Annotated in this window: 108 protein-coding genes (1 of these 108 only partly in view); 60 read left to right on the top strand and 48 right to left on the bottom strand. The window is 71.8% G+C overall.

Annotated features, from left to right (window positions below; translation table 11 throughout):
* From cofE to IEZ24_RS09005, 3 genes are all read left to right on the top strand, one after another.
* Window positions 1-361, top strand: the end of a protein-coding gene (gene cofE, locus IEZ24_RS09015; protein ID WP_129455460.1) for a coenzyme F420-0:L-glutamate ligase. The gene continues 542 nt to the left of window position 1, outside the view; the window shows 361 of its 903 coding nt (coding positions 543-903); its start codon lies beyond the left edge, outside the window; it ends in the stop codon at window positions 359-361.
* A gap of 92 nt (window positions 362-453) precedes the next feature.
* Window positions 454-1,191: a DUF3105 domain-containing protein gene (locus IEZ24_RS09010; protein WP_129455459.1), complete on the top strand. Its 738-nt coding sequence runs from the start codon at window positions 454-456 to the stop codon at window positions 1,189-1,191.
* A 31-nt stretch (window positions 1,192-1,222) separates the two neighbouring features.
* Window positions 1,223-1,936 (top strand): TIGR03089 family protein, encoded by a 714-nt coding sequence (locus IEZ24_RS09005; protein WP_129455458.1) that lies wholly within the window; start codon window positions 1,223-1,225, stop codon window positions 1,934-1,936.
* A gap of 21 nt (window positions 1,937-1,957) precedes the next feature.
* On the opposite strand, the gene IEZ24_RS09000 is transcribed toward IEZ24_RS09005, so the two are convergent.
* The 10 genes from IEZ24_RS09000 to IEZ24_RS08955 all read right to left on the bottom strand — a co-directional run bounded on the left by IEZ24_RS09000 (window position 1,958) and on the right by IEZ24_RS08955 (window position 14,680).
* Complete coding sequence (locus IEZ24_RS09000) at window positions 1,958-4,699, bottom strand: FG-GAP-like repeat-containing protein (RefSeq protein WP_129455457.1); 2,742 nt, start codon at window positions 4,697-4,699, stop codon at window positions 1,958-1,960.
* 297 nt (window positions 4,700-4,996) lie between these two features.
* Window positions 4,997-5,827: an ABC transporter ATP-binding protein gene (locus IEZ24_RS08995; protein ID WP_129455456.1), complete on the bottom strand. Its 831-nt coding sequence runs from the start codon at window positions 5,825-5,827 to the stop codon at window positions 4,997-4,999.
* Complete coding sequence (locus tag IEZ24_RS08990) at window positions 5,827-6,783, bottom strand: ABC transporter permease (protein WP_242498501.1); 957 nt, start codon at window positions 6,781-6,783, stop codon at window positions 5,827-5,829. Before IEZ24_RS08990 ends, IEZ24_RS08995 begins: the two co-directional genes overlap by 1 nt.
* A complete protein-coding gene (locus IEZ24_RS08985; RefSeq protein ID WP_129455455.1) occupies window positions 6,780-8,810 on the bottom strand; it encodes a glycosyltransferase in 2,031 nt (676 codons plus the stop codon). The genes IEZ24_RS08990 and IEZ24_RS08985 overlap by 4 nt, the downstream gene beginning before the upstream one ends.
* Window positions 8,807-10,015, bottom strand: a complete 1,209-nt coding sequence (gene glf, locus IEZ24_RS08980; RefSeq protein ID WP_129455454.1) for a UDP-galactopyranose mutase — start codon at window positions 10,013-10,015, stop codon at window positions 8,807-8,809. The genes IEZ24_RS08985 and glf overlap by 4 nt, the downstream gene beginning before the upstream one ends.
* Window positions 10,016-10,051: 36 nt before the next feature.
* Window positions 10,052-10,957 (bottom strand): glycosyltransferase family 2 protein, encoded by a 906-nt coding sequence (locus IEZ24_RS08975; RefSeq protein ID WP_129455453.1) that lies wholly within the window; start codon window positions 10,955-10,957, stop codon window positions 10,052-10,054.
* Entirely contained in the window at window positions 10,954-11,883 is a 930-nt protein-coding gene (locus IEZ24_RS08970) for a glycosyltransferase family 2 protein (RefSeq protein WP_129455452.1), read from the bottom strand. The genes IEZ24_RS08975 and IEZ24_RS08970 overlap by 4 nt, the downstream gene beginning before the upstream one ends.
* Before the next feature lie 31 nt (window positions 11,884-11,914).
* Window positions 11,915-13,471: an LCP family protein gene (locus tag IEZ24_RS08965; RefSeq protein WP_129455451.1), complete on the bottom strand. Its 1,557-nt coding sequence runs from the start codon at window positions 13,469-13,471 to the stop codon at window positions 11,915-11,917.
* Between the two features lie 94 nt (window positions 13,472-13,565).
* Window positions 13,566-14,177, bottom strand: a complete 612-nt coding sequence (locus IEZ24_RS08960) for a GNAT family N-acetyltransferase (protein WP_129455450.1) — start codon at window positions 14,175-14,177, stop codon at window positions 13,566-13,568.
* Window positions 14,174-14,680 carry an acyl-CoA thioesterase gene (locus IEZ24_RS08955; protein WP_129455449.1) on the bottom strand — a complete coding sequence of 169 codons (507 nt, stop codon included), beginning with the start codon at window positions 14,678-14,680 and terminating at the stop codon, window positions 14,174-14,176. Before IEZ24_RS08955 ends, IEZ24_RS08960 begins: the two co-directional genes overlap by 4 nt.
* A 25-nt stretch (window positions 14,681-14,705) precedes the next feature.
* On the opposite strand from IEZ24_RS08955, the gene IEZ24_RS08950 reads away from it, so the two are divergent.
* From IEZ24_RS08950 to IEZ24_RS08925, 6 genes are all read left to right on the top strand, one after another.
* Window positions 14,706-15,917 carry an LCP family protein gene (locus IEZ24_RS08950; protein ID WP_165356093.1) on the top strand — a complete coding sequence of 404 codons (1,212 nt, stop codon included), beginning with the start codon at window positions 14,706-14,708 and terminating at the stop codon, window positions 15,915-15,917.
* 247 nt (window positions 15,918-16,164) lie between these two features.
* Window positions 16,165-16,884, top strand: coding sequence for a PadR family transcriptional regulator (locus IEZ24_RS08945; protein ID WP_207206831.1), 720 nt, complete (start codon window positions 16,165-16,167; stop codon window positions 16,882-16,884).
* Window positions 16,885-16,886: 2 nt separating this feature from the next.
* On the top strand, window positions 16,887-17,324 hold the full coding sequence (locus IEZ24_RS08940) for a DUF1707 SHOCT-like domain-containing protein (protein ID WP_165356092.1): 438 nt from the start codon (window positions 16,887-16,889) through the stop codon (window positions 17,322-17,324).
* A 56-nt stretch (window positions 17,325-17,380) separates the two neighbouring features.
* Window positions 17,381-17,920 (top strand): hypothetical protein, encoded by a 540-nt coding sequence (locus IEZ24_RS08935; RefSeq protein ID WP_129455446.1) that lies wholly within the window; start codon window positions 17,381-17,383, stop codon window positions 17,918-17,920.
* Between the two features lie 63 nt (window positions 17,921-17,983).
* On the top strand, window positions 17,984-18,736 hold the full coding sequence (locus IEZ24_RS08930) for a YcnI family copper-binding membrane protein (protein WP_129455445.1): 753 nt from the start codon (window positions 17,984-17,986) through the stop codon (window positions 18,734-18,736).
* A 17-nt stretch (window positions 18,737-18,753) separates the two neighbouring features.
* A complete protein-coding gene (locus IEZ24_RS08925) occupies window positions 18,754-20,421 on the top strand; it encodes a copper resistance CopC/CopD family protein (protein WP_165356091.1) in 1,668 nt (555 codons plus the stop codon).
* On the opposite strand, the gene IEZ24_RS08920 is transcribed toward IEZ24_RS08925, so the two are convergent.
* Both IEZ24_RS08920 and IEZ24_RS08915 read right to left on the bottom strand, forming a co-directional pair.
* Window positions 20,399-21,235, bottom strand: coding sequence for a hypothetical protein (locus tag IEZ24_RS08920; protein ID WP_129455443.1), 837 nt, complete (start codon window positions 21,233-21,235; stop codon window positions 20,399-20,401). The two genes, IEZ24_RS08925 and IEZ24_RS08920, sit on opposite strands and share 23 nt — an antisense overlap.
* A 22-nt stretch (window positions 21,236-21,257) precedes the next feature.
* Window positions 21,258-22,085, bottom strand: coding sequence for a universal stress protein (locus IEZ24_RS08915; RefSeq protein ID WP_129455442.1), 828 nt, complete (start codon window positions 22,083-22,085; stop codon window positions 21,258-21,260).
* 107 nt (window positions 22,086-22,192) lie between these two features.
* Between IEZ24_RS08915 and IEZ24_RS08910 the strand changes: the two genes are divergently transcribed.
* Window positions 22,193-22,630, top strand: a complete 438-nt coding sequence (locus IEZ24_RS08910) for a pyridoxamine 5'-phosphate oxidase family protein (RefSeq protein WP_129455441.1) — start codon at window positions 22,193-22,195, stop codon at window positions 22,628-22,630.
* A 19-nt stretch (window positions 22,631-22,649) separates the two neighbouring features.
* Here the strand turns inward: IEZ24_RS08910 and IEZ24_RS08905 are convergent, their stop codons facing one another.
* The 5 genes from IEZ24_RS08905 to trxA form a co-directional block, all read right to left on the bottom strand.
* Window positions 22,650-23,366 (bottom strand): DUF305 domain-containing protein, encoded by a 717-nt coding sequence (locus tag IEZ24_RS08905; RefSeq protein ID WP_224745071.1) that lies wholly within the window; start codon window positions 23,364-23,366, stop codon window positions 22,650-22,652.
* 97 nt (window positions 23,367-23,463) lie between these two features.
* Window positions 23,464-23,871, bottom strand: coding sequence for a four-helix bundle copper-binding protein (locus IEZ24_RS08900; RefSeq protein ID WP_129455440.1), 408 nt, complete (start codon window positions 23,869-23,871; stop codon window positions 23,464-23,466).
* An 84-nt stretch (window positions 23,872-23,955) separates the two neighbouring features.
* Window positions 23,956-24,426, bottom strand: a complete 471-nt coding sequence (locus IEZ24_RS08895) for a hypothetical protein (protein ID WP_129455439.1) — start codon at window positions 24,424-24,426, stop codon at window positions 23,956-23,958.
* Between the two features lie 58 nt (window positions 24,427-24,484).
* On the bottom strand, window positions 24,485-25,657 hold the full coding sequence (locus tag IEZ24_RS08890; RefSeq protein ID WP_129455438.1) for an acyl-CoA dehydrogenase family protein: 1,173 nt from the start codon (window positions 25,655-25,657) through the stop codon (window positions 24,485-24,487).
* Window positions 25,658-25,739: 82 nt separating this feature from the next.
* Complete coding sequence (trxA, locus tag IEZ24_RS08885; RefSeq protein ID WP_129455437.1) at window positions 25,740-26,111, bottom strand: thioredoxin; 372 nt, start codon at window positions 26,109-26,111, stop codon at window positions 25,740-25,742.
* A 130-nt stretch (window positions 26,112-26,241) separates the two neighbouring features.
* Between trxA and IEZ24_RS08880 the strand changes: the two genes are divergently transcribed.
* Window positions 26,242-26,682: a CoA-binding protein gene (locus IEZ24_RS08880; RefSeq protein WP_129455436.1), complete on the top strand. Its 441-nt coding sequence runs from the start codon at window positions 26,242-26,244 to the stop codon at window positions 26,680-26,682.
* A 13-nt stretch (window positions 26,683-26,695) separates the two neighbouring features.
* Here the strand turns inward: IEZ24_RS08880 and IEZ24_RS08875 are convergent, their stop codons facing one another.
* Window positions 26,696-27,697, bottom strand: coding sequence for a Gfo/Idh/MocA family protein (locus tag IEZ24_RS08875; RefSeq protein ID WP_129455435.1), 1,002 nt, complete (start codon window positions 27,695-27,697; stop codon window positions 26,696-26,698).
* Between the two features lie 31 nt (window positions 27,698-27,728).
* On the opposite strand from IEZ24_RS08875, the gene arfB reads away from it, so the two are divergent.
* On the top strand, window positions 27,729-28,163 hold the full coding sequence (gene arfB / locus IEZ24_RS08870) for an alternative ribosome rescue aminoacyl-tRNA hydrolase ArfB (RefSeq protein WP_129455434.1): 435 nt from the start codon (window positions 27,729-27,731) through the stop codon (window positions 28,161-28,163).
* 11 nt (window positions 28,164-28,174) lie between these two features.
* On the opposite strand, the gene purE is transcribed toward arfB, so the two are convergent.
* From purE to IEZ24_RS08840, 6 genes are all read right to left on the bottom strand, one after another.
* Window positions 28,175-28,717: a 5-(carboxyamino)imidazole ribonucleotide mutase gene (gene purE, locus IEZ24_RS08865; RefSeq protein WP_129455433.1), complete on the bottom strand. Its 543-nt coding sequence runs from the start codon at window positions 28,715-28,717 to the stop codon at window positions 28,175-28,177.
* Window positions 28,718-28,748: 31 nt separating this feature from the next.
* Window positions 28,749-29,918, bottom strand: coding sequence for a 5-(carboxyamino)imidazole ribonucleotide synthase (locus tag IEZ24_RS08860; protein WP_129455432.1), 1,170 nt, complete (start codon window positions 29,916-29,918; stop codon window positions 28,749-28,751).
* A 26-nt stretch (window positions 29,919-29,944) separates the two neighbouring features.
* Window positions 29,945-30,262 carry a winged helix-turn-helix domain-containing protein gene (locus IEZ24_RS08855; RefSeq protein WP_129455431.1) on the bottom strand — a complete coding sequence of 106 codons (318 nt, stop codon included), beginning with the start codon at window positions 30,260-30,262 and terminating at the stop codon, window positions 29,945-29,947.
* A gap of 88 nt (window positions 30,263-30,350) precedes the next feature.
* The gene (locus tag IEZ24_RS08850) at window positions 30,351-31,364 is read right to left on the bottom strand and encodes an adenylate/guanylate cyclase domain-containing protein (RefSeq protein ID WP_129455430.1); all 1,014 of its coding nucleotides are present in this window, start codon (window positions 31,362-31,364) and stop codon (window positions 30,351-30,353) included.
* Window positions 31,354-31,857 carry a PH domain-containing protein gene (locus IEZ24_RS22310; RefSeq protein ID WP_129455429.1) on the bottom strand — a complete coding sequence of 168 codons (504 nt, stop codon included), beginning with the start codon at window positions 31,855-31,857 and terminating at the stop codon, window positions 31,354-31,356. Before IEZ24_RS22310 ends, IEZ24_RS08850 begins: the two co-directional genes overlap by 11 nt.
* Before the next feature lie 55 nt (window positions 31,858-31,912).
* On the bottom strand, window positions 31,913-32,710 hold the full coding sequence (locus IEZ24_RS08840) for a biotin--[acetyl-CoA-carboxylase] ligase (RefSeq protein WP_129455428.1): 798 nt from the start codon (window positions 32,708-32,710) through the stop codon (window positions 31,913-31,915).
* A 123-nt stretch (window positions 32,711-32,833) separates the two neighbouring features.
* Between IEZ24_RS08840 and IEZ24_RS08835 the strand changes: the two genes are divergently transcribed.
* The 6 genes from IEZ24_RS08835 to IEZ24_RS08810 all read left to right on the top strand — a co-directional run bounded on the left by IEZ24_RS08835 (window position 32,834) and on the right by IEZ24_RS08810 (window position 38,182).
* A complete protein-coding gene (locus IEZ24_RS08835; RefSeq protein ID WP_129455515.1) occupies window positions 32,834-34,417 on the top strand; it encodes an acyl-CoA carboxylase subunit beta in 1,584 nt (527 codons plus the stop codon).
* Window positions 34,414-34,641 (top strand): acyl-CoA carboxylase subunit epsilon, encoded by a 228-nt coding sequence (locus tag IEZ24_RS08830; RefSeq protein WP_129455427.1) that lies wholly within the window; start codon window positions 34,414-34,416, stop codon window positions 34,639-34,641. The genes IEZ24_RS08835 and IEZ24_RS08830 overlap by 4 nt, the downstream gene beginning before the upstream one ends.
* A 103-nt stretch (window positions 34,642-34,744) precedes the next feature.
* A complete protein-coding gene (locus IEZ24_RS08825) occupies window positions 34,745-36,460 on the top strand; it encodes a DUF885 domain-containing protein (RefSeq protein ID WP_191192837.1) in 1,716 nt (571 codons plus the stop codon).
* Entirely contained in the window at window positions 36,457-37,062 is a 606-nt protein-coding gene (locus IEZ24_RS08820; RefSeq protein ID WP_129455426.1) for a Maf family protein, read from the top strand. The genes IEZ24_RS08825 and IEZ24_RS08820 overlap by 4 nt, the downstream gene beginning before the upstream one ends.
* 11 nt (window positions 37,063-37,073) lie before the next feature.
* Complete coding sequence (locus IEZ24_RS08815) at window positions 37,074-37,724, top strand: CDP-alcohol phosphatidyltransferase family protein (RefSeq protein WP_129455425.1); 651 nt, start codon at window positions 37,074-37,076, stop codon at window positions 37,722-37,724.
* Window positions 37,724-38,182, top strand: a complete 459-nt coding sequence (locus IEZ24_RS08810) for a VTT domain-containing protein (protein WP_129455424.1) — start codon at window positions 37,724-37,726, stop codon at window positions 38,180-38,182. Before IEZ24_RS08815 ends, IEZ24_RS08810 begins: the two co-directional genes overlap by 1 nt.
* Window positions 38,183-38,205: 23 nt before the next feature.
* Here the strand turns inward: IEZ24_RS08810 and IEZ24_RS08805 are convergent, their stop codons facing one another.
* The 6 genes from IEZ24_RS08805 to IEZ24_RS08780 form a co-directional block, all read right to left on the bottom strand.
* Window positions 38,206-39,399 (bottom strand): ABC transporter permease, encoded by a 1,194-nt coding sequence (locus IEZ24_RS08805; RefSeq protein ID WP_129455423.1) that lies wholly within the window; start codon window positions 39,397-39,399, stop codon window positions 38,206-38,208.
* The gene (locus IEZ24_RS08800) at window positions 39,396-40,277 is read right to left on the bottom strand and encodes an ABC transporter ATP-binding protein (protein ID WP_129455422.1); all 882 of its coding nucleotides are present in this window, start codon (window positions 40,275-40,277) and stop codon (window positions 39,396-39,398) included. The genes IEZ24_RS08805 and IEZ24_RS08800 overlap by 4 nt, the downstream gene beginning before the upstream one ends.
* A gap of 81 nt (window positions 40,278-40,358) precedes the next feature.
* Window positions 40,359-41,027 (bottom strand): response regulator, encoded by a 669-nt coding sequence (locus tag IEZ24_RS08795; protein ID WP_129455421.1) that lies wholly within the window; start codon window positions 41,025-41,027, stop codon window positions 40,359-40,361.
* The gene (locus tag IEZ24_RS08790; RefSeq protein WP_129455420.1) at window positions 41,027-42,355 is read right to left on the bottom strand and encodes a sensor histidine kinase; all 1,329 of its coding nucleotides are present in this window, start codon (window positions 42,353-42,355) and stop codon (window positions 41,027-41,029) included. The genes IEZ24_RS08795 and IEZ24_RS08790 overlap by 1 nt, the downstream gene beginning before the upstream one ends.
* 52 nt (window positions 42,356-42,407) lie before the next feature.
* Window positions 42,408-43,055: a hypothetical protein gene (locus IEZ24_RS08785; protein ID WP_129455419.1), complete on the bottom strand. Its 648-nt coding sequence runs from the start codon at window positions 43,053-43,055 to the stop codon at window positions 42,408-42,410.
* A gap of 111 nt (window positions 43,056-43,166) precedes the next feature.
* A complete protein-coding gene (locus IEZ24_RS08780) occupies window positions 43,167-44,366 on the bottom strand; it encodes an acyl-CoA dehydrogenase family protein (protein WP_129455418.1) in 1,200 nt (399 codons plus the stop codon).
* Between the two features lie 130 nt (window positions 44,367-44,496).
* Here IEZ24_RS08780 and IEZ24_RS08775 point away from each other — a divergent pair, with 130 nt between their 5' ends.
* The 8 genes from IEZ24_RS08775 (at window position 44,497) to IEZ24_RS08740 (ending at window position 55,517) form a co-directional block, all read left to right on the top strand.
* Window positions 44,497-45,525: an iron ABC transporter substrate-binding protein gene (locus IEZ24_RS08775; RefSeq protein ID WP_242498500.1), complete on the top strand. Its 1,029-nt coding sequence runs from the start codon at window positions 44,497-44,499 to the stop codon at window positions 45,523-45,525.
* A 68-nt stretch (window positions 45,526-45,593) separates the two neighbouring features.
* Complete coding sequence (locus tag IEZ24_RS08770) at window positions 45,594-47,102, top strand: ABC transporter permease (RefSeq protein ID WP_242498499.1); 1,509 nt, start codon at window positions 45,594-45,596, stop codon at window positions 47,100-47,102.
* A complete protein-coding gene (locus IEZ24_RS08765) occupies window positions 47,099-48,163 on the top strand; it encodes an ABC transporter ATP-binding protein (protein ID WP_129455416.1) in 1,065 nt (354 codons plus the stop codon). The genes IEZ24_RS08770 and IEZ24_RS08765 overlap by 4 nt, the downstream gene beginning before the upstream one ends.
* Complete coding sequence (locus IEZ24_RS08760) at window positions 48,160-50,712, top strand: AMP-binding protein (protein ID WP_129455415.1); 2,553 nt, start codon at window positions 48,160-48,162, stop codon at window positions 50,710-50,712. The genes IEZ24_RS08765 and IEZ24_RS08760 overlap by 4 nt, the downstream gene beginning before the upstream one ends.
* A gap of 67 nt (window positions 50,713-50,779) precedes the next feature.
* Window positions 50,780-52,576: an acetyl/propionyl/methylcrotonyl-CoA carboxylase subunit alpha gene (locus IEZ24_RS08755; protein WP_242498498.1), complete on the top strand. Its 1,797-nt coding sequence runs from the start codon at window positions 50,780-50,782 to the stop codon at window positions 52,574-52,576.
* A gap of 200 nt (window positions 52,577-52,776) precedes the next feature.
* Window positions 52,777-53,409 carry a TetR/AcrR family transcriptional regulator gene (locus IEZ24_RS08750; protein WP_129455414.1) on the top strand — a complete coding sequence of 211 codons (633 nt, stop codon included), beginning with the start codon at window positions 52,777-52,779 and terminating at the stop codon, window positions 53,407-53,409.
* Complete coding sequence (locus tag IEZ24_RS08745; protein ID WP_129455413.1) at window positions 53,406-55,100, top strand: FAD-binding dehydrogenase; 1,695 nt, start codon at window positions 53,406-53,408, stop codon at window positions 55,098-55,100. The genes IEZ24_RS08750 and IEZ24_RS08745 overlap by 4 nt, the downstream gene beginning before the upstream one ends.
* A 147-nt stretch (window positions 55,101-55,247) precedes the next feature.
* A complete protein-coding gene (locus IEZ24_RS08740; RefSeq protein WP_129455412.1) occupies window positions 55,248-55,517 on the top strand; it encodes a hypothetical protein in 270 nt (89 codons plus the stop codon).
* A 183-nt stretch (window positions 55,518-55,700) separates the two neighbouring features.
* On the opposite strand, the gene IEZ24_RS08735 is transcribed toward IEZ24_RS08740, so the two are convergent.
* Window positions 55,701-56,408 (bottom strand): TetR/AcrR family transcriptional regulator, encoded by a 708-nt coding sequence (locus tag IEZ24_RS08735; protein WP_129455411.1) that lies wholly within the window; start codon window positions 56,406-56,408, stop codon window positions 55,701-55,703.
* 124 nt (window positions 56,409-56,532) lie between these two features.
* On the opposite strand from IEZ24_RS08735, the gene IEZ24_RS08730 reads away from it, so the two are divergent.
* Window positions 56,533-57,474 (top strand): NAD-dependent epimerase/dehydratase family protein, encoded by a 942-nt coding sequence (locus IEZ24_RS08730; protein WP_129455410.1) that lies wholly within the window; start codon window positions 56,533-56,535, stop codon window positions 57,472-57,474.
* 55 nt (window positions 57,475-57,529) lie between these two features.
* Window positions 57,530-60,916, top strand: a complete 3,387-nt coding sequence (locus tag IEZ24_RS08725) for a pyruvate carboxylase (RefSeq protein ID WP_129455409.1) — start codon at window positions 57,530-57,532, stop codon at window positions 60,914-60,916.
* Window positions 60,917-60,925: 9 nt separating this feature from the next.
* On the opposite strand, the gene IEZ24_RS08720 is transcribed toward IEZ24_RS08725, so the two are convergent.
* Together IEZ24_RS08720 and IEZ24_RS08715 are read right to left on the bottom strand one after the other, a co-directional pair.
* Complete coding sequence (locus IEZ24_RS08720) at window positions 60,926-61,927, bottom strand: amidohydrolase family protein (RefSeq protein WP_129455408.1); 1,002 nt, start codon at window positions 61,925-61,927, stop codon at window positions 60,926-60,928.
* Complete coding sequence (locus IEZ24_RS08715) at window positions 61,924-62,331, bottom strand: metal-sulfur cluster assembly factor (RefSeq protein ID WP_129455407.1); 408 nt, start codon at window positions 62,329-62,331, stop codon at window positions 61,924-61,926. Before IEZ24_RS08715 ends, IEZ24_RS08720 begins: the two co-directional genes overlap by 4 nt.
* A 163-nt stretch (window positions 62,332-62,494) precedes the next feature.
* On the opposite strand from IEZ24_RS08715, the gene IEZ24_RS08710 reads away from it, so the two are divergent.
* A complete protein-coding gene (locus tag IEZ24_RS08710) occupies window positions 62,495-63,265 on the top strand; it encodes an IclR family transcriptional regulator (protein WP_129455406.1) in 771 nt (256 codons plus the stop codon).
* Between the two features lie 15 nt (window positions 63,266-63,280).
* Here IEZ24_RS08710 and IEZ24_RS08705 read toward each other — a convergent pair whose 3' ends face one another.
* The 3 genes from IEZ24_RS08705 to IEZ24_RS08695 are packed head-to-tail and all read right to left on the bottom strand — an operon-like array spanning window position 63,281 to window position 66,675.
* Window positions 63,281-64,480, bottom strand: a complete 1,200-nt coding sequence (locus tag IEZ24_RS08705) for an MFS transporter (protein WP_129455405.1) — start codon at window positions 64,478-64,480, stop codon at window positions 63,281-63,283.
* A gap of 30 nt (window positions 64,481-64,510) precedes the next feature.
* Complete coding sequence (locus IEZ24_RS08700) at window positions 64,511-65,452, bottom strand: SGNH/GDSL hydrolase family protein (RefSeq protein WP_165356090.1); 942 nt, start codon at window positions 65,450-65,452, stop codon at window positions 64,511-64,513.
* Complete coding sequence (locus IEZ24_RS08695) at window positions 65,449-66,675, bottom strand: SpoIID/LytB domain-containing protein (RefSeq protein WP_165356089.1); 1,227 nt, start codon at window positions 66,673-66,675, stop codon at window positions 65,449-65,451. Before IEZ24_RS08695 ends, IEZ24_RS08700 begins: the two co-directional genes overlap by 4 nt.
* A 99-nt stretch (window positions 66,676-66,774) precedes the next feature.
* Between IEZ24_RS08695 and IEZ24_RS08690 the strand changes: the two genes are divergently transcribed.
* The 3 genes from IEZ24_RS08690 to IEZ24_RS08680 are packed head-to-tail and all read left to right on the top strand — an operon-like array spanning window position 66,775 to window position 69,152.
* Window positions 66,775-67,569 carry a hypothetical protein gene (locus IEZ24_RS08690; RefSeq protein ID WP_129455402.1) on the top strand — a complete coding sequence of 265 codons (795 nt, stop codon included), beginning with the start codon at window positions 66,775-66,777 and terminating at the stop codon, window positions 67,567-67,569.
* A gap of 35 nt (window positions 67,570-67,604) precedes the next feature.
* Window positions 67,605-68,261, top strand: coding sequence for a hypothetical protein (locus IEZ24_RS08685; RefSeq protein ID WP_129455401.1), 657 nt, complete (start codon window positions 67,605-67,607; stop codon window positions 68,259-68,261).
* A 33-nt stretch (window positions 68,262-68,294) separates the two neighbouring features.
* Window positions 68,295-69,152: a DNA-formamidopyrimidine glycosylase family protein gene (locus tag IEZ24_RS08680; protein WP_129455400.1), complete on the top strand. Its 858-nt coding sequence runs from the start codon at window positions 68,295-68,297 to the stop codon at window positions 69,150-69,152.
* On the opposite strand, the gene IEZ24_RS08675 is transcribed toward IEZ24_RS08680, so the two are convergent.
* Window positions 69,140-70,531, bottom strand: a complete 1,392-nt coding sequence (locus tag IEZ24_RS08675) for an NAD(P)H-quinone dehydrogenase (RefSeq protein ID WP_129455399.1) — start codon at window positions 70,529-70,531, stop codon at window positions 69,140-69,142. The two genes, IEZ24_RS08680 and IEZ24_RS08675, sit on opposite strands and share 13 nt — an antisense overlap.
* The gene (gene lpdA, locus IEZ24_RS08670) at window positions 70,531-71,931 is read right to left on the bottom strand and encodes a dihydrolipoyl dehydrogenase (RefSeq protein WP_129455398.1); all 1,401 of its coding nucleotides are present in this window, start codon (window positions 71,929-71,931) and stop codon (window positions 70,531-70,533) included. The genes IEZ24_RS08675 and lpdA overlap by 1 nt, the downstream gene beginning before the upstream one ends.
* Window positions 71,932-71,998: 67 nt before the next feature.
* Between lpdA and IEZ24_RS08665 the strand changes: the two genes are divergently transcribed.
* Genes IEZ24_RS08665 through IEZ24_RS08650 form a run of 5 tightly spaced genes read left to right on the top strand, consistent with a single transcriptional unit; the run spans window position 71,999 to window position 75,589 of the window.
* The gene (locus IEZ24_RS08665; RefSeq protein ID WP_129455397.1) at window positions 71,999-72,451 is read left to right on the top strand and encodes a gamma-glutamylcyclotransferase; all 453 of its coding nucleotides are present in this window, start codon (window positions 71,999-72,001) and stop codon (window positions 72,449-72,451) included.
* A 33-nt stretch (window positions 72,452-72,484) separates the two neighbouring features.
* The gene (locus IEZ24_RS08660; protein ID WP_129455396.1) at window positions 72,485-73,297 is read left to right on the top strand and encodes a purine-nucleoside phosphorylase; all 813 of its coding nucleotides are present in this window, start codon (window positions 72,485-72,487) and stop codon (window positions 73,295-73,297) included.
* Window positions 73,298-73,307: 10 nt separating this feature from the next.
* Complete coding sequence (locus IEZ24_RS08655; RefSeq protein WP_129455395.1) at window positions 73,308-74,105, top strand: NAD-dependent epimerase/dehydratase family protein; 798 nt, start codon at window positions 73,308-73,310, stop codon at window positions 74,103-74,105.
* Window positions 74,106-74,164: 59 nt separating this feature from the next.
* Complete coding sequence (locus IEZ24_RS21660) at window positions 74,165-74,539, top strand: MerR family transcriptional regulator (RefSeq protein ID WP_207206829.1); 375 nt, start codon at window positions 74,165-74,167, stop codon at window positions 74,537-74,539.
* 42 nt (window positions 74,540-74,581) lie between these two features.
* Window positions 74,582-75,589, top strand: a complete 1,008-nt coding sequence (locus IEZ24_RS08650; RefSeq protein WP_207206828.1) for an aldo/keto reductase — start codon at window positions 74,582-74,584, stop codon at window positions 75,587-75,589.
* Between the two features lie 35 nt (window positions 75,590-75,624).
* Here IEZ24_RS08650 and IEZ24_RS08645 read toward each other — a convergent pair whose 3' ends face one another.
* Window positions 75,625-76,944: a DUF2252 domain-containing protein gene (locus tag IEZ24_RS08645; RefSeq protein ID WP_129455394.1), complete on the bottom strand. Its 1,320-nt coding sequence runs from the start codon at window positions 76,942-76,944 to the stop codon at window positions 75,625-75,627.
* Between the two features lie 39 nt (window positions 76,945-76,983).
* Between IEZ24_RS08645 and tpx the strand changes: the two genes are divergently transcribed.
* Entirely contained in the window at window positions 76,984-77,481 is a 498-nt protein-coding gene (gene tpx / locus IEZ24_RS08640; protein ID WP_129455393.1) for a thiol peroxidase, read from the top strand.
* Window positions 77,482-77,536: 55 nt separating this feature from the next.
* Here tpx and IEZ24_RS08635 read toward each other — a convergent pair whose 3' ends face one another.
* Window positions 77,537-78,181 (bottom strand): MOSC domain-containing protein, encoded by a 645-nt coding sequence (locus IEZ24_RS08635; RefSeq protein ID WP_129455392.1) that lies wholly within the window; start codon window positions 78,179-78,181, stop codon window positions 77,537-77,539.
* 526 nt (window positions 78,182-78,707) lie between these two features.
* A complete protein-coding gene (locus tag IEZ24_RS08630; protein ID WP_129455391.1) occupies window positions 78,708-79,079 on the bottom strand; it encodes a VOC family protein in 372 nt (123 codons plus the stop codon).
* Between the two features lie 183 nt (window positions 79,080-79,262).
* Between IEZ24_RS08630 and IEZ24_RS08625 the strand changes: the two genes are divergently transcribed.
* From IEZ24_RS08625 to yidC, 8 genes are all read left to right on the top strand, one after another.
* On the top strand, window positions 79,263-79,970 hold the full coding sequence (locus tag IEZ24_RS08625) for an MIP/aquaporin family protein (RefSeq protein ID WP_242498497.1): 708 nt from the start codon (window positions 79,263-79,265) through the stop codon (window positions 79,968-79,970).
* A gap of 68 nt (window positions 79,971-80,038) precedes the next feature.
* A complete protein-coding gene (glpK, locus tag IEZ24_RS08620; RefSeq protein WP_129455389.1) occupies window positions 80,039-81,559 on the top strand; it encodes a glycerol kinase GlpK in 1,521 nt (506 codons plus the stop codon).
* A 116-nt stretch (window positions 81,560-81,675) separates the two neighbouring features.
* Window positions 81,676-83,394 (top strand): glycerol-3-phosphate dehydrogenase/oxidase, encoded by a 1,719-nt coding sequence (locus IEZ24_RS08615; protein ID WP_129455388.1) that lies wholly within the window; start codon window positions 81,676-81,678, stop codon window positions 83,392-83,394.
* Window positions 83,395-83,432: 38 nt separating this feature from the next.
* On the top strand, window positions 83,433-84,185 hold the full coding sequence (locus IEZ24_RS22305) for an IclR family transcriptional regulator (RefSeq protein WP_129455387.1): 753 nt from the start codon (window positions 83,433-83,435) through the stop codon (window positions 84,183-84,185).
* A complete protein-coding gene (glpK, locus tag IEZ24_RS08605; protein WP_129455386.1) occupies window positions 84,182-85,690 on the top strand; it encodes a glycerol kinase GlpK in 1,509 nt (502 codons plus the stop codon). The genes IEZ24_RS22305 and glpK (IEZ24_RS08605) overlap by 4 nt, the downstream gene beginning before the upstream one ends.
* Window positions 85,687-87,360, top strand: a complete 1,674-nt coding sequence (locus IEZ24_RS08600; RefSeq protein ID WP_129455385.1) for a phospho-sugar mutase — start codon at window positions 85,687-85,689, stop codon at window positions 87,358-87,360. The genes glpK (IEZ24_RS08605) and IEZ24_RS08600 overlap by 4 nt, the downstream gene beginning before the upstream one ends.
* Before the next feature lie 9 nt (window positions 87,361-87,369).
* Complete coding sequence (locus tag IEZ24_RS08595; RefSeq protein WP_129455384.1) at window positions 87,370-87,657, top strand: hypothetical protein; 288 nt, start codon at window positions 87,370-87,372, stop codon at window positions 87,655-87,657.
* Window positions 87,658-87,714: 57 nt separating this feature from the next.
* Window positions 87,715-88,512, top strand: a complete 798-nt coding sequence (yidC, locus tag IEZ24_RS08590; RefSeq protein ID WP_129455383.1) for a membrane protein insertase YidC — start codon at window positions 87,715-87,717, stop codon at window positions 88,510-88,512.
* A 13-nt stretch (window positions 88,513-88,525) separates the two neighbouring features.
* Here the strand turns inward: yidC and IEZ24_RS08585 are convergent, their stop codons facing one another.
* A complete protein-coding gene (locus IEZ24_RS08585; RefSeq protein ID WP_224745070.1) occupies window positions 88,526-89,473 on the bottom strand; it encodes an NAD(P)-dependent alcohol dehydrogenase in 948 nt (315 codons plus the stop codon).
* Window positions 89,474-89,556: 83 nt separating this feature from the next.
* On the opposite strand from IEZ24_RS08585, the gene IEZ24_RS08580 reads away from it, so the two are divergent.
* On the top strand, window positions 89,557-90,210 hold the full coding sequence (locus tag IEZ24_RS08580) for a TetR/AcrR family transcriptional regulator (protein WP_129455381.1): 654 nt from the start codon (window positions 89,557-89,559) through the stop codon (window positions 90,208-90,210).
* A gap of 103 nt (window positions 90,211-90,313) precedes the next feature.
* Window positions 90,314-92,350, top strand: a complete 2,037-nt coding sequence (locus IEZ24_RS08575) for a hypothetical protein (RefSeq protein ID WP_165356088.1) — start codon at window positions 90,314-90,316, stop codon at window positions 92,348-92,350.
* Between the two features lie 9 nt (window positions 92,351-92,359).
* On the opposite strand, the gene IEZ24_RS08570 is transcribed toward IEZ24_RS08575, so the two are convergent.
* Window positions 92,360-92,968 (bottom strand): hypothetical protein, encoded by a 609-nt coding sequence (locus IEZ24_RS08570; protein ID WP_129455380.1) that lies wholly within the window; start codon window positions 92,966-92,968, stop codon window positions 92,360-92,362.
* 78 nt (window positions 92,969-93,046) lie between these two features.
* On the opposite strand from IEZ24_RS08570, the gene deoC reads away from it, so the two are divergent.
* The 3 genes from deoC to IEZ24_RS08555 are packed head-to-tail and all read left to right on the top strand — an operon-like array spanning window position 93,047 to window position 96,356.
* Entirely contained in the window at window positions 93,047-94,039 is a 993-nt protein-coding gene (gene deoC, locus IEZ24_RS08565; RefSeq protein ID WP_129455379.1) for a deoxyribose-phosphate aldolase, read from the top strand.
* A gap of 5 nt (window positions 94,040-94,044) precedes the next feature.
* Window positions 94,045-95,499, top strand: a complete 1,455-nt coding sequence (locus tag IEZ24_RS08560) for an aldehyde dehydrogenase family protein (RefSeq protein WP_129455378.1) — start codon at window positions 94,045-94,047, stop codon at window positions 95,497-95,499.
* Window positions 95,496-96,356 carry an aldehyde dehydrogenase family protein gene (locus tag IEZ24_RS08555; RefSeq protein ID WP_129455377.1) on the top strand — a complete coding sequence of 287 codons (861 nt, stop codon included), beginning with the start codon at window positions 95,496-95,498 and terminating at the stop codon, window positions 96,354-96,356. The genes IEZ24_RS08560 and IEZ24_RS08555 overlap by 4 nt, the downstream gene beginning before the upstream one ends.
* A 65-nt stretch (window positions 96,357-96,421) precedes the next feature.
* On the opposite strand, the gene IEZ24_RS08550 is transcribed toward IEZ24_RS08555, so the two are convergent.
* A complete protein-coding gene (locus tag IEZ24_RS08550) occupies window positions 96,422-98,086 on the bottom strand; it encodes a substrate-binding domain-containing protein (RefSeq protein ID WP_129455376.1) in 1,665 nt (554 codons plus the stop codon).
* A gap of 95 nt (window positions 98,087-98,181) precedes the next feature.
* Between IEZ24_RS08550 and IEZ24_RS08545 the strand changes: the two genes are divergently transcribed.
* Window positions 98,182-98,808, top strand: a complete 627-nt coding sequence (locus IEZ24_RS08545) for an ATP-binding protein (protein ID WP_129455375.1) — start codon at window positions 98,182-98,184, stop codon at window positions 98,806-98,808.
* Here the strand turns inward: IEZ24_RS08545 and IEZ24_RS08540 are convergent.
* Entirely contained in the window at window positions 98,783-99,877 is a 1,095-nt protein-coding gene (locus IEZ24_RS08540; RefSeq protein WP_439116362.1) for an adenosine deaminase, read from the bottom strand. The two genes, IEZ24_RS08545 and IEZ24_RS08540, sit on opposite strands and share 26 nt — an antisense overlap.
* A gap of 43 nt (window positions 99,878-99,920) precedes the next feature.
* On the opposite strand from IEZ24_RS08540, the gene IEZ24_RS08535 reads away from it, so the two are divergent.
* On the top strand, window positions 99,921-100,373 hold the full coding sequence (locus IEZ24_RS08535) for a MaoC family dehydratase (protein WP_129455373.1): 453 nt from the start codon (window positions 99,921-99,923) through the stop codon (window positions 100,371-100,373).
* A 9-nt stretch (window positions 100,374-100,382) separates the two neighbouring features.
* Here the strand turns inward: IEZ24_RS08535 and IEZ24_RS08530 are convergent, their stop codons facing one another.
* The 3 genes from IEZ24_RS08530 to IEZ24_RS08520 all read right to left on the bottom strand — a co-directional run bounded on the left by IEZ24_RS08530 (window position 100,383) and on the right by IEZ24_RS08520 (window position 103,828).
* Window positions 100,383-102,002 (bottom strand): VWA domain-containing protein, encoded by a 1,620-nt coding sequence (locus IEZ24_RS08530; protein ID WP_129455372.1) that lies wholly within the window; start codon window positions 102,000-102,002, stop codon window positions 100,383-100,385.
* A 108-nt stretch (window positions 102,003-102,110) separates the two neighbouring features.
* The gene (locus IEZ24_RS08525) at window positions 102,111-103,394 is read right to left on the bottom strand and encodes a thymidine phosphorylase (RefSeq protein ID WP_129455371.1); all 1,284 of its coding nucleotides are present in this window, start codon (window positions 103,392-103,394) and stop codon (window positions 102,111-102,113) included.
* Window positions 103,394-103,828 (bottom strand): cytidine deaminase, encoded by a 435-nt coding sequence (locus tag IEZ24_RS08520; RefSeq protein ID WP_129455370.1) that lies wholly within the window; start codon window positions 103,826-103,828, stop codon window positions 103,394-103,396. Before IEZ24_RS08520 ends, IEZ24_RS08525 begins: the two co-directional genes overlap by 1 nt.
* 165 nt (window positions 103,829-103,993) lie before the next feature.
* Between IEZ24_RS08520 and IEZ24_RS08515 the strand changes: the two genes are divergently transcribed.
* The 7 genes from IEZ24_RS08515 (at window position 103,994) to IEZ24_RS08485 (ending at window position 113,223) form a co-directional block, all read left to right on the top strand.
* Window positions 103,994-105,109 (top strand): BMP family lipoprotein, encoded by a 1,116-nt coding sequence (locus tag IEZ24_RS08515; RefSeq protein WP_242498495.1) that lies wholly within the window; start codon window positions 103,994-103,996, stop codon window positions 105,107-105,109.
* Window positions 105,110-105,322: 213 nt separating this feature from the next.
* Window positions 105,323-106,846, top strand: coding sequence for an ABC transporter ATP-binding protein (locus IEZ24_RS08510; protein ID WP_129455368.1), 1,524 nt, complete (start codon window positions 105,323-105,325; stop codon window positions 106,844-106,846).
* On the top strand, window positions 106,843-108,117 hold the full coding sequence (locus IEZ24_RS08505; protein ID WP_242498494.1) for an ABC transporter permease: 1,275 nt from the start codon (window positions 106,843-106,845) through the stop codon (window positions 108,115-108,117). The genes IEZ24_RS08510 and IEZ24_RS08505 overlap by 4 nt, the downstream gene beginning before the upstream one ends.
* Complete coding sequence (locus IEZ24_RS08500) at window positions 108,114-109,418, top strand: ABC transporter permease (protein WP_242498493.1); 1,305 nt, start codon at window positions 108,114-108,116, stop codon at window positions 109,416-109,418. Before IEZ24_RS08505 ends, IEZ24_RS08500 begins: the two co-directional genes overlap by 4 nt.
* A gap of 93 nt (window positions 109,419-109,511) precedes the next feature.
* On the top strand, window positions 109,512-110,648 hold the full coding sequence (locus IEZ24_RS08495; RefSeq protein WP_129455367.1) for a CDP-glycerol glycerophosphotransferase family protein: 1,137 nt from the start codon (window positions 109,512-109,514) through the stop codon (window positions 110,646-110,648).
* Window positions 110,649-110,698: 50 nt separating this feature from the next.
* Window positions 110,699-111,958 (top strand): sulfatase family protein, encoded by a 1,260-nt coding sequence (locus IEZ24_RS08490; RefSeq protein ID WP_129455366.1) that lies wholly within the window; start codon window positions 110,699-110,701, stop codon window positions 111,956-111,958.
* A gap of 236 nt (window positions 111,959-112,194) precedes the next feature.
* The gene (locus tag IEZ24_RS08485; RefSeq protein WP_129455365.1) at window positions 112,195-113,223 is read left to right on the top strand and encodes a hypothetical protein; all 1,029 of its coding nucleotides are present in this window, start codon (window positions 112,195-112,197) and stop codon (window positions 113,221-113,223) included.
* Window positions 113,224-113,577: the final 354 nt, after the last annotated feature.

Below are 113,577 nucleotides of genomic sequence, written 5' to 3'. Positions count from 1 at the left end.
CGACGAGATCGCCGGAGCCGCCGAGCTCGTGCAGGGCAAGCTCGGCGGACGCCCCGTGGCGATCGTCCGGGGGCGCGCCGACCTGGTGCTGCCGCCCGACGACGACGGGCCCGGCGCCGCGTCCCTCGTGCGCGCCGAGGGCGGCGACCTGTTCGGGTGGGGTGCGCGCGAGGCCGTCGTACGCGCCCTGGTCGGGGACGAGGCGGACCGGGCGCCGTTCGGGCAGGAGGCGGACGCCGATGAGCTGTCCGCGGCCCTGCGCCGGCTGCCCGACGCCGCCGACCGGACCGCGGCGGCGGCCGTCTGCTTCGCGCACGGGTGGCGCCTCGAGGACTGGGAGCGGGACCGCCCGCAGGCGTGAAGGGCGGCGTCGTGTGCGTCGTGTCACCTGCGACTACGTAGACTCTGCCAGCGCAGACCTACCCAGCACTCGACCGAGAGACACCGAGCACCGTGGCCAAGCAGGCAAAGACCGACCGTCAGGCGGTCATCGACTCCATCCGCTCCCAGCAGTCCAAGCGCGAGAACCGGCGCGGCATGGCGATCGTGGGCGCGAGCGTCCTCGTCGCCCTGCTCATCGTGGGAGCGGCTGCGTTCAAGCCGGTCAAGGACTGGTGGGACCTGCGGGCGTACGCCTCCGCCTCGCTCAGCGACATCGGCGCGAAGGCGTCGGCCTGCCAGGACGTCACCACCAAGTCCGCCGAGGGCAGCCAGGACCACGTCGAGGTCGGCACCCCGCTGAGCTACCCCGACGCCCCGCCGGCCTTCGGCCAGCACTGGAACATGTGGGACAGCATGGACCGCAAGCTCTACACCGAGTCCGACCGTCCCGAGCTCGGCGAGCTCGTGCACAACCTCGAGCACGGCTTCACGATCCTGTGGTACGACGAGACCGTCGCCGACGACTCCGAGCAGATGGACGAGCTGCGCGGCATCGCCTCCAAGCTCCAGGGCACCGACAACCTGCGCGACAAGTTCAAGGCCGTGCCGTGGACCTCCGAGGACGGCAAGGCCTTCCCCGACGGCCAGCACGTCGCCTTCACCCACTGGTCGCTCGGCGGCGTGGGCGAGACCGACCCGTCCAAGCAGGTCGGCGTCTGGCAGTACTGCTCCGACGTCAGCGGCGCGGCGCTGGAGCAGTTCATGGAGGACTACCCCTACATGGACTCCCCCGAGCCCAACGCCGTCTGACCCGGCAGCCCGAATCCTTGGGAGTCCACCGATGAGCACCTTCGCGGAGGTGCTGGCCGCCCAGCTGCGGCGGGACCCCGGGCGGCCGCTGCTCACCTTCTACGACCACGCCACCGACGAGCGGGTCGAGCTGTCGGTGACGACCTACGCCAACTGGGTGGCCAAGGCGTCCGGCCTGCTCACCGACGTCGTCGACCTCGAACGCGGCATGTCGTTGCGCATCGACCTGCCCCCGCACTGGCTCTCGCCCGTCTTCCTCGGCGCCGCCTGGACCGTCGGCCTGCGCGTCACGACGTCTGACGACCCGGACGCCGTGGTGTGCGGGCCCGAGGGCCTGGACCGGTGGGCGCCGCGCGCCGCCACGATCCCCGTCCTCGCCTGCAGCCTGCGCCCGCTGGGCGTGCGGTTCGCCGAGCCCCTGCCGGCGGGCGTGCTCGACGTCGGCGTCGAGATCTGGTCCCAGCCCGACGGCTTCACGGCCTGGGACCCGCCCACCGACGACGACCTCGCCACCGACGACCTGACCCAGGCCCGGCTGTGGAGCAACGACCTGACGGCCGCCGTCGGGAGCTCCCTCACCGACGGCGGCCGTCTTCTGTCGGTGGCCGACCCGGCTTCCCCACCAGGAATGGCCACCTTCACCGAGCCCCTCGGACGAGGCGGCTCGCTGGTCCTTGTCCGCAATCCCGACCCGGCTCGCCTCGACGGCGTCTACGACGCCGAGCGGGCGACTGCCCGGGCCTGATCGCGGTCCTGTCCTCGCCGGTCACCCGGCCAGGTCGAAGGCCCCCAGTCCCTCGCCGAGCACTCGCGGGCTCGAGACGCCCTTCTTGCGGCCGGTGTAGACGTACGCCACCCCGCTGGCGCGGTCGCGCACGATGTAGTCGCCCTGGCCCTTGAGCGTCATGGCCTGCACCCCGAGGACCCAGTCGAAGCCCGACAGGTCCGAGGGCAGCCCGGCCGGGGAGGACACCCCGCCCTTGACCGGGACCGGGTCGGCGAAGCCGGTGCCGTTGCCCGTCCAGACGTTCAGCCGGCCCGCGGTCGTACCGATCAGGTCGGGCAGGCCGTCACCGGTCACGTCGCCCACCGCGGTGAGGCCCGAGACGGCGGTCCAGCCGCTGCCGATCACCCGGCCGGGCGCGAGCGCGCCGGTGCCGTTGCCGGAGAAGAGCCACAGCCTGCCGGCGGTGTCGCGGGTGAGGACGTCGCCGAAGCCGTCGCGGTCGACGTCACCGGCGTTGAGGATGCGGTCCATGCCGGCGAAGGAGACGCCGGTGTCGATCGGCGAGCCGAGCTCGAAGGTGTCGCGGTTCGCGACCACGACGAGCTGCTTGCCGGCGACGCCGATGAGGTCCGCGCCCGCGCCGCCGACCAGGTTGGCGCCGGTGATCCACCGCATCGACTTGAGGTTGGTGGCGGGCCCGAGCGCCGCGCCGTACGTCCCGTCGCCGCGACCGGGCAGGAGCATCATCTTGCCCGCCGAGTTGCGGACCACGATGTCGGAGCGGCCGTCACCGTTGAAGTCGCCGGCGACCATCCGGTTGAACGTGCTCCACCTGCCTGCCAGCCGCTGGGGCGGGGCGAAGCGGCCCGTGCCGTAGCCGGTCTGGAGGAACGCGCGGTTCTTGGTGCGCAGCAGCAGGTCGGCCCGGCCGTCGCCGTTGACGTCCCCGGCTCCGACGATCTGGCGGTAGCCGCTGTAGCCCTTGCGGGTGACCTTGCGGGAGAACCCGCCCTTGCCGGTCGCGAGCAGGACGGTGAGCCGGCCCTTGAAGCGGGCGACGAGGTCGTTGCGCCCGTCGCCGTCGACGTCGCCCGCCGCGGTGATGAGCGAGTAGCCGCGCAGCGACATCTTGCGGGTGGTGGCGCCGAACTTGCCGTTGCCCTTGCCGGCCCGGACGCGGACCACGCCGGACTTGTCGGCGGTCACCAGGTCGGCCAGGCCGTCGCCGGTGAGGTCGGGCGAGACGAGCACGTCCGCGCGCTTGTCCCAGCCGCTCTTGCCGACAACGAGGCGCTTCTGGAACGAGGTGAGACCGCCGGTCGGCAGGACCAGGCCACGACCGTCCGCGGCCCTCCGGACCACGAGGTCCGGGTAGGGCGAGGCGTCGAGGTTGTTCTGCGGGTTCGGCGCGGACACCGCGATCGGCGTCGGCCCGGTGGGGACGGTCGGGGCGGCCGACGAGGCGTACGTCCGGATCGTCGGCAGCTGGGCGTACAGGTACTTGCCCGGGCAGGCGGTGGAGCCGGCGTCACGGTGGCCGTTGATCGCCGCGAAGGTGCGGCTGCCGATCCTCTGCGAGGTGGAGGCCGGGTTGACCCCGTGCAGCGAGAGCTTCCAGGCGAACAGCGAGCCGTAGGCGCGCAGCATCACGTCCGTCGGCTGCACCACGTCGAAGTTGCCGATGGCCGACATCGCGAACGAGTAGTCGTTGTAGTTGAGGGTGTGCGCGCCGACGACGGGGCGGTCGATGCCGCCGTAGCGGCCCTCCCAGATCCGGCCGAACCGGTCGACGAGGAAGTTGTATCCGATGTCGCTCCAGCCGCGGGACTTCACGTGGTAGGCGTAGATGCTGCGGAGGATCGCCGGCACCTGGGCCTCGGAGTAGTCGTTGGCGTTGACCGTGTGGTGGACGAAGCCGCCGCTGATCGAGCCGTAGCGCAGGGCGCCCTTGTTGCGGATGCTCTCGTCCGCGCCCCACTGGGCCCGGGAGAAGATCGTGGGCTGCGCGGCGGCCCTCTGGCTGGTGGCGACCGTGGCGGACTGGAGCGCGATGCCCTCCTCCGCGGCGTCCGTGCCGTCCTGCTGGGCGAAGTCGTCGTCGTACGACGCGCTGGGGTCACCGGTGGGCTGGCCGGAGGACTGGTCGGCCGGCGCCTCGGTCTCGCTCTTCTTCGCCGAGCCGGGGTCGACGAGGGCGAGGGAGAGGTCGTCGGGCAGCACGACACCGTCGGTGCTGGCCTCGACCTGGACCTCGTCGACCTCACCGACGAAGGTGGGCTCGGTGCCGGGCCGCGCGTTCGCGCCCTCGGCGCTGTCGGGGTCCGGGCCGTGCTCGTCGTGGTACTGGAGGTCCTCCCACGCGCTCCACTCCTCGCCCGTGCGGGTGCGGACTCGCAGCGTGATCTGGTCCTCCTCGAGCGCCTCGCCGCCCTCCCAGGTGACACCGACGGCGGAGAAGTCGGTGACCTGCTGCGGCTTGCTCACCACGCGCGCGGAGGTGGCACCGTCGGCGACCGTACGGCCCCGGAGCCCGGCGAAGCCGCCGGCGGCACCGGTGAGGGGCACCTCGGTCACGGTGGGCGTCACCGGGGCGGTGGGCACGGTGGCCGACATCAGCTCGGCGGGGGCGGAGCCGCCCAAACTCGCGGAGCCCTGACCGGGCGTCTCCCGGACGATGTCGAGGGACACCACGCCGGAGGCCGGGGTGAGCACGACGAGGACGACACCCAGGGCCAGCACCTGCTGGCAGAGGGTGACGAGACGGGCCTGGAGAGGTCGCATGAGAAATCTCTGTTCCTGTGTGGGGGAAGGTCACACAAGGCAGAAGTTCACACCAGTCACACCAGTCACGGAAGAGGTTCTGAGTAACTACAACGTTGTAATTTCCACTCGACACGCCGTTACATCGGTGTAATTTTCGCCGATTCTGGCAGATCTCTTCGTGCAAGTGCCGAAAATCGAGTCGCCACAAGGGATTTCGACGCGCCCGTCGCAGGCTCGTGCCTCGCCTGCGGGGCTTGCTCAATCTGGCCGAGCCCACGTCGCCCGCTCGTTCCTCGCGGCCGAGTGCTCGTCACATCAGATGTCGTTGGCGAGCGCGTCGTCGCGCTCGTCCTCCTCGAGCTCCTCGCCGTCCGGCTCCTCGTCGTCGCCGTCGTAGTGGAGGAACTTGATGGCCTCGTCGACGTCGCCGTCGAAGCCGACGCGCCCCTTCTCGAGGACGATCGCCCGGTCGCACATGCGCTTGACCGATCCGGCCGAGTGGCTGACGTAGAACATCGTGATCCCGGACTCGCGGATCTGCTTCATGCGCTTGAGGCACTTGCGCTTGAAGGGCCGGTCCCCCACCGCCAGGACCTCGTCGGCGATGAAGATGTCGCAGTCGACGTGCACGGCGACGGAGAAGCCGAGGCGCGCGAACATGCCGGAGGAGTAGTTGCCGACCGGGGTGTCGAGGAAGCGCCCGACGTCGGCGAACGCAGCGATGTCGTCGAACTTGGCGTCCGTCTCCTCCTTGGACATCCCGAGCATCGCGGCGTTCATGTAGATGTTGTCGCGACCGGTGAGCTCGTTGTGGAAGCCGGCACCCGTCGCGATCAGGCCGGAGATCCGCCCGCGGGTGAGCACCTGGCCCTGGTCGGGCCGCATCACCCCGCTCACGAGCTTGAGGAGGGTGGACTTGCCCGAGCCGTTGAGGCCCATCAGGCCGATGGACTCACCTTGCTGCACCTCGAAGGAGACGCCGTCGAGCGCCTTGAAGGTCTCGCTGGTGCTCTGCCCGCGCAGCTTGCCCTGCAGCACCTTCTTGAGCGTCGGGTGCGCCTGGTAGCGGAACGTCTTCGAGACGTTGTCGACGACGATCGAGGTCGTGGCCGAGGCGGTGGTCGAGGCGGTGGTCGAGGCGGCCATCAGAGGCGCTCCGGGACGGTCTTCTCGAGGCGGGCGAAGACCCACTGGCCCAGGACCAGCAGCGCCAGCCCGATGCCCAGCATGATGAACCCGCGTGGGTAGAGGTCGCTGGCGAACTCCGGCAGCGCCGCGCCGGTCGCCGGGTCCACCGCGCAGTTGGGCGCGCACGTGGGGTACCAGAAGCCGCGCTGGATGAGCATCACGGCCTCGGCGACGGGGTTGGCGAGGTAGACGCTGAGCCACGAGCTCGGGATGCGCGTCCCGTCGGCGACGATGTGGAACGGGTACATCATCGGCGCCGTGAACGGCACCATGTTGATGAACGTCTGCACGATCCGCTGGAAGTCGCGGAAGATGACGTTGACGCAGGAGAACATCAGGCCGAACGCCGTGCCGTAGACCATCATCAGCATCAGGCCGAGCAGCGCCGCTCCCATGCCGACGGCGTCGGGCACCCACATCGGGCCGTCGCCCCACCAGCCGGTGACCAGGCAGGCGATGACCAGGATGATGAACTGCGGGACCGCGTGCCAGAGCGAGACCAGCATGGACGCCACGGGGAACATCTCCCGCGGCAGCGCCATCTTGCCGATGACTCCCTTGTTGGAGAGCAGGGAGCGGGTACCGGAGGTGACCGTCTCGGTGAAGTAGTTGACCAGCACCATGCCGGCGAACAGGTGGATCGCGAAGTTCTCGAGGCCGAGGCCTCGTCCCAGCAGCAGGCCGAAGACGAAGTAGAAGGTCAGGAACCGCGTCAACGGGTTGATGTAGGACCAGAGCAGGCCGAACGCCGTCCCCGCGTAGCGCGCCTGGATCTCGCGGCGCACCATCAGCCGCAGCAGGTAGCGGCGCCGGAACACCTCGAGCACGCCGGACGTGCGCGAGGGTGGCGCCAGCGGCACGTGCGCCAGGTCGTGGCGCACCGCTACCGGCGGGGCGTCGCCCGCCTGGCTCACCCGTCCTCCCGCTCGTCGGGGGCACTGTCCGGCGCGTCCATCCACGGCGCGAAGGTCTTCTCCCACGCCTCGGGCGAGGTGATCTCCCCCAGCGCGTCGCGGTACTGCTGGGCGAGCTGCGGCCACTCGCGGTGGAAGCGACGGTGGATCTCGATGGTGCGCTTCAGCAGGTCGCGGTAGTGCGCGGGGTCGCGCCTGTAGAGGGCGACCGACGAGCCGTCGTTCATCGAGACCACGACCGAGTCGTACTTCACGAGGTTGTACCAGGCGGCGTCCATCGCGGTGAGCTCGGTCTCGGGGTAGTCCTTCGCCATCTCGCGGACCGGTCGCAGCTGGCGCAGCGGCGCCAGCGCCGCGGCGACCAGGGTCTGCTTGCGACCCGGGATCTCGATGTCGGACTTGCCCTTCTTGGGCGGCTTCTTGCGGCGTACGGGCGGGAGCTCGTCGCGGTCGGGGTGCAGCTGGGCGTCGGAGAACTGCTTGCGGAAGGAGTTGATCTCCGCGAGCTTGGTGCCCAGCTCGCCGTGCAGGGCGTGGGGCCCGCGCAGGACGTCCTCCAGGGCCAGGTGCCGCAGCTCGGCGGTGGAGTACTGCAAGGACGCGAGGTGCTTGACCTGGTGGTTGAGGCTCTCGCGCACCATCCGGCCGCCGCGCTCGTAGGGCGAGTGCAGCAGCGCCGCGATGAAGCGGTTGCGCTGGTGGAAGTAGGACTGCCAGTCGACGCCGTCGTTCTTGTCGGTCCACGGCACGTGCCACACCGCGGCACCAGGGAACGACACCGTCGGGTAGCCCGCCTGCTTGGCGCGCAGGCCGAACTCGGAGTCGTCCCACTTGATGAAGACCGGCAGCGACAGGCCGACCTCCTCGAGGACGACCCGCGGGATCAGGCACATGAACCAGCCGTTGAAGTCGACGTCGGCCCGCTTGTGCAGCCACCGCGACGAGCGGAGGTTGCGAGCGGCGAAGTCCCACTGGCTGTAGCCGTCCAGCCGGGTCTGCCACCAGAAGCGCCACGGCTGGACGATCTCGCCGAACGAGTGCAGCTGGGCGCGGCTGTAGAGGTTGAACATGTGCCCGCCGACGATCGTCGGGCGCTTGGCCAGGTCGCCGAAGGTGACGGCGCGGATGATGCCCTCGGGCTCGCAGACGACGTCGTCGTCCATCATCATGGCGTACGTCGCGGTGCCCTTGCGCACGCTCTCGAGCTGGCCGCGGGCATAGCCGCCGGAGCCGCCGAGGTTGCCCTGCACGATGACGCGCAGCTTGTCGCCGAGGCCGGCCTTCGCCGCTGGGAAGTAGTCGCTGTCGGTGACCTTGTCCTTGCCCTGGTCCATCACCATGACGGTGTCGAGGTAGGGCTGGAGCTCCTCGGCGGCACCGAGCTGGCCCAGCAGCTGGGCGCTCATGTCGGGCAGCATCGTGGTGATGCAGACGTCGACGGTGCCGTGCTCGGCCCGGTCGGCGGGCACCTCGGCGGACCACTCCGCGCCCTCGACCGTGGCGCCGTGGTCGCCGGCGACGACGTCGTACCAGTACCACCCGCCGTCGACGAACGGCTTGAGCGGGAGCGAGAAGGTGAACTCCCCTCCGTCGCCCTCGACCGTCGCGGCGTCGACGCGCTGCGAGTGGCCGCGGGCCATCGACTTGTAGACCGTGACCATCGAGCCGGCGCCGGAGATCCGCACCGTCAGCTCGACGTCGGTGACGACGGTGTGGCGACGCCAGTAGGAGGCCGGGAAGGCGTTGAAGTAGGTGCCGAACGACAGCAGCTGCGAGGGCTGGAGCCGCAGCGCGGTGCGGGACTCGATCTGGTCGGGGTGCAGCTTCTTGCCCGTGGAGGTCGACTGGCGGATCGCCGCGTTGTTGAGGTCCTTGGCGGCCTTGTCGCCACCGACGTCGTGCCGGTCGGTGTCGAGCCGGGCCTCCTCGAGGTCGACGTAGAGGGGGAAGACGTCGGTGTCGCGGTCGATCGGCAGGATCTGCCGCTGGAGCAGCCGCGTCACGGTGGTCTGGGTGGTCTCGCTCATGCCTCGATGCCTCCGCTGGTGAGCTCGGCGCCCTCGGTGAAGTGCGGCTTGAGCTTGTTGTCGTACATCGACAGCGCCGACCCGATGGCCATGTGCATGTCGAGGTACTTGTAGGTGCCCAGGCGTCCGCCGAAGAGCACCATCGGCTCGGACTTGGCCAGCTCGCGGTACTTCAGGAGCTTGGCGCGGTCGTCGGCGGTGTTGACCGGGTAGTAGGGCTCGTCGCCCTCCTCGGCGAAGCGGCTGTACTCGTGGACGATCACGCTCTTGCCGGGCAGGTGGGTCTTCTCCCGCTCCGGGTGGAAGTGCTTGAACTCGATGATCCGGGTGTAGGGCACGTCCTGGTCGTTGTAGTTGACCACGCCGGTCCCCTGGAAGTCGTCGGTGTCGACGACGCTCTCCTCGAGGTCCACGGTGCGCCAGGACAGGCGGCCCTCCGAGTTGCCGAAGTACTCGTCGACGGGGCCGGTGTAGACGATCGGGACCTTGCCCTTGTAGTCGTCGGCGACCGCGAAGAAGTCGGTCTCGAGGCGGACCTCGATGTTGGGGTGGTCGGCCATCTTGGTCAGCCAGGCGGTGTAGCCGTCGACCGGCAGGCCCTCGTAGGTGTCGCTGAACCAGCCGTTCTGGAAGGTGTAGCGCACGGGGAGGCGGGTGATGATGTCCGCGCTGAGCTCGGTGGGGTCGGTCTGCCACTGCTTGGCGGTGTAGCCCTTGATGAACGCCTCGTAGAGCGGGCGCCCGATCAGGCTGATCGCCTTCTCCTCGAGGTTGGAGGCGTCCTCGGTGGCGATCTCGCTCGACTGCTCCGCGATCAGCGCGCGAGCCTCGTCGGGGGTGTGCGACTTGCCGAAGAACTGGTTGATGAGCGCGAGGTTCATCGGCAGCGAGTAGACCTGCCCCTGGTACTTGCCGAAGACCCGGTGCTTGTAGTCGGTGAACGACGTGAACCGGTTGGCGTACTCCCAGACGCGCTCGTTGGACGTGTGGAACAGGTGCGCGCCGTACTTGTGCACCTCGACGTTGGTCTCGGGGTCGCGCTCGCTGTAGGCGTTGCCTCCGAGGTGGTGGCGACGCTCGAGGATGAGCACGCGGAGACCGAGCTCCTCGGCGCACCGCTCGGCGACGGTGAGGCCGAAGAGGCCGGCGCCGACGATGACGAGGTCGGGAAGCTGGCCGGTGTCGTGGCTGGGGGCCTGGGACAAGGGATGAACTCCTTGGGTGAGAAACGCTGGGTGAGTCTATCGAGGGGGGCGGGCCGCGTCGGTCAGGCGGCGCATGCCCCGCGCCGAGGCCATGGCCCGGATCACGTTGCGCGCCTCGGCACGGCCACCCCGCAGGGGGCTGAGCAGGACCACGACGAGCGTGATCAGCCAGGGCTTGAGCCGCACCAGCAGGTTCTCCCCGTGGCGCAGGTGCACCACGAAGAGGTTGCGGTACATGTAGAAGCCCTTCCAGCCGGACAGGTCGTGCTGCTGGTTGAAGTCGAGCTGGCGCACGAGGACCGCGTCGCGCACGGCGAGGATTCGGCGACCGGCGCGGCGGGCGCGCACGGCGTACTCGGCGTCGTCGTAGAAGATGAAGAAGGCCGGGTCGGGGAAGCCGATCTCCTCGACCACGCCGCGGCGGGCCATGAAGCCCTCGAAGGCGACGTTGTGCACCTCGACGAGCTCCGGCATCGACGCGCGGTCGGCGTAGACGGAGTCCACCGTCGAGCGCTTGGGGCGGATCGCGAGCGGGTTGCGCAGGTCGAACTCGATGGCGGCCTTCTCGACGAGGGCGCCGTCCCGGTCCTCGCGGACCGCGATGAGGCAGTCCTCGTCGACGGCCATGAGGGTCGCGAGGCAGTCGGGGGCGGGCACCACGTCGTCGTCCATCAGCCACACGCGGTCCCAGCCCGCGTCGTACGCCGCCCGCACGCCGCGGTGGAAGCCGCCGGCACCGCCGAGGTTGTCCTGCGTGATCACGTGGAGGGGCAGGTCGGTGCGTGCGGCGAGCACCTCGCCGGTGTGGTCGGTGCTGGCGTTGTCGACGACGATCACCGCGTCGGGGCGACGGGTCTGGGCGGCGATGCCGTCGAGCATGCCCGCCAGCAGGTCGGCGCGGTCGTGGGTCACGACGACGATCGCGACCGTCTCGTGCCTCACGACAGGAACCTCCGGTGGCCGTCGAAGTCACCGGCGATGCCGGCGCGCATCGCGCCGGCACTGAGCCGCAGCCGCGACAGGCTGGGCCGGGTGAAGGAGTAGAACCAGGCGGTCTTCACCACGAAGGCCAGCGCGTGCATCGGTCCGCGGTAGTCGCGGAGGTTGACCAGGTTGTTGCGGGCCATGCAGTAGTGCTTGAGGTCGCTCGGCGAGTCGTTGTAGGTGGTGCGGCCGAACATCATCGGCGTGCCGAGGTTGCCGACGCTGGGGTGCCGCACGGTCGCGGTGACGACGGTCGCGACGCGGGCGCCCGCCTCCTCGGCGCGGAGGCGGTACTCGTGGTCGTCACCCCAGATGAAGAACTCCTCGCGCGGCAGGCCGATGCGGTCGACCAGCTCCTTGGTGACGAGCACGCCGTTGAAGGGGATGACGATCCCGTCGATCCGGTCCTGGCGGGCGGCGCGGCGCACGTCGTCGACGGCGTGCACGACCCGGGTGCCGCCGGGCAGCCGGATCGGGAAGACCAGCCGGTCGGGGTCGGCCTCGTCGACGACGAGGGGGCCCCAGAAGTCGAGGTTGTCGGTCTCGAGGAGCAGCCGGTCGAGGCAGTCGACGTCGGGCAGGCCGTCGTCGTCCATCAGCCACACCAGGTCGGCCTCGCGGTCGATGGCCCAGGCGAGGCCGTCGTGGAAGCCGCCGGCGCCGCCGCGGTTGGTGGTGAGCGTGCGGCCGCTCAGGGGGATCTCCGCCGTGGTGGGGCGGGCGGCGAGCCACTCCCCCGTGCCGTCCGTCGAGGCGTTGTCGACCACGAGCACCTCGGCGAGCCCCTCGATCTCGCCGAGCCGCGCGACGAGCTTCTGCAGCAGCGGGAGGCGGTTGAAGGTGACCACGACCGCGACGATGCGAGGCAGGGGTCCGGTGGTCACGGCGTACACACTAGGGGCGAGCGGTCGACGCTCAACAAACCGCGCCCAGGTCCTCCGACTGGTTGGCGGCGTAGCCGGTGGACAGCGAGCCCAGCGAGCCGCCGGTGACGGCGGGCGGTGCCTCGGGGGTGGTCGGGGCGGGCGGCGTGGAGGTGCCGCCGTCCTCGGGGGCGGCGCTCTCGCCGCCGCTGTCGGCGTCGCCGCCCGCGGGCGCCTCGGCGGCGGGCTCGGGTGCCGCCTCGACCGTGCCGGCGGGCGCCTCGGGCTTGCGGCCCTCGGCCCTGGCGATCGCGGCCGCGACCTTGGCGTGGACGAGCTCGATGTCGGGGTTCGCCGTGTTGATCATCGGCGGCACGAGCGACAGCGTCGCGATCTTCTGGCTCCTCGCCTTCAGCGCCAGGTCGACGAAGCGGTCGACCTCGCCGCGCGGGACGTCGGTGGAGACCATCGCCGAGCTCGCGCCGGCGATCTCCTCGAAGTTGCGCAGCGCGACCTGCGGGCTGACCTGGTGGAGCATCGCGCTCATCACGCACTTCTGCCGCGCCATGCGCGAGTAGTCGTCGGAGCCCTCGCGGGCCCGGGCGAACCAGAGGGTGTCGTGCCCGCCCAGCGTGCGGACGCCGGGCTCGATGTAGTGGAAGGTCTTCTCGTGCGGCAGGCCGACGGGGATCGGCTGACGGACGTTGAGCTCCACGCCGCCGACGGCGTCGACGAGGTCCTTGAACCCCTCGAGGTTGACCATCGCCCAGTAGTTGATGTCCAGGCCGGTGATGCCCTCGACGCCCTGGACGGTCGCGTCCACCCCGGGGTTCTTCGAGCCCTTGAAGAGCTCGGCGTGGTCGAGCGCCCACGTGGCGAGGCCGTTGAGGTACATCCCCTCCTCGTCGAAGCCGTCGGGGAACTGCTGGTCCATCACCGATCCCTCGGCGAAGGGGAAGTTCTGCATGTTGCGCGGCAGCGAGATGAGCACGGTCTTGCCGGTCTCGGCGTCGATGCTGGCCACCGTCATCGAGTCGGGGCGCAGGCCCCAACGTCCGGCCCCGGAGTCACCACCCATCAGGAGCACGTTGTAGCGCCCGTGGCTGGCGTCGACCGCCGAGCCGTTGCCGAACATCGTGATCATGAAGTCGCGCTGCACCCCGACGACGTGTGCGCCGAAGAGCAGGGCCCCGGCGACGCTGAAGCACAGGAAGCCGTTGACGCCGACGACGGCGAGGCGGTGCTGGCGCTGCAGGGTCAGCGGCTGGCCGAGGCGCCAGGCGTCGACGAAGAGGTACGCCCAGCCGACGGCCAGCGCCATGAGGCCCAGGCGCAGCGCCTGGAGGAGGGCGGTGTTGGTGCCGGCCCAGAAGGCCACTCCGTTCCAGACGTACGACACCACGACGGCGAGCACGCCGACGACGAGCAGCGTCAGCCAGGTCCACAGCGCGATGCGGCCCACCCGGCGACGGCCGGAGACGAGCTGGGCGGATCCCGGGAGGACGAGCGTCATCAGCATCAGCGTCACCGCGCGGCGGAACCGCACGCGCTGGGCGCGGTCGAGCGTGGTGAACCGCTGCTGCGACCCGGGGGGTGGTACGGGCGGCATCGGGGGGCCTCTCTGCTGGGGGAAGTCAGCCCGCCCAGTATCACCAGTCACACCCGTCCCAACCGCCCGCGACGCGCCGGGGCGGGCGGGCAGGTCAGCCGACGAGTCCGGCCGGCCCCATCCCCTCGCCTGCGAGCGCCGCGACCAGCTCCTCGTCCGGCTCGCGGTCGAGGTAGACGAGGCGGACCGCCTCCGCATCCGGGTCGTCCGCATCCGGCCCTCGCCAGACCAGGCGCAGGCCGAGCTTGTCCACCGTCCGGCGCGAGGCGTGGTTGTGCTCGACGAGGTAGGCCAGCACGGGCCGCTCCGGGGCGACCTCGTGCGCCGCCTCGATCGCGGCCGCGCCCATCTCGGTGGCATAGCCGCGGCCGAGGAACTGCTGGTCGAAGCGGTAGTAGAGGTTCCACCAGCCGCGTCCCGTGGGATCGGCGGCCAGGGCCTCGTCGGGCACCGCGCACCCGCCCCTCCCGACGACCGGCCCGCCGTCCGCGTCGCGCACCGACCAGTACGCCAGCCCGTCCCGGTCGAACCGTCGGCGGCTCGCACCGACCATGACCGGTCCCGCCGCCGGATCGGTGACCCTCCCTGCGGGGAAGTGCGCCCAGGACGCAGGGTCGCTGTGGATCGCGAACAGGTCGTCCGCGTCACCCTCGACCGGCTCGTCGAGCCACAGCCGCGCGGTGCGGACGTGGCGCCAGTCGCTCACGCCTCGCGGCCCTGGTCGATCTCGGCCTTGCGCGCCAGCCGGTGCGCCCGCCGGATCTCGGCCTCGCGCCGGCGGCGTACGTCGCCCGCCGTCTCGGTCTCCAGCGGCGGCACCGGACGCGGGCGACCGTCCTCGTCGATGGCCACGAAGACGAAGTAGGCGCTGGCGACGTGCACCGGCTCGTCGCCCGCGTTGCCCCAGGGCTGCGCCTCGACCCGTACGCCGATCTCCATCGAGGACGTGCCGGCCCAGTTGACCTGGGCGTAGGTCTTGATGATGTCGCCGACGTGGACCGGGGCGAGGAAGGTCATCTCGTCCATCGCGGCGGTGACCGCCGGACCGCCGCTGTGGCGGTGCGCGACCGCCCCCGCCGTGGAGTCGGCGAGCTTCATGATCTCGCCACCGTGGACGTTGCCCAGCAGGTTCGCCTCGCTCGAGTGCGCCATGATCCCCAGGCTCACGCGGCTGTAGGACGTGGGACGCGCCGTGATGCGCTCGGTCATGCGCCGCACGGTAGCGTCATCCGTCATGACTGACCGTCCGCAGGGCTCCGGGATGCCCGAGAAGGGAACGCCGGAGTACGACTGGCTCTACGGGAGCAAGGCACAGACGCCACCGAGCGACGCCACCCAGCGGGTGGAGGCGCAGCAGGCTCCGGGAGCAGGGCGACCCGACGAGACCAGGGTGATGCCGGTCGCGCGTCGCGAGGCGCGCGGGTCCGGCGGGCAGCCGCCCGGCACCGGGCGTACGGCCGCCGCCGCACCGCCGCCGCGGCCGAAGAAGCGGCGCTGGCGCCCGCGGTTCAGGCTCGGGCTCATCCCGCTGCTGCTCGTGCTGGTCCTCGTCTACCTCGCCGGCGTGCCGCTCTACCACTGGACCAAGATCGACAAGGTCGACGCGGCTCCGTCCGGCGACCGGCCCGACGACCAGCCCGGCACCAACTACCTCATCGTCGGCTCCGACAAGGCCGACGACCTGTCCGACGAGCAGCGCAAGGTGCTCCAGACGGGCGAGCGCGGCGGCACCAACACCGACACCATCATCGTGCTGCACACCGGCTCGGGCGGTCGCACGATGATGTCGATCCCGCGCGACACCCTCGCCGAGATCCCCGGCAACGGCACCCAGATGATCAACTCCGCCTTCTCGATCGACGGGGCTCCCCTGCTCGTGGCGAGCGTCGAGAAGCTCACCGGCATCCACATCGACCACTACGTCGAGCTCGGCTTCGGCAGCGTGATCAACACCGTCGACGCCTTCGGCGGCGTGGAGATCTGCCCCAAGCAGGACATGAAGGACCCGCGGGCCCGCCTCGACATCAAGAAGGGCTGCCAGCAGGTCGACGGCCTCACCGCCCTGGGCTACTCCCGCTCGCGCTACGTCACAGCGCTCAGCGACCTCGACCGGGTCGCCCGCCAGCGCGAGGTGATCAGCGCGCTCGGCGACGAGGCGCTCTCGCCGTGGACCTTCCTCAACCCGGTTCGCTACTGGCAGATCAACGACGCCGCGTCGGGCGCGATCCGCGTCGACGAGGAGATGAACCCGGTCGACCTGGGCAGGTTCGCCCTCGCGATGACCGGTGACAGCCAGACCTGCACCATGCCCAACCTCCCGGCCCCCAGCGACCCCAACCGGATCATCGCCGACCCCGACCGGGCACCGGCGCTGTTCCGCGCGATCATCAACGACGAGACCGTCCCCAAGCGGGCCTGCACGCCCACCGGCCGCGCGCGGAGCTAGCGGCTCAACTGGGCTGCTCGGGACGGCTCGGGCTGCTCGGGCTGCTCGCCAGCGGCCTCTCACCCACGTCCCTCGGCGCGGGCACCCCAAGGTCGGATCAGGGTCAGTCCCAGGGTCTTTCCTGGTTGTCCGAAGAGTTTCGTCGGCGTACGCTCACGATATATCGCGATAGGTCACCGATAGGTCTGCGATACATCACGAGCGTTCAGAGCACCAGCGACACCGCACGATCCGAGGGAGCAAGCACATGGGACACCACTGGCCCGGCGCCGACTGGCCCGGCAACGACGACGAGAGCAACGAGCGCGGCGAGCGGGACTACCGCCGCCCGAGCGGCAACCCCGACTGGAGCGGCTGGAGCCAGGCGTTCTCCGGTGGCGGCGTCCGCGGCCGCAGGGCCAGCGGCCCGCCGCCGTGGCTCGGCGAGATCTTCGGCTTCGCCACCGCCCCGCAGCGGCCGCAGCAGCGCGGGCCGCGGGTGCGTCGCGGCGACGTACGCACCGCGATCATCGACGTGCTGCACCGCGCCCGGCAGGCCGACGAGCCGATCAACGGCTACCAGGTGATCCAGGAGATCGCCGAGCTCAGCCACGGTGAGTGGCGCCCCTCCCCCGGGTCGGTCTACCCGACGATCCAGCAGCTGCAGGACGAGGGCCTCGTGGAGTCCGACGACGAGCGCGGCCGCCGCACGATCCGGCTGACGGACTCGGGCGTCGCCTGGGCCGAGGACAACACCGAGGAGCTCGCCACCGTGTGGGCGCCCTTCGCGCGCACCGAGCAGCCGGTGGCCGACCAGCCGTCCGGCCAGGCCGACATCAAGAGCGAGATCGGCCAGGTCGTCAGCGCGGTCTGGCAGCTCGCCACGCAGGGCTCCGACCAGCAGAAGAAGGCCGCCCTCGACGTGCTGGTCGACACCCGGCGCCGGCTCTACGGCATCCTCGCGGACGGACGGGACGGCGAGCGATGAGCGTGCCGGACCCACGCATGCGGATCGCGGACAGCGACCGTGAGCGTGCGATGGCCGACCTCGCGATGCACTACGCCGACGGGCGCCTCGACCACGAGGAGTACGACGAGCGGCTCGACGCCATCTGGACCGCGCGCACCCGGGCGGACCTCGCTGTGTTGTTCAGCGACCTGCCCCGGCCGCAGGCACCGCAGCCGAGCCGCTCACCCGCACGTACGCCGCGGCCGGCCGGCTCGCGCTTCCGGCTGCCGCTCCTGCCGGTCATCGCGGTCCTCGTGGTGCTGAGCATCCTCACCGAGGCGCCGTTCTGGCTGCTGGTGTTCCCGCTGATGTGGTTCCGGGTGCGGCGTCACGGCGGGACGCACCACCGGGCCCACCACCAGGCCCACCAGCAGGCCCCCGGCCGCACCGACTACCGCCGCCGCTCGCACGGCTGGTAGCCACCCGGGGACCGGCCCCCGGCGCGTGACGCGCCCGGGTCTGGGACCATGACGGCGTGAGCGTCGAGGCGGGGGTGGTGCGCGCGCACGCGCCGCACGCCCTCGCCCGCTCGGCCGCGGCGACCACCGTCGCGATGGCGGGGGCCGCCGGTGCGCACACCTGGGCCGGGGGCGACGTGCCGACCGGACCCGGACTGGTCCTCGTCGCCGCCGTCGTCCTCACCGGCAGCCTGCTGGTCTTCCGCCGCGACGTGCCGGCGTGGGCACTGCTGCCGGTCGTGGCCCTCGCACAGCTCGGCGTGCACGAGTCCTTCGGCCTCGTCACGGCGCACGACCACGGCACCGCGGCCTCGGCCGGACCGGGCTGGACGTGGCAGATGATCGCCGCGCACGCGTTCGTCACGCTGCTCACCGCCGCCCTGTGGTGGGCGGGCCGTCGGGCGGGGGCGTACGCCGTCCCGCCCCGCGCGCGGGCCTCACTGCCTGTGCTCGCCCGCACCGCCGCGATGCCGGCCTCGGCCCCCCGGCACCCCTCGCTCGTCCACCTGCTCGTCTCTCCTCGACGCGGTCCACCCGCGACGGCCCTGCCGACCTGAGCCCGGTCCGGGGCTCGGGTGGCTCACGCGACCCCAGACCGCACCACCGTCCTCAGGAGAGACATGTCCATCCGTACGTTCGCGCGCCTTTGCGCGCTCCCGGCCGCCACCGCGGCCGTCGCCCTGTCGCTCGCCGCGCCCGCGAGCGCGCACGTGACCGCGACCCCGTCCACCGCGGCGGCCGGCGCCTACACCGTCGTCACGTTCAGCGTGGGCCACGGCTGCGAGGGCTCACCGACCACGAGGATCGAGATCCAGGTGCCCGAGTCGGTGCTCTCCGTGACCCCGACCCGCAACCCCTACTACGACGTCGAGAAGACCATGGTCGACCTCGACGACCCGGTGACCGACGCCCACGGCAACGAGGTGACCGAGCGCGTCGCCTCGATCGTCTACACCGCCGACACCCCGCTCCCCGAGGGCCAGCGCGACACCTTCGAGCTGTCCTTCCAGCTGCCCGACGCGGAGGGCGACGTGCTGGCCTTCCCGACCGTCCAGACCTGCCAGGAGGGCGAGACCGGCTGGGTCGAGGTCCCGGCCGAGGGTCAGGACGTCGACGAGCTCGACAGCCCGGCCCCCGCGTTCGAGATCCTCCCGGCAGGCGAGGACGCGCACGGGAGCAGCGACGAGGCCAGCGACGAGTCGGCGGGATCGGCCGAGCAGGCGAGCACCGACGACGACGGCGCGGGCGAGCCCGCCGAGGCCGCCACGCCGGAGGCGGGATGGGCCGCCCTCGGCTGGGCCGGCCTGGCCGCCGGGCTGCTCGGTCTCGGCGCCGGCGGTGTCGCCCTGGCCCGGACGCGTACGTCCGCGTGACCCCGCAGGCGCGACCGGTGCCGCGGCGCCGAGCCCCGCACTGGTGGGGCCCGGTGGCCGCGGCGCTGGTCGCGCTCGCGCTCCTCCTGCTCGGCGCCTCGCCGGCCGCGGCCCACGCCGAGCTGGTCGAGACCGACCCTGCCGAGGGCGCCGTCGTCGAGAGGGCCCCCGAGACCCTCACCCTCACCTTCAACGAGCCGGTGCGGCTGACCTCGCAGGAGATCGCGGTCTACGACGCGGGGGGCGACCCGGTCGCGTCGACCGCCCGCGCCAACGGCGTCGAGGTGACCGTCGGGCTCACGGACGCTGCCGGCCTCGACGACGGCACCTACGTCGTGTCGTGGAACGTCCTCTCGGGGGACGGCCACCCCATCTCGGGTGCGCTGACCTTCTCGGTGGGTGCGCCCTCGGCGTCGGTGACGGCGGCGCCGGAACCGCAGAGCTCGTCGAGCGTGGTGACCGTCGTCCGCGACGTGGTCACGGTCGTCACCTACGTCGGCCTGCTGCTCGCTGCAGGTCTCGCCCTCTTCCTCGCGCTCGTCCTCCCCCGCGCCTGGGCGGGCGTGGAGACGCGCCTCCTGCTGCGCCGGCTCCTGCGGTACGCCGCGGGGGCGGCGGCGGCCGGCATCGTCCTGCAGGTCCCGGTCGCGGCCGTCTACGGCCAGGGCCTCGAGCTGACGGACATCGCGTCGGCGTCCGACCCCGGGCTCGTCGGCAACGAGCTGCTGAGCGCGGCGCTGGTGCTGGTCGGGCTGGCCGTCGCGACCCTGGCCGCCTCCGCCGATCCTCCGGACCGCCACCAAGGCCGGCTGCTGGCCGGTGGCGCGGCGCTGGCGCTCGCCGGCCCCTCGCTGGTCGGGCACACCCGGGCCTTCGCCCCCTCCCCCCTGCTGGTCGCCGCCGACGTCCTCCACCTCCTCGCAGGGGCGACGTGGCTGGGCGGGCTCGTCGGTCTGGTCCTGTCGCTGCGGGCGCTCGCCGGGCGCGAGGTCGTCGCGGCGTCCACCCTCGCCCGCTTCTCGAGCCTCGCCGGCGGTCTGCTGCTGGCGGTCGCCGCCACCGGCACCTTCCTGGCCTGGCGCATCGTGGGGTCGTGGTCCGGCCTGGTCGAGACCCGCTACGGGTGGCTGCTGCTCGGCAAGGTCGCGATCGCACTGGTCGTCGCCGGCATCGGCGGCTGGAACCGCTGGCGCACGTTGCCGGCCGTCGCCGCAGCAGCCGGTTTCGGCGACCGCGAGCGCGCTGCCGCGGCGGTGACCCGTACGGTGCGTGTCGAGGCGGTCCTGCTCGTCGTGCTGCTCGGCGTCACGGGCGTCCTGGTCAACCAGTCGCCGCGCCCGGCCCCGGTGACTCCCACACCGGGCGCCACCGGCGTCGGTGCGGCCACCGCCGGCGACCTGCGGGTGCTGGCGGTCATGGACCCGCGGCGTACGGGCTCCAACACCCTCCTCGTGCAGGTGCAGGACGCGTCGGGCGAGCCGTACGACCCGCCCGTGCACCCCGTCGTCGAGCTGCGCACGGACGGCCTCGACATCGGCACGGTCACGGTGACCCCGATCGCCGCGGGGACCTACCGCGGCGATGTCGTGGTCCCGCGGGCCGGCGTGTGGGAGGTGCAGGTCGGCCTCCCGCTGAGCCGCTTCGAGAACCCGGTGACGACGGTCAGGCTGGCGGTGCGACCGTGAGCTCGACCGGCACGGTGTGCAGGAAGCCGTCGACGCGGGTCTGGGCGAACAGGCGGTAGTCGCCGGGGTCGGGGATCTCGGCGTGGAAGGTCAGCTCGGAGCCGTCCTCGGTGACCTCGGGTGCGCCGAGCGGGTGCAGGTGCACCATCGCGCCGGTCTCGCGGTGGAAGCCGGTGACGTGGGCGTACGCGCCGAGGTAGGTGCCGAGGGTGACCGGCTGCCCCGCCGCGTCGCGCACCATGAGCCGCAGCTCGCCGTCGGGCCCGGTGGCCGGCGCCTCCGAGACCGTCACGCTCACCGCGCGGTCCTCCGCGACGGTGTCGCCGGGGTCGCCCGGTGGCAGCGCGAGGGGTCGGCCGAGGACGACGTGGTCGCCGTTGCCGCCCTCGTCGACGGCGATGAACTCGGCGACGACGCGGTAGCCACCGGCGTCGGGCACGTCGAACGGCGCGGTCCAGGTGCCGTCGTCGTCGCGGGCCGGGTGCAGGTGCCGGAAGACCGTGAGGTCGTCGTTGACGAGGTAGAGGTGTAGCTCCTTGGTGAGCTCCTCGACGTAGTCGGTCACCGGCTCGCCCTCGAAGTCCTCGATCCGGAACCGCAGCTCGCCGATGCCGTCGGGCTGCTCGCGGACCTGGAGCCCGGCCAGCGAGTAGCCGACCTCGCTCACCCGGGTGCCGTCGCCGACGGCGAGGGAGGTGTGGCCCTGGCCCGAGGAGTGGGTGTGGTCGGCCTCGACCCGGCCGTCGTCGGCGCTGCAGCCGGCCAGCAGGACTGCCGCCGCGACCGACGCCGCAACGGCCGCTGAACGCCTCACTCGGCCCAGTATGCCGAGCGGGTCAGCGCACCACGACGACCGGGCACTCCGCGCGGTGGAGCACGCCCTGGCTGACCGAGCCCAGCAGCAGGCCCCCGAAGAAGCCGAGCCCGTGCGAGCCCACCACCAGCAGCGACGCGTTGCGCGACGCGTCGGCCAGGCAGCGGACGGGCGCGACCGGCACGGCCTCCTGCTCGAGCACGACGTCGGGGTGGTCGGTGCGTACGCCTGCGACGCTCTCGGCGAGCAGGACCTGCCGGTGCGGCATCGAGTCGACCACGCGCGGCTCGCTGCTCCACACGTCCGTGGACGGGACGTGCTCGTGCCATGCGTGGATGGCGGTCACCGACTCGCCCGTCCGCTCGGCCCGCCGGCAGGCGTACTCGAGTGCCTCGGAGCTGGTCTTGGAGCCGTCGATGCCGACCACGATGCGCCTCGAGCCGGCGGTGTGCGCGGGACGTACGACGGCCACCGGGCAGGTGGCGTGCCGGGCCAGGTGCTGGCTCACCGACCCGATCAGGAGATCCTCCGTGCGCCCGTGGCCCCGGCTCCCGACGACCACCATCGACGCGGACTCGGACGCGTTCAGGAGCTCCTCCATGACGTGGCCGACACGGGTCTCGAGGACCGCCTCGGGCATCACGTCGGTGAGCGCGGCCCCGGCGCCGGCGAGCACCTCCTCGCCGTGGTGGGCGACGGCCAGGCCCCAGGGCGAGGTGACGACGTCGTCGACGACCATGACGCGGAGTCCCGTCCCCGTGGCGCGGGCCTCCTCGCCGGCCCAGCGCAGCGCGAGCTCGGCGTCGGGCGATCCGTCGTAGGCGACCAGGATGGGGTGCACGGTGTCCATGCCCCCAGCGTCTGCCCTCGTGCGTGCGAGCGGCAGGTGAGGAGGGCCCGTCCCGGAGGGGTCCAACGGCCCTGCCGACGACCGACGGGTGGCCGTACGTTCTGTGCATGGACGAGCCGATCACCCGCATGAGCACCGAGGAGTGCTGGGAGTTCCTGCGCCGCCGCGAGTTCGGCAGGCTGGCGCACCACCTCGCCGACGAGGTGCACATCGCCCCGGTGAACTACGCCGTCGACCACGACCCGGCCACCGGCCGGCGCTCGCTGCTGTTCCGCACTGCCGAGGGGTCCAAGCTGCTCGGCGTGGTGATGAACCCCGACGTGGCGTTCGAGGTCGACGAGATCGTCGACGAGCACGCGACGAGCGTGGTCATGCGCGGCCGCGCCCGCCGGCTCGAGGAGGACGAGGAGCACCGCGCCGAGAACGTCCCGCTCCGGCCGTGGGTCGCGACCGAGAAGTGGAACGTCGTGGAGGTCGACGTGACCGAGATCAGCGGCCGCCGCTTCGAGCTGGCCCGCCCGTGGCAGCACATCATCCCGGACTGAGCACCCGGCCGGCCCGCTCTCAGCGTTCGTCGGGATCGAGGAACGCCAGCGCGAGGAGCGCCCGCAGCAGAGCGTGTCCCGCGCCTGACCCGTCCGTGTCATCGATCGCCGTGCCCTCGAAGTCGGGCACCGGCCGCTGCTCGGCCTCCTCCTGCGTCGTGGCCGGACCGTTCTCCTCGATGTCCTGGACCAGCCAGTCCATCTCCTTGATCTCCTTGCGCTGCGCCGCCGTGATGCCGTCGGCCAGCTCGCGGACGCGGACGTCCTCGATGCCGGCTCTCTCGCTCGTGAGGATGGCGATCGAGTGGTGCGGGATCATCGCCTCCATGTAGCTCTCGTCGTCGACGAGCGCCTGAGAGCGGGACAGGTAGAGCGCGGTGCCGCCGAGCACGAGCGCTCCCAGCACGATGCCGATGTTGACGGCGCGGTTGCGGTACATCATCCCCCACATGAACGCCAGCATCACGAGCGCCATCGCTGCCCCCATGAGCAGGGCCATGTAGACGCGCTCCTCGCTGAAACGGACGTGGTCGACACTGAAGGCGTTGGTGTAGGTGAGGGCAAACATCACGAGGGTGGACGTCGCGATCATCAGGCCGAAGCGCGCGTACATCTTCGCCTCGTGCCGGCCGCCGTGGTTCCGGTTGCTGCCACCGGAGTCGTTCACCTCGTGCTGGTCGTGGTGCTGGTCGTGGTGTTGGTCGTGGTGCGGGTCGTCCTGCCTGCGGTGGGTCATGGTCGTCGGTCCTTCGAGTGTGTGGGCCGTGCGGTCGCGCACGGCGGTCCGGGTGACCGGCCCCGTGGGACCGGACACCCGCTGGGGAGGTCGGCGCTCAGCCGATGGCGGCCAGGACGCGGTTGCAGGCGTCCTCGCAGCGACGGCACGCCTCGGCGCAGACGCGGCAGTGCTCGTGCATCTCGGCGTGCTGCTCGCACTCCTCGGCGCACGACGCGCACGCCTGGGCGCAGGCTTGGAGCACCGCCCGCGTGATGTTCGAGTCGAAGCCGGTCTGGCGAGACAGCACGCGACCGGTGGTCTCGCAGATGTCGGCGCAGTCCGTGTCGGTGCGGATGCACGTCGTGAGCTGGGCGACCATCTCCTCGCCAAGGCACGCGTCCGCGCACGCAGTGCACGCCTGGGCGCACTCCACGCACGCCGCGACGCACTCCGCGAGCAGGTCGCGGTCGATGCTGCTCTCGCTGGGGTGGGTCATCATCATCTCGGTGATCGTGCTGGACATCGTGTTCTCTCCGTCTCATGAGGTGGGGACTCAAGGTGCGTCTGCCGCGCAGCGGACTGGGCCGGGACGCAGCGGGCGCACTCCTCAGGTCCGGATCACCGGGGAGAAGCGGGGAGGGGTGAGTCGTGGGGGGCCTCGCCGTACGCAGGCGAGCCAGGAGGCAGGGAACACCAGCCGCGGCGACAGGGCAGCCGTCGCGCGTGCCGACCACGGCCACCAACCGCGGCGATGCAGCAACAGCGCGCCGGCGATCAGGATGGCCAGGCAGGCACCGAGCAGGTGCAGCACGTGCGCGGCGTCGGCTCCGTCACCAGTCCCGTGGCCGGACCGCGCGGGCGGGACGTCGCCAGCGGCTCGCGGGGCGTCCGACGACGCGGTCGTACGGTCGAGGTCGGCCGACGTGCCGGAGATCCCGGCCACGGAGGCCGACATGCCGACGTGGCGGGCGAAGACGTCATCGCCGGAGGCGCCCATCAGCACGAACAGGGCGGTCATCACGCACGCGACCACCCAGCCCTGGGCTGGCTTCAAGAGCAGGCTCTCGTGCGTGCGCATCAACGGCCCCGTACCCCGATGCGCTTCTCCCATGCCTCAGCACGGGAACCACCGCAGGTCAGAGCTGCGATTGCACCCCTGCAAGGAGCTGGCGTGCCATCACGATGCGCTGGACCTGGTTGGTGCCCTCGTAGATCTGGGTGATCTTGGCGTCGCGCATCATCCGCTCGACCGGGTAGTCGCGGGTGAAGCCGTAGCCGCCGAGCACCTGCACGGCGTTGACGGTGACCTCCATCGCGACGTCGGAGGCGAAGCACTTCGCGGCGGCACCGAAGAAGGTCAGGTCGTCGTCGCCGCGCTCGGAGCGGCCGGCGGCGGCGTACGTCATCTGGCGGGCGGCCTCGATCTTCATGCCCATGTCGGCGAGCATGAACTGCAGTCCCTGGAAGTCCGCGATCGACTTCCCGAACTGCTGGCGCTCCTTGGCGTACTCGAGCGCGTAGTCGAGCGCCCCCTGCGCGACGCCCACGGCCTGCGCGGCGATGGTCACGCGGGTGTGGTCGAGGGTCTTCATCGCGGTGGTGAACCCGCTGCCCTCCTCGCCGATCATCCGCGAGGCGGGAATGCGGACCTTGTCGAGGTAGACCTCGCGGGTCGGCGATCCTTTGATGCCGAGCTTCTTCTCCGGGGCGCCGAAGGAGACGCCCTCGTCGGACTTCTCGACGACGAAGGCCGAGATGCCGCCGCGGGTCTTCTTCTCGGCGTCGGTGACGGCCATGACGGTGTAGAACTCCGACTCGCCGGCGTTGGTGATCCAGCGCTTCACGCCGTCGAGCACCCACTCGTCGCCGTCGCGCACCGCGCGGGTCTTCATCCCGCCGGCGTCGGAGCCGGCGTCGGGCTCGGAGAGGCAGTAGGAGAACCCGCCCTCGCCGCGGGCCAGGGCACCGAGGTACTTCTGCTTGAGCTCCTCCGAGCCCGCGATCTGCACGGGCAGCGAGCCGAGCTTGTTGACCGCCGGGATCAGCGAGGACGACACGCACGCGCGGGCGACCTCCTCGATCACGAGCACGGTGGCGAGCGCGTCGGCGCCGGCGCCGCCGTACTCCTCGGGCACGTGCGGGGCGTGGAAGTCGGACGCGAGCAGCGCCTCGGCAGCCTCGTGCGGGTAGCGGGCCTCCTCGTCGACGGCCGCTGCGAACGGCGCGATCTTGGCGTCGGCGACCGCGCGGACCGCCTCGCGGATGGCCTGGTGCTCCTCGGACAGGGCGTAGAGGGGGAACTCGCTCATGCTCGGATTCTAGGACGTCCAAGCTTCTCGGAGGAGTGGCCAGCACTGTGGCGCTGGCCACCCCACGCGGGGGCGCCCGGCGTCAGGCGCCCTGGCGCTCGCCGGCCGCCGCTTCGCGGAGCGCGGCCTCGACGTCGAGTCCGCGGACCGCCGTGATCAGCTCCTCGAGGGCCGCGGACGGCAGCGCACCCGGCTGCGAGAAGACCAGCACGCCGTCCTTGAAGGCCATCAGGGTCGGGATCGAGGTGATCCGGGCGGCCGCGGCGAGCGCCTGCTCGGCCTCGGTGTCCACCTTGGCGAACACGATGTCGGGGTGCCGCTCCGAGGCGGCCGCGAAGACGGGCGCGAACTGGCGGCACGGGCCGCACCAGGACGCCCAGAAGTCGACGATCACGACCTCGTTGTCGGCGATGGTGGTCTCGAAGTCGGCAGTGGTCAGGTCGACGGTGCTCATGGTGGCTCCTCCCGGTTGGCTCGGGCGACCGGTCGGCGGCCGCCTCACCCAGTGCAGCACCAATACCCCAGGGGGTATTCCCGTGCCTGGTCACCCGGCTCGCTCCCCTCGCCTGACTACCGTGGGCCGCATGACGACCGTGAGCAGTGACTGGCAGGACCCCGGCACCGTCGAGCGGATGCTGGACGACCTCGGGACCTGGGCCGTGGTGGGCCTGTCCGGCGACCCCGGCCGCACGGCGTACTCGATCGCGTCCCTCCTCCAGTCCCGGGGCAAGCGGATCGTCCCGATCCACCCGGTCTTCGCCGACCCGGGCGCACCCGCGGTGCTCGGCGAGCAGGGGTACGCCTCCCTCGCCGAGGTGCCGTTCGCCGTGGACGTCGTCGACGTGTTCCGTCGCTCCGAGGCCGCCGGGGAGTTCGCCGACCAGGCGGTCGCGATCGGCGCGAAGGGCGTGTGGTTCCAGCTCGGCGTCGTCGACGAGGACGCCTTCGCGCGTACGACCGCCGCCGGGGTCCCGATGGTGATGGACACCTGCCCGGCGATCGAGTGGCGCAAGCGCGGGCGCTAGCAATGCACCGACGCTAGGGCTGCGGCGACGCCTCGGCCATGGCGATGCCGAGCTGCCCGAGCGCGTCCTCCAGCACCCACATCACGTCGAGGGTGTCGGACAGCGGCATCACCGCGCTCTCCGTGAGGCCTGCCGCCAGGCAGCGCTGGACCTCCTGGGCCTGGTGGGCGTAGCCGCGACCGGTGGGCTGCAGCTCGACCTCCTGCGGCTCCTGACCGTTGCGGCGCACGACGACCCGGGTGGGGTGGTAGAAGGGCGGGACCAGCTCGAGCGATCCCTCGGTGCCCACCAGGATGGCACGGCCGGGCGTCTGGCTGGCGAGGGTGCAGGTCAGCGACGCGGCGCGCCCGTCCGCGTACGCGAGCTGGATCGCCGCTGAGCGGTCGGCGCCGTTGGGGTAGGTCGTGCCCGTGGCCGTGACCCGATCAGGGCGTCCGAGGAGGTGCTGCGCGAGCGAGACCGGGTAGACACCGAGGTCGAGCACCGAGCCGCCTCCGAGCGCGAGGTCGAAGAGCCGGCTGGCGGGGTCGTAGTCGCGCTGCGCGCCGAAGTCGGCCTGGACGAGCAGGAGCTCGCCGATCTCGCCAGCGTCGACCAGGGCACGCGCGTGCGCGACGGCCGGCTGGAACCGGGTCCACATCGCCTCCATGCAGAACACCCCGGCGTCGCGGGCCGCGGCGACCACCTCCTCCGCCCCGGCGAGGGTCGCGGTGAAGGCCTTCTCGACGAGCAGCGGCGTCCGGGCCTCGATCGCGGCCAGGGCGAGCGCGTGGTGCTGCGGGTGGGGCGTGGCGACGTAGACCACGTCGACCTCTCCCCGTCGTCCTGCCTCGACGAGGTCGGCGTAGGTCCCGGCGCCGCAGTCAGCGGCGCCGAAGCGTGCGGCGAACTCGCCGGCGGAGCCCGCCGACCGGCTGCCGACGAAGGCGACCTCGGCGTCGGGCAGGTGGGCCAGGTCGGAGGCGAAGGCGCCAGCCATCCCGCCCGTCGCGGCGATTCCCCAGCGTGTGGTCATGCGACGAACCCTAGAGGTCCACAATGGAGGCGTGCGAGACCTCCACGTCCCGGCCGGCCCCGGCCTGCCAGAGGGCCTCGTGGTGCCCGCGGCCGAGCTGGTCGAGCGGTTCTCGAAGTCCCCCGGCCCAGGCGGCCAGTCGGTCAACACGACCGACTCGCGCGTGGAGCTGGAGTACGACGTCGCCGGCTCGGGAGCGCTCACCGACACCCAGCGCGCCCGCGCGCTGCGCCGCTGGCCCGACGGGCGGGTGTCCGTCGCCGCCTCCGAGCACCGCTCGCAGCACCGCAACCGCGTCGCCGCCCGCGAGCGGCTCGCCGACCTGCTGCGTGCAGCGCTCGCCCCGCCGCCCCCGCCGCGCCGACCGACGCGACCCTCGCGAGGCTCGAAGGAGCGGCGGCTCAAGGCGAAGAAGGAGCGTGCCTCGACCAAGGCCCTCCGCGGCCGCGTGCGCGACCGGGACTGAGCGGTCCGCGCTTAGAAGCCGACCCGGCGGTCCTCGCCCGCGGCCGCCCGGCGTACGACCTCGCCCTTGGCGTGCGCGGTCTCGGCGAGCTCGGACTGGTAGTCGACGAGGCGCTGCTGGAGGGCCGGGTCGCTCGTGGCGAGGATCCTCGCCGCGAGGATGCCGGCGTTCTTGGCATTGCCGATGGCGACGGTGGCGACCGGGATGCCGCCCGGCATCTGCACGATCGAGAGCAGGGAGTCCATCCCGTCGAGGTACTTCAACGGCACCGGGACCCCGATCACCGGCAGTGGCGTCACCGAGGCGAGCATCCCCGGGAGGTGGGCCGCTCCCCCGGCGCCGGCGATGATCACCGACAGCCCGCGGGTGTGGGCGAGGCGGCCCCAGTCGATCATCTCGGTCGGCATCCGGTGGGCGGACACGACGTCGGCCTCCCAGCCGACACCGAGCTCGGTGAGGATCTCGCCGGCGGCCTCCATCACCGGCCAGTCGGAGTCCGAGCCCATCACGATGCCGACCTTGACGGCACCCTGCTGACCTTGCGTCGCGCTCATCCGGTCCTCCACCTGTCCCTCGTCGTTCTGGTCATTCGCTCTCGTCGCCCAGGTCCCCGCGGAACCACGCCGCGGCGTGCCGGGCACGCTCGAGGCAGTCCTCGAGGTCGTCGCCGAAGGCGTTGACGTGGCCGACCTTCCGGCCAGGCCGGAGGTCCTTGCCGTAGAAGTGCACCCGCAGGTGCGGGTCGCGCGCCATCGCGTGCGGCAGGCCGTCGTAGAGCCGGCCGGTGTCGGTGGGTCCGCCGAGGATGTTCACCATCACGGTCCAGCGACTACGCGGGGCCGGCGAACCCAGCGGGAGGTCCATGACGGCGCGCAGATGATTCTCGAACTGGGACGTCACGGCGCCGTCCTGGGACCAGTGGCCGGTGTTGTGGGGACGCATGGCCAGCTCGTTGACCAGGATCCGGCCGTCGGTCGTCTCGAAGAGCTCGACGGCGAGGATGCCCGTGACGTCGAGTGCACCGGCGATGCGCAGGGCGATCTCCTGCGCCTGACCGGAGAGAGCGGGCGCGAGGTCGGGTGCGGGGGCGATGACCTCGTGGCAGATGCCGCCGAGCTGGGTCGAGGCGACGACCGGGTACGCCGCGGCCTGGCCGCTGGGCGCACGGGCGACGAGGGCGGACAGCTCGCGCCGGAAGTCGACCAGCTCCTCGGCCAGCACCTCGACGCCGGCGGCCTCGGCCGCGTCGAAGGCGGCCTGCGCCTCGTCGAGCGCGCGGATCACCCAGACGCCCTTGCCGTCGTAGCCACCGCGGGTGGTCTTGAGGACGCACGGCAGGCCGAACGCCTCCACGTCCGCGGTCGAGGTGACCACCGCGTTGCGCGGGCACGGCACGTCGAGCTCGGCGAGCCGACGGCGCATCACCGCCTTGTCCTGGGCGTGGACGAGCGCGCCCGGCCCGGGGCGGACGGCGACACCGTCCGCCTCGAGCGCGTGCAGGTGGTCGGTCGGCACGTGCTCGTGGTCGAAGGTGACCACCGCGGCACCGTCGGTGACCTTCCGCAGGGTCGGCAGGTCGGTGTAGTCGCCCACGAGCTGGTCGGGGATCACCTGGGCTGCCGAGACGCCCTCCGCCTCGGCGAGCAGGCGCAGCGGGAGGCCGAGCGCGATCGCGGGCTGGGCCATCATCCGGGCCAGCTGGCCTCCGCCGACGACGGCGAGCGTGGGGGCACGGTGCGAACCGGTCGAGGACACGACGCGAGCCTATAGAAGGCCCGGGCTCAGCTGGCGACGGTGTCCGCCGACGACTCGAAGCGCAGGCCGCGTCCGCGGTGCGTGGTGATCAGGGTCGGGCTCCGCGGGTCGTCGCCGAGCTTGCGGCGCAGCCAGCCCAGGTGGACGTCGATCGTCTTGGAGTTGGTGTAGAACGACGTCTGCCACACGTCGGCCATCAGCTCCCCGCGGGTGACGATGTCGCCCGGGCGCGCCATCAGGGCATGCAGCAGCTGGAACTCCTTGCGGGAGAGCCTGATCTCACGCTCGCCACGCCACACCCGTCGGGAGCCGGGGTCCAGTCGCACGTCTTGCACAGCCAACACGGGCTGAACGTAAGGACCGGACGCGGCCCGGGTGGTCCTTATGGGTGAAAAATGGCCGACTGGTCTGGTCCACCTCGGCGCCGCGCGCTCAGCGCCGGCGTACGGCCACCGGCTCGACCAGGCCGAAGCCCCGGACCGGGCGCGCCGGCAGCCGCCGGTTCTCCCACTCGTCCGCGGGCAGCAGGTCGGCGGTGTTCTGGTCAACGATCAGCCGGTTGCGGCGAGCGACCTGGGTGAGCCGGGCGGCCATGTTGACCGGCGGGCCGAAGATGTCGCCGAGGCGCTGGATGACCGGACCGCTGGCCAGCCCCAGGCGTACGTCGGGCATCTTGGCGTCGCGGCCGATCACGTTGATGATCCCCTCGGCCACCCCGACGGCCTCCTCGGCGGTGTTGGTGACGAAGAGGACCGAGTCGCCGAGGCTCTTGATGATGCGGCCGCCGTAGCGGGCGACGACGTCCTGGCAGCGGCTCTCGAAGACCTCGACGAGGTCGCCGATCTCGTCCCGGTCGAGCGTGTTGGACAGCGCGGTGAAGGACACCAGGTCGGCGAACCCGACCGTCACGTCGATCGTGTGGAGGTCCTCGTCGTTGGCGCCCATCGCCTCGATCCGGCCGACCGCGGCCGCGAGGTGGCGCCGCCAGGCATAGACGAGGAGCCGCTCGAAGGGCGGGTTGATCTCGTCGATGAGCCGCCTCGCCGACCCGATGCGCGAGCCTGTGGCCTCCTCACCGGCCTCCATCTCCTCCACCCTGCTGACCAGTGTGGAGACCTCCCAGTCGGCGAGCCGCGCCATGGTCTGGCCGACCCCGCGGGTGAGGTTGACCGCCATGTCGAAGTCGACCGCGCCGGAGTCGACGAAACCCATGAGCGTGCCGACCGCCTCGACGTCGGCGGCGGTGTAGGCCTTCTCGCCGCTGAACTCCGGGAACCCGAGGGCTCGCCACAGCCGCCGCGTCTGCTCGATCGTCACGCCGCTCTCGGCGGCCACCTCGAGCGCGTTGAACTGCGGCGTGCTGCCCAGGATCGCGTGGTCGAGCTGCTCCGCCGGACCCTCGGGGCCGTCGGGTCCCTCGCCGCGGCGCCGGCGGTCAGGCGCCATCGTCGCGGCGGTCCCCGCTGGCGAGGCGGTGGAGCTCGTCGGAGACCTGGAGCTGGACCTTCTCGACGTCCGGGATGTCGTAGAGCTCGACGCTGCCGTCGGTGCTGGCGTCCGAGACGACCAGCGTGCCGCAGCCGAAGACGCGGTCGATGACGCCGATCTCGAAGTCCACGCCGCTGATCCGGTTGAGCGGGATCGTGCGCCCCTCCTTGGAGATGAAGCCGGAGCGCTTGATGAAGCGGCGGTTGGTGAACGTGTAGGTCGTCGTGGCCCACCGCAGGAACGGCCCGACGAGGAACCAGACGAGCACCGCGAGGAACAGCACCCACACGATGAGCCGCACGACGCCGCCCTCGACGAGGCCGGTGAGGAAGAGCGCCGCGGCGAGCGCCACGAGCACCCCGAGGCCCGGGAAGATCAGCGCCTTGACGTGGGTCCGCGTCGAGACGACGACGTGTTCTCCGGGGTTGAGGAGGTTACTCGGGAAGGCCACGCGCCGATCATGTCACCCGGTGCACCCGACTACTAGGCAGGTCGCGCCGCGACGATCAGGCGGAGCGTACGTGCACCACGTCGCCGGCGGCCACGGTGAACGCGCCGTCGTCGGTCCCGACCACCAGCGCGCCGGTGGCGTCGATGTCGAGGGCCTCGCCACGGCGCACGTCGCCACCCGGCAGGTGGACGTCCACGGTGCGGCCGAGGGTGACGCACACGTGCGCGTACGCCCGGCGCAGGGAGTCGACGTCGTCGAGCAGGCCCTGCAGGCCGTGCAGCGAGCCGAGCACCTGGGCGAGCAGACCCGTGCGCTCGACCGGCTCACCGGTCTCGAGCGAGACCGAGGTCGCGGTCGCGACGGGGAGCTCGTCGAGGGTCTGGTCGACGTTGATGCCGACCCCGACGACCGCCATCGGACCGTCCGGGGCCTCGACCCGCTCGACGAGGATCCCGCAGACCTTGCGTCCCGCGCCGGAGCCGTCGTCGACCAGCACGTCGTTGGGCCACTTCAGCGCGATGTCGGGCAGCCGGTCGGCCAGCGCGGCCTGCACGGCGTACCCGGTGAGGAGCGGCAGCCACGACCACGCGGTCGCGGGCACGTCGGGACGCAGCAGCACCGAGAACGTCAGCGACGACCGGGCCGGCGTCTCCCACGCCCGGTCGAGGCGTCCGCGCCCGGCCGTCTGGTGCTCGGTGACCAGGACCAGCCCCGGCTGCTCGCCGGCTCGGGCCCGTTCGGCGAGCGCGGCGTTGGTCGAGGGGGTCGCCTCCACCACCTCGGTGCGCCAGCCCGCGGGCGTCGCGAGCCGGGCGGGGTCGAGGGGTGGGCGAGGTGCCGGGCTGGACGTCATGGGGTCTAGATTGCCCCAGAGACCGGGCCCGGGGCACGACGCCCCTGGCGACCGACCCCAGCCACAGGAGGCCACCGCGTGAGCGCACAGCCGGGTGAAGGCACCGACGTCCCCCCGCAGGAGATGGACATCGACGTCCACACGACCGCCGGCAAGCTCGCCGACCTCGAGCGCCGCCTCGACGAGGCGGTGCACGCGGGGTCGGACAAGGCGATCGAGAAGCAGCACGCCAAGGGCCGCCGCACCGCGCGCGAGCGCATCGAGATGCTCTTCGACGAGGGCACGTTCGTCGAGCTCGACGAGCTCGCCCGGCACCGCTCGACCGCCTTCGGCCTGGAGAAGACCCGCCCCTACGGCGACGGCGTCGTCACCGGCTACGGCGAGGTCAACGGCCGCATGGTGTGCGTGTTCAGCCAGGACTTCACCGTCTTCGGCGGCTCGCTGGGCGAGGTCTACGGCGAGAAGATCACCAAGGTCATGGACCTCGCGATCAAGACCGGCTGCCCGATCATCGGCATCAACGAGGGTGCCGGCGCCCGCATCCAGGAGGGCGTGGTCTCCCTCGGCCTCTACGGCGAGATCTTCCGCCGCAACGTCCACGCCTCCGGCGTGATCCCGCAGATCAGCCTGATCATGGGCAACTGCGCCGGCGGCCACGTCTACTCCCCCGCGGTCACCGACTTCACGGTCATGGTCGACAAGACCTCGGCGATGTTCATCACCGGTCCCGACGTCATCAAGACCGTCACCGGCGAGGACGTCACGATGGAGGACCTCGGCGGCGCGCGCACCCACAACACCAAGTCGGGCAACGCCCACTACATGGCCTCCGACGAGGAGGACGCCATCGAGTACGTCAAGGCGATGCTGTCCTACCTCCCGCAGAACAACCTCGACCCCGCCCCCGTCCTCGACGAGGCTCCCGACATGGAGGTCACCGACCTCGACCGGTCCCTCGACACGATCATCCCCGACGGGGCGAACCAGCCCTACGACATGCACGACGTGATCACCGCCGTCGTGGACGACGAGGACTTCCTCGAGGTCCAGGAGCTGTTCGCACCCAACATCATCGTCGGCCTCGGCCGCGTCGAGGGGCAGTCCGTCGGCGTCGTGGCCAACCAGCCGATGCAGTTCGCCGGCACCCTCGACATCGACGCCTCCGAGAAGGCCGCCCGGTTCGTCCGGTTCTGCGACGCCTTCAACCTCCCGGTCCTGACCTTCGTCGACGTGCCCGGCTTCCTGCCCGGCACCGACCAGGAGTGGGACGGCATCATCCGCCGCGGCGCCAAGCTCATCTACGCCTACGCCGAGGCCACCGTCCCGCTGATCACCGTGATCACCCGCAAGGCCTACGGCGGCGCCTACGACGTGATGGGGTCCAAGCACCTCGGCGCCGACATCAACGTCGCCTGGCCCACCGCCCAGATCGCGGTGATGGGCGCCCAGGGGGCCGCCAACATCCTGCACCGCAAGACCCTCAAGAAGGTCGCGGAGGAGGGCGGGGACGTCGAGGCCCGGCGCGCGGAGCTCATCGACGAGTACGAGACCACGCTCGCCAATCCCTACATCGCGGCCGAGCGCGGCTACGTCGACGCGGTGATCCCGCCCCACGAGACCCGCATCGAGGTCATCCGCTCGCTGCGGCTGCTGCGCACCAAGCGGGAGACCCTGCCGGCCAAGAAGCACGGGAACATCCCGCTGTGACCTCGGACGAGAAGGCCGAGCAGGCTCCCCTGCTCCGAGTCATCAACAAGGACGCCACCCCCGAGGAGGTCGCGGCCCTCGTCGCGGTCTTCTCGGCCCTCGGCTCCGGCACGGACGACCCCCCGAAGCTGCCGCGACCCGTCTGGAACCACCCCGCCCGGGGGGTGCGCCAGACGCACCGCAGCGGTCCCGGCGCCTGGCGGGCCAGCGGCCTGCCACGCTGAGCGCCCTCCTGAACGCGGACAGTGGAGCGTACGGCCGGACCTAGCGGCCGCGCGCTCCACTGTCGGCCGCCGACCGCCACCGGCGCGGGGCTAGGGTCGCCGCGTGACCGACGCCTCGACGCCCACCCGCACCATCGACGCCCTCTGCGACGCCTACGTCGACGACTACTGCGCCCTGGACCCGCTGACGGCCACGTCGATCGGCGTCAGCGGTCACGAGCACGAGCTCACCGACTTCTCGCCCGCGGGCTTCGACGCCCGGCTGGCCCTGGCGCGGTCGGCCGTCGCCGCCGTCGAGGCCGCCACGCCGGTCGACGACCGCGAGGCCGCGGCGAAGGACGCGTTCCTGGAGCGCACCCGCCTCGAGATCGAGCTGGAGGAGGCCGGCGTCAACCGGTCGCGGATGTCGGTGCTGTGGAGCCCGCTGCACGAGATCAGGGGCGTCTTCGACCTGATGCCGATCGAGGGCGAGGAGGCTGTCGAGGCGATCGCGTCGCGCCTCGCCGGCGTGCCCGCCGCGCTCGAGGGGCTGCGCGTGACGCTCGCCGACGAGGCCCGGCGGGGCAACGTCGTCGCGGCCCGGCAGTACGCCGAGGTGGCCGAGCAGGTACGTCGCTGGACCGGCCAGACCGGCGAGGCGGGCGACTTCTACCTCGGCCTCGCCGACCGGCTGGGCGCCGGTGGCACGTCCGCCGACAGCGCCGGGCTCCGCGCCCTGGCGGGTGAGGCGAGTGCCGCGACGGCGGCGTTCGGGCTGTTCCTCAGCGACGAGCTCGAGCCGCAGGGCAGGGAGAAGGAGGGCGTGGGCCGCGAGGTGTACGCCCTCGCGAGCCGTTACTTCCTCGGCGCCGAGGTCGACCTCGACGAGACGTACGCCTGGGGCTGGGCCGAGCTCCAGCGGCTGTCCGACCTCATGGCCGCCACCGCCGAGCGGATCGTTCCCGGCGGCGACGTCGACGCGGCCGTCGCGCACCTCGACGCCGACCCCGAGCGCGTGGTGCACGGCCGCGAGGCGTTCCGCGACTGGATGCAGCAGCTCGCCGACCGCACGGTCGCCGACATGGCCGACGTCCACTTCGACATCCCGGATCCGATCCGCCGCATCGAGTGCATGCTGGCGCCCACCAACGACGGTGGCATCTACTACACCGGGCCGTCGGAGGACTTCGAGCGCCCGGGCCGGATGTGGTGGTCGGTGCCCGACGGCATCGACGACTTCCACCCCTGGCGCGAGGTCACCACCGTCTTCCACGAGGGCGTCCCCGGCCACCACCTCCAGGTCGCGCAGACCGCCTACCGCCGCGACACCCTCAACCGGTGGCAGCGGCTGATGTGCTGGTGCAGCGGACACGGCGAGGGCTGGGCGTTGTACGCCGAGCGGCTGATGGAGGAGCTCGGCTTCCTCGACGACCCTGCCGACCTCCTCGGGATGCTCGACGCGCAGTCGCTGCGCGCGGCCCGCGTCATCGTCGACATCGGCATGCACCTCGAGCTGCGGATCCCCGAGGACAACCGCCTCGGCGCCCACGGCGCCGCGTTCCACCCCGGCGAGACCTGGACGCCCGAGCTCGGCCTGGAGTTCATGCGGCTGCACTGCCGGATGGACGACGAGTTCATCCAGTTCGAGGTCAAGCGCTACCTCGGCCTGCCGGGGCAGGCGCCGTCCTACAAGGTCGGCGAGCGGATCTGGCTCGAGGCCCGGGCCGGGGTGCAGGAGCGACAGGGCGACGACTTCGACCTCAAGGCGTTCCACCGGGCCGCGCTCGACCTCGGCTCGCTCGGCCTCGACCCGCTGCGCGCCGCCCTGGAGCGGATGTGACGACCCTCGTCCTCGCCTCGGCCTCACCGGCGCGGCTCGCGACCCTGCGTGCCGCGGGACTCGACCCGACCGTCGTGGTCAGCGGCGTCGACGAGTCGCAGGTGAGCGACCTCCCGCCGGCCGAGCTCGCACTCCAGCTCGCCGAGCTCAAGTGCGCCGCGGTCGCCGCGCGCGACGACGTGCCGCCCGGCGCGCTCGTCCTGGGCTGCGACTCGGTGCTCGAGCTCGACGGCGAGGCGCTCGGCAAGCCCCACGACCCCGACGAGGCACGGCGGCGCTGGCAGGCGATGCGCGGGCGCACGGGCGTGCTCCACAGCGGGCACAGCCTCCGCGACACCGCCACCGGACGGGTCGCGGCGGCCACGGGGTCGACCGCCGTCCACTTCGCCGACCTCGGCGACGACGAGATCGAGGCGTACGTCGCCACGGGCGAGCCGCTGCACGTCGCGGGCGCCTTCACGATCGACGGGTTCGGCGGAGCGTACGTCCGCGGGATCGAGGGCGACCACCACAACGTGGTCGGCGTCAGCCTGCCGCTGCTGCGCGAGCTCGTCCTCGAGCTCGGCCACGCGTGGCCCGACCTGTGGTCGCCGACCCGCTAGCATCACGCACCGTGGGGAGCGGGGAGCAGGGCGGGCACGGGGGCTGGTCGGCGCAGCCGGTCGCGGATCCTGACAACCTCTACGGCGTACGCGTCGAGCGGCTGCTGACGGGCGCCACCGTCATCACCGCGCTCCGCACCGTCGTCTCCGTGGTCCTGGCCGCCGCCGCGGCCTACGAGCAGAGCCTGACCCTGCTCGTCGTCGCACTCGGCGTCTACTGGGTCGGCGACATGCTCGACGGCTTCTACGCACGGGTCCGCGACTGCGAGACCCGGATCGGCGCGGTCCTCGACATCATGTGCGACCGCTTCAACGCAGCGGCGTTCTACATCGGCCTCGCCTGGCTCCAGCCCGACCTGTCGCCCGCGATCTTCGTCTACCTCGCCGAGTTCATGGTGGTCGACTTCTTCCTGTCGATCGCGTTCCTGGCGTGGCCGGTGCGCAGCCCCAACTACTTCTTCGTCGTCGACCGGCCGATCTGGCTGTGGAACTGGTCCAAGCCAGCCAAGGCCGTCAACAGCGCGCTCTTCGCCGTGCTGCTGCTCGTGACCGGCTGGATGTGGGTGGGGCTGGCGATCGCCTCGGCCCTGCTGGTCCTCAAGTGCGTCTCCCTGCACCGACTGGTGCGGATCGGACTGCCCGTCCCCGGGGCCGTCGGCTGATGCTCTTCTGGAGCGTGCTGGGCGCGTCGATCGGCTCCGCCCTGCTCCCGCTGATCAACATCGAGGCGATCCTCGCGGTGGCCGTCACGCAGGCCCCGCACCACATGTGGGGGCTGATCGTCGCGGCCACGATCGGGCAGATGCTGGGCAAGATCCTCTGGTACTGGGGCGGCATGCACGTCGACCGCGCACCGTGGGTGCACCGCCAGCTGCAGAAGCCGAAGGCGAGGGCGTCGCTCGAGACGTGGCACGCGCGCGCCGAGGGCCGCCCCTGGTTCACCGCGGGCCTGCTGTTCGTGTCGGCGAGCACCGGCATCCCGCCGTACGCCGTGACCGCGGTGCTGGCCGGCACCCTGGGCGTCCCGTTCTGGATCTTCATGGTGACCGGCCTGCTGGGGCGCGGGCTCCGGTTCTGGGCCGTGGTGACCGGGACCTCGTCGCTGGTCGACCTGTTCTGACGGGTGGGTCCCGTCAGCCGGGGCTACTCGGCGGCGCCCCACGCCTGACGCAGGCTGACCCGACCACCGGTCTGCAGCAGCGCCCGACGGTAGAGCCGCTCACCGATCCAGACGGTGATCGCGGCGAAGACGGCCAGCAGGCCCAGGGCGAGCAGCGGCTCCCACCACTCCACGCCGCCGGCGAGGATCCGCTTGGGCATCACGACCGCCGAGACCGGCGGGACGAACGAGGCGACCACCTGGGCACGGCCGTCGAGCGAGACGCCGCCGAAGAACATCACCAGCATCAGCATGGTCAGCGGGGTCGAGGTCGCCTGGAGGTCCTCGGTGCGGGAGGCGAGCGAGCCCGCGACCGCCCACAGGCAGGCCAGGGCGACGAAGCCGGCGAGGAAGAACCCGATGAACCAGGCGGTCGGTCCCGACAGGGCCGGCACGAACGACTTGTAGGGCGTGAACGACAGCCCGACCAGCCCCACCGCGAGGTAGACGAGCAGCTGGATCATCGCCAGCGCGGTGTTGCCCAGGACCTTGCCGGCCAGCAGGTGCCGCAGCGGGATCGCGGCAGCGATGATCTCCACGATGCGGCTCTGCTTCTCCTCGATCACCGAGGAGGCGAGCTGCATCCCGAAGACCAGCGCGGCGAAGTAGAACAGGAAGACGAACACGAAGCCGACGGCCTCGGCGACGCCGGCCCGCTCGGCGTCGCCGCGCAGGAAGTCGGTCGTGACGGTGCTGCCGGTCTCGAGCGCCTCGACGGAGGTGCCCGCGCTCGCGGCGTTGTCGGCGAGGACCTGCTGGCGTACGACGGCGCGGGCGACGGCGGTCAGCGCGTCCTGCTCACTCGACTCCGACGTCAGCTGCCAGCCGTCGTCGGTAGGGTGCAGCCAGGCGTCGGCCTCGTCCTCTCGCAGCGCCGTCTCGGCGGCGGCCTCGTCGTCCGTCTCGAGGACCGTGACCTCGACCTTGTCGTCGACCTCGGGCGCGGAGTCGGCGATCGCGCCGGCCATCGCGACCGCGTCGGGCGTGGCGGCGAGGGTGACCCGCTCGGTCCGCTCGCCCTGCCAGGCGGAGAAGCCGATGAAGCCCGCGATCAGCACCACCATGAACGCCGTGCCGAGCAGGAAGGACTTGTCGGTGATCCGGGAGACGACCTCGCGGCGGGTCACGAGGAGCCATGCGGGCTCGGTGTTCTCGTCGGTGCGGGGCTGGGTGCTCATGCGGTGGCCTCCCGGTAGATCTCGCTGAGGGCGGGACGCACCCGCACGAACTCGTGGACGTCGCCGCGGCTGGTCGCCTCGGCGACGAGGCGCTGCTCGGCGCCCTCCTGGCGGACCTCGACGAGCGCGGTCCCACCGTCGAGGTCGAGGACCTCGAGCCCGCTCTGGTCACGCACCCAACCGGCGTCGCCGCCGAGGACGAGACGGAAGCGCGGCACCCCCGCGTCGCGCAGCTCCGTGACCGTCCCGGCGGCGACCCGGCGTCCGTGGGCCAGCACGACCAGGCGGTCGCACAGGCGCTCGACCAGGTCGAGCTGGTGGCTGGAGAAGAGGACGGGGATCCCGTCGCTGGTGTACTCGCGCAGCAGGTCGACCATCGAGTCGACCGCCAGCGGGTCCAGCCCCGAGAACGGCTCGTCGAGGACCAGCGCGGCCGGCCTGGGCAGCACCGAGGCGATGATCTGCACCCGCTGCTGGTTGCCCAGCGACAGCTTCTCCAGGTGGTCCCTGGTCCGCTCGCCCAGGCCGAACCGCTCCAGCAGCTCGCTCACCTGGGTCCGCGCCGCGACGCGCTCGAGGCCCTTGAGCTGGGCGATGTAGACGAGCTGGTCGAGGATCGGCTGCTTGGGGTAGAGGCCGCGTTCCTCGGGCATGTAGCCGAAGGTGCGACGGTCCAGCCGGGTGATCGGCCGGCCCTGCCACAGCACCTCCCCCTCGTCGATGCCGAGCACACCCATCACCATGCGCATGGTCGTGGTCTTGCCCGCACCGTTGCCGCCGACGAAGCCGGTCATCTGTCCGGCCGGCACCTCGAACGACACGTGGTCCACGGCGGTGTTCTCACCGAACCGCCTGGTCAGCTCCCGGATCTCCAGCATGGCGACGACGCTAGTGAGGTGCGCGCGCCGCCGGATCCCCCGTGCGACGGAACCTCGGGGTGGAGCCGGCCGGTGGGACGCTCACTCCTCCGCCGGGAGGATGAGGCCGGCCTCGTACGCCCAGACGACCGCCTGCACGCGGTCGCGCAGGTGGAGCTTGGCCAGCACGCTCGAGACGTGGGTCTTCACCGTCGCCTCGCCGAGCACGAGCTCGGTGGCGATCTCGCCGTTGGAGCGGCCGCGCGCGAGCAGCACCAGGACCTCGCGCTCCCGGGCGGTCAGGCGCGCCAGCTCGGCGGGTTCGGTGCGGCGGACCGGCGTCGGTCCCCCCGCCATCTGTCCGATGACGCGCCGGGTCACCTCCGGCGCGAGCAGCGCGTGGCCGCGACCGGCGGCGCGTACGGCGTCGAGGAGCTGCTCGGGCCCGGCGTTCTTGAGCAGGAAGCCGCTGGCGCCGGCCCGCAGGGCGTCGAAGAGGTAGTCGTCGCGGTCGAAGGTGGTCACGATGACGACGTGCCCGAGGTCCTCGGCGACGAGGTGCCGGGTGGCCTCGATGCCGTCCATGCGGGGCATCTGGACGTCCATCAGCACCACGTCGGGCCGCGTCGCGCGGGCGGTCTCGAGGGCCTGGAGCCCGTCGGCGGCCTCCCCCACCACCTCGACGTCGTCCTCGACCGAGAGCACCATCGCGAAGCCGGAGCGGACCATCGCGTGGTCGTCGACGAGCAGGACCCTGAGCGGCGCCTCCATCACGACACCCCGAGCGGGTAGCGGACGCGCACGCGGTAGCCCCCGGTGACGCGCGGGCCGATGTCGACCTGGCCGTCGTGGGTCGCGGCCCGCTCGCGGATGCCGAGCTGCCCCAGCCCGCTGCCGGAGGTGCCGTGGCGGGGCCGGCCGTTGTCGACGACCTCCACCTCGGCGTACGCCGCGGCCTCGTCGACCCGCACGACGACGGAGACCGTGTCGGCGGTGCTGTGGCGGCGCACGTTGGTGAGGGCCTCCTGCACCGTGCGGTAGACCGCGAGCCCGATGCCGCGCGGCAGGCGGTCGGCCGCGTCGGGCTGTGCCTCGACCACGTCGAGGTGGACCGCGAGGCCGTGCTCGCGGGCCGCGGCGACGAGCGCGGGCAGGTCGCCGATGGCCGCGTCGGTCGTACGCGTCCCCGTGCCGTCGCCCGTGCCGTCCCCGGGGCCCTCGCGCAGCGTGCCGAGCAGTCGGCGCATCTGGGTGACCGCGTCGCGGGAGGCGTCCTCGACGTGCGAGAGGGCCGTACGCGCGGCGTCCGGGTCGCGGTCGAGGACCCGGCGTGCGGCCCCCGCCTGGATGCCCATCGCGGAGACGCCGTGGGCGACCACGTCGTGCAGCTCGCGCGCGATGCGGAGCCGTTCGTCGACGACGGCCTGCTCGCGCAGGCGACCGGCCTGGGCGGCGATGGTCGTGGCCTGCTCCTGCAGCCGCAGGCGTTGCCGGGCGGCACGCCAGGACACGCCTCCACCGACGATCGCTCCGCCGAAGTAGATGACGTTGACCAGCAGCGTCATCGCCACTGCCGACGGGATGGGCGGGAAGAACCCGACGCGATCACCCGCGTCCATCGCGTCGATCATGTCCTGGGCGGCCGAGCCCACCGCGAACTGCCAGGTGATCCAGGCGAACATGACCAGCACGATCGTGCCGATGACGACCACCATCGCGCGCCGGTCGCGGGCCCAGGCGACGCCCGAGAGCAGGGCGACGAAGTAGACGATCTGCAGCGACACCTGGCCCATCACCTGGGGCATCGTCACGCCGACGACGAACATGTGCAGCGCCGCGAGGCTCGCGACGAGCAGCGGCCAACGGCGACGCCCCAGGAGGAGCGCGGCACCCGTCGAGACCGCGAGCCACTGGGACCACACCGGCGCGTCGGTGTGGTCGAGGCCGCCCGCGCTGCGCACGAGCTCGAGCGCCAGCAGGCTGACGGCCTCGACGCTCGCCGCCAGGACGACGTCCTGGCGGCCGACCGGCGGGCGGGGGCGTTCCCAGTCGTCGTCCACGCCGAACCACGTGAGGGCGCGTTGGCTCGTGCTCGGCATGTTGCGAGGGTAGGGCGAGGCGGGGGCCGGCGGATCCGTCGGGAGGCGGAGATCAGCGCCAGCGGGAGCGCTCGGGGAACTTCGCCACCATGTGCAACGACACGGCGTCGCTGCTCTCGCCGCTGACTCCCAGCTCGAAGCCAAGGGCCGCGAGCTTCTTTCCGAGGCTCCCGTTGACCGAGTGACGGGTTGTGCTGCTGATGTTGATCGTCACCGCGGTGGCCTTGTTGTCGAGGACGCTCGAGACGGCTGCGCCGAAGCCGGGCTCGTCCGGCCACTTGAGCGGGCGCGGATCCCGCGGCTGGCTACCAGTGCCGACGTGCGAGTAGTCGAACATGCTCGTCTGGTGCCGGTTGCGGCGAAGGCTGGCTCCGAATCCCTTCACCGCCCCCGAGACGCCCGAACGCCGGCGCGAGTCGCGAGAGGTCTTGCACTCCACGCTCGACGCACCCAACGTGTTGACGATCCGCAGGGCCTCGCCGTAGCGGTCCCGCAGGAACCACTCGTCGAATGCCGCGAACGGTACGTGCAGAGGCGTGCCGACCGGATTGGCGACGACCACGTAGACCACGTTCGGCCTGACGTCCCCGTCCGACGCCTTCATGGGCGCGGTGGGCACGAACGGGACCTGCTCGACCTCGACGCGGCCCTTGGTTCGGACCGGCTCATCCTCGTAGTACGCAACGAGCTGGCTCAACACGTCCCCCTGCCACTCATTCGTCCTCGCAGTTGCACCGGTCAACCTAACCCTGACGCCGCCTGCTCGCTGGAGAGTTGCCCAAGGACGTCGCCCGATCGACCTGCCGGGCGTCTACTCGACCGGGAGGCCGAGCCCCCGCGCGATCAGCATCCGCTGGACCTCCGAGGTGCCCTCACCGATCTCGAGGACCTTCGCGTCGCGGTAGAACCGCACGACCGGGTACTCCTCCATGAAGCCGTAGCCGCCGAAGACCTGCGTCGCGATGCGGGTCGCGGTGACCGCGGACTCCGTGGCGTACAGCTTGGCGACGGCCGCGGCCTGCTTGAAGGCGGCCGTCGACACCGACGAGGAGCCGGCGTCCATCGCGTCCTTCATCGCGGCCGCCTTGTAGGTCAGCAGCCGCGACGCGTCGAGCATCACCTGCAGGTCGGAGACCTGGAAGGCGAGGCCCTGCTTGCGACCGATGGGCCCACCGAAGGTCTGCCGCTCGCCGGCGTACTGCACGGACATGTCGAGGCAGGCCTGGATGCACCCGACCGCGAGGGCGGCGATCGCGACGCGACCGTCGTCGAGCGTCGCGAGGAACTGCGCGTAGCCGCGCCCGCGCTCGCCGAGCAGGTTGCCCTCGGGCACCCGGGCGTCGTCGAAGGACAGCGGGTGGGTGTCGGAGGCGTGCCAGCCGAGCTTGTCGTAGGCCTTCTCGGCGGTGAAGCCGGGCGTGCCCGCGGGCACGATGATCGTCGAGATCTCCGGTCGGCCGTCGGCCCGCTCGCCCGTGCGCGCGGTGACGGTGACGAGCGAGGTGATCGAGGAGCCGGAGTTGGTGATGAACTGCTTGGCGCCGTTGACGACCCACTCGCCGTTCTCGAGGACGGCCTTGGTCTTGGTCGCACCGGCGTCGGAGCCGGCACCCGGCTCGGTGAGCCCGAAGCCCGCGATCGCCTCGCCGGCGACCAGGTCGGGCAGCCACGTCTTCTTCTGCTCGTCCGTGCCGAAGGTGAGGATCGGGTTGATGCCCAGGCCCACCGCGGCCTCGAGCGTGATGCCCATCGACTGGTCGACGCGGCCGATCTCCTCGATCGCGATGCAGAGCGAGGTGAAGCCGCCGTCCTCGCCGGCCATCCCGGCGCCACCGAACTCCTCCGGCGCGGTCAGGCCCATGAGCCCGAGCGCGCCCATCTTCTGCACGACGTCGGTCGGGAAGTGGTGGTCGCGGTCCCACTGGGCGGCGTGCGGCGCGATCTCGGCCTCGGCGAAGTCGCGGACGCTGCGGCGGAACTGCTCGTGCTCGGGGGACAGCTCGAAGGTCATGCCTCGCATGCTAGCGCCAGCAGGTTAGCGATCGCTAACCCCCATGAGACCAGCATCACGGGCTCGATTCCCCCATGCGCGCGAAGCGGGACTAGAGTTAGGCGAGCCTAAGCAAAGTAAGGACACCCTCGTGACGACTCCCCCGCGCCGCGCCACCCCCCGTACGGCTGTCGCTCTCGCCGGCAGCCTCCTCGCCGCCTCCGCCCTGTCGGGCTGCGGCGTCTTCGGCTCTCCCGACCTGGTGGTCTACAACGCCCAGCACGAGCAGCTGCTCGACGAGATCATCCCGCTGTTCGAGGAGGAGTCCGGCCTCGACGTCGAGCTCCGCCACGGCAAGGACCTCGAGATGGCCAACCAGATCGTCGAGGAGGGCGAGGACTCGCCCGCCGACGTGTTCCTCACCGAGAACTCCCCCGCGATGACCATCGTCGACAACGCCGGCCTCTTCGCCGAGCTGCCCGAGTCCGCGACCGCGACGATCCCGGAGCAGTACGTCCCCGCGGACCGCACGTGGACCGGCTTCCTGGCCCGCTCCACCGTCGCGATGTACAACACCGACACCATGACCGAGGCCGACATGCCCGCCTCGATCCTCGACTTCGCCGACCCCGAGTGGCAGGGCCGCGTCGCCTTCTCCCCCACCGGTGCGGACTTCCAGGCGATCGTGTCCGCCGTCCTCGAGCTCGAGGGCGAGGAGGCCACGGCCGAGTGGCTCGCCGGGCTCAAGGCCAACGGCGTGATCGTGCAGAACAACCTCGTCGTGATGCAGTCGGTCGACTCGGGCGAGGTCGACGCGGGCATCGCCTACCACTACTACTGGTACCGCGACCGCCAGGAGAACGGCACCGACTCCGACACCTCGGCGCTCCACTTCTTCGGTGACCAGGACCCCGGCGCGTTCCTCAGCATCTCCGGCGCCGGCATCCTCGCCAGCAGCGAGAAGCAGGACGCCGCGCAGGAGTTCGTCACGTGGCTCACCGGCACCGAGGCGCAGCAGGCGATGGCGGAGTCGTACGCGCTGGAGTACCCGCTCAACCCCGACGCCAGCCTCAACCCCGAGGTCAAGCCGTTCGACGAGCTCGAGCCGCCGGCGGTCGACGTGGCCAACCTCAACGGTCCGCAGGTGACCGATCTGATGACCGCGGCAGGCCTGCTCTGACCACGACCACCACCCCCACGGCCCGGACAGCCACCGGGTCCGACCGTCGCACCCCGCCGCTGCTCCTGGTGGCGGGGGCGACGGTGGCCGTCCTGGCGCTGGTGCCGCTGGCCTACGTGGCCTCCTACGTCGTGGCGATCGGCCCCGTCGACCTCTGGCAGCTGCTGGCCCGGCCCCGGATCGCCGAGCTGCTGCGCAACACGATCACGCTCGCGCTCGCGTGCATGGCGGCGACCTCCGTGCTCGGCGTCGCGCTCGCCGTCCTCGTGGAGCGCACGGACCTGCCGGGACGGCGCCTGTGGCACGGCCTGCTCGTCGCACCGCTCGCGGTGCCCGCCTTCGTCAACGGCTACGCCTGGGTCTCCCTCGACCGTGGCATCAACGGGTTCGGTGGCGCGTTCGCCGTCGTCACGCTCTCCTACTACCCGCTCGTCTACCTCCCGGTCGTGGCGATGCTTCGGCGCCTCGACCCCGCGCTGGAGGAGACGGCCTTCTCGCTCGGCCACTCGCGCACCCGCACCTTCCGCACCGTCGTGCTGCCGCAGCTGCGACCCGCACTGCTCGGCGGCGCCCTGCTGGTCGGGCTGCACCTGCTCGCCGAGTTCGGCGCGCTGTCGCTGCTGCGGTTCCCGACGTTCACCACCGCCATCTACGACCAGTACGGCTCGACCTTCAACGGGGCGGCCGCGACCGCCATGGCCGTGGTCCTGGTGCTGCTGTGCCTGGTCCTGCTGCTCGCCGACCTGCGCCTGCGCGGCGACCGGAGGTACGCCCGCGTCGGTCGCGGCGCCGCCCGGACGGCCGTACCGCTCGCACTCGGACGCTGGCGCCTCCCGCTGCTGGCGACGGTCGGCGGCGTCGTCGTCCTCGCTCTCGGCGTGCCCGCCTTCTCGCTGCTGCGCTGGCTCGTGGCCGGCACCTCGACGGAGTTCCCGGTGGCCGAGCTCACCGAGGCGCTCGTCGCCACCCTCGCGCTCGCCCTCGCCGGCGCGGTCGTCACCACGCTGGCCGCGATCCCCGTCGTCTGGCTCGCCGTACGTCACCGTGGCTGGGCGAGCACCGTGATCGAGCGGAGCACCTACGTCGCCAACGCACTGCCGGGCATCGTGGTCGGCCTCGCCCTCGTGGTGGCCTCGCTGCGCCTGGTGCCGGTCGTCTACCAGACCGCCGGCCTGCTCGTCGCGGCCTACGCGATCCTCTTCCTGCCCCGCGCCGTGGTGACCGTGCGCGCCGGCCTCGAGCAGGCGCCCGTCGTGCTCGACGACGTCTCCCACAGCCTCGGCCTCGGCCCCCTCGCGACCGCGCGGCGGGTCACCCTGCCGCTCATCGCGCCGAGCCTCGGCGCCGGCGCCGCCCTGGTCTTCCTCGCGATCTCCACCGAGCTGACGGCCACCCTGATGCTCTCCCCGATCGGCACCAGCACCCTGGCCACCGAGTTCTGGTCGGCCTCGTCCGAGCTCCGCTACGGCGCCGCCGCCCCGTACGCCCTGCTGCTCGTGCTCGTCTCGATCCCCGCCACGGTGCTGCTGATGCGCGCCGACAGCCCCGCTGCCCAGACGGAGAGGGTTCCGGCATGAGCTCACTGAGCATCACCGGCGTCACCAAGTCCTTCGGCACAGGCCCGACCGCCACCCGAGCCGTCGACGACGTCACGCTCCACGTGCCGCACGGCTCGTTCACCACGGTGCTCGGGCCCTCCGGCTGCGGCAAGACCACCCTGCTGCGCCTCATCGCCGGCTTCCTCGTGCCCGACGCGGGCAGCATCGCCTTCGGCGACACCACGGTCGCCGGCGACGGCGTACGCCCGGTCCCGCCGCAGGCGCGCCACGTGGGCTACGTCCCGCAGGAGGGAGCGCTGTTCCCGCACCTCGACGTCGCCGCCAACATCGCCTTCGGGCTGCCCGGGCACGCTCGCGCGGGCCGGGAGGGTCGCGAGCGCGTGGCCGAGATGCTCGACCTCGTCGAGCTTCCTGCACACTTCGCCGACCGCCGCCCCGACGAGCTCTCCGGCGGGCAGCAGCAGCGGGTGGCGCTCGCCCGCTCGCTCGCTCCGCAGCCTGCCGTCGTGCTCCTCGACGAGCCGTTCTCCTCGCTCGACGCGAGCCTGCGCGGCACCACCGCCATCGCCGTGCGCCGGGCGCTGGCGGCGACCGGCACGACCGCGCTGCTGGTCACCCACGACCAGAACGAGGCGCTCTCCCTCGCCGACCAGGTCGCCGTGATGCGCGGCGGCCGGCTCGTGCAGTCGGCCCCGCCGGCCGAGGTCTACCTCTCCCCGAGCGACCCGCAGGTGGCGGAGTTCGTCGGTCGTGCCGTGGTCCTGCCCGGCACCGCGACCGACGCCCGGGCCACGTGCGCGCTCGGCGAGGTGGTGCTGTCCGAGGCCGCCACCGGTCCCGTCGCGCTGATGATCCGGCCCGAGCAGGTCTACGTCGACCTCACCCACGCCGAGGGGGTGCGCGGCTCGGTCGAGGAGGTCAGCTACTACGGTCACGACTGCGCGGTCCAGGTGCGCCTCGACGACGGCACGTCCGTGCTGGCCCGGATGGCGGGCGTGCGCCACCCCGTGGCCGGCGACACGGTCCACCTCCGCGTGACCGGGCTGGTCCGCGCCTACCGGCCCGCGGGGGCGCCGTGACCCTCACGTCCCCGCAGCCCGCGCTCGCCCCCCGTACGCCGACCAGGGTCGGGCCGGTCCTCGACCACGCCCGGTTCGGCGACGCCCCCGCGGTCGTGGCCGACGGCACCGTCCTCAGCCACGCCGACCTCGCGCGCCGGGTCGCCGACCGCGCGGCGACCTGGGGCCCGGCCCGGCGCCTGGTGCTGGTCGAGGGCGCCAACGACCTCGACTCGCTCGTCGCCTACCTCGCCGCCCTGCAGCACGGCCACGTCGCACTGGTCGTGCCCGACGGCCGGCCCGACCAGCGCGACGCGACGGTCGCCGCCTACGACCCGGACGTCGTGTGCACCGCGGCCGCGCCCGACGACGTACGCCGCCCGCTCAGCGCGCACGAGCTGCACCCCGACCTCGCCCTGCTGCTGAGCACCTCGGGCACGACCGGCTCCCCCAAGCTGGTGCGGCTCTCGCGCGCCAACGTCGCCAGCAACGCCGCCGCCATCGCCGACTACCTCGCCCTCACCCCGACCGACCGGGCGATCACGGCCCTGCCGCTGCACTACTGCTACGGCCTGTCGGTGCTGCACTCGCACCTCGTCGCGGGCGCCAGCGTCGCGCTGACCGACCTCAGCGTCGTCGACGAGTGCTTCTGGGACCTCTTCTCCCGCACCGGCGCGACCACCCTCGCCGGCGTCCCCCACACCTTCGACCTGCTGGCCGCCAGCGGCTTCGAGGCCCGCGACCTCCCCACCCTGCGCCAGGTGACCCAGGCCGGCGGCCGGCTCGCCCCGGACGACGTACGCCGCTGGAGCCGGCTCGGCCGCACCCGCGGGTGGGACCTCGTGGTGATGTACGGCGCCACCGAGGCGACCGCCCGGATGGCGTGGCTGCCGCCGCACCTCGCCGAGGACCACCCGGGCGCGATCGGCGTCGCGATCCCCGGCGGGCACCTCCACCTCGACGAGGCCGCGGACGACCGGCCCGGCGTCGGCGAGCTCGTCTACTCCGGCCCCAACGTCATGCTCGGCTATGCCACGACCCCGGCCGACCTGGCGCTCGGCCGGGTCACCACGGAGCTGCGCACCGGCGACCTCGCCCAGCAGCGCGACGGGCTCTTCGAGGTGGTCGGCCGCCGCAGCCGCCGCGGCAAGGTGTTCGGGCTGCGCATCGACCTCGACGCCGTCGAGCAGCGCCTGCGCGCCGAGGTCGACCCGCGCGCTCGGGTCGTCGCCACCGACCATGCGGTGCACGCGTTCGTCACCAGCGGTCGCGGCAGCGGTGCCGCGCGGACGCTCGTGGCCGACCACTGCGGCGTACCTCCCCACGCCGTCCGGGTGACCGTCGTGCCGCAGGTCCCGCACACCTCCTCCGGCAAGCCCGACTACGCCGCGCTGGCGGAGCTCGCCGCACCGGCCGAGGAGCAGGCCGGGCAGCCCGGCACCGGGTCGGTCCGCGCCGACTTCGTCCGCGTGCTCGGACGCCCCGACGCCGCCGACACCGACTCGTTCGTCGACCTCGGGGGCGACTCGCTGTCCTACGTCGAGCTCTCCACCCGGCTCGCCGCGCACTTCCCCGGAGGGCTGCCCGCCGGCTGGCACACGCGCGCCATCGGCGACCTCGAGCGCCTCGCGCAGGACGGTGCGGCAGACGGTGACCGCGGGCCCGAACGCCGCTCGCGCCTCGACACGACCGTCGGGCTGCGAGCGCTCGCCATCCTGTTCGTGGTGGCCAGCCATGTCGACCTCGTCGCTCTCGAGGGCGGAGCGCACCTGCTTCTCGCGCTGGCCGGCTTCAACTTCGCCCGGTTCCAGCTCTCGGCCGCCGGCGACGCGCGCACCCGCCTGCGCCACGGCCTGTCGGGCATCGCCCAGCTCCTCGTCCCATCGGTGCTCTGGGTGGGCGGGGTCGCGCTCCTGCTCGGCACCTACGACCTCACGACCGTGCTCTTCGTCCGCGAGGTGGTCAACGGGTCGGAGTGGGACGACCAGTGGCAGCTGTGGTTCCTCGAGTCGCTCGTGTGGCTCACGGTCGCGGCACTGGCCGTCACGACCCTGCCGGTGCTGCACCGGCTCGAGAGGCGTACGCCGTTCCGCTTCGCCCTCGGCGTGCTCGCCGTCGCCACCCTCGCCCGCCTCGCCGAGGTGGGATGGCGCGCCGGCGCCACCGAGCGCTACACGATCCTCGTCGTGGCGTTCTTCTTCGCCCTCGGCTGGGCCGGGGCGCGGGCGACCACGACCCGCGAGCGGTGGCTGGTCACCACACTGGCGGTCGTGATGACCGTCGGCTTCTTCGGTCAGCCGCACCGCGAGGTCATCGTGCTGGGCGGGTTCCTGCTGATGCTCTGGGTGCCGCACCTCGCCGTGCCCGCGCCGCTCGCGCGAGCCGCGGGCGTGCTGGCCGGGGCGAGCCTGTTCGTCTACCTCACCCACTGGCAGGTCTACCCGCCGCTCGAGGACGCCGGCCACCAGTGGCTCGCCCTTGTGGCGTCCCTCACAGTCGGGATCGCCTACGCGCGGGTCGTGCGTCCGGTGCATCAGGCTGTCGGTCGCGCCGTGCTCCGGGCGCGGTAGCCTGCCGAGCGGTACGCCCTCCGGCTACCCCAGCCGCCAGCCCCGTGTCACCGCCAGGAGTCCTCGCGTGAGCTTGAAGAAGGTCCTCATCGCCAACCGCGGCGAGATCGCCGTCCGCGTCGTCCGTGCCTGCAAGGACGCCGGCATCGGCTCCGTCGCGGTCTACGCCGACCCCGACCGCGACGCCCTCTTCGTACGCCTCGCCGACGAGGCGCACTCCCTCGGCGGTGCCACGCCCGCCGAGTCCTACCTCGACATCGCGAAGATCATCGCGATCGCCGAGAAGTCCGGTGCGGACAGCGTCCACCCCGGCTACGGCTTCCTCGCCGAGAACGCCGACTTCGCCCAGGCCGTCATCGACGCCGGGCTGATCTGGATCGGCCCCCCGCCGGCCGCGATCGAGGCGCTGGGCGACAAGGCCAAGGCCAAGCACATCGCCGACAAGGCCAACGCGCCGCTCGCGCCGGGCACCAAGGACCCGGTCGCCGACGCCGACGAGGTCGTCGCCTTCGCGGAGGCCAACGGCCTGCCCGTGGCGATCAAGGCGGTCTTCGGCGGCGGTGGTCGCGGCCTCAAGGTCGCCCGCACGCTCGAGGAGATCCCCGACGCCTACGAGTCCGCGGTCCGCGAGGCCGTCACGGCCTTCGGTCGCGGCGAGTGCCTGGTCGAGAAGTTCCTCGACAAGCCGCGTCACGTCGAGACCCAGTGCCTGGCCGACCAGCACGGCAACGTCGTGGTGGTCTCGACGCGCGACTGCTCGCTGCAGCGCCGCAACCAGAAGCTCGTCGAGGAGGCGCCCGCGCCGTTCCTCACCGACGAGCAGCTCACCGAGCTCTACGAGTCGTCCAAGCGGATCCTCAAGGAGGCCGGCTACCACGGCGCCGGCACCTGCGAGTTCCTCGTCGCCCAGGACGGCACCATCTCCTTCCTCGAGGTCAACACCCGTCTCCAGGTCGAGCACTGCGTCTCCGAGGAGGTCACCGGCATCGACCTCGTGCGCGAGATGTTCCGCATCGCCGCCGGCGAGGAGCTCGGCTACGGCGACCCCGAGATCCGCGGCCACTCCATCGAGTACCGCATCAACGCCGAGGACGGTGGTCGCAACTTCATGCCCGCCCCGGGCACGCTCACCCGCTGGCACCCGCCGGCCGGTCCGGGCGTACGCCTCGACGGCGGCTACGACCAGGGCGAGACCATCCCCGGCTCCTTCGACTCGCTCATCGCCAAGCTCATCGTCACCGGCCGCGACCGCACCCAGGCCCTCGAGCGCTCGCGCCGCGCCCTGGACGAGTTCGTCGTCGACGGCATGCCCACCGTGATCCCGTTCCACCGCGCCGTGGTCCGCGACCCGGCGTACGTCGGAGCATCCACCCCGTCCGGCAGCTCTGATGGGACTGGCGAGTTCACGGTCTACACGCAGTGGATCGAGACCGAGTTCGACAACCAGATCGAGCCCTACGCCGGCGACACGGCCGAGGCCGACGAGCCGGCAGAGCGGCAGAAGGTCACCGTCGAGGTCGGCGGTCGTCGCCTCGAGGTCGTCCTCCCCGCCGGGCTCGGCGGACTCGCCGTCGGCAGCGCCAACGGTGGTGCCGCGGGCGGCAAGAAGGCCAAGCGCTCGGCCAAGAAGGCCGGCGCCGCGGCCTCCGGTGACTCGGTCACCTCGCCCATGCAGGGCACGATCGTCAAGGTCGTCGTCGAGGAGGGCCAGGAGGTCGCCGAGGGCGACACCGTCGTCGTCATGGAGGCGATGAAGATGGAGCAGCCCCTCAAGGCCCACAAGGCCGGCACCGTCACCGGCCTCCAGGCCGAGGTCGGCGCCACCGTCACCAACGGCGCGGTCATCTGCGAGATCAAGGACTGACCCCTCACCCCGCCCAGCGGTGCCCCAGCCACATCCCGACGTACGTCGAGGTGGCTGGGGCACCGCTCATTTCGTGTCGCCCCGCGGCTCGCCCGTGAGCGGTGCAGGAGCCACATGTCGAGTGCCCGCAATGTGGCTCCTACACCGCTTGCACCTACCATAGATAGCGAGCACTCACTTTTTATGTCACACTCTCCCATGTGACCACCCCGCCGAGCCGCCGTACGCAGGCCGACCGCCGCGCCGGCACGATCGCCGCGCTCCTCGACGCGACCGTCTCGTGCCTGACCGAGCGGGGGTACGCCGCGACCTCGACCGCCGCGGTCTGCGCGGAGGCGGGCGTCAGCCAGGGAGCGCTGTTCCGCCACTTCCCGACCCGGCAGGCGCTGCTCGTGGCGACCGCCGAGCACGTGGCCACCCGCAACGTCGAGGCGTTCCGCGCGACGACCGCGGGCGCGGCCGTGGACTCGGTCGACGACGTGACCGCCGTGCTCGGCCACCTCCGGGCCACGGTCCTCTCCCCCGCCAACCAGACCTGGCGCGAGCTGCTCGTCGCCGCCCGCTCCGACGCCGACCTCCGTACGGCCCTCCTGCCGGCCCGCGAGTCGCTGCAGGGCCAGATGCTCGACGCCGCCGCAGACCTCTGGGGCGACCGGCTGCCGGCCGACGACCTCCCCGCCGTCCTCAGCATCGTCGTCAACATGCTCGACGGGCTGGCCTTCTCCGCCCTCGACCCCGACCCCACCGCCGCCCCCGGTCGTACGGTCGAGCGGGCCCTGCGCCTGCTCGCCGAGATGGTCGTCAGCCACTACCCCCAGCAGGAGACGCGATGAGCGAGCCCACCTTCACCCCTGACGTCGTCGTCGTCGGCGCCGGGCTCGCCGGGCTCGTCGCCACCCACGAGCTCGCGCTGGCCGGCAAGAAGGTGCTGGTGCTCGACCAGGAGAACCACCGCAACCTCGGCGGCCAGGCCTGGTGGTCGCTCGGCGGGCTGCTGTTCGTCGACAGCCCCGAGCAGCGGCGGATGGGCATCGCCGACTCCCCCGAGCTGGCTTGGCAGGACTGGCAGGGGTCGGCGCAGTTCGACCGCCTCGGCGACGGCACCGACGGGCCCGGTCGCGGCGAGGACTTCTGGCCGCAGCAGTGGGCGCAGGCGTACGTCCGCTTCGCCCACGAGGAGAAGCGCGACTACCTCCGCGCCCTCGGCCTGCGCTGGCTGCCGTTCGTCGGGTGGGCCGAGCGCGGCGACGGCCGCGCGACCGGCCACGGCAACTCCGTCCCCCGTTTCCACCTCACCTGGGGCACCGGCCCGGAGGTCGTACGGATCTTCGCCGAGCCGGTCCAGCAGGCAGAGGCCAACGGCCTCGTACGCCTCGCGTTCCGCCACCGGGTGGACGAGCTGGTCGTCGAGGACGGCGCCGTCGTGGGCGTGCGCGGCACCGTGCTGGCCGACGACGACTCGGCGCGCGGCGTGAAGTCCTCCCGCGACGCGGCCGGCGACTTCGAGCACCGCGCCGCCGCAGTCGTGGTCACGAGCGGCGGCATCGGCCACAACCACGAGCTGATGCGCCGCAGCTGGCCGACCGAGCGCGTCGGTCCCGCGCCCGACCACCTGATCTGCGGCGTGCCCGCGCACGTCGACGGCCGCATGCAGGCGATCTCGGAGGAGGCCGGCGCCACGATGGTCAATCGCGACCGGATGTGGGCCTACGTCGAAGGCATCCACAACTGGGACCCGGTCTGGCCCGACCACGCCATCCGCATCCTGCCTGGCCCGTCGTCGATGTGGTTCGACGCCACCGGCAAGCGGCTCGAGGGCATGTCGGGCGTGCCCGGCGCGGACTCGATCGGCGCGATGAGGCAGATCCTGGCCGCGGGCCACGACTACTCCTGGTTCGTGCTGACCCAGTCGATCATCGAGAAGGAGTTCGCCCTCTCCGGCTCCGAGCAGAACCCCGACATCACCGGCAAGGACCTGACGTTCCTGGCGAAGACGCGGCTGGCCAAGGGCGCCCCCGGCCCGGTCGAGGCCTTCAAAGAGCACGGCGTCGACTTCGTCGTGGCCGACGACCTCGCCGACCTGGTGACCGGCATGAACGAGCTCGCCCGCGGCCCGAAGCTCGACGTCGAGGACCTCGAGCGGCACATCGTGGCCCGCGACCGCGAGCTCGACAACTCCTTCACCAAGGACGTCCAGGTGATGGCGATCCACAACGCCCGCCGCAGCCGGACCGACAAGCTGGTCCGCGTCGCGAAGCCCCACAAGATCCTCGACCCGGCCCACGGCCCGCTCATCGCCGTACGCCTCAACATCCTCTCCCGCAAGACCCTCGGCGGGCTCGAGACCGACCTCGACGGCCAGTGCGTGGCCGCCGACGGCTCGCGCATCCCCGGCCTGTACGCCGCGGGCGAGGTCGCGGGCTTCGGCGGGGGCGGCGTCCACGGCTACAACGCGCTGGAGGGCACGTTCCTCGGCGGCTGCATCTTCTCCGGACGGGCGGTGGGGCGGGCGCTGGCCCGCTGACCACTGCGGGACGTCATGAGAATCGCCGGTTCGAACCGGATGAGCTCATGACGTGGGCCACCGCTATCAGGTCGCCGTGTCATCCTAATGCGCATGTCGCCCCGCATCGCTGTCCGCACCTCGACACACGCACGAACCCTTCGGGTCGTGCTCGCAGCGTTCGCCATCCAGGCGTCGATCTGTCTTGTCGCATGGTTCGTGGTCAACGACATGTCACGCGGCCGTGGCGTCTGGTACAACAAGGACTTCAACGAGTGGTTGATGCTCAGCACCATCAGTGCCCTCATTGTTGTTGGTTCCGCTGGTCTGACTCTGCGCCCTCGTCGGTTGGTCATTTCGGTAGCCGCTGGGTGCTTCTTGGCGCTGACGTCTGGCGTCGCTGTCTTCTTGGGGTGGGCTGTGCTCAACTCGGCATAGCCGCTCAGTGCACCCGCTCGTCGCCATGAGCGGATGTCATCGGAGCGAGATCCCTGCACCTGCCACCAGATGGGCCTCGTCGCCGCACGACACCACCGAGGGCCAGGCCCGGCATGCTCGGAGGCTCGCTCGTCCGGGCGCGAGTGGACTTCGAGTCAGACGCGACGGGCCGCGCGAGGCGCGCTACACCAGCCCGACCGACTCCACCAGCGCGTCGAGGTGCTGCTCGAAGAGGTCCTGCGGGTCGCCGAACGTGTCGGCGCCGTACTGCCCGAACACCTCGAACGACACGCACCCGAACAGCGCCGCCCAGGCGAAGAGCCCGCGGGCGATCAGCGCGTCCGGGGCCGTGATCCCCAGCTGCCCGCGGATCCTCGCCAGGTCACGGGACAGCCGGCGCGGTGCGAGCGAGGCGTCGTCGACCGCCACCGCGCCCGCACGCCAGGCGTCCTCCCAGACCTCCACGAGGCGTACGACGACGCGGGTGCCGGGACCGGTGGTCTGCTCGGCCGGCGCCTCGTAGCCCGGCACGGGGCTGCCGAACAGCAGGGCGTACGTCGCGGGCTCAGCCAGTGCCCAGGCTCGCACCGCGCGACCGATCACCCGCATCCGCTCGGCGTGGTCGGACGCGTCGACCCGGGCGAGGGCGGCGTCCACGGCGTCGCCGAGCTCGTCGTAGCCGTCCACCACCAGCAACGTCAGCAGCTCGTCACGACTCGCGACGTAGCGGTAGACCGCCGACGAGACCAGCCCGAGGTCGCGGGCGACCGCGCGCAACGAGAGCGCCGCGGCACCCTCCGTCGCCAGGTGCTCGCGTCCGATGCGGACGATGTCGCGCATCGTCTGCTGGCGCGCGCGGGCGCGCGGGGTGAGGTGCGGGGCGTCGGTCATCCCCCATCCTCGCACGAGAGCGAGCATAGATGACGAAAGCGAGCAGTGCTCTTGCTTTATCACGGACGACGCGTCATGCTGGGTAAACCGAGAGCACCGCTCTCTCTTTCCTCCAGGAGATCCCATGACCACCGTCCACGTCGTCACCGGAGCCGGCCCCGTCGGCTCGACCATCGCCCGGCAGCTCGCCGACTCCGGCCAGCAGGTACGACTGCTGACCCGGTCCGGCAGCGGGCCCGACCACCCGCTGATCGACCGCCGTCGCGTGGACGTGTCCCGCCCCGACGCGCTGGCTGACGCCTTCGCCGGCGCGACCGCGGTCCACCACTGCATCCACGGCTCGGCGTACGACGCCCGGGTCTGGCGCGAGGAGCTGCCCCGCGCGGAGGAGGCCGTCCTCGACGCCGCCGGGCGGGTCGGCGCGGTCGTCGTCTTCCCCGAGAGCCTCTACTCCTACGGTCCCGTCGCGGGCACCATGACCGAGGACCTGCCGCGCACCGCGACGACCGGCAAGCTGGGCGTACGCACCGAGCTCCTGGCCCAGCGCGACGCGTCGGCGACCCCGACGGTCAGCGTGGCGGCCTCCGACTTCTACGGCCCCGCGGTCCACAACGCGCACGCCGGCGAGCGGATGGTCCCGACGGTCCTCGCCGGGAGGACGATGCGCGTCCTGGGCAGCCTCGAGCAGCCGCACTCCTTCACCTACGTCCCCGACCTCGCCGCCGCGATGATCACGGCCGCCGCCCGGGAGGACCTGTGGAACTCGTTCCTCCACGCGCCGACGGCCGCTCCGGTCACCCAGCAGCGCCTAGTCGAGATGGTCGCGGCAGCCGGCGGCGTCGCGGTCCCGCGCACGTCCGCGATCCCGCCGTGGGTGCTGCGGGCGTCGGGGGTGGTCTCGCGGGAGATGCGCGAGCTCGCCGAGACGTCCTACATGTTCACCGCGCCGTTCGTCATGGACTCGAGCGCCAGCGAGGAGCGCCTCGGGCTGTCGCCCACGCCGATGGCCGAGGGGCTCGCGACCACGGTCGCCTGGTGGCGGGCGCAGGAGCGGGCCGCCGCCTGACCGGCGTACGGACGAGTAACCCGGGTCACACCCGTCACTCGATAGCGTTCCACCCATGTTCTCCAAGGTGCTCGTCGCCAACCGTGGCGAGATCGCAGTCCGGGCCTTCCGTGCAGCACGCGAGATCGGCGCGCGCACGGTGGCCGTCTTCCCCCACGAGGACCGCGGGTCCGAGCACCGGATGAAGGCCGAGGAGGCCTACCAGATCGGCGAGGAGGGGCACCCCGTACGTGCCTACCTCGACCCCGACGCCATCGTCGAGGTCGCCGTGAGGTGCGGTGCCGACGCGATCTATCCCGGCTACGGCTTCCTGTCGGAGAACCCGGCCCTCGCCGAGGCGTGCGCGGCGAACGGCATCACCTTCATCGGGCCCAGCGCCGAGGTGCTGACGCTCACCGGCAACAAGGCGAGGGCGATCGCCGCCGCCAAGGCCGCCGGCGTGCCGGTGCTGGAGTCCGTGCCCCCGTCGACGGACGTCGAGGAGCTGCTCGCGGCCGCCGAGACCATCGAGGCCCCGCTCTTCGTCAAGGCCGTCGCCGGTGGCGGCGGTCGCGGCATGCGCCGCGTCGACGACCGCGCCGACCTGCGCGACGCGATCGAGACCTGCATGCGCGAGGCCGACGGCGCCTTCGGCGACCCGACCGTCTTCATCGAGCAGGCCGTGGTCGACCCCCGCCACATCGAGGTGCAGATCCTGTCGGACGGCACCGGCGCCGATGGTGGCGTCATCCACCTCTACGAGCGCGACTGCTCGGTGCAGCGGCGTCACCAGAAGGTCGTCGAGATCGCCCCCGCGCCCAACCTCGACCCCGAGCTGCGCGACCGCATGTGCGCCGACGCGGTCCGGTTCGCCCGCGAGATCGGCTACAAGAACGCCGGCACCGTGGAGTTCCTGCTCGACCCCACCGGCAAGTACGTCTTCATCGAGATGAACCCGCGCATCCAGGTCGAGCACACGGTGACCGAGGAGGTCACCGCCGTCGACCTCGTGCAGTCGCAGATGCTCATCGCCGCCGGCGCCACGCTCGCCGACCTCGACCTCACCCAGGACTCGGTGCAGCCGCGCGGCTTCGCCCTCCAGTGCCGCATCACCACCGAGGACCCGGCCAACGGCTTCCGTCCCGACACCGGCAAGATCACGACCTACCGCTCCCCCGGCGGCCCCGGCGTACGCCTCGACGGCGGCACCACCTACAGCGGCGCCGAGATCAGCCCGCACTTCGACTCGATGCTCGCCAAGCTCACCTGTCGCGGCCGCACCTTCGAGGCCGCGGTGCAGAAGGCCCGCCGCGCGCTGCTCGAGTTCCGCATCCGCGGCGTCTCCACCAACGTCGGCTTCCTCCAGGCCGTGCTCGCCGACCCCGACTTCGCCGCCGGCGGCGTCACCACGTCCTTCATCGAGGACCACCCCTCGCTCCTCAAGGCCCAGCTCGGCCGCGACCGCGCCACCAAGCTCCTCGCCTACCTCGCCGACGTCACCGTCAACCAGCCGCACGGCCGCGCGCCGGTCTCGGTGTCCCCGGTGAGCAAGCTCCCCGAGCTCGACCGCAGCCACCCGGTCCCCGACGGGACGAGGCAGCTGCTGCGCGAGGTCGGGCCCGAGGAGTTCGCCCGCCGCCTGCGCGCGCAGGACCGCGTCGCCGTCACGGACACCACCTTCCGCGACGCCCACCAGTCGCTGCTCGCCACCCGTGTCCGCACCCGCGACCTGCTCGCCGTCGCCGAGCACGTCGCCCGCACCACCCCCGAGCTGTGGTCGGTCGAGTGCTGGGGCGGGGCGACGTACGACGTGGCGCTCCGTTTCCTCGCCGAGGACCCGTGGGAGCGGCTGGCCGCCCTGCGCGAGGCCATCCCCAACATCGGCCTGCAGATGCTGCTCCGCGGCCGCAACACCGTCGGCTACACGCCCTACCCGACCGAGGTCACCGACGCCTTCGTGCAGGAGGCAGCGGACACCGGCATCGACGTGTTCCGCATCTTCGACGCCCTCAACGACGTCTCCCAGATGCGCCCGGCCATCGACGCCGTCCGTGCGACCGGGACGTCGGTCGCCGAGGTCGCGCTGTGCTACACCGGCGACCTGTCGTCCCCCGCCGAGCGCATCTACACCCTCGACTACTACCTCCGCCTCGCCGAGCAGATCGTCGACGCCGGCGCGCACGTGCTCGCGATCAAGGACATGGCCGGCCTGCTGCGCGCCCCTGCGGCGCGCACCCTGGTCACCGCGCTGCGCGAGCGCTTCGACCTGCCCGTGCACCTCCACACCCACGACACCCCCGGTGGCCAGCTCGCCACCCTCCTCGCGGCGATCGACGCCGGCGTCGACGCGGTCGACGCCGCCTGCGCCGCGATGGCCGGGACCACGTCCCAGCCGGCGCTGTCGGCCCTGGTCTCCGCGACCGACCACTCCGAGCGCGAGACGGGCCTGTGGCTGCCGGCCGTCAACGCGATGGAGCCCTACTGGGAGGCCGTGCGCCGCGTGTACGCGCCGTTCGAGTCAGGCCTGCCCGCCCCGACGGGCCGCGTCTACCGCCACGAGATCCCCGGCGGCCAGCTGTCCAACCTGCGCCAGCAGGCGATCGGCCTGGGCCTCGGCGAGAGGTTCGAGGAGGTCGAGGACATGTACGCCGCGGCCAACGACATCCTCGGCAACGTGGTCAAGGTGACCCCGTCGTCCAAGGTCGTCGGCGACCTCGCCCTCGCGCTCGTCGCGGCCGGCGCCGACCCCGCGGCCTTCGAGGAGGACCCGGCGTCCTACGACGTCCCCGACTCCGTCATCGGCTTCCTCAACGGCGAGCTCGGCGACCCGCCCGGCGGCTGGCCCGAGCCGTTCCGCACCAAGGCGCTCGCCGGCCGGACCTGGAAGCAGCCCACCGAGAGCCTCACCGACGAGCAGCGGGCCAGCCTCGCCTCCGACCGGCGCGCGACGCTCAACGAGCTGCTCTTCCCGGGACCCACCGCGACCTTCCTCGAGTCCCGCGAGGCCTACGGCGACCTCGGGGCGGTCTCCACGATCGACTACCTCTACGGCCTGCGCCGCGGCGAGGAGCACCGCGTGCAGGTCCGCGAGGGCCGCGAGATGCTGTTCGCCCTCGAGGCGGTCAGCGAGCCCGACGAGCGCGGGTTCCGCAACGTGATGGCGACCGTCGACGGCCAGATGCGGCCCGTCCAGATCCGCGACCGCAGCATCTCCGCCGACGTGGCCTCGACCGAGAAGGCCGACCCGGCCAACAGCGGTCACGTCGCCGCGCCCTACGACGGCGCCGTGACCGTGACCGTCGCCGAGGGCGACGCGGTGGAGGCCGGTCAGACCGTGGCGACCATCGAGGCGATGAAGATGGAGGCCTCCATCACCGCGCCGGTCGCGGGCACGGTCACCCGGCTCGCCGTCCCCTCGACGCAGGCGGTCGAGGGCGGCGACCTGGTGCTGGTGATCGGCTGACTCGCCCCGTCAGCTGCCGGTGAGGCGCGCCCGGGTCTCGGCGACGTCCATGCCGTGCAGCCGCAGCAGGTTCTCCCCGAGGATCTTCCTCTTGGCCTGCTCGGTCAGCTGCGGGTAGCCGTAGCCGTCGCAGAGGTCCTGGGGGAGCTCGAAGTTCCAGAACGCCTCCAGCGCCCACTGCGGCTGCCAGATCGGTGCCTCGCTGCCGTAGACGATCTTGTCCTCGCCGCACCAGAACAGCAGCTTGCCGAGGAGCTCGGCGAAGAGCCGCGGGGCCCGCACCACGAAGTTGATCGACGCGGCCAGCGAGGCGTGGAGGTTGGGGTAGCGGATCAGCTGCCAGCAGGTCTCGTCGATGAACGGCAGTCCGACGTGGTAGATCACGAAGTTGATGTCGGGGAAGTTGCCGGCCGCGCCGTCCATGTCCCAGGTCTGGGTGTGCTCGATCATCTGCGGCCCGAGCGGCACCCCCTTGTGCACGCCGACCAGGTTGACCCCGAGCTCCTGCATCCGCTCGAAGACCGGGAAGGCCACCTTCGGGTCGTCCATCCGCCACGGCACCTGGCCGCCGTCCTCGTAGCGCACGTTGTAGAACTTGAACGCGCGGGCGCCGTACTCCTCGACCTGACGGGTCACGTCGTCGAGCGCCCTCTTGCCCTCGAGCGGGTTGACGGTGCCCCACAGGACGGTGCGATCAGGGTCGAGCTGCGCCAGCCTGGCGCACTCCTGCCACGGCGAGAGCCCGTCGCGGTAGAGGTCGGTGAGCGGCAACGGCATCGCGACCAGCATGTCGGTCTGCGACTTCTCGTAGACCATCTCGCGGATGTCCTCCACGCTCCACTTCCTCAGGAACTCCTCCGCGCTCATCAGCGGCTCGCCCTCGGGAGTCAGCACCGTGTGGAAGGCGTAGAGGTGGTTGGAGAACATCTGGCCGGCCGGCCCGTAGGCGTTGTCGGGCTCGAAGTTGAAGGGGTGCGCGACCCCGTCGAACACCAGTGCGTCACCGATCATGAGAGCTCCTCCGTCGTCGTGGGTGATGGCCGGGCAGCGGCGACGTACGCCGCGGGGTCGCGCACCTCCGACGGATCCGGGAGGAACCGCAGCGTGGTGCGCGCGCTGTCCGAGAGGCGTGCCGGTGTCCACACCTCGTCCCAGACCAGCTCGACCCGAGCGGTGTCCACGCCGGGGATCGACAGGACGGCGGTCTCGACGTCGGTCAGGACGCTGGCGGCGAAGGGGCACCAGCCGGAGGTCAGCACCAGCTCCACGCGAGCGTGCCCGTCGTGGATCTCGGCGCGGTGCAGCAGGCCCATGTCGACCACCGAGATGCCCTTGTCGCGGCAGCACGGGTCGTAGACGTCGGCGAGGACGTCGCGGACCGACTCCTCGACCCGCTCCGTGTGCTGCACGGTCATGGGTGCCCTCCTCGCTCGGTGTGGCGTGGACGCCGTCCGTGCGCCAGTTTCACCCCGCGGCCGGGCACCCGGACACCCCCGGCCTTTTCACATGACGAAACGCTGGACGCCGTGACGCCGGTGGCTACGATGGTCCTTCGACAGCCGGAGCGAGGAGTCCGCGATGGAGTCAGAGGCTGGCCCGCAACCGGCTGACTTCGTGCAGAGCGTCGGGCGCGCCATGCTCATCCTGGAGGTGGTCGGTCGGTGCCCCGGGTTGCCGGTCAAGGCGATCGCGCGCCGCTGCTCCCTCAACCTCTCGACGACCTACCACCTCGTCCGGACCCTCGCCTACGAGGGCTACCTCGTGCGGCTGCCGGACGGCACCTACGTGATCGGGGACGCGGTGGCCCGGCGCTTCCACGACCTGGCGGCCTCCCTCGAGCGACCCCCCGACGCTGCGCTCGTCCTGCACCAGCTCACCGAGCGCATCGGACTCAGCGCCTACCTCGGGCTGCTCCGGGACGAGCGGGTGACCGTCGTCGAGGTCGCGGAGAGGCCCGGCTCCCCCCACCTCGAGGACTTCGAGGTGGGGTTGGACGTCTCGGCGCACGCGACCGCGCTGGGCAAGGCGCTCCTGGCCGCACTGCCGCCGCGGACCAGGCGCGACCTGCTGCTCGGGCACGGCCTCCGTCCCTACACCGCCAACACGCAGACCGATCTGGACCGGCTGGAGGAGGAGCTGCGCTCCGTGCGCCCCGGCGCTCCCGTGGTCGAGCACGGCGAGTTCCGCGACGGGGTCGCCTGCGTCGCCGCCCTGGTGCCACGCACCGGTGCCGATGGACCGGCCTGGGCCGTGGTGGTCGCGATGCGCGACGAGGACGTCCCCTCGCACATCTGCACGGAGGTCGTCCTGGCCGCCATGGACCTCGGCCACGGCGCCGACGCATCCTGACCGGCCGGGTGCCGCTCAGCAGTCCGGGTCGGCGTGGTGACGCGGCCGTCGACGGTGCCGCAGGGCGACGAGCGCGAGCGCGAGCGCGGCGATCGCGGCGCCTCCGAGGGCCGCCGCGAAGCTGTGGGAGTAGCCGTACGACTCCTCGTGCAGTGCGGCTCCCAGCGCAGGCCCCGCCAGCCCCGCCACGCCCCAGGACGAGAAGACCCGGCCGAACGCCGTGCCGAACCGGGCGTCCCCGACGATCTCCCGGGTGATCGCCGGGAGGAGCGCGGACGTGAGGCCGTACTGCACGCCGAGCAGCGACAGGCCCGCGATCACCGCGACGGCGCCTGGGAGCCAGGCCAACGCCACGAGCGACAGCGTCACGGCGGCGAGGTCGGCGGCGAGCGCCCGGCGCAGACCGATCCTGAGGACCAACGATGCGGCGCAGAGCCGACCCGCGAGGTTGGCGGCCGCCATCAGCGCGACCGCGACGCCGGCACCTCGGGGGGAGACGCCCCGCTCGGTGGCCACGTCGGCGGCGTTGGCGAAGGCGAGCAGGCCCGGCGCGAAGGCCCCGAGCGAGAACCACCACAGGGCCATCAGTGCGAGCGCGTCGTCGGGCGGCCCCGCCGCCACGCGGGTGGTGCCCGCCGGGGACGGTCCGGGTGGGCCGGGCAGGCCGCGGCTCGCCAGGACGATGACGACCCCGACCAGGGCGGCGGCGAGGACCAACGTCGTCCGCCATCCCCAGCGCTCGACCCCCAGACTGCCGAGCGGCGCGGTCACCACCGGCCCCGCGGCGTACGCCGCCACGACGACGCCCACCTCCCACAGCCCGCCCGCGCGTGTGGTCGCCCAGGAGACCGCGCTGAGATAGGTGAGGCCGCTGCCGAGGCCGAAGAGGACCCCGACGCCGAGGTGGAGTGCCAGCAGGTCCCCTGACGCCGCCGCCACGGCGAGTCCCCCACCGGAGAGCAGACCTCCCGCCGACACGGCACGGCGCGGACCGTGCCGATCGACTGCGGAGCCCCCGCACAGGACCGCGACCGCGAACGCGACCATGCTGATGGAGAAGACGGATCCGAGCTCGACGGCGGGTCGGTCGAGATCTGCGCTGAGGGCCGGGACCAGGACGCTCCAGGCGAACAGGGTCCCCGCCGCCGCGTTGGCCGCCACCGCGGAGAGCAACGGGAGCCGATCGGGGCGAAGGACCCCCTGGAGGAGCGACACGCCGGGCCTCCCGTCAGTGAGGTGCTGCGCTCAGCTCGCGTTGAGGACGACCGCGTCCGGGTCGGGCTCGGCGTACTCGGTGACCTCGGCCGGCTCCTCGCCCGTCACCTCGCGGAACACCTCGACGGCCACGGCGCGCATGCCGTTGACCTTGGGGTGGAACGGGGCCGCCACGCCCACGCGGAGCCGGGGGCCGTTGACCCACGCGCGCCCCTTGGCGCACACGTCGTGGCCCTCGGACACGGCGGCCATGTCGACGTACGCCGCTCCCGCCGCCTGCGCCCCTCGGCGCAGCGAGGCGTTGAGCAGCCCGGCGACCTCCGCGACCGGTCCGAGCACCTCGGCGGGTACGCCGACGGCGCGGCAGGTGCCCTCGGTGGGCAGGATGTCGGGATAGCCGACGACGAGGACCTCGGCGTCGGGCGCGACCGCGAGGATGCGGCGCACCGCCTGCCGGATCCGGCCGGCCACCTTGCCGGCGTCGGCGCGCAGCTGCGCGACCGGGCACGCCGCCGCGGTGCCCTGCTGGCACTGGATCAGCGAGTCGTAGATGCCGAAGTCGTTGCCGCCCATGCCGAGCGTGACCAGGTCGGTCTCGGCGGTGACCGCGTCGAGCTGGGGGCGGGTGGTGTTGCCGTCGAACATCACCATCGGCTGGTAGAGGTCGCTCGTCGTGGCCGCCGAGCAGGTCACGTCGGTGTAGGTCGCGACGTCGAGCCAGTCGGCGACGAAGGCCGGGTAGTTGTCCTTGGAGCGGGCGCAGCCCTGCGGGTCGGCGCGCATCGTGCCGATGAACGGTCCGGCGGAGAACGAGTCCCCCAGCGCGACGTAGTCCACCGACGAGGTCGCGCCGGTCGCCACGACGGGGTCGGGCAGGTCGACCGTGCCGTCGGCCGCCCGGCCGGACTCGCACGCGGACGCGGCGAGCGCGAGGGCAGCGACGGCGGCGGCGACGCGGAGCCTGCGGGTCACTGGCGGGCCGGACCCGTCTGCCGCGGGGTCACGCCGAAGGTGAACCAGTCCGAGTAGAGGCCGAAGGAGGACCGCACGGTGTCGCCGTCGACGGCGACCCGACCACCGGTGAAGACGAACGCCATGTCGGTGACCCGACCGCCCCACTCGCCGTTGCCGTCGCGCGCGACGACCTCGATGCCGGTCAGGTCGCCCATCCCGGGCCACTGCTTCTCGACCTGGGTGTCGTCGATCGTGGTGGTCCACGTCGAGTACGTCGGGTTCGCGAGGCCGTCGTAGGGGTCGGCCTGCGCCACGAGGTAGGGCATCGAGCCGGCCGACGACCAGCCGCCGTTGCTGGCGGAGAACTGGGTGAAGGCCGGACGGCCCTCGTAGTAGAGGCCCTGCTTGGCGGTGGCCTTGATCGCTTCGGTCGCCGCCGGGTGCTCGACGTCGACGCCGCCGTAGACCTGGCACTGCGAGGTGTCGCAGAGGTCGTAGCGCTCACCCTTGCGCGCCTGCCGCTCGAACGCGGCATACGTCCGCGCGGCCACCGACTGCGCGCTCACCGCGTCCGGCTCCCACAGCGCGGGCACCTCCTGGGGCACGACCCCGCGCAGGTAGGCCTCCATGCTGAGCTTGTTGACCGTCTGGCGCTTGCCCGGGCGGGTCGCGATCGACTGCAGGGTGCCGCGGTAGTCGCGGCGCGCGCCGCGCAGGACGAGCGTGAGCACGCGGTCGGCCGAGGAGAACTCGGCCTCGCCGGGGACCTTCTTCCAGGTCTTCCAGCGGCCACGCTTGGTGAACTGCACCACCGTGTCGTCGCGAGCGGCGACCAGGCGCCACTTCTTCGCCGCCAGGCCCGGGAGTCGCCAGGTGCGCTGGCGGGCGAGGCTGGTGACCTTGAGCCCGCGCTCGGCGGCGACCTGGACGTCGCGACCGGTGTCGGCGGTGATGAGCACCCGGACCTTGCCGCCGATCGTGCCCCACGTCGTGCCGGGGTAGTAGAACTCGTCGATCTGCTGCCAGGTCAGCCCCTGCTCGGCCGCACCGAGGGCGCCGTACTGGGACAGCCCGTGGCCGTGCCCGAACCCGTGCCCGGTGATCGTGATGGCCGTGGCGCCGGGCGTGCTCCAGGTCTCGACAGCGCGGCGCGGCTCGGCCGCCGCGGCGGCGGCCCCGGGCAGGACGGGCAGCAGCAACGCGCCCGCGGCGAGCGCGAGCAGGGTGCGAGAACGGCGCATGTCGGCTTCTCCCCCGCGAGTCGGCAACAGAACCTCCGAGCGTACAGGTGGTCCACAGCGCCCGGGTCCGGACCTCCGTATCAGTGGCACCATGGACGGATGCTGGGCAAGCGTCGCAAGCAACGGCACGACGAGGAGCTCGCGGAGCTCGACGCCTTCCGCCACGTGCGCCGCGCGGCCGACGAGGACGTCACCCGGTTCGGTGAGGAGCTCACCTCCCTGCACCTCGAGACCCTCACCACCGAGCTGGACGAGGACATGCGCGGGGACTACCAACGCGCGCTCGACGCCTACGAGGACGCCAAGGCGGCGCTGTCGCGCGCCACCACCGCCGCCGACGTCACGGGCGTGACCCGCACCCTGGCCGACGGCCGGTTCTCCCACGCCTGCGTGCTCGCCGCCCAGGCGGGCGACGAGCGTCCCGCCCGACGACCGCCCTGCTTCTTCGACCCGGCGCACGGGCCAGCGAGCCGGGACGTCGAGTGGGCGCCGCCGGGCGGGGTGCCCCGCGAGGTGCCGGTGTGCTTCCGCGACGCGGAGCGCCTCGCCGCGGGCGCCCAGCCGGAGACCCGGCTGGTCCGCCTGGGCGACCGGCGGGTGGCGTGGTACGCCTCCGGGCCGCTGTACGCCGCGTGGGCCGGCGGCTGGTACGCCGAGCTGGTCGAGGACGGCCGCATCGAGGCCGAACGGCTCACCATGGCGTACGCCGGGACGCCGCCGGGCACGGCGGGCGCCCAGCTGCCCCTCGCCGTGGCGTGGAGCGACCCCGGGGCGTGGGACGGCGGCGGCATGATCGGCGGCCACGACTTCACGGGCTACGGCGGCGACGGCTGGGGCGGCGCCGGCGACGGCGGCGCTGCAGGCGACGGGGGCGGCGGGGGCGGCGGCGACTGACCCCGCGCGACCCACGGCCGTGGCAGACTCCGCCCATGTTCGGGGGACGACGACGCAGGCGCGAGGCCGAGCTCGCCGAGAAGGACCGCTGGCGCGTGGCACGGCGGCTGATGGACGAGGACGTGACCGTCCTCGGCGAGCAGCTCGCGGACCTGCACGTCGACACGCTCGGCGACGAGCTCGACCACGAGGCACGCGACCACTACAGGCGGGCGCTCGAGCACTACGACCAGGCGACGCACCTCCTGGCCGCGAGCACCACCGCCGAGGACGTCGTCGCAGTGGAGCAGGTCGTCGCCGACGCCCGCTACCACCGCGCCGCGGTCATCGCCGTGCGTGACGGCGAGCCGGTGCCGGAGCGCCGCGAACCGTGCTTCTTCGACCCGCGCCACGGTCCGTCGATGCAGGACGTCGAGTGGACCCCGCCCGGCGGCACCGCCCGGGTGATCGCCGTCTGCGCAGCCGACGCCCGTCGCCTCTCCGCCGGCGAGGAGCCGCTCGTGCGGCTCGTCCGCGTCGGGGACCGCTGGGTGCCGTGGCACCTCACCAGCGGCATCGGCGGCGCCGTCGACGCCGGGGTGCAGCTCGCGAGGGGCTCCTCCCACGGGGTGCACGGCCAGCAGAACCTGGCCGCGGCCTACCTCAAGCAGACGACCGACGGCGGCAGCGGGATCCACGGTCCCTTCGGCTGACCCGGTGTCCCACCCGCCTGTGACACTGACGGGGTGCCCGAGGGAGACAGCGTCTGGAAGCTCGCCCGCCGGCTGGACCGCCAGCTCGTGGGACACACGGTCGTGCGCTCCGACTTCCGTACGCCGGCACTCGCCACCCGCGACCTCTCGGGCCGGCAGGTGCTCGGCCACGACACCCACGGCAAGCACCTGCTGACGCGGCTCTCCGGCGCGGGCGGCTCGCCCGCGGCCACGCTCCACAGCCACCTCCGCATGGACGGGTCGTGGTCGACCCTCGCGCCGGGCAAGCGGCTGCCCGGCAAGGTGGTCCCGCACGTGCGCCTGGTGCTGGGGCTCGACGACGGCCGCACGGTGCACGGCATCCGCCTGCACGACCTCGCCCTGGTGCCCACCGACCGCGAGCACGACCTCGTCAGCCACCTCGGACCCGACCCGCTGCGCGAGGACTGGGACGCCGACGAGGCGGTCCGCCGCCTGCTCGCGTCGCCGACGACCCCGCTGGTCAGCGCCCTGCTCGACCAGCGCGCGATGGCCGGCCTGGGCAACCTCTGGGCCAACGAGCTCGCCTTCCTCACCGGGGTCAGCCCGTGGACCCCGATCGGGGAGGTCGACGTGACGCGGCTGGTCGAGCGCGCGGCGACGATGCTGCGGCACTCGGCGACGGTCCCGGGCGCCTACCAGGTGACCACCGGGTCACCGGTCAAGGGCGACGACCACTGGGTGACCGGTCGCCAGCGGCAGGGCTGCCGGCGCTGCCGCGGACCGGTCAGCGTGCAGGCCGAGGTCCCGGGCGACTCCGCCAACCGGCGCACGTGGTGGTGCCCCGCGTGCCAGCCCGGGCCGGGTCCGGAGACCAGGGGTCGGGACCGGGCGCGGACTCAGACGTGGTGAAGGCGCCGCGCGGCCTCGGCGATCGACCCGCTCATCGACGGATAGACGGTGAACGCGTGCGCGAGCTGGTCGGCGGTCAACGACTCCGCGACCGCGATCGACACCGGGTGGATCAGCTCGGAGGCACGCGGTCCGACGACCACTCCCCCGACGACGATGCCGGTGCCCGGACGGCAGAACAGCTTCACGAAGCCGTCGCGCACGCCCTGCATCTTGGCGCGCGCGTTGCCGGCCAGCGGCAGCGTCACGACCTCGGCGGTGATCTCGCCGGCGTCGACCGCGTTCTGCGACCAGCCGACGGTGGCGATCTCCGGCGAGGTGAAGACGTTGGAGGAGACCTTCTTGAGGTCGAGCGGTGCGACCGCGTCGCCGAGGAAGTGCCACATCGCGATGCGGCCCTGCATCGCGGCCACCGAGGCCAGCATCAGCACGCCCGTGCAGTCGCCCGCGGCATAGATCCCGCGCGCCGAGGTGCGCGAGACCCGGTCGACGGTGATGAAGCCGCCGTCGTCGACCGCGACACCGGCCTCCTCGAGCCCGAGGTCGGCGGTGTTGGGGATCGAGCCGAGCGCGAGGATGCAGTGGCTGCCCGACACCGTACGGCCGTCGGTGAGGGTCACCGTCACCTCGTCGCCCTCGCGGGTCACCGACTGCATCCGTGACTGGCCGAGCACGTTCATCCCGCGGCGGGTCAGCACGTCCTCCAGCACCGCGGAGGCGTCGGCGTCCTCGCCGGGCAGCACCCGGTCGCGGCTGCTCACGAGGGTGACGTCGATGCCCAGCGAGAGGTAGGCGCTGGCGAACTCGGCGCCGGTGACGCCCGAGCCGACCACGATGAGCTTCTCCGGCACCTCGGTCAGGTCGTAGACCTGCTCCCAGGTGAGGATCCGCTCGCCGTCGGGCTGGGCGCTGGGGAGCGTACGGGGTGCGGCTCCGGTCGCGACGATGATCGCGTCGGCCTCGAGCGTCTCCTCACCGTCGGCGGTGGTCGCGACGACGGTGAGGTCCGGCCCGAGGCGGCCGCGGCCCGTGACGACGCGTACGCCGTCGCGGTCGAGGCGCGCCGCGATGTCAGCCGACTGGTCCGCCGCGAGCTGCTTGACGCGGGCGTTGACCCGGGCCAGGTCGACGCTGATCGCCGTCGCCGCGTCGCCCTGGAGGTCGTGGAAGTTGACCCCGAGCTCCTGCGCGGTCGACATCTCGGTCATGAGCTCCGAGGTGGCGATGAGCGTCTTGCTCGGCACGCAGTCGGTGAGGACCGCCGAGCCGCCCACGCCGTCGGTGTCGACGACGGTGACCTCGGCGCCGAGCTGGGCCGCCACGTGGGCCGCCTCGTAGCCGCCCGGGCCGCCGCCGATGATGACGATGCGATCGGTCATCAGAAGTTGATCATGTGGCCGGCGATGCCGTGGACGGCCTCCTTGACGGCCTCGCCGAGGGTCGGGTGGGCGAAGACGTTGCGGGCGACCTCGTCGGCGGTGAGGTCCCACTGCTGGGCCATCGTCAGCACCGGCAGCAGCTCGGTCACGTTGGGGCCGATCATGTGCGCGCCGATGATCTCGTTGTGCCCCGCGTCGGCGACGACCTTGACGAACCCGACCGGCTCGCCGAGGCCCATCGCCTTGCCGTTGGCGGTGAAGGGGAAGGACGCCGTCTTGACGTCGTAACCCTTCTCCTTGGCCTGCGCCTCGCTGTAGCCGAACGACGCGACCTGCGGGTTGCAGTAGGTCGCGCGGGGCACGAAGTCGAAGGCGACCGGCATGGTCTCGGCACCGTTGATGGTCTCGGCGGCCACGATGCCCATCGCCTCGGCGACGTGGGCGAGCATCATCTTGCCGGTGCAGTCGCCGATGGCGTAGACGTTGTCGACGTTGGTGCGGCCGAAGTCGTCGATCTCGATGGCGCCGCGCTCGGAGACCTTGACGCCGGTGTTCTCCAGGCCGTAGCCCTCGACCCGGGGAGCGAAGCCGAAGGCGGCGAGGAACTTGCCGGCCTCGAGCACCTGCTCGTCGCCGCCCGCGGCCGGTGCGACGGTGACCTTCACGCCCGAGCCGGTGTCCTCGACCTTCTTGACCGCGGTCGAGGTCAGCACCTTCACGCCGAGCTTCTTGTAGTGCTTGGCGAGCTCCTTGGAGATGTCGGCGTCCTCGGTCGGCACCATCCGGTCGAGGAACTCCACGATCGTGACGTCCACGCCGAAGTTGGCCATCACGTAGGCGAACTCGACTCCGATCGCGCCGGAGCCGCCGATGATGATCGACTCGGGGAGCTGGTCGGTGAGGATCTGCTCCTCGTAGGTGACGACGTTCTCGCTGAGCTCGACCCCGGGGACCAGCCGCACCGTCGCGCCGGCGGCGATGATCAGGTTGTCGAAGGTGTAGGACGCCTTGTCGCCGTCCTTCTCCACGTCGATCCCGGTCGCGCTGGTGAGCGTGCCCCAGCCGTCGATCTCGGTGATCTTGTTCTTCTTCATCAGGAAGTGGACGCCCTTGACGATGCCGGCGCTCACGTCGCGGCTGCGCTTGTGGGTCGGACCGAAGGCCATCGTGGCGTCGCCCTCGATGCCGAACTTGGCCTTCTCGTGCTGGAGCGTGTGGGCCAGCTCGGCGTTCTTGAGCAGCGCCTTGGAGGGGATGCACCCGACGTTGAGGCAGACACCTCCCCAGTACTTCTCCTCCACCACGGCCACCTTCTGGCCGAGCTGGGCTGCGCGGATCGCGGCGACGTAGCCACCGGGGCCGGCGCCGAGGACGAGGGTGTCGAAGTGCGTGTCGGTCACGCCCCCACCCTAGTTGTCGACGCCGCCGTGCGAACACCCGAGGTCGAGGCTCGATACCCTGTGGTCCGTGACCCTGTACGCCGCCTACGGGACGAACCTCGATCCCGCCCGCATGGGCGAGCGCTGCCCCCACTCGATCCTCCACTCCACCGGCTGGCTGACGGGGTGGCGACTGACCTTCGGGGGCGAGGAGCACGGCTGGGACGGAGCGCTCTCGACGATCGTCCAGGACCCGTTCGAGCAGGTCTTCGTGGCCGTCTACGACGTCACCTCCGAGGACGAGCGCGCGCTCGACGGCTGGGAGGCCGCCGACACCGGCCTCTACCGCAAGACCAAGGTGCGGGTGCAGACGATGACCGGCGAGCTCGTCGTGTGGGCCTACGTGCTCGACGCGTACGAGGGCGGCCTGCCGTCGGCGTCCTACCTCGGCGTGCTGGCCGACTCCGCCGAGGCGGCCGGCGCACCCGAGGACTACGTGGCGGCGCTGCGCCGCCGCGCGTGCCGGTCCACCGGCCTCTGAACCTCGTCGGCGGGTCGGTCTAGAGTTCGCCGCGTGACCCACGCAGCCCCTGCCCCCACGCCGTACGAGAGCGCCGCCGAGGCCGCCGCCAGGCTCGCCGAGCTGACCGGCGTCGAGCGCCACGACATCGCCCTCGTCCTGGGCTCAGGCTGGCTGCCGGCCGTGGACGCGCTCGGCGAGGCCACCGCCGAGATCGACACCACCGACCTGCCCGGCTTCAGCGCCGCCGCGGTCGCCGGGCACAGCGGCAGGATCCGCTCCATCAGGAGCGGTGACAAGAACCTCCTCGTCTTCCTCTCGCGCACCCACTACTACGAGGGGAAGGGCGTCGCCGCCGTCGTCCACCCGATCCGTACGGCGGCCGCCGCCGGCTGCTCGGCGATCGTGCTGACCAACGGCTGCGGCGGCCTCAAGGAGGGCTGGCAGCCCGGTCAGCCGGTGCTGATCTCCGACCACATCAACCTGACCGGCACCAGCCCGATCGTCGGGGCCAACTTCGTCGACCTCACCGACCTCTACAGCCCGCGCCTGCGCGCGATGTGCAAGGAGGTCGACGAGACCCTCGACGAGGGCGTGTACGTCCAGTTCCCCGGCCCCCACTACGAGACCCCCGCCGAGGTCCGGATGGCCGGCATCCTGGGCGGCCACCTCGTGGGCATGAGCACCACGCTCGAGGCCATCGCCGCCCGCGAGGCCGGCATGGAGATCCTCGGCATCAGCCTGGTCACCAACCTCGCCGCGGGCCTGAGCGGCGAGCCGCTCAACCACGAGGAGGTCCTCGAGGCCGGCAAGGCCGCGGCCAGCCGGATGGGCGGCCTGCTCAGCCAGGTCGTCGCGAAGATCTGAGGACCCGACGATGCGCGTCCTGGTCACGGGTGCCGCCGGCAGCCTCGGCCGGGTGGTCACCGCCGGCCTGGAGGGCCTGGGCCACGACGTGGTCGGGCTCGACCTCGTCCCGCCTCCCGACGGCACGACGTTCGCCTGGCACGAGGTCGACTGCGCGGACGCGGACGCCATCGAGGCGGTCTTCGCCGCGGAGCGGCTCGACGCCGTCGTCCACCTGGCCGGCATGCCCGAGGAGCGGTCTCTCCCCGAGGAGCTCACCTCGCACGTGCTCACCACCGCGGCGCTGCTCGACGCGATGGTGGCCCACGACGTGCCGCGCCTCGTCTACGCCTCCTCCAACCACGCGGTCGGCCGCACGCCTCGCGCCGACGGCGAGCTCACCGAGGCCGCCCTGCCCCGGCCCGACACCTACTACGGCGTGGCCAAGGTCGCGGCCGAGGCGCTGATGCGCCTGTTCGCCGACCGGCACGGCATCGACGCCGTGGCCTGCCGGATCGGCTCGTTCCTGGATGAGCCGACCAGCCTCCGCGCGCTCTCCACGTGGCTGTCCCACGGCGACGGCGTCCGGATGGTCGAGGCGGCCCTCACCGCGCCGGCTCCGGGCTTCGCGGTGCTCCACGGCATCAGCGCCAACACCCGCGCCTGGTGGGACCTCGAGCCCGGGCGCCGCCTGGGCTACGAGCCGCAGGACGACGCGGAGGCGTACGCCGGGCGCATCGAGCCCCGCCCCGACGACGAGGCGGAGGCCGAGTTCGTCGGTGGCCCGTTCGCGACCGCGCAGTTCCACCGGCCCGCGCTCGGCGACTGACCCACGGCTCGCTCGACGTCCCTTGACTTGGAGTGCACTCCAAGTCCGACACTGGACCGGTGACCAGCCTGAGCATCGCCGAGGCCGCCGCCCGGACCGGGCTCACCGCCCACACGCTGCGCTACTACGAGCGTGACGGGCTGCTCCTCCACGCGGTCGACCGCGCGCCGTCGGGCCACCGTCGCTACACCGCCGACGACCTGCGCTGGATCGAGATGGTGACCCGGCTGCGGTCCACCGGCATGCCCATCCGTGACGTACGCCGCTACGCCGAGCTGGTCCGCGACGGCGACGGCAACGAGTCCGCGCGCCTGGCCCTCCTCCTCGCCCACCGCGAGGTCGTCGAGCGCCAGCTGGCCGAGGTGACCTCCCACCTGCGCGCGATCGACTACAAGATCGCGCTCTACGAGAACAAGCTCGACGAGTCGGCGTGAGGCCTTGACTTCGAGCGCGCTCCAAGGAGTGTGGTGGTGGGCATGACCAACGAGACCAGCCAGCAGCGCACGCTCGGCACCACCTCCCCGCTCACCGTCTCCGCCCTCGGCCTCGGCTGCATGGGGATGTCGGAGTTCTACGGCACCCCTGACGAGCAGGGCGGCACCGACACCATCCACCGCGCCCTCGATCTCGGCGTGACCTTCCTCGACACGGCGGACATGTACGGCCCGTTCACCAACGAGCAGCTCGTCGGCAAGGCCGTCGCCGGGCGTCGCGACGAGGTCCAGCTCGCCACCAAGTTCGGCAACGAGCGGCTCCCCGACGGGACGATGGTCGGCATCAACGGCCGTCCCGACTACGTCCGCTCCGCCTGCGACGCCTCGCTCAAGCGGCTCGGCGTCGACCACATCGACCTCTACTACCAGCACCGCGTCGACAAGGCGGTGCCGATCGAGGAGACCGTGGGCGCGATGGCCGAGCTCGTCGAGGCCGGCAAGGTGCGCCACCTCGGTCTCTCCGAGGCCTCCGCCGCCACGATCCGCCGGGCCCACGGCGTGCACCCGATCACCGCCCTCCAGACGGAGTACTCGCTGTTCACCCGCGACCTCGAGGACCAGATCCTGCCGACCATCCGCGAGCTCGGCATCGGCCTGGTGCCCTACTCCCCGCTCGGCCGCGGGCTGCTCACCGGCGCGATCAGCGCCGACGGCGGCGCGGACGGCGCGGCCGACCGCCGTCGCTCGGCGTACTTCCCGCGCTTCCAGGGCGAGGCGCTGGACGCCAACCTCGCGCTGGTCGACCGGGTGCGGGAGGTCGCGGCCGCCAAGGGTTGCACCCCGGGTCAGCTCGCGCTCGCCTGGGTGCTCGCCCAGGGCGAGGACGTCGTCCCCATCCCCGGCACCAAGCGCGTGCGCTACCTCGAGGAGAACGTCGGCGCCCTCGCCGTGGAGCTCACGGCCGAGGACCTGCAGGCCCTCGAGCAGGCGGTGCCGCGCGGCGCCGTGGCCGGAGACCGGTACGGCGACATGTCGCACATCGACGCCTGAGGCGACGACGCGCCGCGGGGGCCGGAGGGCCCAGGTCACGTCGCGGCGATGCCGACCCGGCCCTCGCGGAACGCGTCGACGAACAGCGCGTGGTCGTCGCGGACCCGTACGGCGTAGTCGATGCCCCAGTCGCACAGCCACGTCACGAAGTCGTTGCGCCGGCCCTCCAGCGATGCGGCGATGGCCTCCTCGACCTGGAAGTCGACGAGGTCCTGGTGGCTGTCCTCGTCGGAGGCGCAGTGGATCTTGGCGGTGGCGCGGCCGAGGAGGTCGACCACCTTGCGCATGTCCTCCGGTTCGTTGATCTCGCTCCAGTCGAGGTCGACCTCGTAGGGCGAGACCTCCGAGACCACGTAGCCGACGCCGTCGATGCTCGTGTGACCGAGCAGCGGGTCGGTGTGCACCTGGAGGGCGCGCTGGCTGACCGCGGTGCGGTGCCCCTCGTGCTCGAAGTAGGCGTCGACCTCGGCGGTGTCGACGAACCGGCTGACTGCCGGGATGTTGGCCTGCTTCATGCTCAGCACCACGTCGTTGTCCAGGGCCTGGCTGTAGCCCTCGACGAGCACGTTGTACGCCGGGAGACCTGCGCTGCCGATGCCGAAGCCCGACTTGCCCACGACGTCGCGCAGCTCGTAGAAGAGCGCGCGGTCGAACCTCTTCGACTCGGGGATGGTCTCCAAGTAGCCGCGGAACGCGGTCACCACCTTCGAGCGCTCGGTGCGGGATAGCCGCCGGGTCGTCCCGTCCTCGATGAACTTCCTGGTGCCGCGCTGGATCGACGTGACGTCGTCGAGCAGGTCGGCGCGCCGCATGCTGCGGGCCGACTCCAGGGCGGTGAGGACCGGACCGTGCGCGGTGTCGAGCCGGATCTCGAACTCCTCGTCGTCGTCCGTGCCCGTGTAGTGGTTGACCTGGGCGAGGTAGGAGCGGCCGTAGCGGGCGATGAGCTTGCGGATCGCGTCCTCGGGGAGCGCCTTCTGCCAGCCGAGCAGCGCCAGGCTCGCGGCGAACCGCTGCAGGTCCCAGGTGAAGCGACCGACGTAGGCCTCGTCGAAGTCGTTGACGTCGAAGATCAGCCGGCCGTCGGAGTTGAGGTAGGTGCCGAAGTTCTCCACGTGCAGGTCGCCGTGGATCCAGATGCGATCGGCCCCCTGGTCCGCCCACTGGTCCTGCTCGCCGGTGACGTCGCAGTAGAAGAGACAGGCCGACCCGCGGTAGAACGCCAGCGGGTCACGCGCCATCTTGCGGTACTTCGCCCGGAAGGCCGCGGGGTCGGCCCGCATGAGGGGCGCGAACGCGTCCTGCAGCACGTCGATGATCACATCGGTCCGGGCGGCGGTTCGCGCAGTGGCCATGTGGGCACTCTAGGACCGCCGCCCAGTAGGTTGGGGCCCATGGCAACCACACAACTGGGCCCCAACACCGTCAGCACCGTGGGCGAGCTCCCCGCGGTCGGCTCGCAGGCACCCGGCTTCGACCTGGTCGACCTCAAGTTCGGCACACTCACCGACGCCGACGTCGCCGGCAAGCGCGTGGTGCTCAACATCTTCCCGAGCATCGACACCGGCGTCTGCCAGGCGAGCGTGCGGAAGTTCAACGAGCTCGCCGCGGGCCTCGACAACACCGCTGTCGTCAACGTCTCGGTCGACCTGCCCCTCGCGCAGGCCCGCTTCTGCGGCGCCGAGGGCATCGACGACGTGCTCGTGGGCTCGGCGTTCCGCTCCTCCTTCGGCGAGGACTACGGCGTCACGATGGCCGACGGCGGCTGGCAGGGCATGCTCGCCCGTGCCGTCGTCGTCCTCGACACGGACCGCAAGGTCCTCCACACGCAGCTGACCGACGCGATCGGCACCGAGCCCGACTACGACGCCGCGGTGGCCGCACTCTCCTGACGTCCCCTCCGGACGTCCTCGTCCGGGGGCCGGGCGCGAGTGCGCCGCCGCGCGGTCAGCGCCGCGACGCGAGCCACTCGTGCTCGGCCTCGGGCAGCACGCCTGCGTCGAGGAAGACGTCCGCGAGGTCCCCGTCGCCCATGCAGGCGCGGAAGAACATCGGCACCGTCAGCCCGTGCCCGGGGCGGTGCACCACCTCGATCGGGTCGTCGGTCTCGATCACCCCGGCCTCGCGGACCGCGAGGTAGGCACCGGTGCGCCCGTGGTCGGCGAACCGCCGCACCCAGCGCGGCTCCCCCATGTGGGCGGCGAAGGTCGCGCACGGGACCCGCGGCCCGCACACCTCCAGCAGGGAGGTCCCCACCCGCCACTGCTCGCCGACCTCGGCGGCGTCGACGTCGAGGCCCGAGGTGGTGAGGTTCTCCCCGAACATGCCGTTGCCGAGCTCGCGCCCGAGCTCACGCTCCCACCGGTCGAGCTCCTCGCGCGCCACGGCGTACACCGCCTGCGTGTCGCCGCCGTGGTGCTTGCGGCTGTAGATCTCGTCACCCACCACGCCGCTGCCGAGACCCCCGCGCTTGGGACCGGGGTCGCGCACCGCGATCCGGTCGACCGGGTGCTTGCGGATGCCACTCGGGCGCTTGAGTCCCTCCACCCGGGCCAGGGAGCCCGCGTTGACGGACAGGACGGTCGCGATCACGCGGCAACGCTAGCCGGGCGGGAGGCGCGTACGCGCGTGGATATCGCGGCTCCCGGGCCCGCAGCTGACGATCGTGGAAGATCCGGGTCACCCGGTGACTCGCATCTTCCACGATCCTCTGATGGGGGCGTCGACCTCGTCCAGCTCTCACGTCATCACCCACGTCGTACTCGTGGGAGGGGACTCCGTCTACGTGCCCCTGGCGCAACGCTGCAGGAGGCTCGGCCGCAGCATCGTCGGCATCGGCCTGGCCCGGTCGACCAGCTTGGTACCGGTGCGTGCCGAGCCGCCGCCAACTCACGCGACCGTCAGGAAGACCTCGGCAAGGGCGTCTGCGAAGGAGGGGACATCCGCCTCGCCGACAAGCCCAAGAGTCAGATGAAGAGGATCGATCCAGCATTCGACGAGAAGACCTTGCGCTTCACGTCCTTCAAGAGCTTTGTCGAGTCGTGCTCTGCCGTCGTCACCCCCAAGGTGCGAGACGCACATCAGCTGGTGCGCCTGCGTGAGGCGACGGGCCGATCGCTCAGCTGTCGCCGGTGTGGCAGACCGCCTCGATGTTGTTGCCCTCGGTGTCGCGCACGAACGCGCCGTAGTAGCCGGGGTGGTACTCCGGCCACAGGCGCGGCTCGTGGAGCGACTCGGCTCCGGCAGCGAGGGCCTCCGCGTGCCAGGCGCGGACCGTCGCGGCGTCGGGGGCGGTGAAGGCCACGTGGACCTCCCTGTTGGGGCCGACGCCCTCGAAGGTGCTGATCCAGAAGTCGGGCCCCTCGGTGCCGTAGCCGATGGCGACACCGACGTCCAGGACGCGGCGATGACCCAGCACGCCGAGGACGCGGTCGTAGAACGCCGCGGCCCGCGACAGGTCGGTGCAGTTGATGCCCAGGTGATCGATCATGTCGCGATCGTGGCACGGCCCTCCGACATCAGGCCCGGCGCTCGTTCGCGGTGGGCCGAGCGTGACCGATCGCGCGTTCGACGATGTCGAACGCGGTCGGTGGAGATGTGGCCCACGTCACTCCCATCCTCGTCGCATCTCGTCGCGCTCCCTCGCGACGGCTCACCAGGAAGGGACAAGACCGTGTTCACCGACATCTTTCTTCCCGAGATACTCGGGACGGCCACGCTGCTGCTCCTCGGTTGCGGCGTCGTCGCCAACGCCGTGCTGCCGCGCACCAACGGCAACGGCGGCGGCTTCTTGATGATCAACTTCGGCTGGGGGATCGCCGTATTCGCCGGCGTCTTCGTGGCCTACAAGTCCGGGGCGCACCTCAACCCCGCCGTCACCCTGGGACTCGTCGCCTCCGGTGCCGAGCTGTCGGCCGGCGAGGTCGCCGTCTACATCGGCGGTCAGATGGTCGGCGCCTTCGTCGGGGCCGTCCTGGCCTGGGCGGCGTACAAGGAGCACTTCACCGACGCCGGCGCGGACGAGAAGCTCGCCGTGTTCAGCACCATGCCGGCGATCCGCAAGCCTGCGTGGAACCTCGTCACCGAGGTCGTCGGCACGTTCGTGCTGGTCTTCGTGATCATCTCGTTCGGCAACACCCCGAGTGAGCTCGGCCCGCTGGCCGTCGCGCTCCTCGTCGTCGGCATCGGCGCCAGCCTCGGCGGTCCGACCGGCTATGCCATCAACCCCGCCCGCGACCTCGGCCCGCGCATCGCCCACGCCGTGCTGCCCATCCCGGGCAAGGGCTCCAGCGGGTGGTGGTACGCCTGGGTGCCCGTCGCCGGGCCCGTCGTCGGAGGCGTCCTCGGCGGCCTGGTCGCCGGCGCCGTCGGATACGTCTGACCCACTCCCGCACGGTCGGGTCGCCCGACCCGCCCTGAAACAGCCCATCCCCACACGAGGAGCACTCCATGACCGACCCCACCTACATCCTGGCCATCGACCAGGGCACCACCTCGACCCGCGCCATGATCTTCGACCAGCACGCCGACGTGGTCGCGGTCGACCAGATCGAGCACCAGCAGATCTTCCCGCGTGCCGGCTGGGTCGAGCACGACGGCATCGAGATCTGGGACAACACCCGCAAGGTCATCGGCGGCGCGCTGTCGAAGGCCAACCTCAACAGCGGCAACATCGCCGCCGTCGGCATCACCAACCAGCGCGAGACCGCGATCGTGTGGGACCGCAGGACGGGCCAGCCCGTCTACAACGCGATCGTCTGGCAGGACACCCGCACCCAGAAGATCGTCGACGAGCTCGCCGCCAACGGCGGCGTGGAGCGCTACAAGAAGACCTGCGGACTGCCGCTCGCGACCTACTTCTCCGGTCCCAAGGTGCGGTGGATCCTCGACAACGTCGAAGGTGCCCGGGAGAAGGCCGAGGCCGGCGACCTGCTGTTCGGCAACACCGACACGTGGGTGCTCTGGAACCTGACCGGCGGCGCGGAGCACGACGGGGTGCACGTCACCGACGTGACCAACGCCAGCCGCACCATGCTCATGGACCTGTCGACCCTGGACTGGGACGAGTCGATCGCCGCCGACATGGGCATCCCGACGTCGATGCTGCCGGAGATCCGCTCCTCGTCGGAGGTCTACGGCGAGTGCCGTCCGGGCGTGCTGAAGGGCACACCGGTCTCCGGCATCCTCGGCGACCAGCAGGCCGCGACGTTCGGCCAGGCGTGCCTGGAGAAGGGCATGGCCAAGAACACCTACGGCACGGGCAACTTCATGCTCCTCAACACCGGCACCGAGCAGGTGCCCAGCGAGAACGGCCTGCTCACGACCGTCTGCTACAAGGTCGGCGACCAGGAGCCGGTCTACGCCCTCGAGGGCTCGATCGCGGTGACCGGATCCCTGGTCCAGTGGATCCGCGACAACCTCGGGCTCATCACCAGCGCTCCCGAGATCGAGCAGCTCGCCCTCACCGTGGAGGACAACGGCGGCGCCTACTTCGTGCCCGCCTTCTCCGGGCTGTTCGCGCCGCACTGGCGTCCCGACGCCCGAGGCGGCCTGGTCGGCCTGACCCGCTACGTCAACAAGGGCCACATCGCGCGGGCCGTGCTCGAGGCGACCGCCTTCCAGACACGTGAGGTGCTCGACGCGATGAACGCCGACTCCGGGGTCCCCCTCACCGAGCTCAAGGTCGACGGCGGCATGGTGGTCAACGAGACGCTCATGCAGTTCCAGGCCGACATCCTCGGCGTGGACGTGGTCCGGCCCAAGGTGGCGGAGACCACGGCCCTCGGAGCCGCGTACGCAGCCGGTCTCGCGATCGGTTACTGGGACAGCACCGCGGACATCACCGCCAACTGGGGCGAGGACAAGCGCTGGAAGCCGCAGATGGACGAGCGCGAGCGCGAGCGTCTCTACCGCAACTGGAGGAAGGCCGTCACCAAGACCCTCGACTGGGTCGACGACGACGTCGAGTGACGGATCGGCGCCGGGCGCGTCACGCGTCCGGCGCCGGAGCCCGTGGCAAGAAAGTTCGCGGCAGGTGAATCCGCAGGGCACCTGCCGCCAGAGAAGAGACCGAAGGAGACAAACGCGTGACCACCACCCGACCTCTGGACCCCACCTACCGCGAGCAGGCCTGGCAGACCCTCGACGGCGGACGCTTCGACCTGCTCGTCGTCGGCGGCGGGGTCACCGGGGCAGGCATCGCGCTCGACGCCGCCACCCGCGGACTCAGGGTCGCGCTCGTCGAGCAGGCTGACCTGGCGAGCGGCACCTCCTCGCGCTCCTCCAAGCTCTTCCACGGCGGACTCCGCTACCTCGAGCAGCTGAACTTCGGCCTGGTGCGCGAGGCCCTGCGCGAGCGGGAGCTGATGCTCACCCGGCTCGCCCCGCACCTCGTCAAGCCCGTCTCCTTCCTCTACCCGCTCGCGCGCCGGTGGTGGGAGCGGCCCTACGTCACCGCGGGCCTGACCCTCTACGACACGATGGGCGGAGCGCGATCGGTTCCCGGTCACTCCCAGCTGTCGCGCCGTGGGGCGCTGCGGCTCGCGCCCGCACTGCGCCCGGACGCGCTGGTCGGCGCCCTGCGCTACTACGACGCCCAGGCCGACGATGCCCGCCACACCATGATGGTGGCACGCACCGCGGCCGCGTACGGAGCCACCGTCGCGACCTCGGTGCAGGTCACCGACTTCGAACGGGTCGGTGAGCGTGTGGTGGGCGCGCTCCTGAAGGACGTCGAGACCGGCCGGACCGGTGCCGTGCGTTCCTCGGTGGTCGTCAACGCCTCCGGCGTGTGGACCGATTCCGTCCAAGCACTCTCGGGCGCCGGGGGACGGTTCCGCGTCCGTGCCTCCAAGGGCGTGCACCTGGTGGTGCCGCGGCACCGGATCCCGTCGGAGACCGGCCTGATCCTGCGCACCGAGAAGTCGGTGCTCTTCGTGATTCCGTGGGGCACCCACTGGATCGTGGGCACGACCGACACCGACTGGAACCTCGACCTGTCCCACCCAGCGGCGAGCCGGGCCGACATCGACTACATCCTCGACCAGGTCAACACGGTGCTGACCTCCCCCCTCACCCACGACGACATCGAGGGGGTGTACGCCGGGCTGCGTCCGCTCCTGGCCGGGGAGAGCGACTCGACATCACAGCTCTCGCGCGAGCACGCCGTCGCCCGCTCGCAGCCCGGACTCGTGTCCGTGGCCGGCGGGAAGTACACGACCTACCGCGTGATGGCCGCGGACGCCGTCGACCTGGCCGCCGAGGACCTTCCGGGGCCCGTGCCCGACAGTGTCACCGCCGACATCCCGCTGCTGGGGGCCGAGGGCTATGCCGCGCTGGTGCACCAGGTCCCGCGGCTCGCCGCGACCAGCGGACTGCCTGAGTGGCGGGTACGCCGCCTGCTCGACCGCTACGGCTCGCTGGTCCACGAGCTGTTCGACCTCGCGGCTGCCGAGCCGGACCTGTGGGAGCCGCTGGAGGGCGCCCCGGAGTACCTGCGCGCCGAGATCCGCTACGCGGCCACCCACGAGGGTGCCCTGCACCTCGACGACGTCCTCGCCCGGCGCACCCGGATCTCGATCGAGACCCCCGACCGTGGCGTGGCGTGCGCGCCGGCCACGGCCGCGCTGGTGGGCGCGGTCCTCGGCTGGGACGAGGAGCGGGTCGCGGACGAGGTCGAGGCGTACGCCGCGCGCGTCGCGGCCGAGCGGGAGTCGCAGCGGGCGGAGCACGACCTCGACGCCAACGCCGAACGGCTGGTCGCTCCGGACATCCGCAAGCGCTCCGTCGGGCGGGCGCTGTCGTGACCGCGTCCGCCACAGTCCCCCGTCGGGAGCCCTGACCCGTGCCGGGCAACGTGCAGGCGGTCGAGCGAGCCGCCGCCGTCCTCACGGTGGTGGCCTCTGCCAGCCGTCCCCTCGGGCTCGCGGACATCGCCGCCGCGGTCGACCTGCCGAAGACGACGGTCCACGGGCTGCTCTCCACGCTGCGCTCGGTGGGGTGGGTCGAGCAGGACCGGCCCACCGGGGCCTACCGCGTGTCCCGCGCGCTGGCAGGCATCGCGCAGTCCCTCGACGTCGCCGACCTGCGCAGCGCGGCGACCCCGTGGATGGATGCGTTGGCGGCCGAGACCGGGCTCGAGGTCCACCTCGTCAGGATCCAGGGCAGCGCCGCGGTGGTGGTGCAGCACGTCTACCGGCCCGACAACAGCCCGCAGCGGCTGCGCGTGGGCGAGGAGATGCCGCTCCACGCCACCGCCAGCGGGAAGGTGCTCCTCGCGAACGCCACGCCGGAGCCGGTCGCCGCAGCGGCGCGCCCGGAGCGCTTCACCCGTCACACCCTGGTGGAGGGGGTCGAGCTCGAGGCCGAGCTCGACCGGGTCAGGCGCGACGGCTACGCCATGGAGGTCGGCGAGTACTACCCCGACGTCTCCTCGGTCGCCGTACCCGTCCGGGACTCCCTCGGGGACACAGCCGCCGCCCTGGCGGTGCTCGGCCCACGCCAGGAGCTGCCATCCGGCAACGGGCGCCCCGACCTGGTGACTCCCCTCGTCCGGGCCGCCGGCTCCGTCTCCCGCACGCTGTGGATCTCGGCATGACCGTCCCCCGCCTGGTGGCGGCCATCGACCAGGGCACCGGCTCCACCCGGTGCCTGCTCTTCGACGAGTCCGCCCAGCTGGTGAGCATGGCGCAGCGGCAGCACGCCCAGCACCACCCGAGGCCCGGGTGGTCCGAGCACGATGCGACCGAGATCTGGGCCAACGTCCGCCGCGTGGTGCCGGAGGCCCTGGCCGACGCCGGCGCGACTCCGGCCGACGTGGTGGCGCTCGGGATCGCCAACCAGCGCGAGTCATGCCTGGTGTGGGACCGCGCCACCGGCCAGCCGTTGTCGCCGGTGATCACCTGGGAGGACACCCGGGCCTCGGTCGTGGTCGACCGGATCGTCGCCGATGGCCACCACGACGACGTGCTCCGCGCCACCGGGATCCCGCCGTCCACCTACTTCGCCGCCTCCCGCCTGCGCTGGCTGCTCGACACCGTCCCGGACCTCGAGGAGCGCTGCCTGCGCGGCGAGGTCGCGTTCGGCACGATGGAGTCCTGGCTCATCTGGAACCTTGCAGGGGTCCACGTCACCGACGTGACCAACGCGAGCCGGACGAACCTCATGAACATCGAGGACCTCGACTGGGACCCGCACATGCTGGCCGTGTTCGGGATACCCGAGCGCGTGCTCCCCGAGATCCGCACCACGGCGGAGACCTACGGGAAGTGCAGCGACGTGCTGCCCGGCGTCCCGATCACCGCGGCGATGGGTGACCAGCAGGCGGCGCTGTTCGGGCAGACCTGCTTCGAGGTCGGCCAGAGCAAGTGCACCTTCGGCACCGGAGCCTTCCTCCTGGTCAACACCGGGGTCGTCCCGCAGCGCTCGCAAGCCGGGCTGCTGTCGACCGTCGCCTACGTGCTCCCGGGGGAGAAACCCGTCTTCGCCCTCGAGGGATCGGTGGCGGTCACCGGCTCGCTCGTCCAGTGGTGCCGCGACAGCCTGGGACTCGTTGCCACGGCGCCGGGGATCGAGACGCTCGCGGCGTCGGTGGACGACAACGGCGGCTGCTACGTCGTTCCTGCCTTCTCGGGGTTGTACGCCCCCCGCTGGGACCCGGCGGCGCGCGGCGTCATCGTCGGCCTGACCTCCTTCGTCAACCGCGGCCACCTCGCTCGCGGCGTCCTCGAGGCCGCTGCGTGGCAGACCGCCGACGTCGTGGCGGCGATCCAGGGTGTCGTCGACCAGCCGCTGCCGTCGCTCCGCGTGGACGGGGGCATGACGACCAACCACCTCCTGATGCAGACCGTCGCCGACGTCCTCGACCTCCGCATCGAGCGACCCCTCTACTCCGAGACGGTGTCGGTGGGTGCTGCGTACGCCGCGGGACTGAGCGCGGGCGTGTGGCCCGACCTCGACACCCTGAGCCGCCTGTGGCGCCGGGCGTGCAGCTGGGAGCCGGCGATGGACCACGAGACGCGCGAGCGGGAGCGAGCACGCTGGGCGAGCGCCGTGGAGCGGGCGCAGGGATGGATGGACATCAGCGATACCGTCCGTCCATGACCGCGACGCCGACCGACACCGACCTGCTCGAGCGCGCCCGCGCGTGGGCCGCCGAGGACCCCGACCAGCAGACCCGCGCCGAGCTGGAGGCGGTCGTCGCCGCCGCCGAGCGCGGCGAGGACACCGACCTCGCCGACCGCTTCGCCGGGACCCTCGAGTTCGGCACGGCGGGCCTGCGCGGCGCCCTGGGTGCAGGCCCCAACCGGATGAACCGCGTCGTGGTCACCCGCGCCGCGGCCGGCCTCGCGGCGTACCTCGAGGACACCGGCCACAGCGGCGGGTCGGTGGTGATCGGCTTCGACGCCCGCCACAACTCCGACGTGTTCGCCCGCGACACCGCCGAGATCATGACGGGGGCCGGCTTCAAGGCGCTCGTCATGCCGCGCACGCTCCCCACGCCGCTCCTCGCCTTCGCGATCCGCGAGCTCGGCTGCGCCGCCGGCGTCATGGTCACCGCGAGCCACAACCCGCCCCAGGACAACGGCTACAAGGTCTACCTCGGCGACGGCAGCCAGATCGTCCCGCCGGCCGACATCCAGATCGCCGAGCGGATCGCCGCCGTCGGCCCGCTGGCCGACCTGCCCCGCGGCGACGCCGGCCGACTCGTCGGCGAGGAGATCGTCGACCGCTACCTCGACACGGTCGCCGGACTCGCCGAGGACGGCCCGCGCGACCTGCGCATCGTCTACACCCCCCTCCACGGTGTCGGCGGCACGACGGTCGCGCAGGTGCTGGAGACCGCGGGCTTCGACGCGCCCGACATCGTCGAGGAGCAGGAGCACCCCGACCCCGACTTCCCGACCGTCTCCTTCCCCAACCCGGAGGAGCCGGGTGCGATGGACCTCGCCATGGCCCTCGCCGAGAAGACGGGCGCCGACCTGGTCGTGGCCAACGACCCCGACGCCGACCGGTGCGCGGTCGCGGTGCCCGACGCCCACGGCTGGCGGATGCTCCGCGGCGACGAGGTCGGCGCGCTGCTGGCCCACCACCTCCTTGCTCGCGGACGGCGGGGGACGTACGCCAACTCGATCGTGTCCTCCAGCCTCCTCGGCAAGATGGCGGCCGCGGCCGGCCAGCCGCACGAGGAGACGCTCACCGGCTTCAAGTGGATCGGCCGCGTCGAGAACCTGGCCTTCGGCTACGAGGAGGCGCTCGGCTACTGCTGCGACCCCGAGCACGTGAAGGACAAGGACGGCGTCTCGGCACTGCTGCTGGTCTGCGAGCTCGCCGCGCAGGCCAAGGCCGAGGGTCGCGGACTGACCGACGTCCTCGACGACATCGCCCACCAGCACGGGCTGCACGCGACCGACCAGCTGTCGGTGCGCTTCGAGGACCTCTCCGAGATCGCCGCCACGATGGAGCGCCTGCGCGCGACGCCCCCGACGACGCTCGGCGGGCTCGCGGTCGAGAGGGCCGAGGACCTGTCCGAGGGCTCCGCCGCCCTGCCGCCGACCGACGGACTGCGCTACTCCCTGGCCGAGGGCGCGCGGGTGATCGTGCGCCCGAGCGGCACCGAACCCAAGGTGAAGTGCTACCTCGAGGTCGTCATCCCCGTCGAGGCCGGCTCCGGCGGGGGCGGCGTCGACGCGGCCCGCATCTCCGCCGCCGGTCGCCTCGACGCGATCAAGGCCGACCTCCGCGGGGCCGCGTTCGGTGGCACCCACGGCTAGGCTGTGACCGTGCTCCGGACCGTGGTCGTCGCGCTGGCGTCGGTCGTCGCGGCGATCTCGCTCGCACCGACCGCCTCCGCCGTGTCGGCGATGTCGGCCGAGGCGCTCGTGGTCGTGGCGAGCCTGGCTGCGGCGACCGCGCTCCTCGGTGTCCACGGGCCCGCCGTGGTCCCCGACGCCACCCTGCGCGCGCTGCGACCGCGGCGCCGCGCCGCCTGCGTGCCCCTGGTGCTGGCCGGGCGGACGACCGACGTGGGGCACCACCCCGTCCGTCCGCGCGCTCCCGGACTGGTCTGACACGTCGCCCCCGGGCGACACGCACCCAGACCCGTCCCGCCTCCCCGAGGAGCACGCATGTCCCTGCTCGAACCGATCTCGCACGCCCTGGCGGCCGTCCTGGCCGCCACCCACCACGCCCTCGACGCCGTCGGCGCCCCGCCCGACGCGGCCGGCACCTGGCTGCTCGGCATCGCCTCGCTCGTCGTCATCGTCAGGCTCGCCCTGCTTCCCCTCGTCGTCCAGGGCGTACGCCAGGCGCACGCGGCCGCCCGTGCCCGGCCGCACCTGCGCGGCGTCGCCGAGCGCTACCGCGGCCGCACCGACGCCGAGAGCCTGCGCGCCCACCTCGACGAGCGCCGCGCGGTGTCCGCCGAGCACGGCGTGAGCCGCCTCGGCTGCCTGCCGGTGCTCGTCCAGCTGCCCGTCTGGATCTCGCTCTACCACCTCCTCGCCGACGTGGCGTCCGGCGTCGCGGTCGGCGCGATGGGTCCCGGACTGGTGTCGTCGTTCGGCGCCGCGTCCGTCCTGGGCGTCTCCCTGGCCGGTCACGGCTACCTCGGCTCGGGCGGCCTGCACCTCGCCGTCGTCGCCGGGCTCGCCGTGACGGCCGCGGCCCTCTCCTACGTCACCCAGCGGTTCGTCGTCGCGCCCAACACCCCGGTCGACGGCATGCCGGAGGCGATGCTCGCGGCCCAGCGGATCATGCCCGTGGTGTCGGCCGGGGGCATGCTCGTCGCAGGCGGAGTGGTGCCGGTCGCGCTGCTCGTCTACTGGGTGTGCAGCTCGACGTGGACGCTGGGCCAGTCCGCCGTCGTCGCGCGCTGGTTCCCGACACCCGGCACTCCCGCTGCGGCCCGGTACGCAGCGGGGTGATGGCCGGGCTCCGTCAGGGGACCAGGACCAGGTTGCCCACCTTGCGCCCGGAGTCGACGATGCGGTGGGCCTCGACGATCTCGCTGAGCGGCAGGGTGCGGTCGACCACCGCCCGCAGCTCGCCCGCGGCCATCCGCTCGAGCCACCAGGCGAAGTTCTCCGGGTCCTCGGAGGAGACACCCGCGCGGACGTCGCCACGCGCGAGGACGGTGTCGGCCAGGCCGGCCGCCACGAGGACCAGGACGCCGTCGGCCGCCAGCAGTCGGCGACCCGAGCGCCGGTCGAGGTTGCCGACGGTGTCCAGCACCACGTCGTACCTCCCGGTCAGCTCGGCCACGCGGTGCCGGGCGTGGTCGACGACCTCCTCGGCGCCCAGCGAGCGCACCAGGTCCGCGTTGCGGTCGCTGCACACGGCGGTGACGTGGGAGCCGGCCAGGTGGGCGAGCTGGACGGCCGCGCTCCCGACGGCACCCGAGGCGCCGTTGACCAGCACCCGCTTGCCGGGACCGACGAGGTCGCGCAGGAAGTGCCGTGCGGTGCTGCCGCCGAAGAGGATCGCGGCGGCCTGCTCGTGGCTCACCCCGGCCGGCTTGGCGCAGAGCCGGTCGGCGCGTACGGCGACGAGCTCGGCGTGTGCGCCCATGCGGGCGCCGGTCATCCCGCACACCTCGTCGCCGACGGCCACCCCGCCCACGCCCGGGCCCACCGCCTCGACCACGCCGGAGTAGACGACCCCCAGGACCGCCCGCCGGGGACGGCGCAGGCCGAGGGCGAGCCGTCCGGGCAGGGCGAAACCCCTGGGGAGGCGAAACCCCCGGATGCGGGCGTCGCCGGAGTTGAGCGTCGTGGCGTGAACGCGCACCAGCACCTGACCCTTGCCCGCCACCGGGTCCGGCACGTCGACCACCGAGACCACCTCGGGAGGGCCGTACCGCTCCACGACTGCTGCCTTCACGTTCATCTCCCACTGTTGCCTTACACCTGTAAACCTGTCTCGGACACAGTAGCCTTACGCCTGTAAGTCAGCCACCCCAGGAGCCGCCCATGTCCAGACCACCTCCCCCTCGACCAGCACTGTCGACGCAGCGCGTCATCGACGCAGCGAGCCGAGTGGCCGACGCCGCGGGGCTGAGCGGGGTGAGCATGCGCAGCGTGGGACGCGAGCTCGACGTGGAGGCGATGTCGCTCTACCACCACGTCGCCAGCAAGGAGGCGCTGCTCGACGGGCTCGCCGACTGGGTCTTCGAGCGCATCGACACGCCCTCGGCCGCGGGACCGTGGCGCAGCGAGCTGGAGGCCCGGGCGCACTCGGCGCGGGCGGTGCTGGCCGCCCACCCCTGGGGTCTCGGGCTGCTCGAGTCGCGCCGCTCCCCCGGGCCGGCGACGCTGCACCACCACGACGCCGTGCTCGGCTGCCTGCGCACGGCCGGCTTCTCCGTGGCGATGGCGGCCCACGCCTTCTCCGTGCTCGACGCCTACGTCTACGGATTCGTGCTCACCGAGGTCAACCTGCCCTTCGGGCCGGACGAGTCGGCCGAGGAGTTCGTCGGGGAGATCGGCTCCGCCCTGGCCGACCACCCGTACCTCGCCGAGATGGTCGCCGAGCAGGTGGTCGGTCGCGACTACCGCTACGGCGACGAGTTCGACTACGGACTCGCCCTCGTGCTCGACGGCATCGAGGCGGCCTTCGGGTCCTGACACCTGGTGGCGTTCGCATGGCGACCAGCCGGGACCCGCGTCCCGGACTGGACCGGTGCGCCAGGCCCTGTCGCCACCGGAGATGTCGGCGTACAACGTAAGGATGCGCCTGACACGCATCATCCCCGTGGCGGCTGCGACGGTGGCCCTCCTCGGCGGCGTGCTCCCGGCCGTGGCCGGACCGGCCGGGCCGGAGGTGGACGCGCGGACCCGCACCCTCGAGTGGACCAGGACCAACGACCCCGTCGCGCTCAGGCCCAGCACGGTGGCACGCGACATCGGGTGCTCCCCCACCGGAGCCGCCTGCGTCATCGTGGGACAACGCACCGACCCTGCAGGAGCGCGCGTCGCGGCCGCCCAGCGCTGGGACGGCTCGGCTTGGACCGCCGAGGCCGTGCCGTCCGACACCGGGCTCGTCGACGTGTCGTGCAGCACCGTGACCGACTGCGTCGCCCTCGAGGAGCCGCGGGACGACGGCGGGCTCGCCCGCCGGCTGGTGGTCCGGTCCGCCGCCGGGTGGCGCTCGGTCTCCTTCGACGTGCCGCTCGGGACGACCGAGGTCGTCACCGTGTCCTGCGCGTCCGCGACGTGGTGCCTGCTCACGGGCACCAGCCGCGAGGTGGCCGTCTTCGACGGGAGCACGGTCCGGTGGCTCCCGCGGACCATCACCGGCGTCAGCGCCGTCTCCTGCACGAGCCCCACCTACTGCGCCGCGGCAGGCGGGACCGGGTTCCTCGAGTGGGACGGCACGCGGTGGTCGGCCACCGTCCTGGACGATGCCGGCTACGTCGCTGACGTCGACTGCTGGGCCGACCACCGGTGCATGGCCCTGGTCGTCGACCAGGGCGGCAACTCCCCGTCGCCCTACCTGCGCACACCACAGGTCGCGTGGGCTCCGGCGGGAAGACCCGGTGGCCGCCCGGTCTACGGCGACGCGGGCGCGCTCGGCGCGGAGTGCGACTCCACCGGGACGTGCCACCTCCTGCACCTCGTCGGTCCGCGTCGCAGCCCCGTCCTCAGGCTCTCGACCTGGACCGCCGGCACCTGGAGCGCGCACGAGCTGCCGCGGCCCGACGGCACCGTCTCGGCGCTCGCCTGCCGGCCGGGCGAGTGCGTGGTGGCGGTCGTCCACTCCAACGACTACGTGGGATGGACCCACTCCAGCGCCCTGCACGGCACGGGCTCGCAGTGGACGGAGCGCGAGCTGGACGATGCGCTCGTACGGCTCCCTGAGACCGCGGCCCACGAGGCGACCTGCCCAGCACGTGGCTGGTGCCTGGCCATCGGGTACTCGGGCGGCGCGGACGCCTACGTCGTCCGAGGGGACGGTGACGACTGGCAGGAGCTCCCGGCTGCGTTGGCCGACCAGCGCGACCTCGACTGCTGGCGACCGGGCGAGTGCGTCGTGGTCGGGTCGGAGGGCCGGCGGCCCCGCAGCGCCCTGCTGCGGGATGGACGCTGGCGAGTGCTGCCCGCCGTCTCCCCGAAGTGGCTGGCGCGGGGCGCGATCACCGGGGTGGCCTGCGTGGGCGACCGCTGCACCTACTCCGGCCACTACCAGGCCAGGAACCGCGCCGGGACGGGCGTCTTCGTCGCGCGACGTGCCGCAGGTCGGTGGCGGGTCCAGCGGCTCGGGGCCCTGGTCGAGAGCGAGGACGCCTTCACCGGACGCCCGTCGATGGACTGCCCCACGGCCTCGCGGTGCGTGGTGGTGACCTCGATGGTGCTGACCGGGGACCAGGAACCCACCTCGTTCGAGGCAGCGCTGGTCGGCGAGCGGTGGCGCTGGACGAGGCTCGGCACCGGGTTCTCCCTGTTCGAGGTCGACTGCGCCGACGCGGAGCACTGCGTCGCCGGCGGCGAGGACGGACGCCCTGGGCTCATCCTCGCCCGCGACGCAGCCGGCGCGTGGCGGCCGGTGCCCTTCCGCACGCGCAACGCCGGGTTCTACTCCGTGTCCTGCACATCGACCCGCGAGTGCTACGTCGCCGGGATCGGCAGTCCGGTCGTGCGGCTGTCGCGCGGGCCGACCGGCTGGCGGAGCCGCGGGTCCGGACCCCGCGACATGACTGACGTGGCCTGCTCAGGACCACGGTCGTGCCTGGCCTTCAACCCCGACGAGACCTGGGTCGGCCGCTGAGCAGCGACCTCAGAGGAAGAGGCTGAGGAGCAGCAGGGCGCCCGACACCGCGATCAGGGAGAGCGGCAGCACGTCGTGCTCGCGGCGTACGGGGTCGGGCAGCGCCAGCTGCTCGCGCGAGCCGGGCCGTACGCCGGCGCTCTTCCGCGCGCCGTCGACGAGCTCGTGGAGGCGGTGCTCAGCCCAGTCGGCATAGGCCATCCCGTCGCGCGGGCCGTCGTCGGCGCCGTGCGTGCGGCGCGAGAGCATGGCCTTGCGCCACGAGCGACCGACCACCGTGGAGACGAAGCGCCGGTCGGCGGCCCGCACGGCGAGCACCTGTCGTACGGCCATCTCCTCGACCGCGGCGAGCCGGATGTGGACGGTGTCGGCGAGGTTGCGCATCACGAGGTGCTCCTCGGTGACCCACAGGGCCGGACGCAGCATCGCCGCCCAGGCCAGCACCCCCACCAGCAGGCCGCCGGCGGCCACCCACGCCGGGAACCCGTCGTCGAGGTAGGCCACGCCCGCGACGACGAGCGCCGCACTGAGACCGACGGTCAGCCAGCCGGAGATCCGGCCGCTCGTGGGCTGGAACCGCTCCACGACGGCGTCGGCGTCGTGCTGCAGGCGTGCCATGTCGTCCTCGCTGATTTGGGCAGACTTTGGCCCCACACGGATTGCCGGGGGCCTCTCGCCCAACTCTATGCTGGGTCGGTGACACCCACTGCAAGCCCCACGGCGGGCGACACCTCCGCGCACGGCGTCTTCGACGACATCGTGGGCTCGGAGTCCTCGCTCCGCCGATTCCTCCACGGCCTGCCGGGAGTCGACCAGGTCGGGTGCGAGGCCCGTGCTGCTGGTCTGGCCACCCGGTCCATCAAGACCACGTCGAAGGCGTTCGCCATCGACCTGGCCATCCGGATGGTCGACCTGACCACGCTGGAGGGCCAGGACACCCACGGCAAGGTGCGTGCGCTCGCCTCCAAGGCGATGCGGCCCGACCCGGCCGACCCGTCCTGCCCCGCGACGGCAGCGGTGTGCGTCTACCCCGACATGGTCGCGACCGCCAAGCAGACCCTCGGCGACAGCGGCGTCAACGTCGCGGCCGTGGCCACGGCGTTCCCGAGCGGTCGCGCAGCGATGGACATCAAGCTCGCCGACACCCGCGACGCGGTCGAGGCCGGCGCCGACGAGATCGACATGGTGATCGACCGGGGCGCGTTCCTGTCCGGTCGCTACATGGACGTCTACGAGGAGATCGTCCAGGTCAAGGAGGCGTGCGCCAGGCCTGACGGGTCCAGCGCCCACCTCAAGGTGATCTTCGAGACCGGCGAGCTCCAGACCTACGACAACGTCCGCCGCGCCAGCTGGCTGGCGATGATGGCCGGCGGCCACTTCATCAAGACCTCCACCGGCAAGGTGCAGCCCGCCGCGACCCTCCCGGTCACGCTGATCATGCTCGAGGCCGTGCGCGACTTCCGCGAGCAGACCGGGCAGATGGTCGGCGTCAAGCCGGCCGGCGGCATCAAGACGACCAAGGACGCCATCAAGTACCTCGTGATGGTCAACGAGACCTGCGGGAGCGACTGGCTCGACCCCGACTGGTTCCGTTTCGGTGCGTCCACGCTGCTCAACGACCTGCTGATGCAGCGCACCAAGATGACGACCGGTCGCTACTCCGGTCCCGACTACTTCACGCTGGACTGAGGCCGATGAGCACCCCCACCCCCACCAACGTCTTCGAGTACGCCCCCGCGCCCGAGTCGCGCGCGATCGTCGACATCAAGCCGTCCTACGGCCTGTTCATCAACGGCGAGTTCGTCGACGGCAACGGCACGTCGTTCAAGACGGTCAACCCGGCCACCGAGGAGGTCCTCGCCGAGGTCGCGGAGGCCAACGACGCCGACGTCGACGAGGCCGTGAAGGCCGCGCGTCGGGCGTACACCCGGGTCTGGTCGCGGATGTCGGGCGCCGAGCGCGCCAAGTACCTCTACCGGATCGCGCGGATCATCCAGGAGCGCGGTCGCGAGCTCGCCGTCCTGGAGTCCATCGACAACGGCAAGCCGATCAAGGAGTCGCGCGACGTCGACGTCCCGATCGTCGCCGCCCACTTCTTCTACTACGCCGGCTGGGCCGACAAGCTGAAGTACTCCGGCTACGGCGAGACTCCGCTGGGCGTGGCCGGGCAGGTCATCCCCTGGAACTTCCCGCTGCTGATGCTGGCGTGGAAGATCGCCCCGGCGCTCGCCTGCGGCAACACGGTCGTGCTCAAGCCGGCCGAGACCACCCCGCTGACCGCGCTGCTGTTCGCCGAGATCTGCCAGCAGGCCGACCTGCCGCCCGGCGTGGTCAACATCGTCACCGGCGCCGGTGAGACCGGCCGCGCGATCGTGTCGCACCCCGACGTCGACAAGGTCGCCTTCACCGGTTCCACCGAGGTCGGCAAGGCCATCGCCCGTGCGGTCGCCGGCAGCGACAAGAAGGTCACCCTCGAGCTCGGCGGCAAGGCCGCCAACATCGTCTTCGACGACGCCCCGCTCGACCAGGCCGTCGAGGGCATCGTCAACGGCATCTTCTTCAACCAGGGCCACGTGTGCTGCGCGGGCTCGCGCCTGCTCGTGCAGGAGTCCGTGGCCGACGAGGTGCTCGAGCGCCTCAAGCGCCGCATGTCCACGCTGCGGATGGGCGACCCGCTCGACAAGAACACCGACGTCGGCGCGATCAACTCCGGCGAGCAGCTCAAGCGGATCCGCGAGCTGTCGGAGGTCGGCGACGCCGAGGGAGCCGAGCGGTGGGAGGTCGCCTGCGACCTGCCCACGAAGGGCTTCTGGTTCCCCCCGACGCTGTTCACCGGCGTGTCCCAGGCGCACCGGATCGCGCGCGAGGAGATCTTCGGCCCGGTCCTGTCCGTGCTGACCTTCCGTACGCCGTCCGAGGCGGTCGAGAAGGCCAACAACACGCCGTTCGGCCTGTCCGCCGGCGTGTGGACCGACAAGGGCTCGCGGATCCTGTCCATGGCCAACCGCCTGCGCGCGGGCGTGGTCTGGGCCAACACGTTCAACAAGTTCGACCCCACCTCGCCGTTCGGCGGCTACAAGGAGTCCGGTTACGGCCGCGAGGGCGGCCGCCACGGGCTCGAGGCCTACCTCAAGGGAGCTGACCAGTGAGCCGCATCGACGTCCGCAAGACCTACAAGCTCTACATCGGCGGGCAGTTCCCGCGCTCGGAGTCGGGCCGCTCCTACGTGGTCAACGACGCCAAGGGTCGCCTGCTGGCCAACGCCGCGCAGGCCTCCCGCAAGGACGCCCGTGACGCGGTCGTCGCCGCCCGTGCCGCGTTCGGTGGCTGGTCGACGAGGACGGCGTACAACCGGGCCCAGGTCGTCTACCGCATCGCCGAGGTCCTCGAGGGCCGCCGCGAGCAGTTCGAGGCCGAGCTCCGCGCCGCGGAGGGCATCACCGCGGCCAAGGCGCGCACCTACGTCGACGCCGCGATCGACCGCCTCGTCTGGTACGCCGGGTGGGCCGACAAGATCACCCAGGTCGTCGGCAACGCCAACCCGGTCGCCGGCCCCTTCTTCAACCTGTCGACCCCCGAGCCGAGCGGCGTCATCGCCGTCGTCGCGCCGCGCGGTGCCCTGCTCGGGCTCGTCAGCGTGGTCGCGCCGCTGATCATCACCGGCAACACCGTCGTGGTCATCGCCAGCGAGGACAACCCGCTGACCGCGATCACCCTCGGCGAGGTCATGGCCACCAGCGACCTCCCGGGCGGCGTGGTCAACGTGCTCACCGGCTCGCAGGCCGAGATCGCCCCGTGGCTGGCCTCGCACATGGACGTCAACGGCATCGACCTCACCGGCGTCGAGGACGCCGAGCTCGCCACCGAGCTCGAGGTGTCGGCCGCCGACAACCTCAAGCGCGTACGCCGCCCCGCCCCTGACACCGACTGGCTCGCCGAGCCCGGCCTCGACCGGATGACGCAGTTCCTCGAGACCAAGACCGTCTGGCACCCGATCGGCGTCTGAGCCGCCCGTACACGCACGACGAAGGCCCCCGGAGATCCTCCGGGGGCCTTCGTGCGTGGTCGAGGTCAGCGGTTGAGCAGGGCCGAGGCCAGCACCCCGAGGATCTCGTTGGGGTTGTTCACCAGGTAGTTCTGCCCACCGGTCGCCGCGGCGATCTGCTCGAGCTCACCGGTGTCGGCGTCCTGCGAGATGCCGATGATGATCACCTTGACCGGCTTGGCCGGGTCGCGCAGCGACTTCAGCTGGTTGACCAGCGCGTCGAGCGACAGCGAGCTGCTGTCGTCGCTCGCGCCGTCGGTGAAGATCACCACGGAGTTGAACCACGCCGGGTCCCACATCTTCTGCGCGTGCTTGTACGCGGCGAGCGTCGTGTCCATGACGCCGGTGCCTCCGCGCACGCGACCGGCGAGGGCGCTCGCCTCGCGGCGGACGACGTCGCCGTGGGTCTCCCCGCCCTCGGCGGGGGCGTCGAGGCGGTCCAGGGCGGCGTACTCGGCCCACGACGCACCGTTCTCGCCGCGGTTCTTCGAGAAGCCCCAGATGCCGATGCGGGCCTGGGCCGGGAAGGCGTCGAGCGCGACCTGCGAGGCCGTGACGGCCAGGCCGATGCGGCTGGTGTCGCCGAGCGCCATCTTCATGGAGCCGGAGAGGTCGACCACCGCGAGGATGCTCGACGGGACCGACAGCACGCGCCACTGGCGCAGCGTGTCGTCCGTCGTCTTCTGCGCGACGGTGCTCAGCACCGTGGTATCGCCCAGGCCGATGTCGTTGGGCAGCGGGGTGCCCTCGGGGCCGCGGAGCTCGGCGGCCGCGATCGCCTCGACGCCCGCGCTGGAGGCGAACCAGCGACCCAGCGCGCGGCCCACGCGGGCCGACAGGTCACCGCCGGACGAGAGCAGGTCGGAGCTGCCGCGGTTCACGTCGATCAGGGGGTACTGCAGCATCGGCACGCCGGTCTGCGGCGCGACCAGGTTGAGCTGGTCGTTGCTGCGGCGCGCGGCGAGGTAGGCCTGCTCGGTGGCCGGCACGAGCTGCGTGCTCGACGCCGTGATCGTGGAGAGGTCCGTCTGGTTGGCGCTGCCGGCGACGGCGCGCTCGCCGTACGTCTGGGCGACCGGGACGGTCTTCTCCTCGATGGTGAGGGGGGTCTCGCCGGTCTTCTTCATCTCGGCGTAGGGCGCGAGCAGCGCCAGGGCCGAGGCGCCCTCGGCGCTCGGGTCGGCCATGGCGAGGCTGCCGCTGTCGAGGGCCGCGGCCCACGAGGCGGGCGCCTTCACCGCCGGGCCGCCGACGAGGCCGACCGGCGTCTGGGCGAGCACCTTGGTGATCGGCGCGCCGGTCCAGCCGGCCGAGGTCAGCTGGCCCTTCCAGGTCGGGCTGTCGGGGATCCACAGCTCCGGGAGCTCGGCGGCGGGGTCGCTCAGCAGCGCCACCACGTCGCTCACGGAGCCGGCCGTGACCTGGATGTCGATGCACGGCTCGTCCGCGTTGACGTCCTTGACGGCCTCGTTGACGAGGCCCTCCATCACCGGCGCGGTGGTCAGCGTGACCACCTCGGAGATGCAGTCGGCCTCGGGCTCGCTGCCCTCCCCGCGCATCGCGAGGAAGCCGATGATGCCCAGCACGAGCACGAGCACGAGCCCTACCAGCACAAAGGTCTTGCCGGAGCGCCCGCTGGGGCCGCCGGAGGTGTCCGCGATTTCGGGCGCGGTCGAGTCGTCCAGACTCATGATGTCCTCCCACAAGAACGTCAATCGGGGGTTTGGGCGAGACTAATCTCCTGCCCGACCGTCCGTGGCCGAACGACGAAACGAGTGCGTAACAAATGACACACGCCCAGGTGGTGGTCCTGGCCGGCCCGAGCGGCGCCGGGAAGTCCCGGCTCGCCGAACGCCTCGGTCTGCCCGTCCTCCGCCTCGACGACTTCTACAAGGACGGGGACGACCCCACGCTCCCCCGGATCACCACCGGGGCCAACGCCGGGCTCGTCGACTGGGACCACCCCGACTCCTGGCACGAGGCCGACGCCCTCGCCGCACTGCGCGAGCTGTGCGCGACGGGACGCAGCGAGGTCCCGGTCTACGAGATCTCGCAGAACGGCCGCTCCGGCTCGCGCGCGGTCGACCTCGGCGGCAGCGCCCGCTTCGTCGCGGAGGGCATCTTCGCCCCCGAGGTCGTGGCCACCTGTCGCGACGAGGGGATGCTCGCGGCGGCGTACTGCATCACCCAGCACCCCCTCAAGACCTTCTGGCGCCGCCTCACCCGGGACCTGCGCGAGCACCGCAAGCCGCCGCTCGTGCTCGTACGCCGCGGGCTGGCGCTGATGCGCGACCAGCAACGCGTCGTCGCCCACGCGGTGCGGCAGGGCTGTCGCCGCGCCACGGGCGACCAGGCCTACGCCGAGCTCACGGCCGCCAACCGCGCGGCTACGCCTCCGTACGGGCGTCGATGAGGGCGGCGTAGCCCGGCTTGACGACCTGGTCGATGATCGCGAGGCGCTCGTCGAAGGGCAGGAAGGCCGACTTCATCGCGTTGATCGTGAACCACCGCAGGTCCTGCAGCGTGTAGCCGAAGGCCTCGACCAGGCCGTGCATCTCCTGCGTCATCGACGTGCCGCTCATCAGCCGGTTGTCGGTGTTGACGGTGACCCGGAAGCGGAGGTCGGTCAGCAGCCCGACCGGGTGCTGCTCGAAGGACTCCGCCGCGCCGGTCTGGATGTTGGAACTGGGGCACATCTCCAGCGGGATCCGCTTGTCGCGGACGTACGCCGCCAGCCGGCCGAGCTCGACCGAACCGTCGTCGTGGACGGTGATGTCGTCGATGATGCGTACGCCGTGGCCGAGGCGGTCGGCGCCGCACCACTGGATGGCCTCCCAGATCGACGGCAGGCCGAAGGCCTCGCCCGCGTGGATGGTGAAGTGGGCGTTCTCGCGCTGGAGGTACTCGAAGGCGTCGAGGTGGCGGGTGGGAGGGAAGCCGGCCTCGGCCCCCGCGATGTCGAACCCGGCCACACCGCGGTCGCGCCACGCGATCGCCAGCTCGGCGATCTCCATCGACCGGGCCTGGTGCCGCATCGCGGTCAGCAGCTGGCGTACGACGATCCGCCCGCCGCTCGCCGCCATGCCGGCGTCGAAGCCCTCCTGCACCGCGGCGACGACCTCGTCGAGCGTCAGGCCGCCGGTGACGTGCTGCTCGGGTGCGTAGCGCACCTCGGCGTAGACCACGCCGTCGGCGGCGAGGTCCTCGACGCACTCGCGGGCCACCCGTGCGATCGCGGGGCCGTTCTGCATGACCGCGACCGTGTGGTCGAAGGTCTCGAGGTAGCGCACCAGCGAGCCGGAGTCGGCCGACTCGGCGAACCAGCGGCCCAGCGACTCCGCGTCGCCGGCCGGGAGCTCGTGGCCGATCTCCTCGGCGAGCTCGACGATGGTCTGCGGGCGCAGCCCGCCGTCGAGGTGGTCGTGCAGCAGGACCTTCGGGGCGGCCTGCACCTGGTCGCGGGTGGGAGTGCTCACCGGCACATCCAAGCAGGGCCCGCCATGGTCAAGCACTATCTTCGTGCTCATGCGCACCTTCACCACCCTCGACGAGGTCGCCTCGGCCGCGGGCACCGACATCGGCACCAGCGACTGGCTCACCGTCGACCAGGCCCGGATCGACGCCTTCGCCGACGCCACGCTCGACCACCAGTGGATCCACGTCGACGTCGAGGCGGCCACCGCGGGGCCGTTCGGCACGACGATCGCCCACGGGTTCCTCACCCTGAGCCTGCTCCCGCACTTCGCCTCGCAGGTCTTCCGCCTCGAGACGCCGGGAGCGCGGCTCAACTACGGGCTGGAGAAGGTGCGCTTCCCCAGCCCGGTGCCCGTCGACAGCCGACTGCGCTCGCACGTGCGCTTCGGCGAGGTGCGTGACCTCCCCGCCGGCAAGCAGCTGGTCGTCGAGCACACCGTCGAGATCGACGGCCACGACAAGCCGGCCTGCGTGGCCGCCCACGTGGTGCTCCTGCTCGGCTGAGGCACCGCCTCAGCGCGACAGCACAGCCCGCGCGAACACCCCGAGGATGTCCTCCGGCCGCGCCGCCAGGTAGGCGTCGCCCCCGGTGACCCCCGCCATCCGCTCCAGGGCCCCCAGGTCGGCGTCCTCGCCGATCGCGATGCCCACGATCCGCACCGGCCGGTCGGGGTCGCGCAGCTCCCGGAGGCGTGCGAGCAGCTGGTCCAGCCCGATGGACCCCGCGTCCTCGTTGCGGCCGTCGGTCATGAGCACCACGGCGTTCGAGTAGTTCCGGCGGTAGCTGCGCAGCGCCTCCCGGTAGGCGGCGAGCGCCGTGTCGTACAGACCCGTGCCGCCGTCGGTGAGGCCCGGCATCTCGTCCGCACGCTCGCGCAGCGCATAGCGCTGGGTGCGGCCGAAGCGCAGGTCGTCCAGCCGGCGGATCGGCTCCAGGACCCGCCAGTCCTGGCCGGGACCGCCCTTGTCGATGGAGAAGATCCACAGCCCGACCCGGGCGTGGTCCGGCAGGAACGAGAGGCCGATCAACGCCGCGTCGGCGAGGAGGTCCATCCTCGTCCCGGTCCCCGCGTCGAAGTCCATCGACCCCGACGCGTCGACGACGGCCAGGATGGCCGACGGGACCGCCAGCGTCTTCCACGACTGCACCGCGGTGACGACCGTCTTGGGGGTGGGCGTCGGCAGGTAGGCCGAGACGTCGGAGCGGGTGGCGGCGGACGACGCACCGCGCGCGGGGCGGAGGCCCTGCTCGACCAGCGCCCTGGCACCGTCCTCGCCCACCAGGTGGTCGAGCAGGCGCAGCGCCACCTCGCGCGCGCCGGGCGCCGCGTCCTCCGAGACGACGAGGGGGAAGTCGAGGACCGGCGCACCCACCTCCGGCGTGAGGTCTCGCATGCGCCGCCCGTCCTCCGTGAGGGTCAGCTCCTGCTCCGTGGTCACGACCAGCCTGGGCGACAGGGGCCGGAACATGGTCGGCCACACCTGCTCGTCGGCTCCCCGCGCGCGCCGGGCGCCGTACGTCTGCGCGAACGGCACCACCATCTGCTGCGCCTCCGCGGGCGTCCGGCCGCTCAGGCGAGCCTCGGCCAGCGGGGCCACCAGGGCCAGCGCACCCACCGTGGAGACCTCCGGGTCCGGGACCGTCACGAGGCCCGAGGCCTCCGCGTCGCCCCACGTGGCGAACCGGCGGGCACGGGAGCCGCCGACCAGGAGCACCGGGGTGCGCGCGACACTGGGCGCCAGCACCCGTACGCGGGCCTCGTCGCCGAGGCGGGCGCGGCCTAGCCAGATGCGGGACTCCGGTATCCAGATGTCGGGGAGGGCGCGACCCGTGGACACGCCGAGGGCCACCTCCGCGCCGGACCGCACGGTGGGTTCGATCGACGTGCACGCGGGCGCCACGTCGTCGACGGCGTCGACCACCACGTCGTACATCTCCGCCGCCACCGTGATGTCCACGCTGCGATAGCGGGTGCACCCGTCGCTCGCCTGCTCCGTCTCGTCCGGGGACGCCCACAGCAGGTAGGCCACTCCACCGCCGATGACCAGGCCGGTGAGCAGCAGCAGCACGATCCCGACCGCGAGCAGGACCCGCGGCGGAAGGTCACGGTCGTACTCGTCGGCCGTGCTCATGGTGTCCCCGGATCGTCCATGACAAACCTCCCACAGGTCTGTCAGGAGGCTAGGTCGATCGGGGGAGCCTGAGGCCGGATCGGGCTGCGTACCCCCAGAGTTGGGGACTCAGGCGATGCGGTCGATGACCAGGTCCTGCACGACGTGGGCCGAGCCGTCACCTATGTCGAACCCGCCCTCGAGCGAGGCGAGCGCCCGGTCGAAGCGCTCGGGCTCGTCCGTCAGCAGGGTGAAGAGCGGCTCGCCCTCGGTGACCGCGTCACCGGGTCGCGCGTGCCAGACCACGCCGGCGCCGGCCTGCACCGGGTCCTCCTTGCGGGCCCGGCCGGCGCCGAGGCGCCACGCGGCCATGCCGACCGCCATCGCGTCGAGGCGGGTGAGGGTGCCGCTCGAGGGCGCGGTGACGACGTGCGACTCCTTCGCCTGCGGAAGCGCCGCGTCCGGGTCGCCGCCCTGGGCGCGGATCATCTTCTTCCAGGCGTCCATCGCCGAGCCGTCGGCGAGCCTGTCGGCCGGGTCGACGTCGTCGCGACCGGCACCGGCGAGCATCTCGCGGGCCAGGGCCAGGGTCAGCTCGACCACGTCGGCGGGACCGCCGCCGGCGAGCACGTCGACCGACTCCTGCACCTCGATGGCGTTGCCGGCGGTCAGGCCGAGCGGGGTGGCCATGTCGGTGAGCAGCGCGACGGTGTGCACGCCGGCGTCGGTGCCGAGCGCCACCATCGTCTCGGCGAGCTCGCGCGCGGTCGTCAGGTCCTTCATGAAGGCGCCGCTGCCGACCTTGACGTCGAGCACCAGCGCGCCGGTGCCCTCGGCGATCTTCTTGCTCATGATGGAGCTCGCGATGAGCGGGATCGCCTCGACGGTGCCGGTCACGTCACGCAGCGCGTACAGCTTCTTGTCGGCCGGGGCGAGGCCGTCGCCGGCGGCACAGATGACCGCACCGACGTCCTCGAGGATCGCGAACATCTCCTCGTTGCTCAGCGCCGCCCGCCAGCCGGGGATCGACTCGAGCTTGTCGAGCGTGCCGCCGGTGTGGCCCAGGCCACGGCCCGACAGCTGGGGCACGGCGACGCCGCAGGCAGCGACGAGCGGGGCCAGCGGCAGCGTGATCTTGTCGCCGACGCCCCCGGTGGAGTGCTTGTCGGCGGTGGGGCGCGACAGCGTGGAGAAGTCCATCCGCTCCCCCGACGCGATCATCGCGGCGGTCCAGCGCGCGATCTCGGTGCGGTTCATCCCGTTGAGCAGGATCGCCATGGCCAGGGCCGACATCTGCTCGTCGGCGACCTCGCCGCGCGTGTAGGCGTCGATCACCCAGTCGATCTGGCTGTCGCTGAGCTCGTGCTTGTCGCGCTTGGCGAGGATCACCTCGACCGCGTCGTGTGCGGGCACTACTGGGTTCCTTCCCTCGTGGCGAGGTCGTTCAGGTCGTCGGGCCCGAAGGCGTCGGGCAGCACCTCGGACATGGGCTTGACCCCCGAGACGGTCCAGACCAGCAGGTCGCGGCCCCCGTGCTCGAAGAGCAGCTGGCGGCACCGGCCGCACGGCATGATGATCTCGCCCGCACCATTGACGCACACGAAGTGGGTCAGGCGCCCACCGCCACTCGCGTACAGCTGGGAGACCAGGCCGCACTCGGCGCACAGCACCACCCCGTACGCCGCGTTCTCGACGTTGCAGCCCACCACCACGCGGCCGTCGTCCACTCGTGCGGCCGCGCCGACGGAGTAGTGCGAGTACGGCGCGTACGCCCTCCCCATCACCTCGACCGCGGCGGCCTTGAGCTCGTCCCACTCCTGCTGGTTCACGCGGCCACTATGGCGCATACGAGGAAGCGACAGTCTTTGGCAGGTTCCGCCGAAAGTTCTCCGGCGACTTTTATGTCTCAAACGCATTTCGGAAGTTCCGAACCGCGTGACGGGGTGCCCCGGGGCAGGCATCATGCTGCCCGAAAGCGACCCCACTCCGGGGGCACGAACTTGGAGGCATTTGTGAAGAAGTCGAGGAAGGTCGTCTCGAGCGGCCTCGTGGCCCTGCTGGCGGCCGCGACCCTGGCGGCGTGCGGCGACGCACCCGAGGAGGAGACCACCGGTAGCGAGGGCGGCAGCAGCGAGGCTGCCAGCGACTTCCTGCCCTGCATCGTGTCCGACGCGGGCGGTTTCGACGACAAGTCGTTCAACCAGCTCGGCTTCGAGGGCGCCGAGCAGGCCGCCGAGGAGCTGGGTGCGGAGCTGAAGGCCGTCGAGTCCAACAGCGAGAACGACTACACCTCCAACCTGGAGAGCCTGGTCGGCGAGGGCTGCGACGTCATCGTGACCGTCGGCTTCGCGCTGGCGTCCGCGACCAAGGAGTCGGCCGAGGCCAACCCCGACATCGAGTACGTCCTGATCGACGACTCCGCCGACGGCGGCGAGGACGGTCAGACCTTCGACGGCAAGGCCGACGTCGAGAACATCAAGCCCCTGCTCTACAACACCGCCGAGGCCGCGTTCCTCGCCGGCTACGCAGCTGCCGACTACACCAAGACCGGCAAGGTCGGCACCTACGGCGGCATGCCCTTCCCGACCGTCACCATCTTCATGGACGGCTTCAAGCAGGGCGCCGAGTACTACGCCGAGGAGAACGGCAAGGACGTCGAGGTCGTCGGCTGGGACGGCAAGAACGGCTCGTTCACCGGTGGCTTCGAGGCCAACGAGGCCGCGACCAGCACCGCCAAGCAGATCCTCGACCAGGACGTCGACGTGATCCTGCCGGTCGGTGGCCCGATCTACCAGGGCGCCATCACCGCGATCGAGGACTCCGGCAAGGACATCGCCATGATCGGCGTCGACGCCGACCTCTACGAGACCGACCCGAGCACGCAGGACTACGTCATGACCTCGATCCTCAAGGGCATGAAGGTCTCGACCTACGAGGCCGTCCTGGCCGCCGGCAACGACGAGTTCGACTTCGAGCCCTACGTCGGCACCCTCGAGAACGAAGGCGTCGGCATCGCGCCGTTCCACAACTTCGAGGACAAGGTGAGCCCCGAGCTCGCCGGTCAGCTCGAGGAGGTCAAGGCCGGCATCATCGACGGCTCGATCGAGGTCACGTCCTACCTGGGCTGACCAGCACCACGCTCCATCACGGAGGGAGGCCGACGGAACCGTCGGCCTCCCTCTCTTTTGGCCCCCGGGCGGGTCCTCCCCCGCTCCGCGAGCCCAGTTGCCAGAGCCGCGGCCCGACCTTTGGCACATCTCGGCGCAGTGGCGCAGGGCCCGCCACGGTTACCCTTCTCCGCGCGCTTCTCGCGCACATTCCGACCCCTAGGATGCGATGCCATGAGACTCGTCCTGCGAGGCATCACCAAACGCTTCGGCAGCGTGGTGGCCAACGACTCGATCTCCCTCACCGTCGAGCCCGGCGAGATCCACTGCCTCCTCGGCGAGAACGGCGCCGGCAAGTCGACGCTGATGAACGTGCTCTACGGCCTCTACAAGGCCGACGAGGGCGAGATCGAGCTCGACGGCCAGGTCCAGCACTTCACCGGCCCCGGTGACGCGATGGCCGCCGGCATCGGCATGGTCCACCAGCACTTCATGCTCATCCCCGTCTTCACCGTCGCCGAGAACGTCATGCTCGGCAACGAGTCCACCGGCTTCGCCGGAGCCCTCGACGTCGACGCCGCCCGCGAGCGCGTCACCGAGATCTCCGACCGGTTCGGCTTCCACGTCAACCCCGACGCCCTCGTCGAGGACCTCCCGGTCGGCGTCCAGCAGCGCGTCGAGATCATCAAGGTCCTCTCCCGCGACGCCGAGCTCCTCGTCTTCGACGAGCCGACGGCCGTGCTCACGCCGCAGGAGACCGACGAGCTGATGGAGATCATGCGCCAGCTCAAGGAGGCCGGGAAGGCGATCGTCTTCATCACCCACAAGCTCCGCGAGGTGCGCGCCGTCGCCGACCGGATCACCGTCATCCGCCTCGGCAAGGTCGTCGGCGAGGCCGAGCCCACCGCCAGCAACGCCGAGCTCGCCTCGATGATGGTCGGGCGCCCGGTGGAGCTCGTCGTCCACAAGGGCGAGCCGAAGCTCGGCGCCGACGCGCTCGTGGTCAAGGACCTGCGCGTCACCGACCTGGCCGGTCACGCCCAGGTCGACGGCCTCACCTTCACCATCCGCGCCGGGGAGGTCCTCTGCGTGGCCGGCGTGCAGGGCAACGGCCAGACCGAGCTCACCGAGGCCCTGCTCGGCCTCCAGGACGACGTCAGCGGCTCGATCAAGCTCGACGGGCTCGAGCTGGTCGGTCGCTCGACGCGGGAGATCCTCGACGCCGGCGTCGGGTTCATCCCCGAGGACCGCCAGGTCGACGGCCTGGTGCCCGGCTTCACCATCGCCGAGAACCTCATGCTCAACCGGAGCTTCAAGTCGCCGTTCGTCAAGAACGGCAGCCTGCGCCTCGGCGCGCTGCGCGAGTTCGCGCAGAAGAAGCTCAAGGAGTACGACGTCCGCGCCCGCGACATCGACTCGCTGGCCGCCAACCTCTCGGGCGGCAACCAGCAGAAGGTCGTCGTGGCCCGCGAGCTCTCCCGCGACCTGCGCCTGCTCGTCGCGGCGCAGCCCACCCGCGGCGTCGACGTCGGCTCGATCGAGTTCATCCACAAGCAGATCGTCGCGACCCGCGACAGCGGCATCCCGGTCCTGGTGGTCTCCACCGAGCTCGACGAGGTGGTCGCGCTCGCCGACCGCATCATGGTGCTCTACCGCGGCCGTGTGGTCGGCATCGTCCCGGCCGACACCCCCCGCGAGACCCTCGGACTCATGATGACCGGCGAACGCCCGAAGGACCTGAAGGACGTGGTCGCGTGAGCGACAAGGACCAGCCGACGCCCGAGTCGGAGAAGAACCCCGACTCGCCCGTGGTGACCGACGAGCCGGCCACCGACGCACCCGAGGTCGACCCGCACGACGCCCGCGGCGAGCGCTCGCGCTCCCTCCTTCGCGAGATCACCTCCGGCGACGCGCTCGCCGGCGTCCTCGCCGTGTTCCTCGCGATCTTCGTCGGCTCGGTGATGATCGCCGCGATCGACGAGGGCGTGCACGAGACCGCGGGCTACCTCACGGCCCGGCCCTCCGACTTCTTCGCCGCCGTCTGGGAGGCCATCTCCGGCGCCTACAGCGCGATGTTCCGCGGGGCGGTCTTCAACTACAACCTCACCGAGCCCGCCCAGCAGTGGCGCCCCCTCACCGAGACGCTGAAGTTCGCCGGCCCGCTCATCCTCGGCGGTCTCGGCGTCGGCCTCGCGTTCCGCGCGTCGCTGTTCAACATCGGTGGCCGCGGCCAGATGCTCGTCGCGGGTGGCGCGGCCGGCTGGGTCGGGTTCCAGCTCGACCTGCCCCTCGTCGTGCACCTGCCGCTCGCCGTGCTCGTCGGCATGGCCGCCGGCGCCCTGTGGGGCGGTCTCGCCGGGCTCCTCAAGGCCCGCACCGGCGCGCACGAGGTGATCGTCACGATCATGCTCAACTACGTCGGCTACTACCTGCTCTTCTGGGCCCTCACCAAGGAGTGGCTGCTCAAGACGCCCGGCTCGGTGAACCCGAAGTCGCCGCCGATGAAGGACAGCGCGGTCCTGCCCGACGTCCTCGGGGAGCAGTTCAACCTGCACTTCGGCTTCGTCCTCGCGCTCATCGCCGTCGGTGTCGCGTGGTGGCTGCTCAACCGCTCCACGCTGGGCTATCGCATCCGCGCCGTCGGCCAGAACCCGCACGCGGCCCGCGCCTCCGGCATCAACGTCGGGCGCACCTACACCGTGGTGATGATGATCGCCGGCTCGCTGCTCGGCCTCGCGGGCGTCAACCAGGTCCTCGGCACGGTGCCGAGCGGCGTCTCGCTCGACCTCGACGCCGGCATCGGCTTCGACGCCATCACCGTGGCGCTGCTCGGGCGCTCGCGTCCGCTCGGGATCCTGGCCGCCGGTCTGCTGTTCGGCGCCTTCAAGGCGGGCGGCTTCACCATGCAGGCGTCCGAGAACATCTCGGTCGACCTGGTGCTGGTGGTCCAGTCGCTGATCGTCCTCTTCCTCGCCGCTCCTCCCCTGGTGCGCGCGATCTTCCGGCTCCCCGCCCAGGAGGCCAAGTGAGCACCGTGACCGCCCAGCCGACCCCCGACAGCGGCGGCCTCGCGCCCGACACCGCCGTGACGCCCACCCGCGGCGCGGGTGCGCGCAAGCTGCCGATCGCGCTCGGCGTACTGACGGCGCTGCTCGCCGGGATCCTGCTCCGCTCGAGCCACGCCGGCGACACGACGTTCCAGCTCGCGGCGGAGAGCGACTTCGTCACCCTGCCCGACATCGTCGTGCCCTCGGGACCGACCGCCTGGGTGATGGTGGTGATCTGCCTCGCCCTCACCGCCGAGGCCGTACGCCGCATGCTCGCGCACCTGCGCCAGCCGGGCTGGATCCCGATCGCCTTCGCGATCGCGTGGATGACCGGCTTCCTCAGCTGGGCCGCGGCCGACGGCCGGATCCGGCTGGTGAGCCTCCTCGGCGGCGCGGTGGCGCTCGCCATCCCCCTCGTGTTCGGCGCTCTCGGCGGCGTGCTGGGCGAGCGGGCCGGCGTGGTCAACATCGCCATCGAGGGCCAGCTGCTGCTCGGCGCCTTCGCCGCCGCCATCACCGCGTCGTCGACCGGCTCCCCCTGGGCGGGCCTGGTCGCCGCTGCCGTGGCGGGTGCGCTCGTGGCACTGATCCTCGGGCTCTTCGCGATCACCTACTTCGTCGACCAGGTCATCGTCGGCGTCGTGCTCAACGTGCTCGTGGTGGGCCTGACCAACTTCATGTTCCGCCAGGTCCTCACCCCCAACGCCGAGACGCTCAACTCCCCCGAGCGACTGCGCGCCTTCCCGATCCCGATCCTCGGCGACATCCCGCTGATCGGCCCGATCCTGTTCCGCCAGACCCCGCTCGTCTACGTGCTGTACGCCGTGGTCGCGCTGGTCGCCTACGCGCTCTACCGCACCCGCTGGGGCCTCCGGGTCCGCGCGGTCGGTGAGCACCCCAAGGCGGCCGACACGGTGGGCATCAAGGTCAACCGCACCCGCTACCGCACCATCCTGCTCGCGGGCGCGATCGCCGGCCTCGGCGGGGCGTACTTCAGCCTCGTCTCGGTCGCGGGCTTCAACCGCGAGATGACCGGCGGCGCGGGCTACATCGCGCTGGCGGCGGTCATCTTCGGCAAGTGGGACCCGATCCGCGCCACCCTCGCCGCGCTGCTCTTCGGCTTCGCGACGAACCTGCAGGGTGTGCTCTCGGCCATCGGCTCCCCCGTGCCGAGCCAGTTCATGCTGATGCTCCCCTACCTCGTCACCATCTTCGCGGTGGCTGGCCTGGTGGGCCGCTCCCGGCCGCCGGCGGCGGACGGCGTGCCCTACAGGCAACAGTAGGTGTGACCCGAGGAGGGCCCGGCGCGGTGCGCCGGGCCCTTCTGCTTGCCCCGAACAGGTCCTGCATGGGTGACGTGCGCGTAGAATCTGGTCGTGAACGACGTCTCCGTGATCGCCTACTTCGCCGGCGACCCGACGAGGACCTACCAGCTCGCCCAGTGGCTGGAGGTCCTCGAGATCCTCGACCGGGTCCACCCGGTCGGCCTGGTGCTGCGCGACCCCGACTCGGCCGAGCTGATCGGCTCGCGTACGGACCTCACCGTCCTCACGGCGCCGACGTTCCCCGAGCTCACCGAGCTCTACGCCGAGCTCGACGCCAAGGTCGTCCTCTACTGCAACAACTCGGTGCTCAACTTCGAGTCGCTCGTCGACAGCCGGATGCTGCACGTGCACGTCAACCACGGCGAGAGCGACAAGCAGTCGATGGCGAGCAACAACGCCAAGGCCTACGACCGGGTGTTCGTCGCCGGCGACGCCGCCGTCGAGAGGTACGTCGCCGGGCTGCTCGACTTCGACGCGTCCCGGCTGGTCAGGATCGGCCGGCCGCAGCTCGACCTCCCCCGTACGCCCCTGCTGGAGCCCAGCCCGCGGCGCACGGTGATGTACGCCCCGACCTGGGAGGGCGACGCGGAGTACAACGACTACACCTCGGTCGAGGTGCTCGGCGAGCAGATCGTCCGGGCGATCCTCGAGGTCCCCGACGTCCGGCTCGTCTACAAGCCGCACCCCAAGGTCACCACGAGCCTGACCCCGGGGATCGCCGAGGCGCACCTGCGGATCATGGGGCTCCTCGACGAGGCGGTCCGCCTCGACCCCGAGGCCGGGCACACGCAGGTCCTGACCGGCGACATCCTCGCGGTGATGCCCGGGTGCGACGCGATGGTCACCGACGTGTCCTCGGTCGGCCTGGACTGGCTCTACCTCCACACCGACAAGCCGATCTTCCTCACCGACCCCCACTGCGACGTCGAGGCGCTGCACCACCAGGCCCCGATCAGCCGGTGCGCCGACCTCGTCGACCCCACGAGCATCGACCGGCTGACCTCGCTCCTGGCCGACCGGCTCGCCCACGACGAGCACCACCTGGCCCGCGTCGCGATGCGGCACCACTACTTCGACGACCTGCACGTCGGCGAGAGCACCGGCCGCTTCCTCGCCGAGGTGAGCCAGCTCGTCGCGCTCCGGGACCAGCTCGTCGCGCGCGGGGCGGACGCGGCGATCACCGCCTGAGGGACCTCGGGCAAGCAGTGGGCGGCCCGGGCGTGCGTAGGGTGTCGCGCATGGCCGACAACGTCCTGTGGATCGTCACGGACGACCAGATGCGCTCGACGCTCCGCTCGATGGACCGCACCTGGAGACGACTGGTGCGCAAGGGGGTCCACTTCCGGCGGGGGTACAGCGCGATGCCGTTGTGCGGTCCGGCCCGCGCCTCGATCCTCACCAGTCGCTACCCCCACAACCACGGGTGCGCCACCAACATGACCCACCAGCCCTTCGTGGCCCAGGGACATGACAGGGACACGGCGGCGACGAGGATGAAGGATGCCGGCTACGACACCGGTTACTTCGGGAAGTACATGAACGGGCTCGCCCAGGACCCGTCGTACGTCGCCCCCGGCTGGGACCGCTGGGTCGCCCTGCTCGACGGCATGATCGACGACCCCCGGGTGAACGTGGACGGCACCGTCCGGAAAGTCGGCTCGCAACGGGAGTTCGACCGCTTCGCCGGCCAGCGGCTGCGCCGCTTCATCCGTCGCCGCCAGGACGACGGTCCGTGGTTCGCGGTGTACGCCCCGACTGCGCCCCACGGCCCGTACACGCCGAGCCCCGAGCACTCCGACGACTTCGACGGGGTTCGCTGGAACCCACAGGCGCTCAACGAGGCCGACATGAGCGACAAGCCCCCGTGGCTGCGAGACCTCCCGCCGCAGGACCGTCGCCGGATGCAGCAGATCTACGAGGGCAAGCTGGAGGAGCTGCAGGACGTCGACGACCAGATCGGCAAGGTCCTGGACGTCCTGCGATCGACGGGCCAGCTGAGGAGGACGTGGATCTTCTTCGTCTCCGACAACGGCTACCTGTTGGGCGAGCACCGGCTGCTCTCCAAGTCGCAGCCGTACGAGGAGGCGGCGGGCATCCCGTTCGCCGTGCGCGGGCCGGATGTCGAGCCCCGGACGGTCGATGCCCTGGTCTCGCAGGTCGACCTGATGCCCACCACCCTCGAGATCGCCGGCCTCGACCCCGACACCGGGCGCGAGCTCGACGGCCGATCCATGCTCGAGCCGCTCCGGTCCGGCGACTGGTCCTCCTGGCGACGCCGCCTGATCGTCGAGAACATCAACCTCGACTGGTCGCTGCTCCGGGAGGGCTCACACGCCTACGTCGAGCACCACGACACCGGGGAGTGGGAGCTCTACGACCTCGAGCGAGACCCCCACCAGCTCGCCAACCTTCGCGACACCGACGTCACCGAGTGGGCACGCAAGACCGGTCAGTTCTCGGAGGCGCAGGGACTCGCCCTGCGCAGGCTCGAGCAGTAGCCGCGGGCGGGAAGAGACACGCGGGCATGCGGCGAGGTGGGCACAGCGATCCGCTTCATGCTGTTGCAGGGCAGCCAAGCATTCGCGGCGGATAGACGCATGCAAACACTTCGAAACGAAGCACTGACGGACAGGTGCTCCCCAACCCGGATCCGCTTGCACGATGGCCACGCCCTGATTCGCCATCCGCAGTACCTTCAGACTTGGCCTAAGCTTTGCTGGAGGAGACGGTGACGATGACGGGCAGCACCGGTACGTCTGAAGAGCCAATCGATTCGGTTCGTGAAGTACCTACGCGGAGCGTGGCGACGTACGCCCGGCTCTGGCAACTCGAGACATGGCTCCGACAGATGGTGTACATCGAACTGTGTGCGGCCTTCGGACGCCATTGGACGCAGGAAGTAGCCGGGCAACCGCGTGGATCTCTGACCGCAGACCTGCGCCTAACCCATATGCCGACCCCTGACGCGAGTCCCATTAGCTATGTAACCTTCGGATCGCTTTGTCGAACCATTGGTAACCACTGGGACCTATTCAGCGTGTATCTGCCGCCTCGCGATCTGTGGGAAGCAAAGTTATCCGAAGTAGCTCAGATCCGTAACCGAGTTGCCCACTTTAGGCTCGGGCACTTCGATGACCTGACGCGACTTCTGCAGTTCATGCGCGATCTTGACGATGGCTTTTGGCGCTTCTGTACGAGCTACAACGATGCGTACCCAGTGCTGCCTCCTTCCAAGGACCCAGTCACCAAACGATTCCAGCACTTGGACCAGTTTCCGTACGTCAGGGTCAACTCCCAGAGTTGGGCCAAGGTAGGAGTGGCGGACCCCGACGCGATGTTCAGCATGTCGATCGGCGTTCTGCAGCGGCCTTGGCAGACGTCCAAGCAGTCGGGACGGTCGTCCGGCCAGCCCGGACTCTTGTACGACGTGACGATCGTGGGTCGAGACAATCATCGATTCAACTATGCGCGTCTTCTCGAAGACACAAAGCGGTTGCACGGCGACGTCGTCCACATATGCATTGACAGCTTTGGCAGTTCGGTCCGATTTACAATACCCGCAATTCTCGGCGCGCGAGTGGTCAATCACACCATTCAGGCGTTTGTCGACCGGATCCCCAACTCGCTCCACCGAAGTCACGGCAGCGACCAGACCGATGCGGTTGAACGATTGGCTGGCGAGTGGCCCGAATACGTCCTTGGTCCCGAGGATCCACTCGTCTTCCTAGAGCCGCAGATGGTCGGCTCATTCTTTTCTGCATAGGTCGGCGCGAATCGGAGCCAACCTTGGTAAGGTCATTGGCGTCAAACAGAAGCCATAGTGGGCACGCGTGACCGGCCCGCTCGGCGCAGCCCAGGTCTGGGACGCCCGATCCGCAATGAGCCGTGGCTCGGCTTCATTCCCAAATGGGCGCGGCGCTGTACGTATGGTCGGCGACGGTTCGCACCGTGGTGGGGCAAGCAATACGTCTGCTTCGCGGCGGAAGGCAGTGTCGGCAACGCTCGAAAATGAGGCCGATCCGACGCTCGAAAACGAGGCCACCGGTTCGTGCTGCTTAGTCTGCCGTGTCTTGGGTTCTGATGCTGGGCAGGGTGTCGATGCCGCGGTTGCGTAGCC

Origin of the sequence: Nocardioides ganghwensis, from assembly GCF_014779655.1 — a bacterium.
GTDB lineage: Bacteria > Actinomycetota > Actinomycetes > Propionibacteriales > Nocardioidaceae > Nocardioides > Nocardioides ganghwensis.
The sequence above is the reverse complement of the archived record's forward strand: the minus strand, read 5'-3'. Positions and strand labels throughout refer to the sequence as shown.

Excerpts from the sequence above, each read along its gene's own strand:
- IEZ24_RS09005 (WP_129455458.1), top strand. The coding sequence starts at position 1,223 with ATGAGCACCTTCGCGGAGGTGCTGGCCGCCCAGCTGCGGCGGGACCCC.
- IEZ24_RS09000 (WP_129455457.1), bottom strand. The coding sequence starts at position 4,699 with ATGCGACCTCTCCAGGCCCGTCTCGTCACCCTCTGCCAGCAGGTGCTG.
- IEZ24_RS08995 (WP_129455456.1), bottom strand. The coding sequence starts at position 5,827 with ATGGCCGCCTCGACCACCGCCTCGACCACCGCCTCGGCCACGACCTCG.
- IEZ24_RS08985 (WP_129455455.1), bottom strand. The coding sequence starts at position 8,810 with ATGAGCGAGACCACCCAGACCACCGTGACGCGGCTGCTCCAGCGGCAG.
- IEZ24_RS08965 (WP_129455451.1), bottom strand. The coding sequence starts at position 13,471 with ATGCCGCCCGTACCACCCCCCGGGTCGCAGCAGCGGTTCACCACGCTC.
- IEZ24_RS08955 (WP_129455449.1), bottom strand. The coding sequence starts at position 14,680 with ATGACCGAGCGCATCACGGCGCGTCCCACGTCCTACAGCCGCGTGAGC.
- IEZ24_RS08950 (WP_165356093.1), top strand. The coding sequence starts at position 14,706 with ATGACTGACCGTCCGCAGGGCTCCGGGATGCCCGAGAAGGGAACGCCG.
- IEZ24_RS08945 (WP_207206831.1), top strand. The coding sequence starts at position 16,165 with ATGGGACACCACTGGCCCGGCGCCGACTGGCCCGGCAACGACGACGAG.
- IEZ24_RS08930 (WP_129455445.1), top strand. The coding sequence starts at position 17,984 with ATGTCCATCCGTACGTTCGCGCGCCTTTGCGCGCTCCCGGCCGCCACC.
- IEZ24_RS08915 (WP_129455442.1), bottom strand. The coding sequence starts at position 22,085 with ATGGACACCGTGCACCCCATCCTGGTCGCCTACGACGGATCGCCCGAC.
- IEZ24_RS08910 (WP_129455441.1), top strand. The coding sequence starts at position 22,193 with ATGGACGAGCCGATCACCCGCATGAGCACCGAGGAGTGCTGGGAGTTC.
- IEZ24_RS08905 (WP_224745071.1), bottom strand. The coding sequence starts at position 23,366 with ATGACCCACCGCAGGCAGGACGACCCGCACCACGACCAACACCACGAC.
- IEZ24_RS08900 (WP_129455440.1), bottom strand. The coding sequence starts at position 23,871 with ATGTCCAGCACGATCACCGAGATGATGATGACCCACCCCAGCGAGAGC.
- IEZ24_RS08895 (WP_129455439.1), bottom strand. The coding sequence starts at position 24,426 with ATGCGCACGCACGAGAGCCTGCTCTTGAAGCCAGCCCAGGGCTGGGTG.
- IEZ24_RS08890 (WP_129455438.1), bottom strand. The coding sequence starts at position 25,657 with ATGAGCGAGTTCCCCCTCTACGCCCTGTCCGAGGAGCACCAGGCCATC.
- trxA (WP_129455437.1), bottom strand. The coding sequence starts at position 26,111 with ATGAGCACCGTCGACCTGACCACTGCCGACTTCGAGACCACCATCGCC.
- IEZ24_RS08880 (WP_129455436.1), top strand. The coding sequence starts at position 26,242 with ATGACGACCGTGAGCAGTGACTGGCAGGACCCCGGCACCGTCGAGCGG.
- IEZ24_RS08875 (WP_129455435.1), bottom strand. The coding sequence starts at position 27,697 with ATGACCACACGCTGGGGAATCGCCGCGACGGGCGGGATGGCTGGCGCC.
- purE (WP_129455433.1), bottom strand. The coding sequence starts at position 28,717 with ATGAGCGCGACGCAAGGTCAGCAGGGTGCCGTCAAGGTCGGCATCGTG.
- IEZ24_RS08850 (WP_129455430.1), bottom strand. The coding sequence starts at position 31,364 with ATGGCGCCTGACCGCCGGCGCCGCGGCGAGGGACCCGACGGCCCCGAG.
- IEZ24_RS08840 (WP_129455428.1), bottom strand. The coding sequence starts at position 32,710 with ATGACGTCCAGCCCGGCACCTCGCCCACCCCTCGACCCCGCCCGGCTC.
- IEZ24_RS08835 (WP_129455515.1), top strand. The coding sequence starts at position 32,834 with ATGGACATCGACGTCCACACGACCGCCGGCAAGCTCGCCGACCTCGAG.
- IEZ24_RS08810 (WP_129455424.1), top strand. The coding sequence starts at position 37,724 with ATGCTCTTCTGGAGCGTGCTGGGCGCGTCGATCGGCTCCGCCCTGCTC.
- IEZ24_RS08805 (WP_129455423.1), bottom strand. The coding sequence starts at position 39,399 with ATGAGCACCCAGCCCCGCACCGACGAGAACACCGAGCCCGCATGGCTC.
- IEZ24_RS08800 (WP_129455422.1), bottom strand. The coding sequence starts at position 40,277 with ATGCTGGAGATCCGGGAGCTGACCAGGCGGTTCGGTGAGAACACCGCC.
- IEZ24_RS08795 (WP_129455421.1), bottom strand. The coding sequence starts at position 41,027 with ATGGAGGCGCCGCTCAGGGTCCTGCTCGTCGACGACCACGCGATGGTC.
- IEZ24_RS08790 (WP_129455420.1), bottom strand. The coding sequence starts at position 42,355 with ATGCCGAGCACGAGCCAACGCGCCCTCACGTGGTTCGGCGTGGACGAC.
- IEZ24_RS08780 (WP_129455418.1), bottom strand. The coding sequence starts at position 44,366 with ATGACCTTCGAGCTGTCCCCCGAGCACGAGCAGTTCCGCCGCAGCGTC.
- IEZ24_RS08765 (WP_129455416.1), top strand. The coding sequence starts at position 47,099 with ATGAGCTCACTGAGCATCACCGGCGTCACCAAGTCCTTCGGCACAGGC.
- IEZ24_RS08745 (WP_129455413.1), top strand. The coding sequence starts at position 53,406 with ATGAGCGAGCCCACCTTCACCCCTGACGTCGTCGTCGTCGGCGCCGGG.
- IEZ24_RS08735 (WP_129455411.1), bottom strand. The coding sequence starts at position 56,408 with ATGACCGACGCCCCGCACCTCACCCCGCGCGCCCGCGCGCGCCAGCAG.
- IEZ24_RS08730 (WP_129455410.1), top strand. The coding sequence starts at position 56,533 with ATGACCACCGTCCACGTCGTCACCGGAGCCGGCCCCGTCGGCTCGACC.
- IEZ24_RS08725 (WP_129455409.1), top strand. The coding sequence starts at position 57,530 with ATGTTCTCCAAGGTGCTCGTCGCCAACCGTGGCGAGATCGCAGTCCGG.
- IEZ24_RS08720 (WP_129455408.1), bottom strand. The coding sequence starts at position 61,927 with ATGATCGGTGACGCACTGGTGTTCGACGGGGTCGCGCACCCCTTCAAC.
- IEZ24_RS08715 (WP_129455407.1), bottom strand. The coding sequence starts at position 62,331 with ATGACCGTGCAGCACACGGAGCGGGTCGAGGAGTCGGTCCGCGACGTC.
- IEZ24_RS08710 (WP_129455406.1), top strand. The coding sequence starts at position 62,495 with ATGGAGTCAGAGGCTGGCCCGCAACCGGCTGACTTCGTGCAGAGCGTC.
- IEZ24_RS08695 (WP_165356089.1), bottom strand. The coding sequence starts at position 66,675 with ATGCGCCGTTCTCGCACCCTGCTCGCGCTCGCCGCGGGCGCGTTGCTG.
- IEZ24_RS08690 (WP_129455402.1), top strand. The coding sequence starts at position 66,775 with ATGCTGGGCAAGCGTCGCAAGCAACGGCACGACGAGGAGCTCGCGGAG.
- IEZ24_RS08685 (WP_129455401.1), top strand. The coding sequence starts at position 67,605 with ATGTTCGGGGGACGACGACGCAGGCGCGAGGCCGAGCTCGCCGAGAAG.
- IEZ24_RS08675 (WP_129455399.1), bottom strand. The coding sequence starts at position 70,531 with ATGACCGATCGCATCGTCATCATCGGCGGCGGCCCGGGCGGCTACGAG.
- IEZ24_RS08655 (WP_129455395.1), top strand. The coding sequence starts at position 73,308 with ATGCGCGTCCTGGTCACGGGTGCCGCCGGCAGCCTCGGCCGGGTGGTC.
- IEZ24_RS08650 (WP_207206828.1), top strand. The coding sequence starts at position 74,582 with ATGACCAACGAGACCAGCCAGCAGCGCACGCTCGGCACCACCTCCCCG.
- IEZ24_RS08645 (WP_129455394.1), bottom strand. The coding sequence starts at position 76,944 with ATGGCCACTGCGCGAACCGCCGCCCGGACCGATGTGATCATCGACGTG.
- tpx (WP_129455393.1), top strand. The coding sequence starts at position 76,984 with ATGGCAACCACACAACTGGGCCCCAACACCGTCAGCACCGTGGGCGAG.
- IEZ24_RS08630 (WP_129455391.1), bottom strand. The coding sequence starts at position 79,079 with ATGATCGATCACCTGGGCATCAACTGCACCGACCTGTCGCGGGCCGCG.
- glpK (WP_129455389.1), top strand. The coding sequence starts at position 80,039 with ATGACCGACCCCACCTACATCCTGGCCATCGACCAGGGCACCACCTCG.
- glpK (WP_129455386.1), top strand. The coding sequence starts at position 84,182 with ATGACCGTCCCCCGCCTGGTGGCGGCCATCGACCAGGGCACCGGCTCC.
- IEZ24_RS08600 (WP_129455385.1), top strand. The coding sequence starts at position 85,687 with ATGACCGCGACGCCGACCGACACCGACCTGCTCGAGCGCGCCCGCGCG.
- yidC (WP_129455383.1), top strand. The coding sequence starts at position 87,715 with ATGTCCCTGCTCGAACCGATCTCGCACGCCCTGGCGGCCGTCCTGGCC.
- IEZ24_RS08585 (WP_224745070.1), bottom strand. The coding sequence starts at position 89,473 with ATGAACGTGAAGGCAGCAGTCGTGGAGCGGTACGGCCCTCCCGAGGTG.
- IEZ24_RS08580 (WP_129455381.1), top strand. The coding sequence starts at position 89,557 with ATGTCCAGACCACCTCCCCCTCGACCAGCACTGTCGACGCAGCGCGTC.
- IEZ24_RS08575 (WP_165356088.1), top strand. The coding sequence starts at position 90,314 with ATGCGCCTGACACGCATCATCCCCGTGGCGGCTGCGACGGTGGCCCTC.
- IEZ24_RS08570 (WP_129455380.1), bottom strand. The coding sequence starts at position 92,968 with ATGGCACGCCTGCAGCACGACGCCGACGCCGTCGTGGAGCGGTTCCAG.
- IEZ24_RS08560 (WP_129455378.1), top strand. The coding sequence starts at position 94,045 with ATGAGCACCCCCACCCCCACCAACGTCTTCGAGTACGCCCCCGCGCCC.
- IEZ24_RS08550 (WP_129455376.1), bottom strand. The coding sequence starts at position 98,086 with ATGAGTCTGGACGACTCGACCGCGCCCGAAATCGCGGACACCTCCGGC.
- IEZ24_RS08545 (WP_129455375.1), top strand. The coding sequence starts at position 98,182 with ATGACACACGCCCAGGTGGTGGTCCTGGCCGGCCCGAGCGGCGCCGGG.
- IEZ24_RS08535 (WP_129455373.1), top strand. The coding sequence starts at position 99,921 with ATGCGCACCTTCACCACCCTCGACGAGGTCGCCTCGGCCGCGGGCACC.
- IEZ24_RS08530 (WP_129455372.1), bottom strand. The coding sequence starts at position 102,002 with ATGAGCACGGCCGACGAGTACGACCGTGACCTTCCGCCGCGGGTCCTG.
- IEZ24_RS08520 (WP_129455370.1), bottom strand. The coding sequence starts at position 103,828 with ATGCGCCATAGTGGCCGCGTGAACCAGCAGGAGTGGGACGAGCTCAAG.
- IEZ24_RS08510 (WP_129455368.1), top strand. The coding sequence starts at position 105,323 with ATGAGACTCGTCCTGCGAGGCATCACCAAACGCTTCGGCAGCGTGGTG.
- IEZ24_RS08490 (WP_129455366.1), top strand. The coding sequence starts at position 110,699 with ATGGCCGACAACGTCCTGTGGATCGTCACGGACGACCAGATGCGCTCG.
- IEZ24_RS08485 (WP_129455365.1), top strand. The coding sequence starts at position 112,195 with ATGACGGGCAGCACCGGTACGTCTGAAGAGCCAATCGATTCGGTTCGT.